Origin of the sequence: Desulfosporosinus hippei DSM 8344 (genome assembly GCF_900100785.1) — a bacterium.
GTDB lineage: Bacteria > Bacillota > Desulfitobacteriia > Desulfitobacteriales > Desulfitobacteriaceae > Desulfosporosinus > Desulfosporosinus hippei.
In genome coordinates this window covers 1-115343 of record NZ_FNCP01000004.1, presented here as the reverse complement: position 1 = coordinate 115343, position 115343 = coordinate 1, and the positions used below count along the sequence as shown (strand labels likewise).

The 115343-nt window shown below is 41.6% G+C and carries 118 protein-coding genes, 1 tRNA gene and 4 pseudogenes (1 of these 123 running past the window's edge); 90 read left to right on the top strand and 33 right to left on the bottom strand.

The window, feature by feature from the left end:
• The 4 genes in view from BLS16_RS05170 to BLS16_RS05155 are tightly spaced (at most 47 nt apart) and all read left to right on the top strand, a layout consistent with a single transcriptional unit that may run on beyond the window.
• Positions 1–640, top strand: the 3' portion of a protein-coding gene (locus BLS16_RS05170; RefSeq protein ID WP_092330770.1) for an SDR family NAD(P)-dependent oxidoreductase. 107 nt of this gene lie to the left of the window's left edge; only the last 640 of its 747 coding nucleotides appear in the window; its start codon lies off the left edge, out of view; the stop codon is at positions 638–640.
• 47 nt (positions 641–687) lie between these two features.
• Complete coding sequence (gene meaB, locus BLS16_RS05165) at positions 688–1647, top strand: methylmalonyl Co-A mutase-associated GTPase MeaB (protein WP_092330768.1); 960 nt, start codon at positions 688–690, stop codon at positions 1645–1647.
• Positions 1648–1649: 2 nt separating this feature from the next.
• On the top strand, positions 1650–3410 hold the full coding sequence (locus tag BLS16_RS05160; protein WP_092330765.1) for an acyl-CoA mutase large subunit family protein: 1761 nt from the start codon (positions 1650–1652) through the stop codon (positions 3408–3410).
• 19 nt (positions 3411–3429) lie between these two features.
• Positions 3430–3831: a cobalamin B12-binding domain-containing protein gene (locus BLS16_RS05155; RefSeq protein ID WP_242876204.1), complete on the top strand. Its 402-nt coding sequence runs from the start codon at positions 3430–3432 to the stop codon at positions 3829–3831.
• A 58-nt stretch (positions 3832–3889) separates the two neighbouring features.
• On the opposite strand, the gene BLS16_RS05150 is transcribed toward BLS16_RS05155, so the two are convergent.
• Positions 3890–4315 carry a GNAT family N-acetyltransferase gene (locus tag BLS16_RS05150; protein WP_282433726.1) on the bottom strand — a complete coding sequence of 142 codons (426 nt, stop codon included), beginning with the start codon at positions 4313–4315 and terminating at the stop codon, positions 3890–3892.
• Between the two features lie 11 nt (positions 4316–4326).
• Positions 4327–4626, bottom strand: a complete 300-nt coding sequence (locus tag BLS16_RS05145) for a hypothetical protein (protein WP_092330760.1) — start codon at positions 4624–4626, stop codon at positions 4327–4329.
• Positions 4627–4759: 133 nt separating this feature from the next.
• Between BLS16_RS05145 and BLS16_RS05140 the strand changes: the two genes are divergently transcribed.
• From BLS16_RS05140 to BLS16_RS05095, 10 genes are all read left to right on the top strand, one after another.
• Positions 4760–5017 (top strand): HTH domain-containing protein, encoded by a 258-nt coding sequence (locus BLS16_RS05140; protein WP_242876203.1) that lies wholly within the window; start codon positions 4760–4762, stop codon positions 5015–5017.
• A 75-nt stretch (positions 5018–5092) separates the two neighbouring features.
• A complete protein-coding gene (locus BLS16_RS05135) occupies positions 5093–5701 on the top strand; it encodes a hypothetical protein (RefSeq protein WP_092330758.1) in 609 nt (202 codons plus the stop codon).
• 199 nt (positions 5702–5900) lie between these two features.
• Positions 5901–6260, top strand: a complete 360-nt coding sequence (locus BLS16_RS05130; RefSeq protein ID WP_092330755.1) for a hypothetical protein — start codon at positions 5901–5903, stop codon at positions 6258–6260.
• Positions 6261–6263: 3 nt separating this feature from the next.
• Positions 6264–6455, top strand: coding sequence for a helix-turn-helix transcriptional regulator (locus BLS16_RS05125; RefSeq protein ID WP_092330752.1), 192 nt, complete (start codon positions 6264–6266; stop codon positions 6453–6455).
• A gap of 215 nt (positions 6456–6670) precedes the next feature.
• Positions 6671–7846, top strand: a complete 1176-nt coding sequence (locus BLS16_RS05120; protein ID WP_176786074.1) for a TIGR04053 family radical SAM/SPASM domain-containing protein — start codon at positions 6671–6673, stop codon at positions 7844–7846.
• Positions 7847–8067: 221 nt separating this feature from the next.
• On the top strand, positions 8068–9492 hold the full coding sequence (locus BLS16_RS05115; protein ID WP_092330750.1) for a winged helix-turn-helix domain-containing protein: 1425 nt from the start codon (positions 8068–8070) through the stop codon (positions 9490–9492).
• 655 nt (positions 9493–10147) lie between these two features.
• Complete coding sequence (locus tag BLS16_RS05105) at positions 10148–11446, top strand: leucine-rich repeat domain-containing protein (RefSeq protein ID WP_092330745.1); 1299 nt, start codon at positions 10148–10150, stop codon at positions 11444–11446.
• Between the two features lie 20 nt (positions 11447–11466).
• Complete coding sequence (locus tag BLS16_RS05100) at positions 11467–11931, top strand: InlB B-repeat-containing protein (protein ID WP_207649728.1); 465 nt, start codon at positions 11467–11469, stop codon at positions 11929–11931.
• A 44-nt stretch (positions 11932–11975) separates the two neighbouring features.
• Positions 11976–13520, top strand: coding sequence for a hypothetical protein (locus tag BLS16_RS23095; protein ID WP_143015504.1), 1545 nt, complete (start codon positions 11976–11978; stop codon positions 13518–13520).
• A gap of 80 nt (positions 13521–13600) precedes the next feature.
• Positions 13601–14653 carry a cell wall-binding repeat-containing protein gene (locus tag BLS16_RS05095; RefSeq protein ID WP_242876202.1) on the top strand — a complete coding sequence of 351 codons (1053 nt, stop codon included), beginning with the start codon at positions 13601–13603 and terminating at the stop codon, positions 14651–14653.
• 181 nt (positions 14654–14834) lie between these two features.
• Here the strand turns inward: BLS16_RS05095 and BLS16_RS24750 are convergent, their stop codons facing one another.
• From BLS16_RS24750 to BLS16_RS05085, 3 genes are read right to left on the bottom strand one after another with little or no spacing between them, the layout of a single operon-like run.
• Positions 14835–14969 (bottom strand): HEPN domain-containing protein, encoded by a 135-nt coding sequence (locus BLS16_RS24750; RefSeq protein ID WP_345788514.1) that lies wholly within the window; start codon positions 14967–14969, stop codon positions 14835–14837.
• On the bottom strand, positions 14966–15244 hold the full coding sequence (locus BLS16_RS24195) for a HEPN domain-containing protein (RefSeq protein WP_242876201.1): 279 nt from the start codon (positions 15242–15244) through the stop codon (positions 14966–14968). The genes BLS16_RS24750 and BLS16_RS24195 overlap by 4 nt, the downstream gene beginning before the upstream one ends.
• Positions 15232–15573: a nucleotidyltransferase domain-containing protein gene (locus tag BLS16_RS05085; protein ID WP_092330740.1), complete on the bottom strand. Its 342-nt coding sequence runs from the start codon at positions 15571–15573 to the stop codon at positions 15232–15234. The genes BLS16_RS24195 and BLS16_RS05085 overlap by 13 nt, the downstream gene beginning before the upstream one ends.
• Before the next feature lie 233 nt (positions 15574–15806).
• Here BLS16_RS05085 and BLS16_RS05080 point away from each other — a divergent pair, with 233 nt between their 5' ends.
• The gene (locus tag BLS16_RS05080; protein ID WP_092330737.1) at positions 15807–16295 is read left to right on the top strand and encodes an RNA polymerase sigma factor; all 489 of its coding nucleotides are present in this window, start codon (positions 15807–15809) and stop codon (positions 16293–16295) included.
• The gene (locus tag BLS16_RS05075; RefSeq protein WP_092330735.1) at positions 16292–16744 is read left to right on the top strand and encodes a zf-HC2 domain-containing protein; all 453 of its coding nucleotides are present in this window, start codon (positions 16292–16294) and stop codon (positions 16742–16744) included. Before BLS16_RS05080 ends, BLS16_RS05075 begins: the two co-directional genes overlap by 4 nt.
• 162 nt (positions 16745–16906) lie before the next feature.
• Here BLS16_RS05075 and BLS16_RS05070 read toward each other — a convergent pair whose 3' ends face one another.
• Positions 16907–17146: a DUF2922 domain-containing protein gene (locus tag BLS16_RS05070; protein WP_092330732.1), complete on the bottom strand. Its 240-nt coding sequence runs from the start codon at positions 17144–17146 to the stop codon at positions 16907–16909.
• Positions 17147–17221: 75 nt separating this feature from the next.
• On the opposite strand from BLS16_RS05070, the pseudogene BLS16_RS05065 reads away from it, so the two are divergent.
• From BLS16_RS05065 to BLS16_RS05020, 10 genes and pseudogenes are all read left to right on the top strand, one after another.
• A pseudogene (locus tag BLS16_RS05065) lies at positions 17222–17560 on the top strand (DUF3102 domain-containing protein); the annotation flags it as partial.
• Positions 17561–18153: 593 nt separating this feature from the next.
• Positions 18154–18588: a MerR family transcriptional regulator gene (locus BLS16_RS05055; protein WP_207649727.1), complete on the top strand. Its 435-nt coding sequence runs from the start codon at positions 18154–18156 to the stop codon at positions 18586–18588.
• A gap of 28 nt (positions 18589–18616) precedes the next feature.
• Positions 18617–18922 (top strand): annotated as a pseudogene (locus tag BLS16_RS05050) (M48 family metalloprotease); the annotation flags it as partial.
• 374 nt (positions 18923–19296) lie between these two features.
• Complete coding sequence (locus BLS16_RS05045; protein WP_242876199.1) at positions 19297–20529, top strand: hemolysin family protein; 1233 nt, start codon at positions 19297–19299, stop codon at positions 20527–20529.
• Positions 20530–20681: 152 nt separating this feature from the next.
• Complete coding sequence (locus tag BLS16_RS05040; RefSeq protein WP_092330727.1) at positions 20682–22364, top strand: hypothetical protein; 1683 nt, start codon at positions 20682–20684, stop codon at positions 22362–22364.
• Between the two features lie 441 nt (positions 22365–22805).
• Positions 22806–22952: pseudogene (locus BLS16_RS24745) on the top strand (DUF3102 domain-containing protein); the annotation flags it as partial.
• A gap of 100 nt (positions 22953–23052) precedes the next feature.
• Positions 23053–23217, top strand: coding sequence for a hypothetical protein (locus tag BLS16_RS24190; protein WP_242876198.1), 165 nt, complete (start codon positions 23053–23055; stop codon positions 23215–23217).
• A 116-nt stretch (positions 23218–23333) separates the two neighbouring features.
• Positions 23334–24035 (top strand): RpnC/YadD family protein, encoded by a 702-nt coding sequence (locus BLS16_RS05030; protein WP_242876197.1) that lies wholly within the window; start codon positions 23334–23336, stop codon positions 24033–24035.
• A gap of 438 nt (positions 24036–24473) precedes the next feature.
• On the top strand, positions 24474–25277 hold the full coding sequence (gene nudC, locus BLS16_RS05025; RefSeq protein ID WP_092330724.1) for an NAD(+) diphosphatase: 804 nt from the start codon (positions 24474–24476) through the stop codon (positions 25275–25277).
• 17 nt (positions 25278–25294) lie between these two features.
• Positions 25295–25507, top strand: a pseudogene (locus tag BLS16_RS05020) (Uma2 family endonuclease); the annotation flags it as partial.
• 375 nt (positions 25508–25882) lie between these two features.
• Here the strand turns inward: BLS16_RS05020 and BLS16_RS05015 are convergent.
• Positions 25883–26461 (bottom strand): cyclase family protein, encoded by a 579-nt coding sequence (locus BLS16_RS05015; RefSeq protein ID WP_092330719.1) that lies wholly within the window; start codon positions 26459–26461, stop codon positions 25883–25885.
• Positions 26462–26654: 193 nt separating this feature from the next.
• Between BLS16_RS05015 and BLS16_RS05010 the strand changes: the two genes are divergently transcribed.
• The 10 genes from BLS16_RS05010 to BLS16_RS04960 all read left to right on the top strand — a co-directional run bounded on the left by BLS16_RS05010 (position 26655) and on the right by BLS16_RS04960 (position 35967).
• On the top strand, positions 26655–27137 hold the full coding sequence (locus BLS16_RS05010; protein WP_092330717.1) for a MarR family transcriptional regulator: 483 nt from the start codon (positions 26655–26657) through the stop codon (positions 27135–27137).
• Positions 27138–27424: 287 nt separating this feature from the next.
• Positions 27425–28642 (top strand): hypothetical protein, encoded by a 1218-nt coding sequence (locus tag BLS16_RS05005; RefSeq protein WP_092330714.1) that lies wholly within the window; start codon positions 27425–27427, stop codon positions 28640–28642.
• Between the two features lie 155 nt (positions 28643–28797).
• Entirely contained in the window at positions 28798–29277 is a 480-nt protein-coding gene (locus BLS16_RS05000) for a flavodoxin family protein (RefSeq protein WP_092330711.1), read from the top strand.
• A gap of 407 nt (positions 29278–29684) precedes the next feature.
• Positions 29685–30188: a DUF6323 family protein gene (locus BLS16_RS04995; protein ID WP_092330709.1), complete on the top strand. Its 504-nt coding sequence runs from the start codon at positions 29685–29687 to the stop codon at positions 30186–30188.
• On the top strand, positions 30175–31539 hold the full coding sequence (locus BLS16_RS04990; RefSeq protein ID WP_092330707.1) for a DUF6179 domain-containing protein: 1365 nt from the start codon (positions 30175–30177) through the stop codon (positions 31537–31539). The genes BLS16_RS04995 and BLS16_RS04990 overlap by 14 nt, the downstream gene beginning before the upstream one ends.
• A gap of 120 nt (positions 31540–31659) precedes the next feature.
• Positions 31660–31977, top strand: a complete 318-nt coding sequence (locus tag BLS16_RS04985; protein ID WP_143015503.1) for a helix-turn-helix transcriptional regulator — start codon at positions 31660–31662, stop codon at positions 31975–31977.
• Positions 31978–32071: 94 nt separating this feature from the next.
• Entirely contained in the window at positions 32072–32947 is an 876-nt protein-coding gene (locus BLS16_RS04980; protein WP_092330704.1) for a methionyl aminopeptidase, read from the top strand.
• 247 nt (positions 32948–33194) lie between these two features.
• Positions 33195–33488 (top strand): transposase, encoded by a 294-nt coding sequence (locus BLS16_RS04970; protein ID WP_092330702.1) that lies wholly within the window; start codon positions 33195–33197, stop codon positions 33486–33488.
• A complete protein-coding gene (locus BLS16_RS04965) occupies positions 33425–34360 on the top strand; it encodes an IS3 family transposase (protein WP_143015502.1) in 936 nt (311 codons plus the stop codon). The genes BLS16_RS04970 and BLS16_RS04965 overlap by 64 nt, the downstream gene beginning before the upstream one ends.
• A gap of 395 nt (positions 34361–34755) precedes the next feature.
• Complete coding sequence (locus tag BLS16_RS04960; RefSeq protein WP_092330697.1) at positions 34756–35967, top strand: NAD(P)/FAD-dependent oxidoreductase; 1212 nt, start codon at positions 34756–34758, stop codon at positions 35965–35967.
• Between the two features lie 16 nt (positions 35968–35983).
• Here the strand turns inward: BLS16_RS04960 and BLS16_RS04955 are convergent.
• The 3 genes from BLS16_RS04955 to BLS16_RS04945 all read right to left on the bottom strand — a co-directional run bounded on the left by BLS16_RS04955 (position 35984) and on the right by BLS16_RS04945 (position 39439).
• Positions 35984–36057: transfer RNA gene (locus BLS16_RS04955), tRNA-Thr, on the bottom strand.
• A 137-nt stretch (positions 36058–36194) separates the two neighbouring features.
• The gene (locus tag BLS16_RS04950; protein WP_092330694.1) at positions 36195–36581 is read right to left on the bottom strand and encodes a response regulator; all 387 of its coding nucleotides are present in this window, start codon (positions 36579–36581) and stop codon (positions 36195–36197) included.
• Positions 36582–36751: 170 nt separating this feature from the next.
• Positions 36752–39439: a PAS domain S-box protein gene (locus BLS16_RS04945; protein WP_092330691.1), complete on the bottom strand. Its 2688-nt coding sequence runs from the start codon at positions 39437–39439 to the stop codon at positions 36752–36754.
• 224 nt (positions 39440–39663) lie between these two features.
• Here BLS16_RS04945 and BLS16_RS04940 point away from each other — a divergent pair, with 224 nt between their 5' ends.
• Positions 39664–40533 (top strand): AraC family transcriptional regulator, encoded by an 870-nt coding sequence (locus BLS16_RS04940; RefSeq protein WP_092330689.1) that lies wholly within the window; start codon positions 39664–39666, stop codon positions 40531–40533.
• 88 nt (positions 40534–40621) lie between these two features.
• The gene (locus tag BLS16_RS04935; RefSeq protein WP_092330687.1) at positions 40622–41050 is read left to right on the top strand and encodes a pyridoxamine 5'-phosphate oxidase family protein; all 429 of its coding nucleotides are present in this window, start codon (positions 40622–40624) and stop codon (positions 41048–41050) included.
• Between the two features lie 403 nt (positions 41051–41453).
• Here BLS16_RS04935 and BLS16_RS04930 read toward each other — a convergent pair whose 3' ends face one another.
• Positions 41454–42029 (bottom strand): hypothetical protein, encoded by a 576-nt coding sequence (locus tag BLS16_RS04930; RefSeq protein WP_242876196.1) that lies wholly within the window; start codon positions 42027–42029, stop codon positions 41454–41456.
• Positions 42030–42307: 278 nt separating this feature from the next.
• Here BLS16_RS04930 and BLS16_RS04925 point away from each other — a divergent pair, with 278 nt between their 5' ends.
• The 4 genes from BLS16_RS04925 to BLS16_RS04910 all read left to right on the top strand — a co-directional run bounded on the left by BLS16_RS04925 (position 42308) and on the right by BLS16_RS04910 (position 45371).
• The gene (locus BLS16_RS04925) at positions 42308–42580 is read left to right on the top strand and encodes a hypothetical protein (protein WP_242876195.1); all 273 of its coding nucleotides are present in this window, start codon (positions 42308–42310) and stop codon (positions 42578–42580) included.
• Between the two features lie 35 nt (positions 42581–42615).
• On the top strand, positions 42616–43026 hold the full coding sequence (locus BLS16_RS04920; protein ID WP_176786073.1) for a response regulator: 411 nt from the start codon (positions 42616–42618) through the stop codon (positions 43024–43026).
• A 277-nt stretch (positions 43027–43303) separates the two neighbouring features.
• Complete coding sequence (locus BLS16_RS04915; protein WP_092330681.1) at positions 43304–43789, top strand: MarR family transcriptional regulator; 486 nt, start codon at positions 43304–43306, stop codon at positions 43787–43789.
• Positions 43790–44135: 346 nt separating this feature from the next.
• Positions 44136–45371, top strand: coding sequence for an MFS transporter (locus tag BLS16_RS04910; RefSeq protein WP_092330679.1), 1236 nt, complete (start codon positions 44136–44138; stop codon positions 45369–45371).
• A gap of 94 nt (positions 45372–45465) precedes the next feature.
• On the opposite strand, the gene BLS16_RS04905 is transcribed toward BLS16_RS04910, so the two are convergent.
• From BLS16_RS04905 to BLS16_RS04875, 7 genes are all read right to left on the bottom strand, one after another.
• Positions 45466–46338, bottom strand: coding sequence for a PhzF family phenazine biosynthesis protein (locus tag BLS16_RS04905; protein ID WP_092330676.1), 873 nt, complete (start codon positions 46336–46338; stop codon positions 45466–45468).
• A 389-nt stretch (positions 46339–46727) separates the two neighbouring features.
• Positions 46728–47609, bottom strand: coding sequence for a peptidylprolyl isomerase (locus tag BLS16_RS04900; RefSeq protein ID WP_092330673.1), 882 nt, complete (start codon positions 47607–47609; stop codon positions 46728–46730).
• Positions 47610–47638: 29 nt separating this feature from the next.
• Positions 47639–48712 carry a bifunctional glycosyltransferase family 2/GtrA family protein gene (locus tag BLS16_RS04895; protein WP_092330671.1) on the bottom strand — a complete coding sequence of 358 codons (1074 nt, stop codon included), beginning with the start codon at positions 48710–48712 and terminating at the stop codon, positions 47639–47641.
• Positions 48713–48759: 47 nt separating this feature from the next.
• Positions 48760–49569 (bottom strand): phosphodiester glycosidase family protein, encoded by an 810-nt coding sequence (locus tag BLS16_RS04890; protein WP_242876194.1) that lies wholly within the window; start codon positions 49567–49569, stop codon positions 48760–48762.
• A 346-nt stretch (positions 49570–49915) separates the two neighbouring features.
• Positions 49916–51592: a CotH kinase family protein gene (locus BLS16_RS04885; RefSeq protein ID WP_092330666.1), complete on the bottom strand. Its 1677-nt coding sequence runs from the start codon at positions 51590–51592 to the stop codon at positions 49916–49918.
• A gap of 17 nt (positions 51593–51609) precedes the next feature.
• Positions 51610–52305 carry a DUF4956 domain-containing protein gene (locus tag BLS16_RS04880; RefSeq protein ID WP_092330663.1) on the bottom strand — a complete coding sequence of 232 codons (696 nt, stop codon included), beginning with the start codon at positions 52303–52305 and terminating at the stop codon, positions 51610–51612.
• Positions 52305–53006 carry a polyphosphate polymerase domain-containing protein gene (locus tag BLS16_RS04875; protein ID WP_282433725.1) on the bottom strand — a complete coding sequence of 234 codons (702 nt, stop codon included), beginning with the start codon at positions 53004–53006 and terminating at the stop codon, positions 52305–52307. The genes BLS16_RS04880 and BLS16_RS04875 overlap by 1 nt, the downstream gene beginning before the upstream one ends.
• A gap of 344 nt (positions 53007–53350) precedes the next feature.
• Between BLS16_RS04875 and BLS16_RS04870 the strand changes: the two genes are divergently transcribed.
• The 5 genes from BLS16_RS04870 (at position 53351) to BLS16_RS04850 (ending at position 57693) form a co-directional block, all read left to right on the top strand.
• Positions 53351–53551 carry a hypothetical protein gene (locus tag BLS16_RS04870; protein WP_143015501.1) on the top strand — a complete coding sequence of 67 codons (201 nt, stop codon included), beginning with the start codon at positions 53351–53353 and terminating at the stop codon, positions 53549–53551.
• Positions 53552–53804: 253 nt separating this feature from the next.
• The gene (locus BLS16_RS04865; protein ID WP_092330655.1) at positions 53805–54083 is read left to right on the top strand and encodes a UPF0175 family protein; all 279 of its coding nucleotides are present in this window, start codon (positions 53805–53807) and stop codon (positions 54081–54083) included.
• 282 nt (positions 54084–54365) lie between these two features.
• Positions 54366–54905, top strand: coding sequence for a hypothetical protein (locus tag BLS16_RS04860; RefSeq protein WP_092330653.1), 540 nt, complete (start codon positions 54366–54368; stop codon positions 54903–54905).
• A 202-nt stretch (positions 54906–55107) separates the two neighbouring features.
• The gene (locus BLS16_RS04855) at positions 55108–55521 is read left to right on the top strand and encodes a MarR family winged helix-turn-helix transcriptional regulator (protein WP_092330650.1); all 414 of its coding nucleotides are present in this window, start codon (positions 55108–55110) and stop codon (positions 55519–55521) included.
• 309 nt (positions 55522–55830) lie between these two features.
• Positions 55831–57693, top strand: coding sequence for a heavy metal translocating P-type ATPase (locus BLS16_RS04850; protein WP_092330647.1), 1863 nt, complete (start codon positions 55831–55833; stop codon positions 57691–57693).
• 278 nt (positions 57694–57971) lie between these two features.
• Here the strand turns inward: BLS16_RS04850 and BLS16_RS04845 are convergent, their stop codons facing one another.
• Complete coding sequence (locus BLS16_RS04845; protein ID WP_092330645.1) at positions 57972–58379, bottom strand: LytR/AlgR family response regulator transcription factor; 408 nt, start codon at positions 58377–58379, stop codon at positions 57972–57974.
• A 152-nt stretch (positions 58380–58531) separates the two neighbouring features.
• On the opposite strand from BLS16_RS04845, the gene BLS16_RS04840 reads away from it, so the two are divergent.
• Together BLS16_RS04840 and BLS16_RS04835 are read left to right on the top strand one after the other, a co-directional pair.
• Positions 58532–58861, top strand: coding sequence for a helix-turn-helix domain-containing protein (locus BLS16_RS04840; protein WP_092330642.1), 330 nt, complete (start codon positions 58532–58534; stop codon positions 58859–58861).
• 163 nt (positions 58862–59024) lie between these two features.
• Positions 59025–59210, top strand: coding sequence for a hypothetical protein (locus BLS16_RS04835; RefSeq protein ID WP_092330640.1), 186 nt, complete (start codon positions 59025–59027; stop codon positions 59208–59210).
• Positions 59211–59417: 207 nt separating this feature from the next.
• Here the strand turns inward: BLS16_RS04835 and acs are convergent, their stop codons facing one another.
• Positions 59418–61739 (bottom strand): acetate--CoA ligase, encoded by a 2322-nt coding sequence (gene acs, locus BLS16_RS04830; protein WP_092330637.1) that lies wholly within the window; start codon positions 61737–61739, stop codon positions 59418–59420.
• Between the two features lie 237 nt (positions 61740–61976).
• Between acs and BLS16_RS04825 the strand changes: the two genes are divergently transcribed.
• The gene (locus BLS16_RS04825) at positions 61977–62174 is read left to right on the top strand and encodes a hypothetical protein (RefSeq protein ID WP_427846365.1); all 198 of its coding nucleotides are present in this window, start codon (positions 61977–61979) and stop codon (positions 62172–62174) included.
• Here BLS16_RS04825 and BLS16_RS04820 read toward each other — a convergent pair.
• Positions 62171–62590: a hypothetical protein gene (locus BLS16_RS04820; RefSeq protein ID WP_092330635.1), complete on the bottom strand. Its 420-nt coding sequence runs from the start codon at positions 62588–62590 to the stop codon at positions 62171–62173. The two genes, BLS16_RS04825 and BLS16_RS04820, sit on opposite strands and share 4 nt — an antisense overlap.
• Complete coding sequence (locus tag BLS16_RS04815) at positions 62577–62789, bottom strand: helix-turn-helix transcriptional regulator (RefSeq protein ID WP_092330632.1); 213 nt, start codon at positions 62787–62789, stop codon at positions 62577–62579. The genes BLS16_RS04820 and BLS16_RS04815 overlap by 14 nt, the downstream gene beginning before the upstream one ends.
• Before the next feature lie 333 nt (positions 62790–63122).
• Between BLS16_RS04815 and BLS16_RS04810 the strand changes: the two genes are divergently transcribed.
• The 5 genes from BLS16_RS04810 to BLS16_RS04790 all read left to right on the top strand — a co-directional run bounded on the left by BLS16_RS04810 (position 63123) and on the right by BLS16_RS04790 (position 69447).
• On the top strand, positions 63123–63995 hold the full coding sequence (locus BLS16_RS04810; RefSeq protein ID WP_092330630.1) for a radical SAM protein: 873 nt from the start codon (positions 63123–63125) through the stop codon (positions 63993–63995).
• A gap of 470 nt (positions 63996–64465) precedes the next feature.
• Entirely contained in the window at positions 64466–65197 is a 732-nt protein-coding gene (locus BLS16_RS04805) for a hypothetical protein (RefSeq protein ID WP_092330627.1), read from the top strand.
• A 94-nt stretch (positions 65198–65291) separates the two neighbouring features.
• Positions 65292–65927, top strand: a complete 636-nt coding sequence (locus tag BLS16_RS04800; RefSeq protein ID WP_092330625.1) for a hypothetical protein — start codon at positions 65292–65294, stop codon at positions 65925–65927.
• A gap of 225 nt (positions 65928–66152) precedes the next feature.
• A complete protein-coding gene (locus BLS16_RS04795; RefSeq protein ID WP_092330622.1) occupies positions 66153–67220 on the top strand; it encodes an ATP-binding protein in 1068 nt (355 codons plus the stop codon).
• A complete protein-coding gene (locus BLS16_RS04790; protein ID WP_092330620.1) occupies positions 67213–69447 on the top strand; it encodes a S8 family peptidase in 2235 nt (744 codons plus the stop codon). Before BLS16_RS04795 ends, BLS16_RS04790 begins: the two co-directional genes overlap by 8 nt.
• A gap of 763 nt (positions 69448–70210) precedes the next feature.
• Here the strand turns inward: BLS16_RS04790 and BLS16_RS04785 are convergent.
• Together BLS16_RS04785 and BLS16_RS04780 are read right to left on the bottom strand one after the other, a co-directional pair.
• Positions 70211–71035, bottom strand: a complete 825-nt coding sequence (locus BLS16_RS04785) for a transposase (RefSeq protein WP_242876193.1) — start codon at positions 71033–71035, stop codon at positions 70211–70213.
• 359 nt (positions 71036–71394) lie between these two features.
• Positions 71395–71667: a hypothetical protein gene (locus BLS16_RS04780; protein WP_092330617.1), complete on the bottom strand. Its 273-nt coding sequence runs from the start codon at positions 71665–71667 to the stop codon at positions 71395–71397.
• 434 nt (positions 71668–72101) lie between these two features.
• Between BLS16_RS04780 and BLS16_RS04775 the strand changes: the two genes are divergently transcribed.
• The 4 genes from BLS16_RS04775 (at position 72102) to BLS16_RS04760 (ending at position 76441) form a co-directional block, all read left to right on the top strand.
• Positions 72102–72575: an RNA-guided endonuclease InsQ/TnpB family protein gene (locus tag BLS16_RS04775; RefSeq protein ID WP_282433724.1), complete on the top strand. Its 474-nt coding sequence runs from the start codon at positions 72102–72104 to the stop codon at positions 72573–72575.
• Between the two features lie 299 nt (positions 72576–72874).
• On the top strand, positions 72875–74797 hold the full coding sequence (locus tag BLS16_RS04770; RefSeq protein ID WP_092330615.1) for an OPT/YSL family transporter: 1923 nt from the start codon (positions 72875–72877) through the stop codon (positions 74795–74797).
• Positions 74798–74923: 126 nt separating this feature from the next.
• Complete coding sequence (locus BLS16_RS04765) at positions 74924–75286, top strand: VOC family protein (protein ID WP_092330612.1); 363 nt, start codon at positions 74924–74926, stop codon at positions 75284–75286.
• A 246-nt stretch (positions 75287–75532) separates the two neighbouring features.
• On the top strand, positions 75533–76441 hold the full coding sequence (locus tag BLS16_RS04760; protein ID WP_092330610.1) for a DMT family transporter: 909 nt from the start codon (positions 75533–75535) through the stop codon (positions 76439–76441).
• A gap of 46 nt (positions 76442–76487) precedes the next feature.
• On the opposite strand, the gene BLS16_RS23435 is transcribed toward BLS16_RS04760, so the two are convergent.
• Both BLS16_RS23435 and BLS16_RS24530 read right to left on the bottom strand, forming a co-directional pair.
• Positions 76488–76625 (bottom strand): hypothetical protein, encoded by a 138-nt coding sequence (locus BLS16_RS23435; protein WP_176786072.1) that lies wholly within the window; start codon positions 76623–76625, stop codon positions 76488–76490.
• A gap of 25 nt (positions 76626–76650) precedes the next feature.
• Positions 76651–76773, bottom strand: coding sequence for a hypothetical protein (locus BLS16_RS24530; RefSeq protein ID WP_282433721.1), 123 nt, complete (start codon positions 76771–76773; stop codon positions 76651–76653).
• 268 nt (positions 76774–77041) lie between these two features.
• Between BLS16_RS24530 and BLS16_RS04755 the strand changes: the two genes are divergently transcribed.
• The 7 genes from BLS16_RS04755 (at position 77042) to lon (ending at position 86957) form a co-directional block, all read left to right on the top strand.
• Complete coding sequence (locus tag BLS16_RS04755) at positions 77042–77326, top strand: LysM peptidoglycan-binding domain-containing protein (RefSeq protein ID WP_092330607.1); 285 nt, start codon at positions 77042–77044, stop codon at positions 77324–77326.
• Between the two features lie 302 nt (positions 77327–77628).
• On the top strand, positions 77629–78306 hold the full coding sequence (locus tag BLS16_RS04750) for a response regulator transcription factor (RefSeq protein WP_092330604.1): 678 nt from the start codon (positions 77629–77631) through the stop codon (positions 78304–78306).
• Positions 78303–79340, top strand: a complete 1038-nt coding sequence (locus BLS16_RS04745; protein WP_176786071.1) for a sensor histidine kinase — start codon at positions 78303–78305, stop codon at positions 79338–79340. Before BLS16_RS04750 ends, BLS16_RS04745 begins: the two co-directional genes overlap by 4 nt.
• A 253-nt stretch (positions 79341–79593) precedes the next feature.
• Positions 79594–80751 carry an efflux RND transporter periplasmic adaptor subunit gene (locus BLS16_RS04740; RefSeq protein ID WP_092330602.1) on the top strand — a complete coding sequence of 386 codons (1158 nt, stop codon included), beginning with the start codon at positions 79594–79596 and terminating at the stop codon, positions 80749–80751.
• Between the two features lie 11 nt (positions 80752–80762).
• Positions 80763–83819, top strand: coding sequence for an efflux RND transporter permease subunit (locus BLS16_RS04735; RefSeq protein WP_092330599.1), 3057 nt, complete (start codon positions 80763–80765; stop codon positions 83817–83819).
• A 71-nt stretch (positions 83820–83890) separates the two neighbouring features.
• Positions 83891–84454 carry a TetR/AcrR family transcriptional regulator gene (locus BLS16_RS04730; protein WP_092330596.1) on the top strand — a complete coding sequence of 188 codons (564 nt, stop codon included), beginning with the start codon at positions 83891–83893 and terminating at the stop codon, positions 84452–84454.
• A 121-nt stretch (positions 84455–84575) separates the two neighbouring features.
• Positions 84576–86957 (top strand): endopeptidase La, encoded by a 2382-nt coding sequence (gene lon, locus BLS16_RS04725; protein WP_092330594.1) that lies wholly within the window; start codon positions 84576–84578, stop codon positions 86955–86957.
• A 222-nt stretch (positions 86958–87179) separates the two neighbouring features.
• Here the strand turns inward: lon and BLS16_RS23430 are convergent, their stop codons facing one another.
• Together BLS16_RS23430 and BLS16_RS24525 are read right to left on the bottom strand one after the other, a co-directional pair.
• The gene (locus BLS16_RS23430; RefSeq protein WP_165574420.1) at positions 87180–87323 is read right to left on the bottom strand and encodes a hypothetical protein; all 144 of its coding nucleotides are present in this window, start codon (positions 87321–87323) and stop codon (positions 87180–87182) included.
• Between the two features lie 26 nt (positions 87324–87349).
• Positions 87350–87472, bottom strand: a complete 123-nt coding sequence (locus BLS16_RS24525; protein WP_282433720.1) for a hypothetical protein — start codon at positions 87470–87472, stop codon at positions 87350–87352.
• Positions 87473–87871: 399 nt separating this feature from the next.
• Here BLS16_RS24525 and BLS16_RS04720 point away from each other — a divergent pair, with 399 nt between their 5' ends.
• The 8 genes from BLS16_RS04720 (at position 87872) to BLS16_RS04685 (ending at position 97659) form a co-directional block, all read left to right on the top strand.
• A complete protein-coding gene (locus tag BLS16_RS04720) occupies positions 87872–90085 on the top strand; it encodes a response regulator (RefSeq protein WP_092330591.1) in 2214 nt (737 codons plus the stop codon).
• Between the two features lie 339 nt (positions 90086–90424).
• Positions 90425–91156, top strand: coding sequence for an NUDIX hydrolase (locus BLS16_RS04715; RefSeq protein ID WP_092330589.1), 732 nt, complete (start codon positions 90425–90427; stop codon positions 91154–91156).
• Positions 91157–91186: 30 nt separating this feature from the next.
• Positions 91187–92194 carry a hypothetical protein gene (locus BLS16_RS04710; RefSeq protein WP_092330586.1) on the top strand — a complete coding sequence of 336 codons (1008 nt, stop codon included), beginning with the start codon at positions 91187–91189 and terminating at the stop codon, positions 92192–92194.
• A gap of 52 nt (positions 92195–92246) precedes the next feature.
• The gene (locus BLS16_RS04705) at positions 92247–93152 is read left to right on the top strand and encodes a hypothetical protein (RefSeq protein ID WP_092330584.1); all 906 of its coding nucleotides are present in this window, start codon (positions 92247–92249) and stop codon (positions 93150–93152) included.
• 18 nt (positions 93153–93170) lie between these two features.
• Positions 93171–94388, top strand: coding sequence for an adenylosuccinate synthetase (locus BLS16_RS04700; RefSeq protein ID WP_092330581.1), 1218 nt, complete (start codon positions 93171–93173; stop codon positions 94386–94388).
• Positions 94389–94750: 362 nt separating this feature from the next.
• Positions 94751–95422 carry a TetR/AcrR family transcriptional regulator gene (locus BLS16_RS04695; RefSeq protein WP_092330579.1) on the top strand — a complete coding sequence of 224 codons (672 nt, stop codon included), beginning with the start codon at positions 94751–94753 and terminating at the stop codon, positions 95420–95422.
• Entirely contained in the window at positions 95419–96456 is a 1038-nt protein-coding gene (locus BLS16_RS04690; RefSeq protein ID WP_092330577.1) for an HlyD family secretion protein, read from the top strand. The genes BLS16_RS04695 and BLS16_RS04690 overlap by 4 nt, the downstream gene beginning before the upstream one ends.
• 18 nt (positions 96457–96474) lie before the next feature.
• Entirely contained in the window at positions 96475–97659 is a 1185-nt protein-coding gene (locus BLS16_RS04685; RefSeq protein ID WP_092330574.1) for an ABC transporter permease, read from the top strand.
• Positions 97660–97983: 324 nt separating this feature from the next.
• Here the strand turns inward: BLS16_RS04685 and BLS16_RS04680 are convergent, their stop codons facing one another.
• Positions 97984–98568: a Uma2 family endonuclease gene (locus tag BLS16_RS04680; RefSeq protein WP_092330572.1), complete on the bottom strand. Its 585-nt coding sequence runs from the start codon at positions 98566–98568 to the stop codon at positions 97984–97986.
• A 311-nt stretch (positions 98569–98879) separates the two neighbouring features.
• Here BLS16_RS04680 and BLS16_RS04675 point away from each other — a divergent pair, with 311 nt between their 5' ends.
• The 13 genes from BLS16_RS04675 to BLS16_RS04615 all read left to right on the top strand — a co-directional run bounded on the left by BLS16_RS04675 (position 98880) and on the right by BLS16_RS04615 (position 110287).
• Positions 98880–99641 carry a threonine/serine exporter family protein gene (locus BLS16_RS04675; RefSeq protein WP_092330569.1) on the top strand — a complete coding sequence of 254 codons (762 nt, stop codon included), beginning with the start codon at positions 98880–98882 and terminating at the stop codon, positions 99639–99641.
• Entirely contained in the window at positions 99638–100093 is a 456-nt protein-coding gene (locus tag BLS16_RS04670; protein WP_092330567.1) for a threonine/serine exporter family protein, read from the top strand. The genes BLS16_RS04675 and BLS16_RS04670 overlap by 4 nt, the downstream gene beginning before the upstream one ends.
• A 121-nt stretch (positions 100094–100214) precedes the next feature.
• Positions 100215–100940, top strand: a complete 726-nt coding sequence (locus BLS16_RS04665) for a type II toxin-antitoxin system Phd/YefM family antitoxin (protein WP_092330565.1) — start codon at positions 100215–100217, stop codon at positions 100938–100940.
• Between the two features lie 89 nt (positions 100941–101029).
• Complete coding sequence (locus tag BLS16_RS04660) at positions 101030–101341, top strand: DUF1659 domain-containing protein (RefSeq protein ID WP_242876190.1); 312 nt, start codon at positions 101030–101032, stop codon at positions 101339–101341.
• A 35-nt stretch (positions 101342–101376) separates the two neighbouring features.
• Positions 101377–101616: a DUF2922 domain-containing protein gene (locus BLS16_RS04655; protein WP_092330560.1), complete on the top strand. Its 240-nt coding sequence runs from the start codon at positions 101377–101379 to the stop codon at positions 101614–101616.
• A gap of 209 nt (positions 101617–101825) precedes the next feature.
• The gene (locus tag BLS16_RS04650) at positions 101826–102902 is read left to right on the top strand and encodes a DUF3102 domain-containing protein (RefSeq protein ID WP_092330557.1); all 1077 of its coding nucleotides are present in this window, start codon (positions 101826–101828) and stop codon (positions 102900–102902) included.
• Between the two features lie 416 nt (positions 102903–103318).
• Complete coding sequence (locus BLS16_RS04645; RefSeq protein WP_092330555.1) at positions 103319–104758, top strand: MDR family MFS transporter; 1440 nt, start codon at positions 103319–103321, stop codon at positions 104756–104758.
• Between the two features lie 317 nt (positions 104759–105075).
• Positions 105076–105891 carry a MerR family transcriptional regulator gene (locus BLS16_RS04640; protein WP_092330553.1) on the top strand — a complete coding sequence of 272 codons (816 nt, stop codon included), beginning with the start codon at positions 105076–105078 and terminating at the stop codon, positions 105889–105891.
• A gap of 123 nt (positions 105892–106014) precedes the next feature.
• Entirely contained in the window at positions 106015–106491 is a 477-nt protein-coding gene (locus BLS16_RS04635) for an SAM-dependent methyltransferase (RefSeq protein WP_092330550.1), read from the top strand.
• Between the two features lie 130 nt (positions 106492–106621).
• A complete protein-coding gene (locus BLS16_RS04630; RefSeq protein ID WP_092330548.1) occupies positions 106622–107296 on the top strand; it encodes a response regulator transcription factor in 675 nt (224 codons plus the stop codon).
• Positions 107293–108342, top strand: a complete 1050-nt coding sequence (locus BLS16_RS04625; protein WP_092330545.1) for a HAMP domain-containing sensor histidine kinase — start codon at positions 107293–107295, stop codon at positions 108340–108342. Before BLS16_RS04630 ends, BLS16_RS04625 begins: the two co-directional genes overlap by 4 nt.
• A 281-nt stretch (positions 108343–108623) precedes the next feature.
• Complete coding sequence (locus BLS16_RS04620; RefSeq protein WP_092330543.1) at positions 108624–109574, top strand: ABC transporter ATP-binding protein; 951 nt, start codon at positions 108624–108626, stop codon at positions 109572–109574.
• Positions 109574–110287 carry an ABC transporter permease gene (locus BLS16_RS04615; protein ID WP_092330540.1) on the top strand — a complete coding sequence of 238 codons (714 nt, stop codon included), beginning with the start codon at positions 109574–109576 and terminating at the stop codon, positions 110285–110287. Before BLS16_RS04620 ends, BLS16_RS04615 begins: the two co-directional genes overlap by 1 nt.
• A 184-nt stretch (positions 110288–110471) precedes the next feature.
• Here BLS16_RS04615 and BLS16_RS24740 read toward each other — a convergent pair whose 3' ends face one another.
• A complete protein-coding gene (locus BLS16_RS24740; RefSeq protein WP_345788511.1) occupies positions 110472–110630 on the bottom strand; it encodes a hypothetical protein in 159 nt (52 codons plus the stop codon).
• Positions 110631–110847: 217 nt separating this feature from the next.
• Positions 110848–111051, bottom strand: a complete 204-nt coding sequence (locus tag BLS16_RS04605; RefSeq protein WP_092330534.1) for a hypothetical protein — start codon at positions 111049–111051, stop codon at positions 110848–110850.
• A 109-nt stretch (positions 111052–111160) separates the two neighbouring features.
• Between BLS16_RS04605 and BLS16_RS23425 the strand changes: the two genes are divergently transcribed.
• The 3 genes from BLS16_RS23425 to BLS16_RS04595 all read left to right on the top strand — a co-directional run bounded on the left by BLS16_RS23425 (position 111161) and on the right by BLS16_RS04595 (position 113037).
• Positions 111161–111334, top strand: a complete 174-nt coding sequence (locus tag BLS16_RS23425) for a hypothetical protein (RefSeq protein WP_176786070.1) — start codon at positions 111161–111163, stop codon at positions 111332–111334.
• Positions 111335–111531: 197 nt separating this feature from the next.
• Positions 111532–111894, top strand: a complete 363-nt coding sequence (locus BLS16_RS04600; RefSeq protein ID WP_092330532.1) for a hypothetical protein — start codon at positions 111532–111534, stop codon at positions 111892–111894.
• A 36-nt stretch (positions 111895–111930) separates the two neighbouring features.
• Positions 111931–113037, top strand: coding sequence for an NADH:flavin oxidoreductase (locus BLS16_RS04595; RefSeq protein ID WP_092331035.1), 1107 nt, complete (start codon positions 111931–111933; stop codon positions 113035–113037).
• Between the two features lie 75 nt (positions 113038–113112).
• Here BLS16_RS04595 and BLS16_RS04590 read toward each other — a convergent pair whose 3' ends face one another.
• Both BLS16_RS04590 and BLS16_RS04585 read right to left on the bottom strand, forming a co-directional pair.
• A complete protein-coding gene (locus BLS16_RS04590) occupies positions 113113–114135 on the bottom strand; it encodes a uroporphyrinogen decarboxylase/cobalamine-independent methonine synthase family protein (RefSeq protein ID WP_092330529.1) in 1023 nt (340 codons plus the stop codon).
• 334 nt (positions 114136–114469) lie between these two features.
• Positions 114470–115120: a hypothetical protein gene (locus BLS16_RS04585; RefSeq protein ID WP_092330526.1), complete on the bottom strand. Its 651-nt coding sequence runs from the start codon at positions 115118–115120 to the stop codon at positions 114470–114472.
• Between the last annotated feature and the right edge of the window lie 223 nt (positions 115121–115343).

Sequence of the window (115343 nt, the reverse complement as noted above, 5' to 3'; positions counted from 1 at the left end):
TATCTCCCAGAATGAAGTAAAAGCCCGGGAGACCGTCTCAGAGCTTCGTAAAATAGGAACAGACGCTGAGGTTTTTCTCGCGGACGTGACTCAAGAAAATGAAGTCAATAAGATGGTTGAGGAAATCCTAGCACGTTTCGGTCGTATCGATATCCTTGTTAACAATGCCGGTATTAATCGTGACGGTTTGATCCATAAAGGCAATTTACAGAATTGGAATGCGGTAATGAATGTAAATCTTACCGGGCCTTTCATCTGTACAAAAGCTGTATTGCCTAGTATGAGGCAAAATAATTATGGCCGAATTGTCAATATCTCATCTCTTACGGCCAGACTAGGTATTTCTGGGACAGGGTATTATGCGTCGGCAAAATCTGGTTTAATCGGCTTAACTAAAGTTACAGCGGTTGAGAACATGTCCAAAGGAATTACCTGTAATGCCCTGGCCCCCGGTTATATTAAAACGGATATGATGATGAAATATCCTGAAGAACAACTTCAGGCACTCATTGCCAGGATTCCTGCCGGTCGTTTGGCAGAACCGGCTGAAATCGCCGATGTTGCGGTGTTTGTCGCGGCTGATTCTGCATCCTACATGACAGGTGCGGTGATCGATATCAATGGAGGGTATTTTATTTAGAGCTCATTCAAAAGCCTATTTACAAAGTTGCTATGGGAGATGCAGAGATGGAGAAACTTATTGAAGGCTTAGTCCAAAAAGACCGCATAGCTCTTAGTAAGCTAATCACGATGATCGAGAACGATAGCCCTAAATCCCTGGATATTATGAAGGCAATCTATCCCCTGACAGGTAAAGCGTATGTTCTCGGGGTTACCGGTCCTCCCGGCGCTGGAAAAAGCACCTTAGTTGATAAGTTAATCCGTAATTTCAGAAGTAAAGCTTATAGTGTCGGTGTGCTCTGTGTAGACCCTAGCAGTATTTTTAGCGGGGGAGCTTTTCTGGGTGACCGGGTGCGAATGGAGTGGGCTTATCAAGATGACGGTGTCTACTTGCGGAGTTTAGCCACCCGTGGAGCGCTGGGCGGTTTGGCTCCTAGGTTAAGTGAAATTATTAAGCTGATGGATGCCTTTGGGCAAGAGGTTATCATCGTCGAAACCGTAGGAGTAGGTCAAATGGAAGCGGATATCATTCGTTATGCTGACACAAAGATTGTTGTTTCTGTACCGGGATTGGGGGATCAGATGCAGGCCTTAAAAGCCGGGATCTTAGAAATTGCCGATGTGTTAGTCGTCAATAAAGCTGATCTTCCTGGTGCTCGGGAGGTTGTCGATGACCTGCAAATGATGCTCTATTTGAGGAAAGACAGTGACTGGACTCCGGAAATTATCTTGACGGAAGCCCTCAATGACCGAGGGATCTCAGACCTCGATGCAGCCATTCAAAGGCATAGAACATTTTTAGGTCAAGGGGGATTAAAAGAACAACAGACCCATCTGCAGCGTGAACATGCCTGCTATGGTGCTGTAGAAGAAAGATTGAAGAACTACTTGCGTGAAAGTTTTTTAGAAGTTGAGGAAGTTAAAAATATTTTAGTAAGGGTTCAAGAGGAGGGTTTAAATCCTTATCAGGCCGCGGATGAAATTCTGCAATTGTTTTTTACCAAGAGACATGAGGAAGGTGACTAATTATGCAAAGTGAGCAACAGAAAACAACCTTAGAAATACTTAAAGAGACTCTGAAGAAAACTGAAAATTGTCAAGTCTATGACCCAACTTATCTGGCCAAAGTTCAAGAAGGTCTTGAGCAATGGAAAAAAGAAAGGGTTAAACCCCAGGATCTCGCCAATTGGGAAAATATTCCCTTAACAGTTCTAGGTTCTGAAATTCCCCGGGAAATGATCTATACTCCATTGAATATTGCCGATACGGATTACTGTGATCAACTGGGAAATCCAGGCGAAGCTCCCTTTACTCGGGGAATTCATAGTAATATGTATCGCGGCCGTACCTTTACCCAACGTCAATTGGTGGGTTTTGGCGGTCCGGAGGACACGAACCTGCGCATAAAGTATTTGCTGAATCACGGAGCTACAGGAATTAATCTCCTTTTTGATATGCCAACGATTCAGATGTATGATTGTGACGACCCAATGGCCCAAGGTTCTGTCGGGTCCTGTGGAGTCAGTGTCAACCATGTTCCTGACTGGGAATTGCTTTATGAAGGGATTGATCTTGCGAAAGAAACTTCCTCCATCGTTACCCACTACCCTTCCAATACTGCCTGTCTCTTTCCCATGTATTTGGTCATGGCCGAAAAAAGAGGGGTACCTTGGGATCAACTTAAAGGCAGTTCCCAAAATGATATGACCCTTGAAGAACTGGTTCGTAATTCTTCTGAATATATTCCGCCTAAAGATTGTTTCCGGATTGAGTGTGACAATATTGAATTCATCCGCAAGAATGTGCCAAAATGGAATTTCATTACCCTTAATGGTTATAATTTCCGGGAATTTGGGACATCCGGTGTCACAGAGATGGCTGTAGCAGCAACTCACGGGATGGCAATCTTGGATGAAATGATTCGTCGCGGTTACGAAGTGGATTGGGTAGCTGAGAGATTAGCCTTTTTCTGGTCCGGAGGGATGGATATCTTCGAGGAGGTCTCCAGACTGCGGGCCATGAGGAGACTTTGGTACAGAATCCTTAAGCATAAGTATCAGGCTAAGAAGGATCGGTCAACCTGGATGAGATGTCATCTCCAGACTTCCGGTATAAGCTTAGTAAGGGAAGAACCCTATAACAATGCTATTCGCTCGGCTTTTGAGGCGCTGGCTGCTGTTCTGGGCGGGGTCCAGTCTTTGCATGTCGATTCCTATGACGAGGCAATTTCGGTTCCTTCTGAGGAAGCATCCCTGCTTTCTTTACGGACCCAACAAATTCTTGAACATGAAACAGGAGTTACCGCTGTTGTTGATCCCTTGGGAGGTTCTTATTACATAGAGGCTTTGACCAATCAGATGGAAGAGAAAATCTTAGCAGAAATCACCGAGATTGAGAACCAAGGGGGCTATGTGGAAGCTATTGCTAACGGCTATCTCAGCCGGAAAATATACAATTATATGTACAAAGAACAAATGAGAATTGAAAAAGGTGAAATTAAAATTGTCGGTCATAATTACCAAAAAAGTGGTGAAGGAAAAGATTTTGAAGCCTTCCATTATCCTGAGGAATGTGAGGCCAGACAATTACAACGCCTTGAGGATCACAGAAAGAATAGAAATGGTGTCGAGGCTGAAGAAGCCCTTAATGAATTAAGAATAGCTTGCAGAGAGGGTAAGAACGTCATGGAATATACAGTGAATTGTGCTCGAGCAGGTTGTACGGTGGGTGAACAATGGAAGATTTTTAAAGAAGTTTTTGGCCTTTGGAAACGGCCGGGTGTATTTTAAAGGAAAGGGGTGGACAACATTGGAAGCTAAAAGAATTAAAGTTTTAATGTGTTGTCTCGGACCCGAGACGCATAATCGCGGAATCATCGTCGTGAGTACGATTTTAAAAGAAGAAGGTATGGAAGTAGTCTATATGGGCAACACCACTGCAGAAAATGCCCTCAAAGCAGCCATGGAAGAAGATGTACAAATTATTGGCGTCAGCTCACTATCGGGAGCTCATTTGCGTACAGGCAAACACCTTTTGGAATTAGCCAGACAAAAAGGCCTTGCTAAAACTATGGCCTTTGTCATTGGTGGAGTCATTCCGCCGAATGATGTTAAAATTCTTAAGGACATGGGTTTTTATGATGTTTGCGTTAGCGGCACGAAAAGGGATGAATTAGTAACTGTCATAAAAAATGCGGCTAATATTTTATGATGATCCAGCCATTACAGATGTAAAGCAGTGTTTATATCTCTATTCAAGGAACTGAGTATTAAGGCAGACACTCTTTTGTTTTTGCGTAGAGGAAATGCTCCATGTTTTTTCCGTTATAATGCTTAATAAAGGTTGTCTTTTTTTCAAAGCCTGCGGATTCAGCAACAGCTATGGAAGGGGCGTTATTTGTTTTGATCTGGGCATAGACCTCAGGCAAACTTATTTCCCTAAAAGCATAATTTGTCAGTGCCCGGACACCCTCTAAAGCATAGCCAAAGTGCCAGTACCGGTGCTTGAGCATGTAACAAACTTCAAAAATACTTTGCTGATTGAATTCACAGCGATGGAGACCCATCTGGCCCACAAATGCCCCGGTTGTTTTCTCAATAGCAGCAAAATAGCCAGCGTTGTCTTGCTTGTAGTAGGATAATTGAGTTAGTATCCAATCATGAATTTGATCATCAGTAAATGTTGGAAATAAGATTAATATAACTATTAATCCAATGTCTTGATAGTAAATGTATCATCCGCATTGAATATTAGTCGATACCTTTCATTAAGGTCGTAAGAAATAATCAGAGGACTATAAAGCTCGACAGATTCACACGTACTTCTGTGAAAAAACTCCTTTTTCAAATAAATAATTGCGTCGTCATTTTCAGACGTTGAATAAATCCTTACATCAAGATTATCCAATTCAACTGCAAATGTATCGTTATTCTCATTAAGGTTTAACAAATGCTCACAAATGAGTTTTTCCCTAATTTCTTTCAAGTCATTTTTAATAATCTTCATTTAAAATTACCTCCTTGAGTTTATATTAATTCTACCCAAAGAAGCACAAATTAATTATATATGGTAATTATATAGTTCAATCCTTATTGAACATGTCCCGCTGTCATAGACATAAAAAGTTCGTCATGCTTCCATGGTTTCGGCAAAAACCATTTTAACTATTTTCTTGACCGAGGGAATAAAAACTTTTAACGAGGATGAGCGAATTAAGAGTGTTATTGATTTACTTATACAAATTTTCGGACTTGAAATGGAAGCTTTATCGCTTTATGCTGGACTAGAAAAACAAGATATTGAAAAATTCATGAAAGATACTACTTCGATTGACTATGAGAAAAAATTTAAGTTAGCAACCGCTAGTATGATGTTGCATTATCTTTTCAAGAAATAAATACTCATATCTTGATTGGTATTTTATAGAGAATTTAAGCATAATATAGATATTGTTCTTACAAGGAGGTAAGTTATGATTTGGGGATATGGCATTTTCGATAACGAAATCGCTTCAAATATTAAAGACCAGTTCAGAGAGTTCCTCAGTAAAGGACTATCCAGAGAGGAAGCTCTATGTGAAACCGTGTCTATTTTTAAAAACTACATGGAAGATGAATTAGCTTGTTTAGCACTAGCTTCTTTGCAAGTTCGTCATAATATATTGGTTTCCCTGGATAATCTGGAAAAAGCTCTTAAACTAGCCAGTGGAAAAGGCAGATTAAAGTGGGAGAATGAAGAAGGACGAAAACTAGTCTTGGAGAAATTCGCTAAAGAATTAAAAGAGTTTATATCGATGACTGGAGCTGAAAATAAAAAAGAGGTAGACTGTAAAACCGATGAGATAAAAGAAGATATAGATAATCTTTGGGAGCATACGCCTCAATGCCGTAAAAGATTACTTGCCGGTTATATCATACGAGAAATTGCGAGATTTACGATTACTGGTGGTACACTAAAAACTCTGAGTGAACAATTAAAACTAGATGATGAAGGTTATACCTTTTTACTTCGTTGTGGTGGCCTAGCTGTAACCAACGCAATTGAAGACTTACTTGAAACAAAGCAGATAAAATTAGTTTAGGTACCTATCATTGTAGTTCAACCCATAAGCGTCAAATAACTCGGTGGATATAAAAAAAGCAAAAACTCGTGTAAACTGAGTTTTTGCTTTATCTTTAACTGATTTGCGAACTAAAGATTACTAATGTAAAAGGTTCTTGACAATTTACACTTTCATGATACACTAAATGTAAAGAACTCTTTACATTAGGAGGTGCACTATGAAATCATTTTTCTCAAAAGTAGGCTTTCACAAAATGGATGAAATGGAAAAAAATATTGCACTTAGCGCACAACGAAATGCTTTGATTTATGTTTTATTGGCTTTAGCAGCGTGGTCTTTCTATGAATCTTTTAAAGCGTATACACAATACACATCTATCAATTCAGCACCAAGTTTTTTATTAGTTACTACAAGTTTGGTTCAAATTTTCTCACAACTCGTGCTGCAAAAAAGAATTGTAAAAGACGATGATGAGTATAAAGACGATAATCCACTTTTGAAAATTATCATAGTAGGTGCAATTATTAGTACGATTATTGTTTCGATTGGCGCTTGGTTAATCGTTTCTGGAATTTAAAAAATGAAGAATAAAATCAAACAATTAAGGAAAAACAAAGGTTTGCGACAAGAAGACATAGCTGTGCTATTAAATGTTTCAAGGCAAACAATAGTTGCCATAGAAAACGATAAATACAATCCTACGCTGGAATTGGCTATGAAAATGGCCAGGTTATTGGATACGACAGTAGAAGAATTGTTTATATTAGAGTAACTTCTAGGTAGTCATTAATAGCGTAACAAGGTAGCTTCCACAAATTCTTAATACTGTTCTGGTATGAGGAGGCTAGCATTTCCCACATAGCAGTTTTTATCGTAATTTTCGTATCGGACTCAAGGAGTAACTGCGGCAAGTCCGTCAATGGACTTTCGTCAGATTTCTGTGTAAAATCTATATTTAGAAAACTAAAATGGATTGAGTGATTTGAGATGGAAAATAAAATGAAAATGGGAGAACATCCGCAGGGTAAAGGTGGTCATCCAGGTGGGCACCCAGGAATGAACGTTGACTACAATAAGAACCCGTTCATCGTAATCTGGGAAACTACTCGTGCATGTGGGCTTAAGTGCCAACACTGTCGTGCAGATGCGCAACCTGATCCGCACCCAGAGGAGTTATCCCACGAGCAAGGTATCGCGCTAATCGATGAAATCTACGAAATGGACAACCCGATGCTAGTTTTCACTGGTGGGGACTGCATGCTTCGAAAAGACCTTTTTGAATTAGCAGACTACGCTATTAAAAAAGGAATGCGTGTTTCGATGAGCCCAAGTGCTACAGTTGAAGTAACAAAAGAGCGCATGGACATGGCGAAAGATGTTGGGATTTCTCGTTGGAGTTTCTCAATTGACGGTGGAGATGCTAAGACCCACGATGCTTTTCGTGGAATCGAGGGAACGTTTGATTTAACAATCGAGAAACTTAAATATTTAAACGAAATTGGTATTTCTCACCAAATCAATACTTGCATTAACAAAGCAAACTTACACCAACTTGAGCAAATGGCGGAATTGATGAAAGAGTTGAAGACGTCGGTTTGGTACATTTTAATGATGATTCCAACTGGACGTGCTTCAATGGATGATTGCATAACAGCTGCTGAGCACGAAGAAGTATTCAAGTGGCTTTACGAGTTAAGTAAAAATGCGCCTTATGATATAAAAACAACTGCCGGTCAGCACTATCGTCGTGTTGTATTCCAACAACGTGCTAAGGAAAACGGTACTATAGGTGAGGAAATCACGTTCGAAGGTACTAAGACACGTGACATGGCTCAGTTCATTGACGGTCTGGCAAGAGCACCAAAAGCAGTTAACGATGGAAATGGTTTCATCTTCGTATCACACACTGGTGATGTTACACCAAGTGGATTTTTACCTTTAGTAGTTGGCAACGTTAAGGAAAATAGACTGCGCGACATCTACCGCGAAAGCCCTATTTTAAAAGACTTGCGTTCACCAGATAAGTACGAAGGTAAATGTGGTATCTGTGAGTACAACAAAGTTTGTGGTGGATCAAGAGCACGTGCCTACGGCGCAACTGGAAACTATATGGCCTCAGAGCCATTCTGCGTGTATACTCCAGAGAAGATGAGAAAGAAATAGAATTATATTGTGAACGCCTGCGATTTTTGTGGGCGTTTTTTGTTCCATCCCTACCAGCGCCCAGTGGCAAAATTATTAGAGCATCTGCTGAATAAAGGCAGATGCTTTTTAACGTTCAATATTTGACACAGGTACTATATAATAAAGGAAGTATTTCACATCAGAGATGATAATTGATAAAGCACAAAGCTCAAAGGCAGGGATGGAAAGGGGGCAGAGCATTGCTGAAAGCCAAACTTCAGGCACCGATTGTGATTCAAAGGATTATCAGCCGAGAACAACTGCAAAGGAAATTTCGGCGCGTCCTGGAATGCCATCTGACCCTGGTCACCGCCCCGGCAGGTTCCGGAAAAACCACCGCCGTCCTGGAATGGCTGGGTAAATGCGACCTGCCTTGGGCCTGGCTGTCCCTGGACGGGGGAGACAATCAGCCCGTGACCTTTTGGCGTTATGTCTGTGCTGCCCTGGACAAAATAGTCGGCGGCATCGCCAAAGACACTGAATATGTGTGGGCCTCCTCGGAAATGGTCAAGGCCCATATCCACCTCAACATCCTCATCGACCGCTTGGCGGAGGCTCCAACAGATTTTTTGCTGGTCTTGGATGATCTCCATGAAATCAGCGAGCCCTCGATTTTGAAAGGCCTATCCTATCTGATGGACTATCTGCCTGCCAAAATGCACCTGATTTTGATCAGCCGGAGAGAGCTGGAACTGGATCTGGCCAGGCAGCGGATCAAGTGGCAGGCTCAGCGGTTGGGGGAACAAGATCTGCGTTTTCAGGAAGAAGAAATTTCCCGCTTTTACCAGGCCAGGGGCTATAGCCTCCCAGAGGATGAGCTGAAAAAGGTGGAGAGCTATACGGAAGGGTGGGCCGCGGCAATGGTAGCTGTGGCCATGTCCATGGAAAATGCCGGCGGGGATAACGCTCTTGCCGCCCTGCCCCAATCCAGCCGGGATATTGAAGAGTATCTCCATGACGAGGTTCTCAGTACCTGGATGCCCGAGCGACGGGCCTTTGCCCTCAAAACATGCCTTTTGGATACCCTCTCCCCAGCTTTGTGTGAGGCAGTCACGGGAGAGGTGAGCAGTGCAAGCCTTTTGGAGGAAATCAGTGAGGGAAGCGGCTTCCTGAACGCTTTAGCCAGGCAGGATCAAACCTATCAATACCACCACCTGTTTAAAAGCTTTCTGCATAAGCTGCTTAGAGAGACAGCTCCCCATGAGATACCCTGCCTGCACAGAAGAGCAGGCTGCTGGTTCCAGGCCCAAGGTCGGATGCCGGAAGCCATTGAACATTTTCTCAACGGCGGCTTTTACGGAGAAGCCTTTGAACTGATGGAACACCAGAGTGACGACATTATCGATAAAAATGATTTCGGCAGGCTACTGTCCTGGATCGAACGTCTGCCGGAAGGATACCGCAGGAACAGCTTTAAGATTGCCGTCATTTATGTCCTGTATTATGCGGAAAACGGCAGATTCGACTTGTCTCGGCAATGGCTGAACAGAATGAAGGATATCCAAGTTAAGCGTCAAGCTGTCTCCAGCCCTGAATGGAGCGCCTACAGCCGTACCTTAAGCACCATGGCTGAGGCCAATGCATTTAATACGGGTTCCATGGTCATCCCTCCTAACGTCTCCTAATATATTGTAATAAGGACAAATTGTACATATTAGAGTGGACAAAGGGACGGTTTTTCTGCTTGGCTCTGGGGGGAGCGCTATTCAGCACGCGTCTGCGAGTTCCGCCCCTGGCTCGCTGGACGGTTCGCGAGCGCGTCCGAACCTCCGAGTATTTCTGCATGTGCGCCGCTCCTTGCCATCCTGCAAGAAGGCTAATACGTGCGAAGACAGTGTCTTCGGGCACCGCGGCATCAGTCCATCCATGGACTAGTCCCTGCGGCGCGCTACGGGGACGCGAACCGTCGGCGCTCACCTTAGCGCGGCTCCACTGACGCATCCGCTTAGCAGAATAGCGCTCCTCCGGTTGGCTTGTTGGGAGTGGGAGTAGGACTTTGGGGGACGGTACGACCCAGGCAGGCTTTGCGGAATCTTCAGCGGTCGTCAACCAGGTTTTCTTTGTCCATCATTTGTGCTGTACATCTGGCTGCGCCTTATTTGCAGTACTTTGGTACGATGTGCGCCGGGCCGCTCTATGCTACCATTTTCTATAAATTAGGCTGTCCCATCCATAGAGTAAACTCTGTGAAAACTCTGTCGAGCTGATTTTTGAGGCAACGGCAGGAACAGGTTAACCTCTTGGAACAGATTATTTTTGAAAAAGGTAGGAGAGAGAACGATGAAGCAGCGATGGAAATCCAAATTTCTGGCCCTGATTTTAGTTGTGATCATGACCCTGGGGGTGCTGACGGCTGCGGTTCAGGCAGCGGGAGGTACCGGTACCACCGGTGTATGGAAGTGGAAGATTCTTGACGACGGTACCCTGGGCATCACCGGATGTACTACACCCTCCGGCGGCGATTTGATCCTTCCGGCTTCCCTGGAGACCGGTTCCGGTCCGTTGGCTGTAACGTCGATTGAAGCCAATGCCTTTAAGAGCAGTAGCCCGCTTTTCTTTCCCTCGGATATCAAAACCTTTGTCATGCCCGACAGTGTGACGAGGGTGGGAGACAGTGCCTTCTACTGGTGCAACAAGCTGACCTCCGTGACTCTTTCCGCCAATCTCCGCACAATGGGGGCCTCGGCCTTTTTCAATTGCACCGAGCTGACGAGTATTGCCCTGCCGGATACGCTGGAAAGCATCGGGGCCTCGGCTTTAGCCAATTGTTCAGTGCTGAGTGAGGTCAGACTGCCGGACAACGCCGGTTTTACCGCTCTGCCGGAAAAACTGTTCAACGGAGACACCCTCCTGAAGACAACGAATATCGTGTCGTTAACCCATCTGACTTCCATCGGGAAGATGGCCTTCCTGGGCACAGGTATTGAAAATATAACCTTGCCCAATTCCGTCACGGTCATCGGCAACGGCGCTTTTAATGCCTGCTGGCATCTTGCCAGTATTAACCTGCCGGACAACCCCGGCTTCACAGCCATACCGGACAGTATTTTGGCCGAATGCAAGGCCCTGCAAAGTCTCACCATTCCCGCCAGCGTGACCTCCATCGGCGCAGACGCCCTTAATGGCTGCAACGTGCTGAGCAGCATCACAGTTGCCGGAACTAACCCGGCCTTTACCAGTGAGGGGGGCGTCCTGTACAATGCCGCTAAAACCATCCTCATCTGCCACCCCGCCGGGCGCTCTGGATCCCTGACCATTCCGGACAGCGTCACAGAAATCGGGAACTACGCCTTTCTCAATTCCAGTCATCTGACTGCCGTCACAATCCCGGACAGCGTAGAGCGGATCGGTGAGGGTGCTTTTTTCAACTGCAGCAACCCGTCCCTGACCCGAATTACTCTGCCGGACAGTGTTCAAAGCATCGGCTCGTATGCCTTCAATGCCTGCGCCGGCGTGACACAGATGACTATCCCCGAGGGTATTGAGGTCATCGGCCCTTATACTTTTAATGCCTGCGGCAGCCTGACGGGTATTGCTCTGTCCGACAGCCTGCAAGCATCGGCGACTTCGCTTTTTTAGGCTGCGACAGTCTTCCTGAAGTGAGCATTCCCGCCAATGTAACCGGTATCGGCAACGGTGCCTTTCAGTTTTGCACCGACCTGCGCAAGGCGGTCATTTTCACTGCCGGCACGTCTTTCGGAAACGACGTTTTTAAATATACGCTTCTTTCCAATGACGGTATCTACGGTTTTGAGTCCTCGACGGCGCAAACTTATGCCCAGGCCAAGGGCTTTCCGTTCCACACCTTATATACGGTTTCCTTCAGCGTTGGTGAAGGCTCTCCCGTTTCGGATCTTTTAGCCGCAGCGGGTGTTAAAATAACTAAACCCACCGACCCGACCCAAGCGGGCTATCTCTTCGGCGGCTGGTATAAAGATGCGGCTTGTAGTGACGATTGGGATTTTGATAACGACAGGGTGAACGAGGATACCATATTGTACGCCAAATGGACAGGGGCACGGCTCCCACCATCACGACAACATCTCTCCCGGGGGGAGCGGTAGGTGTCACTTACAGTCAAACCCTGGCAGCAACAGGGGATACGCCCATGACCTGGTCCATGGCCAGCGGCAATCTGCCGGTTGGTCTGACCCTCACAGGCGGTGACACTATTTTTGGCGTCCCTACAGCCAGCGGGACTTTTGATTTTGCCTTTAAGGCGGAAAATATCACCGGCAGCGATACACAGGACTTGAGCATCACTATAAGCAAGACGCTCCTGAGTATCACTATACCCGCAGCCATCACAGGTGTGGCCAACGGTACGGAGAAAACGGCTGCGGCGCTGGGTTTGCCTGCTGCTGTATCGCTGATTACCGCTGAGGGTAATGTGAGCGGAAGCGTGACCTGGGATGTAGCTTCCAGTTCCTACGATCCGGCGGATACCGCTGAACAGACTTTCGTCGTAGATGGTACAGTCAGTCTGCCCAGCGGCGTGGTGAACCCGGATGGGGTTTTCTTGGATGTGAGCATTAATGTGACGGTTCTGGCAGCAGTATCCACGGACAAAGTCTTAATCAGTGTAACGACACCGTCAGCCATCACCGGTGTGGCCAACGGTGCGGAAAAAACAGCATTGGCGCTAGGCTTGCCTGCTACTGTGACGCTGATGACCGATGAGGGTAATGTGAGCGGGAACGTGACCTGGGACGTAAGTACCAGCTCCTACGACCCAGCGGATACCAATGAACAGATTTTTATGGTGAACGGAACTATAATCCTGCCCAGCGGTGTGATCAATCCGGATGGCGTTTCTCTGGACGTGATCGTTAGTGTGACGGTCTTGGCAGCGGTCTCCACAGAGAAAACCTTAATAAGTATTACACCACCCACAGCAGCTATCACTGGCGTGGCCAACGGTACGGAGAAAACAGCATCAGCGCTGGGCTTGCCCGCTACTGTGATACTGGTCACCGATGGGGGAGAAGTGAGCGGAGACGTGACCTGGAATGTGGCGTCAAGCACCTATAATCCGTCTTCCGGCTCTGAGCAGACCTTCACTGTGAATGGAACTGTGAGTCTGCCCAGCGGTGTGATCAATCCAGCTAGCGTTCCCTTGAATGTTACCATCAGCGTGACGGTAAAAGCCAGGTCGGGGGGCGGCGGCGGCTCCGGCGGCGGCAGTACTCCCGATGATCAAAACTATACTGTAGATGTGGAAGTGAAGGATGTGGCAGGAAACGGCACGAAAAAAACTACTCTGCCGGTCACGGTTGATAAAACTGCCGGCAGTGCGGTCGTAGATATAGGCAATCTTTTCTTAGAGGTTGGGACCTCGGTGATCAACCTGCCGTCAATGCCCGGTATTGATACCTATTCCTTCGGCATACCCGTTCAGTCTTTGTCATCACTCGACGGGCAGGGGGCGCTGACTCTCCATACAGATCTGGGCAGCATCACCGTGCCTGCTGATATGCTGTCGGGTGTTAAGAATGTGGATGGGAGTAAGGTGCAAATCACCATCGGGCAGGGAGATCCATCCGCTTTGTCGGAAACCGTCAGAACAGCCATTGGAAACCACTCATCCAACTTACCCTGTCGGTGGACGGAGAGCAGACTGCGTGGAACAATCCGGACGCGCCGGTCACGGTAGCCATTCCATATACGCCCACTGCTGAAGTACTGGCTAATCCGGAGCATATCGCGGTCTGGTACATCGATGGGTCGGGTAGTGTGGTCACCGTACCGAATGGACATTATGATCCTGACAGCGGAACCGTTGTCTTCAGCACCTCCCATTTCAGCGATTACGCCGTGGTCTATGATCCCGTTATCCGGCTGGCCGGAGTGGACGGAGTCGAGACTGCTCTGGCTATTGCCCGGGCGGCTTATCCTGGCAAGGTATCCACTGCCGTTCTGGCCACAGCCGGCAATTACCCGGATGCTTTGGCAGGTAGTGTCCTGGCCCATCGGCTCAATGCTCCCATTCTTTTAGTCGGCGATTCGGAAGCCGCACAAAAGAAAGTCCTGGATTATCTCACAGCTGAGCTGGAAACAGAGGGTACGGTGTATATCCTCGGCAGCACCGCTGTTATTGACCAAAGCTTCGCAGACAGATTTAGGGATGCTGGCATTAAACAAACTATCCGGCTGGCCGGAAATGACTGCTATGCTACCTCCGTCAAAATAGCGGGACAGCTGCAAGTTGAGACCGGCACCCCAGTGGTCTTAGTCAGCGGGGAGAAATATCCCGACGCTTTGTCGGTGAGCAGTATAGCGGCTCAAAGAGGATATCCTATCCTCCTGGTGCAGAAGAATGGGATACCTGATGTGGTTAAGGAGAAAATTGAAGCAATCAAGCCGGATAAGGTCTACATTATTGGTTTGCAGGGAGCAGTCAGCGAGGACGTGGAAAAAGAGGCTGGGCTGCTCAGTGGATTGCCGGCGGAAGATCTCATCAGGATCGGCGGAGAAAACTGCTATGACACTTCGCTGGCCGTGGTGCAATATTTCCTGCCCAGCTTGAGCGATAACTCCGGCTCCGGCTATCCTTCAAAAGTTCAGACCGTCTGCATCGCTACCGGCAATAATTTTCCTGACGCTTTAGCCGGTAGTGTCTATGCCGCACAACATAAGGCGCCGATCATTCTCGTGGATGTTAATTTGCCTGAACAGGTCATCCTTTACCTTGAAGCCGGAGGGTTAAGCAAAACCGCTATTTTCGGTGGGGAGTATGTAGTGGGGAAGGGCATTGAAGATCAACTTAGGAAGCTGGCTGGTCAATAATATACAAAATGATAGCTGCAAGCCAAGGTCTAAAGGTCTCGGCCAGCTTTTTATTACGAAAAAAATTTAGATTTCTCATGCATATTCGTAGGTTTTTTAACCAACTTCCCTTTTAGGAGGAAGAATAAGCATATCAACAAAGGCTTCCCCGAGATTCTTTTCTCTCAGGGAAGCCTTTGTCTCATTGGAGGTCGGTATAGTAAGAATTTAAATAGTCTTCGACACCTTTTATTACCATTTGAACATCTTCAAGGGTTTTTTCAGCGTCTTTTTTACTAGCAAGATAGAAATCATCATAATCACTGGCTAATCTCAGGTCCTGAGAGCTTGCGATAATCTTTCGTATTCTTTTGGAAATATTCCTGTCTTCACAAAATTAATATTAAATGCACTTATTATCCCAGAATGTTTCCGCGAATCAAGTTCTAATGTAGCCAAAGCCGCTCTAGCCGCCTGAAAGAGGGTGTAGTATGCCTTGGATAAACAATCCCGGTAATGTTCCAGCTTAAAAAGATCCTCGGCAACTGCTAAACGTTCTTTAGCAGATTGCAACCGATAAAATGGCAAATCTTTGGTTTCTATACGGTCCACAATGTTTCTCCTTCTTTAAGGACATTTTTAACAAAAGGTACGTGCATTGTTGACAACTGATTAAAGTATTCCCCTTCATAAATATTGAGCGAAATATTAATGTCATAACCCACATCGTCAAGTAAAAGAAAATCATAAAGTTTATCTCTGTCTACTTCATCGCGATGGCGGACCAGAATCATAATATCAATATCGGATTCAGGCTGAGAATCCCCTCGGGCTTTAGAACCGTATAGGATCACAGAAATTAAGTTATCCCTGCAAACATCGCGTATATGTTTAATTGTTCTGTCTAAGGCCGTTTGTTCTGTTTTAGTTAGGGATGCCATTGAATCACTCCCGACTCAGAGTTAAATCTATCCGAATTATAGCATGCAATATCGCTTTGCTCAATTCGTTGCGCCACCATATGACAGTAAGTGTCAAATACTTTATTATCCGGAAATTAGGATAACTTATTATTTGCCGTTTATGGTGTGGGAAAAATTGGCATACTTAAATTTGTTAAACTGTGTAATATTTTTTATCTGAATGTGACTCATTATATGAAAGGGGGGTATTAATGAAACAAATTGAAACACTGTATTTTGAATATAAACAAGATATCTATAGCTATCTGTTAAGCTTGACTCATGATCCTACCCTTTCGGAAGATTTGCTCTCAGAGACTTTTGTTAAGGCGATATTCTCTATCGGTAATTTTAAAGGCAATTCCTCTATTAAGACTTGGCTATTTGGGATTGCCCGCCACCTATGGCTACAAAACCTGCGTAAAGCTAGAACTGCGGTGGAATATAATGATCTTTTAGATGTCTATGTGGCAGACAGAAGCCTGGATCGGGTCATTACCAAACAAATAGCCGATAGAGTCTATGAGCTGCTAAAAACCAAAGATGAGCGAACACAAAAAATAATTAATATGCGTGTAAATGGGATAAGTTACTTTGAAATCTCCGAGAGAATAAGTATTACGGAAAACTCAGCAAGAGTCATTGATTATAGAACAAAAAAATGGCTTAAATCAGTTTTGGAAAGGGAGGGATTGATTTGAAGGTATCCTGTGAGATAATAAGGGATTTGTTACCCCTTGTGAAAGATAATGTTGCCAGCGAAGAGAGTATAAATTTAGTTTCGGAACATCTAAAAAACTGTGAAAGCTGTAAACTTGAGTTTGGACATGAGGCATTGCCAATCCAAAAAGAAGTTGATGATAAAAGAGTATTGGTTTCAATTAAGAAAAAACTTTTTCTTATCTCGTCGGTTCTATTATTCTTTGGAGCATTTATTGGCATGGCAATAAATAAAAACACGTCTTCAAACTTTATGCCCATAGTAGTGGTTCTCCTAAGTACAGTATTTGTAGGGATAATGATATTCAAGTTTAAATGGAAGGGGGATAAAAGGGTGAGTAGATTTTTTGTAGGAAAAGCTATTGGGACAATGATTGTCTTTGCAATACTGGGTATTTATCTATTGCTGAAATATCTGCTTCAGTTTTAAGAAGTTTAAACTTAAATAACATCGCCTAAAGGGTAGTGAAGCCGGCTGTTGCAGGTGGTTAAACTGCCGGGATCCCCCCTGTGAGAGGATAGCTGCAGGCCAAGAGACCTTGGCCGGCAGTCCAATGGAATCCTTTTGAGCCCCAGAGGGCACTCGGTGCTTTTAAGTCTGAGGCGGGTCGAGTAAATCATTGATGACGGTATCAATGACCTTCGCATCCTTGACCCCGGTGATGGCACCGCTGGTTGTGATTAGAATGTCTTTCGTTATGAGCTTATTCATGATTGTGAGAATTTCAGCTTGGCTCAAATCCTCCCGGGGATTGGGAATCGACAGAGTGAACGTTTTTCCGCCTGCCGTAGCGAAGCTGATCTTAAGGATCTTATTCGTTGAAATACCCATGGGGCTGCCTCCTTTCTCTGATTGTCATACCCCTTATTCTTCCAGCAGACGGAAATTCTTTTTCAGCAGTACATCTTGGCCGAAGAACGGGATAGCCTGAAAGCCGAAACCCATGAGCTAAAGTTGGAGAAAAATAGATTGGAGCAGGAGATTGAAAATAAACAAGCCTCCTACGAGAAGCTGAAAGAGCGAACGAGCTACAAAGCCATTAAACAAATGGAGGCGACTCTGAATGAAGCCTATGGCAGGGCTGAGGCCAATAAAATCGCCTTTTTATATGACAATCTCTTCAAGATCTTTAAGGAATTAGCCTATGAAATGACCCGGTTTGCCGGAATAAACCCGGAGCTGCATAACATATACAAGGAAAAGATCGATGATTTTCTCCACAAAGCGTTGCGGGAAAAGCTCTGATCGGAAAGTTACTCATGGCTCCGCCCGTTATGTAAACTTGTTCGAGTAGTCATAGAAGGGAGGACGCCCTTACAAGGGCATTTTTAATTGTGATAGAGCAAGTCATCGCTGACAAAAACGGGCCGCGTTTTCGGCCCGTTTTTGCTTCGCCTGGTGTGCTATTTTAAGATTATTTTTTGCAGAGCCTGTTTTTGTGCCTCATCGATGAGGGGAAGCATTTCTTTCATCTTTAACTTTTTTTCTGCCGGAAGGTCTTTGAGGAAAGCTCTCATTTTTTCGGCCAGCTCAGGTGTTATATAATTACGTCATTCAGGCGGATCAACTCCTCGAAAATAGAGATATGCATAAAAGCTGACCATTCAAGTTGAAGACCACGATTTTGAATAGAAATGCAGTTCGAATTGTATATATTGTGCAATTAATGTGCCTTTTAGACCATTAACTTCTGGGACAGCGACCCGTCCGTCCACATAGTTTAAAATCTTTTTTAATACCCTATAATTCGGAAACCGAAAAGCAGGACGTTTTACTGTACAGTTTATCGGTTATGTTATATAATATTTGCTGAGGTGATTCTAATGGAGAGGTTGAAGATGTATAAAATTGGTGAAATTTCCAATTTAGCGGGTGTCAGCAAACGGACGATCGACTATTATTCCACCATGGGCTTACTTAAACCTGTCCGTGCTGAGAGTAATTACAGGTATTATTCAGAAGAAAGCCTTGTTCGTCTCAAGTTCATCGAAGATCTGAAATCTAATAGGTTTACACTTGAGGAAATCAAAGAACAACTTTCCCTCCTGGATAACAAGCTGTCCCAAGTCAAACAAGAAGGTGTGATGATAAATACTGATTTAATAGTGAACCAGGTGAAGCAGCTTGAGAATCAGATTATTCGGCTCCAACCAAAGTTAATTAATATGGAATCAAATCAGGTTGCCCTGTCGGCAAAACAAAGAATGTTGCAAAGTATGACGCTTATCCAGGCACTATTGTTGTATATTAATGAAATCACTTCTCTTATTTAAAAAAACTATAAGGGGGAGGAAAAGTTAAGTGAACACAATTAAAGTCTGGCTTTTGATGGGTGCTCTTTCTATGTTGCTGGTGCTGTTAGGCAACGCCATTGGCGGCCAGTCAGGTGCGATGTTGTTTTTCATTATCGCCATGGCTATGAATTTCTTTAGCAATTTCTACAGCGACAAAATAGCTATAAAAATGACCAGATCATACCCGGTAGCTGAGGCTGAGTCGCCCGAGCTTCATGATATGGTGAAAAGGCTGTCTCAGAGGGCAGGCATCCCCATGCCTAAACTCTACGTAACGCCTTCAGACCAACCTAACGCCTTTGCCACAGGTCGCAAGATCTATAAGCCGGGGATATACTCAAATAGTTGAAAAACAACCCGTTATCACAAACATCTGGCGGTTATCATCTTGGACCTGGCTTTGGTTTATGAATGTTTCCTGCTAAAAAACGCATTAAGCTTATTGCTTATCTTGCTGTGAGAGGCACCGTGGTATCCCTTGCCGCCAAGAATGATGTATTATTACTCTCTTGCCAAACTACAAATATCACAGAATATAGCCCATAATTTCTCAGGAATAAAAGGAGGATACCAATCATAGACGGTCTTTGGAGTGTCATATTAATTTTAATTGCATTATTGTTAGTTGGATTAAATGGATTATTTGTGGCGGCTGAATTTTCTTTGGTTTAGGTACGTAAGACCCGTTTGGCAGAACTTTCGGAGGCTGGTTCACCGAGGGCAAAAGTTGCCCTGGATGTTGCCTCGCAATTGGATGCCTATCTTTCTGCCTGTCAGCTCGGGATCACGCTTTCCTCCTTGGGCTTAGGTTGGATTGGAGAACCAGCCATTGCATCTCTTCTGGAACCGTTGTTTGCTGGGATCGCAGGGTGGAACCCCATTTACACACATACGATTGCTATAACAATTGCCTTTTCGATCATCTCGTTATTACACATTGTTTTAGGTGAACTTGTTCCTAAGTCAATAGCCATTCAAAAGGCAGAGAGTACAGCACTTGCTACGGCCGGTTTTTTAAAAGCCTTTTACTGGATCTGTTATCCAGTTATTCGGGCGCTGAATGGCTTGGCTAACCTTGTGTTGCGAATTTGGGGAATTGAACCAGCCAATGAGGCTGATTTATCCCATAGTGAAGAAGAACTGCGGATGTTGGTCGATGCAAGTCAAAAGCATGGCTATTTAGATAAAATGGAAGGTAAACTCTTGGATAACGTCTTCGAATTTTCAGATCGTAACGCGAGTGAAGTAATGGTACCTCGCCAAGATATGGTGTGTATCTTCATTCAGGACACGTTTGAGGAGATTCTTGGAGTTATAAAAAAATACGGACACACACGTTATGTGTTGTGTGATGATGATAAGGACCATGTTCTGGGCTTAATCCATATGCGAGACATCATTCGGTTACAAGAAACGCCGGGGGAGAAAGATATTACTAAGATTATGAGAGAAATCCTAGCAGTTCCAGAGGGAATGCCGATTTCTCACCTTGTCCAGAGAATGCGGAGTCAACGAAGCCACATGGCCATTATTGTGGACGAATTCGGTGGCTCAGCCGGGCTTGTCACGCTTGAGGATATGCTCGAAGAATTAGTTGGTGAAATTTATGACGAATTTGAGCTAGAACAACCGCAGATTCAGAAAGTGGCAGAACATGAATATATCTTAAACGGACGGGTTTTATTGGAAGAAGTCTCAGAGATGTTAGAGATCAAGCTGGAGGAAGATACTGTTTCAACGATAGGGGGATATGTGTTTGCACGGGTCGGTCGAAAGCCGGTCAAGGGGGATCTAGTCTCTTTTGATGGGTTTTACTTTGAGGTTATGGAAGTTATAGGGTATAGAATTGCCAAGGTTAAGGTCATGAAAAAATCACGCGAACTTAAAATCGCTGAGAGCACAACGGAAATCAAGCAGTAGGATCACGCCACAGGGAAAATTATTTAATGTTTTGGATGAGAAGAAAGAAATTCTCACAACAACGCATTCTGTTCCGTTGGAACAAGCAATCTTTCAGAGAAATATAATTCGTAAAGGGGGCTTCCCCGATAATAAAATTTGGAGGTATTCATATGTTTGAACGCAACAACAAGAGGAAGAGGAATATTTCGCTTAGGAATCTGCCGCCTCATGTAAGAGCCTTGATCACCACCTTAGTTTTTGCGGCAGTCTACTTTTACGTTGCGCTGCCTGCCATCAACCTGCAAAACATTGATTTTTACTTCTTCCTGGTGATCTGCCTGGCTCTTTACTGTTTTATTTTCCTTAAAGCCAATGGCACAGTAAGACAGTTAGCAGAAATAAGAACTATCATGGATATAAGATCTGTTTGGCTGGTGCTTAAAAAGCATTGTACCGTTCCTGCCTTAATCTGCGTCGCCCTGGTGACGGCAGTTCTGATAGGAAGCGTGATCTCCAGCGTCTTTTTGCGCGCCAGAGCCTATTCCGAGATCCTGCCGGTTGCGGAGGGTGACTTTGCGGCCGACATGAAGCAAATCTCCTACGACCGAATCCCCATGTTGGATAAAACCTCCGCCCAGCGTCTCGGCGACCGCAAGCTCGGGGAGCTTTCTGATTTAGTCAGCCAGTTTACGGTGGTCAACGACTACACTCAGATGAACTACAAAGACCGACCGGTGCGGGTCGCCACCCTCGCCTACGGAGATATCTTCAAATGGTTCGGCAACCGCTCCCAGGGTATCCCAGCCTATCTCCTGATCGACATGGTGACCCAGAATGTTGAACTGATGCGGGTAGAAGAGGGGATCAAATATACCGACGTTGAGCACTTTGGCCGTAACCTTAATCGCCACCTGCGCTTCAATTATCCGACCTATATGTTTTCTATTCCCCACTTAGAAATTGATGAAACCGGACATCCTTATTGGATCTGCCCTAAGATTGAGAAGACCATCGGGCTCTTCGGAGGGATTGATGTCAACGGCGCTGTGATTGTGGACGCGGTGAGCGGCGAGTGCACCTACTATGAAGATGTGCCCAAATGGGTCGATCAGGTCTACTCAGCCGAACTGATCATCACGCAGTACGATTACCGCGGTATGTATGCCGGTGGCTTCGTTAATTCCATCTTCGGCCAGAAGAACGTGACCGTAACCACGGACGGGTACAACTATATTGCCCAGGATGGCGATCTCTATGTCTACACCGGGATCACTTCGGTCACGGGAGACAAGAGCATTGTCGGCTTCATCCTTTGCAACCAGCGTACCAAGGAAGCGCACTATTACCCCTGCGCCGGCGCGGAGGAGTATTCGGCCATGAATTCCGCTCAGGGTGTGGTCCAGCATCTGGCTTACAGCGCGACTTTCCCGCTGCTCTTAAATATCGCCGACCAGCCGACCTATTTCGTAGCCCTCAAGGATGACGCCCAGCTCGTCAAAATGTACGCCATGGTCAACGTCCAGATGTACAATATTGTGGCCACAGGCGCGACCGTGGCCGAATGCGAGCTGGAGTACATCCGCCTGCTCAACCAGAACGGGCTGACCGATCAGGTGCCGAGTATCACGAACGGTGTCGAGGGCGTGGTCCAGGACATCCGGGTGGCGGTCATCAACGGCACCAGTATCTACTATTTGAAGCTTGATTCAAATAATTCTTATTATACGATCTCGGCGGCCGAAAGCAAAAATGTTGTGCTGGTGAACGCGGGAGAACGCGTGCGAATCCAGGTAGCGGATACTGCGGCGGCAGGCGTGATCGTGGAAGCTATTGGCCTGGAGCGGCTGCCCTAAAAACTTATTCAGTAATGTATAGTCGCTCTAAGCAGACAATTGTGAAATAGAGCAGGGTCCGTTCACATCCCTTCGTTGTTCCATAGAGTATAACGGAGGGCTTTTTTGTTGCATCATCTCCATCACCAGCACCCGTTATATCAATCAGCGTATAAACGATGGAATTAATGATAAATTCTGGCGGTTCGTGTTATTTTAGCAGGCAGTCTGACTTTGGACTGGGCCCTTTCATCGATGATGCTTGAATCGGGAGCCTGGGACATGCTCGTGCTGGCTGTCACATTCAGCGGGCGAATCGTATGCTATGGTAGAACCGACAGAAGATTTGCCGGGTGCAGGAGAGGGTGGATGGAATGATGGATGAATTGGCGGCTAACCGGACCCCCGTGGTGATTGCCTCGGAGATTAACACACTAAAGCGGCAGATGGAGAAAAATTTTTGCCTTTTTATATGACAATCTCTTCAAGATCTTTAAGGAATTAGCCTATGAAATGACCCGGTTTGCCGAAACAAACCCGGAGCTGCATAACATATACAAGGAAAAGATCGATGATTTTCTCCACAAGGCGTTGCGGGAAAAGCTCTGATTGGAAAGTTACCCAAGGCTCTGCCCGTTATGTAAACTTGTTCGAGTAGTCATAGAAGGGAGCCTATAGTATAATATTTACAGGAAGGTGGGTGAATAGATTGCCCAAAAAGGAAGCCAATCAAGAACGGGTAAAACTGGACGAAATTCTGAAATTGCTATTTACAGTATCAAGTAAGGTGCTGGTAAACATGTTAAATAGTCTATTTAAGGAAAATTATGTAGCAGAAGCAACTGAGGGAGCTTCGCTAGCAATGAATTTGTAGACGATGCGTATAATATACTAAGAGGAGACCTGTTTCTTAAGCTCAGCGATGCCAACAAATTCAATCATTATCACATTGAAATACAGACTCTAAACGATGATAGCATGGTCATCAGAATGTTTGAATACGGAATCAGCAAAGCCAGAGAACTAGCCAAATACGAAAGAGACCAAGAAGAAACGGTATTCTACATACCCAAACAACTGGTCATCTTCATAGAACAAAACCTGAGTATAAAAGATGAACTAAGACTAAGACTGATATTTCCTGACGGACAGGAAGTAAACTACCAAGTACCTGTCATGAAATACTGGGAATACAGTCAAGAGAGGATTTTAGAACGAAGGCTCTACCCACTCTTGCCATTGCAGGTATTTAAGTTGCGCTATCAAATGGAGACAATCAAAAATAGAAGGAACCATACAGAACAAGAACTTAGGGAGCTAATCCAAAAAGCCCAACAGATTGTTGAAAGCATATCCAATGAAGCAGTTAGACTATTTCAAGCTGAGGAAATAGACGGAGAAGATCTGCACAAAATGCTCTTAGCAAATGAAGAACTCTTCAGATATTTAAACAGCAGATACGTAAACGATGAAAGGCTAAACGAGGAGGTGCTGAGCATGACGAGAACCTTGTATGATCCTATTGTGGCAGAAAAGGCCAAGCTAGAAGGTAAGCTAGAAGGCAAGTTGGAAGGTAAGCTGGAAGCTGCTCGAAACGCATTAATTGAAGGAATAGAACCAACCATCATTGCAAAGATAACTGGGTTGTCTTTGGAAACAGTGCAGAAGCTCAAAACAGAACTAGCAAACTAAACTAGTACTGTCGGGGAGAACTATCCCAACGCATTGTCGATGAGCAGTATAGAGGCCCAAAAAGGCTATTTTGCTGGAAAAGTACGTAGTGAGGAAAGGCATCGAAGATCAGCTTAAGAATCGGGCTGGCAATAAGCGTAAAATGATAGCAGCTGCCAAGGTCTAACGGCCTCGGTGGCTGCTTTTTTAGCCTCTTCCATATTTACAGGGGTCCACATATTCTGAATACTTTTGTTTCCTAACTGAAGGAATACATGTTATTTTGTTGAATTAAAATTTGGTATGTGATGTAGTGCATTATGAAGTACTAAAATATTTAGACTGTGTTTCGCGTTAGCCATATACTGGTTGGAATATAGCTGAAATTGGTAAGTTGAGTGATTTCTGAGGGGACAACACTTATCAGAGATAGCTTTTCATAAGAAAAGAGGGTGCATAGTGTTGGGCAAAGTTGATAGGGATTCAACGGCATATTGGTTATTGTTTAAAGGGAATAAAATTCTCATTTCCGAAGATAAAGTGCTGGAATTTACTTTACCGGAGCTTGATTTCTTTAAATTAAGCGAGAAGCTGGTTCGTAGTCAATTCCTGGGCCAGGTGGAAGGACGTTCTTATTATGCCGCAGAACTTACCCCGGATATCGCTGTTCCGGAAAATATGTTGTTTTGCAACTTGTATCGTTTATTTGGCAAGATCCCGGATGCTTTGTTTTTCTTAGCAGGTAAAGCCTATCAGATTTTACATTGGGATCGTACCCATCAGTACTGCAGCCAGTGCGGAGCTGGGACAGAAAACAAAATCGATGAAAGGGCTAAGCTTTGTCCAGCATGCGGGCGAGTAAACTATCCCAGGATTTCTCCGGCAATTATAGTAGCGATTACAAGAGACCGGGAAATATTATTAGCCAAGGGGAGTCGCTTTCAAGCCGACTTCTATAGCGTTTTGGCTGGTTTTGTAGAACCGGGGGAAACATTTGAAGAGTGTGTGCAAAGAGAAGTCAGAGAAGAAGTTGGCCTGGAAGTTAAAAATATTAGATATTTTGGCAGCCAGCCTTGGCCCTTCCCAGATTCTCTGATGGTTGGCTTTACAGCGGAATATGCTGGCGGGGACATAAAGATTGATGAAAATGAAATCTTAAATGCCGGATGGTTTGACGTGGATCAGCTTCCGCAGATACCAGGAACCAGAAGCATAGCCTGGAGTTTAATTGATTGGTTTATAGAACTAGCAAAAAATGAGTAACGCCGGCAACGACCAAACAAGACAGGGTAATCAAGTTCAACAAGTATGAAAAAGCCGGTGTACAGGAGTATTGGATCGTAGAACCGGACGGTAAATATATAAGCGTATTTATATTGCAGGAAAATAAACGGTATGGTCGCCCGGAAGGGTATACAGAGGAAGACAAAGTGAAAATGTCCGTCTTCTCAGATTTCAGGGTAGAGTTAAGACCTGTATTTGCTGGGATTTGAAATTGGAAATGAACTATGTAATTTGAGGACATAAAAAGGCATAAAAGCAGGGTATTTTCCATTAATGAAAATACCCTGCAAATTTTTATATGCGCCTTTGATCAAAAACTCTTTTAGCATAGCCCTTTCCGCGCATACAGCTAGGCTCAAATATGGAACAGTGTTTCTTACAAAAAGGGCATTTGTCAGAAAAATCTTTGTCATGATCGCTGCAATTTTGAAGATTTGTTGCTAGGCAATCAGTGTGGCTAAAGCCTTTACTATTCTCATAATATTTTTTTGTATTCAGTAATTTTAGTTTCAGATAAAATTGTTTTAAACTATTCATTGTTTTTCTTTCTAAGAGTTCATTATTTTATGATATTAATAATTGTATTACTGAAAGATTTCTGTTATCACTCGTGTAGGTAGTCCAGTCGAACCAACAATCAGAATTGGATAGGTATACACAATAAATTGGTTGTCTTTGAATTCAATAAGTTTATTCAGGTTAGTTAAATTTTCAATTATAAATACACCATTATCGGCGCAATATTGATCTGCGATTGCATGTTCAGATGATTTTCTAATTCCTCCCATATCAAAACCTATAAGACTTACCTTCTTATCAATCAGGTAACGAATAAGTGTATTAGACAACTCAGGATTATTTTTCATATATTCGGGCGTAGCATATTCGTTCTTTTCCATAATACCTGTATAGAAGATTATAAAATCGTTTTCTTCAATTTTTGATATGTCGATATCTTCCAGGTTAACTTCTCGTTCCCTTATAGAACTTATATCAAATATTTTTCCATTCCTTTTGCAATTATCAATTGAAAATTCATGTCCCATACAGTCAAAATGAGTTCCAAAGTGCCCGAATTTTTCAGAATACTTAGCTGTTGTCGCTAATTCCAGTAACTGCTCCAATTTTTTCTTGGGTAAAGGGTAAGTCAAATCAATTATCATCTCTGTTTTACCTCCGATATAATAGTTTCCGCGTCAACTATTATGAGTATACCTCGTAATAGTTTCCTTGTCAACCATCATTAAACGTGATGTTTTCAAATGATTCAAATCTGGTATAATGATAATAGTTTACAGAAATGTAGCGTTTCTTTTCTAAATATACCCGATACTATTCATTGTAAGGAGAAAGCTTATGAACAACTTAGAGAGAGAACAAAAATTGAAAAGAGAGCTTATTGTAAACTTTGACCGTTTTATAAACAAAATTAATATGGAAAATCACGAGAATGAATATCTTAAAGAATTACTAGGAGAAGAGCAATATAAAAATATATCAGATATTACGTTAACAGAGTGCCATGTTATTGATTGTATTGAAAGAAATCCGTTAATTAATGCAATTGGAATTTCACAAAAGATGAATATAACAAAAGGTGGCATTTCAAAAATTAGTTCTAAATTGCTAAAAAAGAAACTGATAAAAATATATCGTCAAGAAGGGAATAAAAAGGAAATATTTTACTCCTTAACTCCACTTGGAAGAGAAGTATTTTTAGTTCATGAAAAACTCCATGAAAAATTATATCAAAGGGCTAACCTGTTTCTAGATCGTTTTACTGATGAAGAATTAAAAAAAATTATTGAATTTATTAGTGGTCTTTCTGAAATAATTTAGAAGCATTAGAGGTATATACACTGCGTGTAGGTAGACGCGATCTGCCACAGGCACCGCTAATTCCGGCAAATTGCAGAAGGTGGTGGCGAGTGCAGCCGCCAGCTATCTGGATGCCTTTGCTGGCAGCGTCCCATTTAGAGGAATCTTATCTTAAGAGGAAATATAGACAAGATGTGGAATTATATCTTGGAAATTTGATACTTAATGTCTGGAACAAGAAATTAGCGAAATGTTCAAGGGAATTTGAGAGGAATTTTTGAACTTTAGTTAATTAGAGGATGATCTTAATGGAATTTATAGCTGAACTAAAACAATTCGAAGTTTTACAAAGTAATCAAATAGTATTATTCAGAAATTATATTCATAAAAAATATCCTTCTGCCAGTATACAGGAGAGAGCAATAATTCTTGCTGATTCAATTGATAAAGTCATTGAAAAGTATGTACAGGACTTCAATAAAGAAATTAGAGATCAAGTGAAGTATGAAGTTCTTCAACGGGCGGTATTAACTGGAAATTACAACATTAACGGGTCAGATATATTTCGGGCCTGTCTATTTATAAAAGACCCTGGGGAAAATTTTAATGCCTTACTAATTAATTGGCTTAATAAAAATTGCTCACATCCGGTTGAAGAAAAACATATTGAGCTATTACTGACAAGGGTCTCTGATTCTTATAATCAGTTAGAGTATGAATTAGAATACATAATCGCTAAACACATAATTAATCTGGAAGCTGATAACTATTCTCATCCAACCGCTTTAAAGGATACCTCCAATTTCATGGTTGTTGTTGAGAGAGTTCGTGCTGCTCATAAATATTTAACAGGAAAGATCGTTAAAGAGACTATTTCATATCGAATTTTAGTTGTTTCGTTATTACTGATGGTCTTATTAACTTCAGTTCAATTTTTTATAAGGCAAGATAACAGCGTTAATGGTCATAACCTTCAAATGATATTTGCTGGGCTACAAGCTAAAGAGGATAATGATGAAGCTTTAGCTTCCCAAGAGATTACTCATCAACAAAGTATCGTTCAAGAGCAGCCGGTGTATGAACTCCAATATAGTCAAGTAGATGAGGCCAGTTTAATTCAGTACCTATCAAAAAGGGAGTCCTTGCTTTGTGGGGAACCTTATTTTTCTGCAATAATCCAAGCTTCTCGAGAATATGATATTAATCCCTTATTACTATTTGCAATCACAGGCCAAGAACAATCTTTCGTTCCTAAAACTACTAAAAATGCTAGACTGATCGCAAACAACCCATTTAACGTTTATGGTAGCTGGCAAGTTTATAATACCAATATACTGGATTCGTCCCGAATCGCGGCAAATTTACTAGCAACTCTTAGTAAAAATAGACCATTGTCGGTAGATCCGATAGTTTGGATAAATACAAAATATGCCGAGGACAAGATGTGGCATGTTGGAGTTGCGAAACTATTGGCAGAGCTAAATAATGAAGTGCTGGTTGAGGACACAATTCAAAGGGCTTGGTGAGGTAATCGTCTGTCCCAAGTTCATAGCCCTTCATAACTGCAGCCCCTGTAAATACCTTTTTGTATATAATGGCTAGAATTGCTTATGCCTCGTGAATAACTATTTCCAAGCAATGGAAATGGTGTTAGAATGGTGTTCAAAAGGAGGGGGATTTTGTGAAAATAGCTATTGTATATTACAGTAAATCTGGTAATACCCAAAAGGTTGCAGATCTTGTAGCTGAAGGTGCAAAGAAAATTGAAAAAGTCGAAGTCAAAAGTATGTCCATCGAAGCAATCGACGATGACTTCTTGACCGAAGCCAAAGCAGTTATCTTTGGGTCGCCGACGATTGCGGGAACCTTTGCAGGGCAATTAAAGCAATGGTTAGATACAGCTAAAAATGTCGGAGGAAAACTGGGAGCTGTTTTTGCTACAGCAAATTATGTCGGCGGTGGTGCAGAGGTGGCGGAAATCTCCATGATTGCTGAGATGTTGGTAAAAGGTATGTTGGTCTACTCTTCAGGAGTTGCTGAGGGACAGCCTTTTATTCATTATGGAGCTGTCTGCATTAAAGATGGGGATGATGGTCAAAAAGAGCGAGCAAAAATATTTGGGGAAAGGATCGCTAGAAAAGCAGTGGAATTGTTTAACTAACATGAAAAGTCACTTTGGGTCAATTGGGTAGATGCCAAGGTATGGATGATTAAAAATTCGGCAGTTTTGAGCTGACTAATCTAGATAGTTATTTCAAAACCGCCGAATTTTAAGTTGCAGTACTTTATTTCTGAAAAACGAAAGATGCGGGAAACCGAGCATGATGACAATTTCACACAGAAAAAAACAAAGGCACCAAGATAGTCCACGGATGCCTTTGTTTTTTATTTCTTTTCCTTTATCCCAAATAAGCTATGTAAAAAATAAAAAGTAAACCGTAAAAATAGTCTGCTTCATCTTGACAAGGAGAAGTTATAATCGTATAATTCTTAATTACAATAATTTTAATTATAACACATATAGACTGAGTTGTCAACACTATTTTTAAAGTAGGAGGATTATTTTTTATGGCCTTTGAATTATCCTTGTTTAGTGGCGCTCTGGTAGAAAAGCAAGCTGTCAACGAAGTCATGAAATGCAATGACCTGACTGTGAAATTTGGTCTTGTTCTGACAGAGGCACAGGCTCTCGCCTTGGTTGAAACTCGCTCTTTTGCATTAAAGGAAAATGGCCGGATTGAATTCGGTGGCGGCGTGATTGACAAGATAATTAAGGAATTTTGCAACTCACCTTATCTTTCAAGGCATAACTATGAAGAAACCTTGCATGAGCTTTTAGAAATATTTTATTATTACAAGAATGAAACTCTTGATCTGATGGGCGATGACGACTTGATCAAGTATATGAAAAATGCTTTTAATGGAATATGCCAAGGTTCTCTTGAACTGCTATCGGGGCGGGAACTATATAAGCTTGCCCGAAACTTGCGCTATGGTTACGCTCCGGATTATGCAGACGATGCTATCCAATTGGATGCGGATAAGGAGGATGATGAATATGGCAGATATTGATAAGATCCGCAGAATCAAAAGAGAAACATTAAGCAGTGAATATTATTTCAAATCGTTACTTGAGCAAGCCTATATGTCGGGGATGTTGTCAGAGACACAGCTTGAGAAAATACAATTTGACTGCCTCTCACTTTTGGCCAAGCAAACTGAGAGGTATAACAGCGGGGGCAGCAGCTCGATCCGAGTAGAAGGAGCACAGAGTCTTCTAACCTCCATTATGTTCACCATTGGTGTATGGTTAAAGACCTATCCTAACCCCGATGAAGCAGTGGCAGTAATCCAAAAAGAAAGCATGTACGCTCTATATCAAGCCGGACGTGAGCGTATAGACGGACTGATAAAGTCAACAAAAATCCTGCACTCTTCAATTATCGGAGATTTGCTGCAAACCGAAAATGTGTTTTACCGCTCCACTATTGTGGAGGGCATAAAAGGCTTTTTCAAGCTATATTACCCTGAATTTGCCGCACAGGAAATTCATATCACTGCAGACTATCCTGTTCATCATCTAATGGAACGGTTGGTTGGGATTGAGTTTATACAGAAGTATTTAGAGTGTATCTACTACGAAAATCTATTTTGTGCGCAATTCTCTGCTGAGGATGTTCATCATCTGCTTTATGGATACGATGAAGATTATGAAGAGCTGCTCGTTAATATTTACGAGCCGGTGTTATCTGCGGCAATCGGATGCATCCTTTCCGGCAAGGATGTCCACAGGCTGGAGATGGCACCTTCGTCCATCAAAATTCTGAGTGATTTATTTCGTGGCAAAAGAAGAACCGAAATCGTGGAAATTCTCAGGGGAGCCGTAAGTCAACTGAGCGAACTGCTGGAGCTGACCGAGCCCTTAAAAAGGTATCTAAGGGGCAGTCTGCCTCAAATTGCTGCGGTAATAGAAAACGCAGTCCTGCTGCAAACATTGGATCGTGTGTTCATCCTCCCCAAATATCCGGAAAACAACAGGCAGCTCATCTTTTCCTTTGGAGAGAAGATGGACGATGAAAAATATCGTAAGGTATTAGAAGAAATTAGGCAATGCCGTTATCTGACTGACAAGAAAGCCCTGATCAAGGGTGAAATACACTCCCTTGCCGATTTAGAGGATATTTTACTGGATGCGGAACTTCGCGAAGAAGAAATTCTCAGCATTTTTAGGGAGTTAAACCCTGCTGAAATTGCAGCGCTGGTAAGAAAACATCCGATGCCCTCTGCCTTAGATCGATATGAGCTTAGGGAAAGCCAAATTGTGCTAGGCGAGTGTTTGCAAAAGTTCCTTGCTGCGCTTCCGGCGAAGGGGAGGGATTTGATAAAACAGGCAGCAGCTATGCTGGATTGTATAGAGATATAGCTGGGGGACGATACTGTCGTTTCGCGTAGGTTCCCGGTTATGAGGATTAATATTGCAAGTTATATCAAATTTTTGATGACAGAGGATGATATAATGTTTTGCAGCAGGGAGTGATAATAATTGTCATTAAAAACCATAGAAAATATGATTGAGTGGATTGAAGATAATATAACGGGTAATCCAACACTTGCTGAAATGTCCAATTATGTTGGGTATTCTCCATTCTATTGTTCGACTAAGTTTCATGAAAATGTTGGAATTACTTTTAAACAATATATATCAAAACGTAAATTATGTCTTGCTTCGGTAGAAGTTAAAAATACGCAAATGAGGTTTTTGGATATAGCAATAAAGTATGGGTTTTCATCTCAAGAAGCTTTTACGAGAGCTTTTGTGGCTGCATACGGATGTACCCCTTATCAATATCGAAAAAACTAAGATTCAATCATAAATGAAGCCTGATATACTCCCAGTGCCGGATGATGAATCCTTCACTCCCTATAATATGCTTTAACAATGAAAGGATAGTTAGATGCTCAATAAATTGGAAAGAAATGATCTGTGTTGGTGTGGTAGTCACATAAAATATAAAAAGTGTCACGCAGATTTCGATGATAAAATCGAATTTTATAAAATGCAAGGGCATGCAGTTCCGCCTAGAGATATTATTAAGATGCCGGAACAGATAGTAGGAATACGTGAAAGCGGAAAAATAAATATTGCGATTTTAGACTGTATCGCAAAATATATTCGAGCAGGATTGACAACAGAGGATATAAATCAGCTTGTATATCAAAAAACAATAGAATTAGGCGGTTTACCGGCACAGCTTGGATATAATGGATTTCCCAAAAGTGTATGCACTTCTGTTAACGAACAGGTGTGTCATGGAATACCCTCGGAAAATGTGGTATTACGTAATGGGGATATTATCAATGTGGATGTTTCAACGATTTACAAGGGATATTTCTCGGATTCTTCCAGAATGTTTTCTATTGGGGATATAGACGAAGGAAAGAGAAAACTGGTTCGTGTTGCTAAGGAATGCATCGAGTATGGATTAAAACAAGTAAGACCTTGGGGCTTTCTTGGAGATATGGGGCAAGCAGTGCATGAACATGCTATAAAAAATGGATATTCTATTGTAAAAGATATTGGTGGGCATGGAATTGGTTTGGATTTTCATGAAGACCCATGGGTAAGCTTTGTTTCAAAGAAAAAAACTGAAATGCTGATGGTGCCAGGCATGATATTTACTATAGAGCCGATGGTTAATATGGGTACAGACAAAATTTGTTTGGATAAACAAAATGGTTGGGCTACTTATACCAAAGACGGCATGCCGTCAGCTCAATGGGAGGTTATGGTGCTGGTAACAGATGAGGGTCATGAGGTATTGGCATATTGACTTGATTGTTTAGAAAAACCCATTAGTCATTTGACGTTTTTTGAGGTTCGGGTATGCTAATGCCTTAAAAATGTATCAGACTCTTGGATATGAAAAGGTTGGAGGAGTAAAGTGGAGAAAAGGATTATTTTATTTACTTGAGAAGAAATTATAAAGGTGATGCTAGAATAGAAATAGGACAACTTAAATAGAGATTTTCCCTAGTTTATTATAAAATTAAATTAACTGAACTAGGGGGAACTGTATAATGGGAAAACACAAACAACAATATAGTGCTGAATTCAAGCAGGATGCCGTAGAGTATTATCATTCATCTGGCAAAAGCTTAGAACAAGTAGCCGGAGATCTTAAAGTTAGCAAGTCAGCCTTAAGTAAGTGGGTGTCAAGTGCTCAAACCAATCACGGTACTGTTAATCACAGAGGATCGGGTAATCTTAGCTCAGACGCAGAAAAAGAAATTGCTCGCTTAAAGAAGGAATTAAAAGATTCAAAGGATGCACTGGACATCTTAAAAAAGGCTATAAGCATACTGAACAACTAACAGAATCAATATATTTAGCAACAAGATTAGCATCGAAGGAGCGCAAGATTTCTGTTAACGGTGTGCTCAAATTATTGGGCGTTTCTTCATCAGGATATTACAGTTGGGTCAAACGAACTCCATCTGATCAGGAAATAAGGAAGCAAAAAGTCAAAGCTGAAATTGCAGAGATTTATAATGAATCTCATCAAATATATGGGGCCCCAAAAATAACCTCAATTCTTCAATCAAGGGGGCATGTAATCGCAGAGAAGACCGTCGGTAACTACATGAGAGAAGAAGGAATAAAAGCCATCTGGGTACGTCCCTACACTAGAACAACCATAGATCCTGATTTTGATAACAAGCTTAAAAACATTCTTAATCGAGACTTTAATCCGAAGGCAGCCAACACTGTTTGGGTTACGGATATAACCTACATTTACACCCTATCTGGATTTGCCTATCTGACAAGTGTGATGGATTTGTTTTCTAGAAAAATCATAGGCTGGCAGGTATCAGATAGTTTATCCACAGAGCATGTATTGAAGGCCATTGAAAAAGCTAAAATGAATCGAAAGATTAGTCAGCCTGTAGTAATCCATAGCGACAGAGGCGTTCAATTTGTATCTAAAAGCTATTTGGAGGCTACTCCAGCTGCCCATTTTATTCACAGTTACTCAAAGAAGGGAACCCCATGGGACAATGCATGTATAGAAGCCTTTCATGCTTTAATTAAGCGAGAATGGCTCAACCGGTATGTGATTAAAAACACTAGACACGCTCAGGAATTAGTCTTTGAGTATATTGAAGCTTTTTATAACACCGTTAGAATTCATGAACATTGTGGCATGATGTCACCCTATGATTTCGAAAATACTTTAGTGTGTTAAATTAATAAACTGAGATTATTTCTACTTTTAACTTGTCCGAAATCTTGACAGAAGACCAAAGGACTTTTTGTTAAACATTATTCTGATACCACCCAGGAAGATAACAATAGCACCAGCGTTTCATGATTAGAACGCTGGTGCTATTGTTATAAGGTCATTTTTATAGGACTCATTACATAAAAACGCCTGTCCGGTTCTATGGTATAACAGGAAAACTATTCTGCAGCAAATGCGGATAATGCTGTGATTCCCTTACTCATTACTATACATAAATATGATTTGTATAGCGAAAGCTACACTATGGAATTAAAGAAGTGCTAATATCTGAGCAATAGTCACCTTTCTTTATTATGTGAAGTATGAATTTTGCTTGAGAAACAAGGGAGTAATATTATATGAAGATACAGTATGTCCAAGGAGAATGTATTTTTAGGAGAATTAGTCCATTGCCTAGGCAGTATGATTATTTAACCGAGAACGTTGAGACCGATGTGATCATAGTCGGAGGAGGCGTAACCGGAGCGATATTAGGGTATTATTTCTCTAAACAGAAGATTAAGGCCGTCATACTAGAGAAATCAAGAATTGCTCATGGAAGTACTTGTATCTCTACGTCACTTCTGCAATATGAGCTTGATAGCAATGCGATGGCGTTAAAGTCATATACCTCAATCCCAAATATTTTAAGATCGTATGAGTTAGGAATTAAGGCATTAGATGAAATCGAAGAGTTTATCGCCGAAAATGGCAATACCTGTGACTTTAAGCGAGTCGATGGTTTGTACTATACAGCTAAAGATACAGAAACAAAGGAGATTGAGCAAGAGTATAAGCTGAGAAAGGAAAATGGATTTAGGGTGGAATTTATTGAAAAGGAAACTAATCCATTTTCCTTTGATGTTAAGGCTGGTCTATTAAGTAAAGGTGGAGGAGCCCAATTGAATCCTTATAAATTTACGCATGCTCTGTTAGAGGTGGGCTCTAGTATGGGGTTAAACGTGTATGAAAACACAGAGGTTTTGGATGTGAGGTATAGCGAGCAGGGGGTTACGGCAGAAACAGTCTTTGGCCATAAAGTTAAAGGTAAACTGATAATTGTGGCGACTGGGTATAACACGCATCTTTTTACGAAAAGGGTCTTCGGAACTAAAACGACCGCCTTTAATGTTGCCACAAAACCAATCGATAATCTAGAGGATATTTTAAAGGGAGTCATCGTTAGAGACAATGAAGTTACTTATCATTACTTCAGAACAACGAGTGATAATAGAATCATCATTGGCGGAGAGGATACTAAATTTCTACCCGATATATTAAATGAAGAATTATGCACCAAAAGTTATGATAAGTTAGAACAACGCCTGAAAAACCTATTTCCGAAGTTGAAGATTGCGATCGAGTATCGATACTGTGGGGCTTTTGCATCCACTGATGACAACCTGGGTTTCCTGGGAAAAGATCCTAAGAATGAAAGGCTATGGTACTGCTTAGGATACGGAGCCAATGGCATTTTATTCTCCATATTAGGTGGAATGATGCTCAGCAATTTATATTTGGGAGAAGTGAATGAAGATCTAAAGCTGTTCAAAGTAGATAGGTTTGAATGATCCATGTTGCATTGGATGGAGCTGGTGATGGGAATCGAACCCGCAAGCTGATAAACTAATCAACTACTCTTCCAATCGAGCTGCACCAGCGTGTATTTTCTCCAGAGTATTGAATAATTCCTGCCTATTATAAAGGGGCAAAAACTAACAGGTAGCAAGGCCTGCTTTCAATCAAGCAGGGCAATTTCGACTTTCAGAAGCTGTCCAAGTTTTTGACGAGTGGTGTTTTAATTTGAGGACTCCCAAGGATTACTCAGTAAGCTAGGCAATATCAGACGCAAATTATCTAGGTCAAAAGGTTTGGTTAAAAAGTGTTTAACAAGACCACTCTGGACAGCGGACGTCAAAGCATTATCTTGGGTATAGCCACTCATTACCACCACTTGCGTCTTTGGACGTATTTGTAGCAATTTGTTCAGAGTTTCCAATCCACTTAAACCAGGCATTTTCAAATCTAAGAATGTTAGTTTGGGTTTCTCTTCACTAGCTATTTGTAAAGCAGTATACCCATCGGCTGCTTCTTTAACGCGAAAACCTTCCCGAGATAAAAATTCACACATAAGTTGCCGTACACCAAAATGATCATCTACAACCAAAAGATAATCGTTACTCAAAGATAACCATCTCTTTTCTTTATAGAATGAGAAAGACCTATACTAAGAATAGAAGCAAGATTTAAAGTGGAACCCAGTAGCTTACTACATAGAATACTTCGCTATATACAATGAATAATCCTCTAAAAATTCAGATTATTTGCACAAGTATTTTGAATACATGATGACGTTCAGGCGATCATTTGGTGTTTTTCCTTTGCCTGATCTGGAATAGGGAAATAAATATAGAATGTTGTACCTCTTGAGCTGGAATTGACACAAATCTTAGCTCCATGTGCTTCGACAATTTTGTAACATGTAGCTAGACCTAACCCAGTCCCGGTATCTTTAGTAGTAAAGAAGGGGGTTCCGAGTTTTTGGTTATTTTCAGGTGGAATACCGCATCCTTCATCCTCAATTGCCAGTACCACTTTATCATCCTGTAAATAACTTTCTATAGTCAGGCAACCTCTTTCTGCCATTGCTTCGAGCCCATTGCGGGTTAGATTGAGAATGAGTTGAGTGATTTCTTTGGCATTTAATTCTAGATCGAAAATCTCTCCCAGAGTGAAGCGGATTTGTTTATTTTGAGAAAACGCATCGGCTTCTAAAAGAGGATATAACTGATCAAGAATATCGTTAAGGTTTTGTTGTTTCAGTTCGCTTTTTTTTGTTTGAGCCAGGGAAAGGAATTCCGTAATTATGGAATTTGCACGATCAACTTCCGAAATCATTAGGTCGAAGGTTGGCTTCAGAATTGCATAATCTGGTTTAATGCCAATCAATTGGAGATAGCCCCGAATTGTTGTCAGTGGATTCCTTATTTCATGTCCAATCCCTGCAGCCAATTGTCCGACAAGATTAAGACGGTCGAGTCTGGCCATTTCATCTTGAGCCATCTTTCGGCTTGTAATATCTCGAAAATAGCAGGTTAGGCCGGTTCCTATAGGATAAGCACTTACCTCTAACCATTTATTACCTAAGGCTTCCGAAAGAATTTCAAAAGTGACCGACCTCTTTTCGCACATTACTTCATTAAACCGCTGGAGAGTGGTGTCATTGGCCTCAAAAACTTCAGTCAATTTCATGCCTATCAATTCTTCACGTGATTTTTCCATCACCTTTTCTCCTGCGCGATTTACATAAGTGAAAAGCCAGTTATTATCAATGGCAAAGAAACAATCTGTCATACTTTCAAGGATGTAGGTCATTTCTTCTTGAGAAGAAACCAATTTTTCCTGTACTAGTTTTTGTTTGGTAATATCTCGATAATAAACGGTCAACCCAAATTTGGAAGGATAAGCAGTGACTTCATACCATGTGTCGTTATGTAAAAAACTGGGGTATTCGAATGTTATGGGTAGGCAATCAATGATCGACTTTTGATAAATTAATTCCAGCAGAGTTCCTCGGGCTTGGGGGATTGTTTCCCATAAAACTTCACCTAAGAGCTCTTCTCGTGTTTTGCGGAACAACTCTGAGGCTTTTTTATTGATATAGGTAAAGCGCCATTGATCGTCTAATACGTAAAATACGTCCGGCATACTATTGATAATGTCTGCTATTAGTTGGTTACTTCGAGAAAGCTCTGCCTCTAACGTCAAATATTTTGACAGTTGATCAAGTCTTTCTGTTTGCAGTCGTTTCATTTCAGTAATATCATTATAAGCAAACAGAATACATTCTTGATCGTCAATTTCTATCTTTTCAGCAGAAAGAATTACCGTACCCATCGAACCGAATTTCGTTACTAATGAACATTCAACATTTTGAATAGACCCTTGTAGATCGAGGATTTCCATGATTCGCCCAAATTCACTCTCAGGCAAGCCCAACTCGATGGGCGTTTTACCGATTACATCTTCACGGTTGAAATTTCTTTCTTCAAGGAAACGATCGTTAACATCTATATATCGAAAGTCAGACATCTGAACTATAGCCATCATATGAGGACCTAACTGAAATGCTTTGGCAAATCGATTAGTTGCACCTCTGAGATTTTCTTGTTCTCTCACCCGATCAGTAACATCGTTAAGGATAGCTGCACAGGCAAATTCCCCACAGGGCAGCTGAAAACTACACAAGTCAGCGACATAGTGTCTCTGATCATCTGTACAGATTTCTCGATGCTCCTGTTTTGTGGCATTCAAGAAGGTTCTTTTGCAATCCGGTGATTGAACAAAGGTTTCTGCAATTTGGGAAGTTTGATGTTGCATTTTTAGATTTTTACTTTGCAGAATTGGCCCATTGTTATCGAAAACCATTAAGTTTATTGGACTAACGTTAACAATTGTATTTAGGATTGAGGCTTTGCCAAAGAACTCGGATATCAAGAAGTAGAAGTTAAATAATATGGTTGTGGCAATTGGATTGATGATTAAAACTGGGACAGTAATGACACTAAGAACAACTGTCCTATTATCCCCCCACGGGGGCGTAAAGGCCACAACAAATAAAGAGATACATGACATAACCATTCCGATGATATACCAAAATAGAAGTTTTTTGCCATTTTGACTACTCTTCACCTGGTTTCTTAAGATACTTCCAAAACAAGCAAAAACGATAATACTGAAGACGCCGCCCATAGATCCGTTTCCACCTACAAAATATCGATAAAGCCCACCTATGAAAGCTGCAATTATAGCAGTGATCGGACCACCAATAAATCCTGCCATCGTCATAGTGATATTTCGGAAGTCATAAAAGTGATCTTCAAAAACTTCAATTCTGCCCTTAATAACAAAGATAGTTATAAGTCCGAATAGAATACCTAACAAAAAACGAGAATATTTACTTTTGAGAGATAAGTTAATCCAGATCAGAATACCACATAATAACATTACATCGAGTACATTGGATGCAAGGTCGTAATACAAAATAAATCCCTCCGATATATCAAAATATTTTCTAATAATTAGATTGTACATCCAATGTTCCTAAAAATTTGTCGCATTTATTTGTCGGATAGGAGCTATAATTTGGTATATTAATCACTTCTGTATATAATAATTCGATATGGGTTTTTATAGCATAATATTATGGTAAAATTAGCCTAAAAGAATTTGAACTGCTCGACAGATTTTAGGTGGGAGAGATAGGTTTGGAGAAGAGATGGATAGAAATTTTAGGGCAATTACAGCCCATATCTCCAAGTACTGTAGACGCTTTTGTTACAGATAGTATGGGTGTTTTTATAACTAAGAAACCTATGAACTTTAACGAGGTTGAGCATATTCATCGAGGGTATGAGTTCATTATTCCCTTCGGAGCTACCACCACCTATAAGTTTCACAAGAAAACTGTGAAACTTGAATACAATAAAATCTTACCCGTAAATTGCGAACAGCCCCACATAGCCGTAGATGAAACTTCCATTAATACACTTATTGCTTTATTCCTGGATGTTCAATTCCTTAACAATATAGCTAAATCCATCTTCAACACTATGGAGTTATCCTTTGAAAACATTAGTTACGCCTACGATGCCTACCTCCAGAATATGCTAACAGACTTTGTTAACGAGTTAAAGTTCAAGCAATCTGGATATAACCTAATAACCCAAAGCATAGCCATCCAGGTAGGAGTCTATCTGCTTCGACATCTTAAAAGTAATTGCCTTCTTCCGGTTAATGAACGATCTTATGCTGAGAAGAAACCTATTGCCCGAGCCATAGACTATATTCATGCGAACTATCAAACAGCCTTTTCCCTAAATGACCTTGCTATGGTTACTAATTTGAGTCCGTACCATTTTTCGAGAGTCTTCAAGGCAGAAGTCGGAAAAACACCTATGGATTATATGTTAGATGTTAAAATCTATCATGCTAAGGAACTCTTTTTAAAGTGTAGGGATAAGTCAGTCACCGAAATTTGTTTTGAAAGCGGTTTTAACAACCTCAGCCACTTTAGTCGAACTTTTTTAAAAAAGGTTGGGATAACCCCAACTGATTTTATAAGGCAATCACAATAGCAAATATGGAAAAACAATAAGCAAAATTAGCAAAGACCTTCTTCTGGGATTTTGGTAGAATATACAAAAGTCAAAAGGAGGTATAGAAATGGATTTTGGAGATTGCATTAGATTTATCACCGAGAGTCAAGCAACGTGTACTTTGTGTACTAACGATGGAGGTCAACCTAGGGGTAGGGGAATGGTTCCATTGTGGGTAAAAGAGGATGGAATCTATTTTACAACTGCCAGTTCTAAGAATTTATACTCTCAACTGCTAGCTAATTCTAATGTGGAACTTTGTTTTGTAACATTGCAACATGTGAAGCATTTACGGATAACAGGCCGTGTAGAGTTTGTTGAGGATATTGTTTTAAAGACTAAAGCTTTAGACGAAAGACCTTTTCTAAAAGCCCTCGGTATAAATACGGCAGATGATCCTAACTTTATTCTTTTCCGGGTGGACAACGGAGAGGCTCATTTTTGGACATGGGAAGACAATCTTAAGGAAGCGGACATACCCAGAATTAGATTCTAGCTTTAGTTTTATCCGCAAGAACCGGTAATTGTACAAACCCCGGCAATTAATGAACATAAGAAGTTCAGTATTATCGGGGCTTTCGGCTTTTTTGATACAAATTGAGCATCGTTTTTAACGGTGCTTTTTTTGTTTTCTTCTTTTGCATCCTTTGTAAATAAATGCACCCCTTGGGAAACAAATATGACGTTGACTTAGTTCCGCTCATGCACAAAATTAGACTCGAGAAAAAACGTCAGAATAATAGGACGTTTAAAAAACCGCCTAATCGCTTTGGCGTTTCCAGCGATTAGGCGGTTTTTTACCTTATCTTCTAAAGTCAGGAGTTGAAGAGTGATAAAGCTCCATTATGTATTTAGAATCGGCGGCTATCAAAATACCGTAACGGTGGTGTGGGCCAAAATCAATTTATCACTTTTGGAGATTCAGTAGAGTCAGCATTTACATCTGAGTATATAGGTTGAACAGATCGAACTCTATTTTTTCCCTGTATTAACGCTTGAGTATTTATGGAGGATTTTTTAGAAAAAATTGTTGGGTCAGCTAAGGCAACTATAGCATTTGAAGTAACAAGACCATATACGAGGTGTTGCCATATTTCTGAATAACTGCTTTTAGTTAAACGTGGATTCATTCTATAAAAACCCATTTTTTGTCCGAAAATATATAGAAATCCCCAGGTTAGCACTGACAAGAAGCCACCTTTAAGATTATGATTGTCTTTGCCATATTTTTTGAGTATTTCGACCATCCCGACACCAATACCTGATGCTACTGTCATATGAAATATCTGACCAAGTATGAAATTTTTCCGCTGATTTAATTTGATTGGACTCATTATCATAGAACCTGCAATATGACCGTGGAGACTTTCAGTTTTCTTTGTACGCCATAATATCAAACTTGATACATCCATACAAAGTGCACCTATTAATCCACCTAATATACCAACCGACATAGAATCCCTAATTTTTTTCATATTATATGATCACTTCTTTCGTCTAATTGTAGTAAATAAATTTGAAATGCTCGTTGCTCTGATGTGTAACATCAGTCAGAGATTAACGTTCTTAAAACATAAGATTTCCCTGTTTAAGAATTAGATACTGGAAAATTATGTGTTAATGTTTAGCTATTTGACCAGGTACTTTATCAAATGTGAATTGCTTTAATAAGGCTCTGTCTCGTGGTACTTAAATTTCATCCTTGCTTGTATATGTAAATAAAAGAATATAGAATAAGGATTATATAATAATTATGGTAGAAAAAGAAAATTATTTTCTTGAAGTTTCTTCCCTCTTTACAAAAGTGTTTTCTATTATTTATAGAGGCGGATTGAATATGAACAAAGATCAAATAGTCAGTATTTGTGACAATTTAATTGACCATTTAACAGTTCTTAAAGGATATGTAGAACTGGGTAAGTTGAATAATAAAGTCAATCATTCACTAGTTATATTAGATGAAATAAATAGTATGGAAATAATGGTTACTGAACTGGTTAATAAATTACTATCGCTTGACGAATAACGATTACCATATTCGTATTTTGCTGGCAAGGGAGGATGGAATTTTTGTTGAGGAATAATAGATATATTTTAGTGGTTGATGATAATTGTGGTATACGCCGACTTTTGTGTGAGTTTTTAACTCAAGAAGGTTACTATGTTAAAGAAGCATCTGATGGATTAACGGCTTTAGGACTTGTTATGGAGGAGAAGCCTAATCTTGTGTTGCTCGATTTGAGGATGCCTGGATTAGGAGGTTTACAAACCGCGGATAGATTAAGGGATTTAGTTCCAGAAACAATAGTAGTAATTATGAGTGCTTACTTTGATGCACAAGATTTACAAAAGGCAGTCAAAGAAGGAAAGATTAAACACTTTGTAATTAAACCGTTTGAATTGACAGAACTAGGGGTTCTTATAAAAGATTTATTAAATAACGTTAATATCAACCAAAGCATAATTTCATAACCCTCATTGTGTTAGGAAACATGTCAATAATTAATTCAAACATATCTTACAGCTAAATAAGAAGAGTTAGATTATTATGACTAAGATTTGCTCAGTTCTGATTGGAATACAGAACAATGGAACATCGTTTATTAGTGGGCGATCAGCCGGAAGGATATTCGGGAAGTAGACGTGATTGTCGGTAAGCCCAATTCCTAAAATAATTATCTCACTATTGTTGAATAGCAACAAAAATCTAAGATAATATAGTTAATGCACCAACGGGTGGGAGGCAGGCATGAACAAAGAAGAACTGGTCATAGCGGGTTTCAGGGACTTATTTAACAAGCTGGTTTGGCTTAATAAGTCTAAGATGGAAGACAGTCTCAAGGGTTATAAGTCTTCTGAAGTACATTGCATCGAATACATTGGAAGAAATGAAGATTCCAACGGGACTAAACTTGTAGAGTCCTTTTATATGACTAGCGGTGCTATAAGTAAAATGACTAAGAAGCTCATAAAAAAAGGCATTATCGAAAGCTACCAGAAGCCGGATAACAAGAAAGAAATCTATTTTCGCTTGACTCCGCAAGGGAAAGCAATTTATGAAATCCACGAGGAACTGCACAAAGAGTTTCAAGAGCGGGATAAGGCCGTATTTGAGCAGGTAACCGAGGAACAATTTGACAGTATGCTTAGCTTCGTGGAAAAGTATAGCAGGCATTTGGATGCAGAAATAAAGAAACTGGGTGCAGATATTAAGTCGGAATCAAGGGATTCTTAGCTTCAGATGGAGTTTGCCTAAGAGGAATACTTACTCCAGCTGAAGCTTAGAAGAACTTATCCAGGGACGTAGCAGCCGTTATCTCATCCTCACCGCTAAAGTTGTTCTGTGTAGTTTGCGGTTCGGCGAAAGCAACCACTGGATGCTTTCGTACTTATAGAAGATGGGAGTCTTACGTCTGGTAGTCATCGGATAAATTTGAATAATGAAAACCACAGGCAGCCCAACTCTATTGAGAACAGGCTGCTTTTTCATTGCTATTATTTTGTTGACAAGGAAGGAAAACTATAATAGGATAAATATGCTTCCAAGGAAGCAAAAATACAACTCTTGAGGGGAGAATTTAATGTTCAAATTTAGATCACCCAATGAACAGACCACAGAACCAACCGTCGATAAAAAGGCTTTAATATTCGGTCTTATGTCTGTGTTTCTTTGCGGAATCGGCTTCACGATCATAGCACCAGTCGTTCCATTCTTAGTGCAGCCTTATATAAGCAATCCGGGAGACCAAGCTATAGTTGTCACGCTGCTGACCTCTGTTTATGCAGTCTGCGTGTTTTTTGCGGCTCCCGGACTTGGAGCTTTAAGCGACAGATATGGCCGTCGTCCGGTACTCTTAGTTTGCCTTTTGGGTTCCGCAATCGGGTACGTAGTTTTTGGCTTAGGAGGGGCTCTATGGATACTATTTGTCGGGCGCATCATCGATGGTATAACAGGCGGGACCATAAGCACTATCTTCGCCTATTTTGCAGACATCATTCCTCGGGAACAGAGAACCAAGTACTTTGGGTGGGTGAGTGCGGTTGTAGGTGTAGGCACCGTCATTGGCCCCACTTTAGGTGGATTACTTGCTAAGTTTGGCTATTCTGTACCTTTATATTTTGGAGCAATAATAACTTTATTGAATGTTGTTTATGGATTCTTTTATATGCCTGAGAGCCTTGACAAGAATAATAGACTGAAAAAGATTACCTTTACAAGACTGAATCCATTTACCCAGCTGGCAAACATACTTGCCATGAAAAACTTAAACAGGCTCCTTGTCTCAGCCTTCTTACTTTGGATACCCAACGGATCTTTACAGGCAGTTTTTTCGCAATTTACAATCGATACTTTCAGTTGGAAGCCAGCCCTAATCGGACTTATGTTTTCAATTATGGGCATCCAAGACATCATCTCCCAAGGCTTGATAATGCCAAAGCTGTTGTTGAAACTTAGTGATGCTCGCATTGCAATTCTTGGCATGGCTGCGGAGATCATAGGCTACAGTCTTATTGCAGCATCGGCTTTGTTTTCATTCTATCCTCTTTTAATCGCTGGAATGTTTATATTTGGTTTTGGTGATTCGATCTTTGGACCTTCATTCAATGGGATGCTCTCCAAGTCTGTCGATTCCAGTGAACAAGGAAGGATTCAAGGAGGCAGCCAATCTATTCAGGCTTTGGCAAGAATGATTGGGCCGATCATTGGAGGTCAAATCTATGTATCACTTGGTCATGCCGCACCCGCTTTTATGGGTATGATCCTTATAGCGGCGGCAATACCGGTTTTATACAAGAGAACGCCTGTAACAATATAAACTGCCTGCTTTCTTTAGGCAAGACGAAAGGCCAGCATTTTTGCAAGTTGCAAAGTGCTGGCCCTTCGAGCCTGTGAGTCTTGCTAAGATTGAACTAACCTATGTCAACTATAATTGAAGATAAATTTAATGCTTTCCCGCCAACTTTGACTCCTTTGATTTCCGTGCCATCAACAGCCAGGGAAACCAGTATTTCCGACGGTTTTTTCATAGAATAACCCTGTTCAATGATAAGATGTGAAGCTTGATTAAAATCGAGCTTGCCGTATTTATAAAGGTAACAGCCAAGAGCGCCGTTTGATGTACCTGTAGCGGATTCTTCCGGGATCTCAAACAAGGGGGCAAAGTTTCTGCAGCAGGCGGTGGAGTTATTGATTGATTCAAGTGTGAATACATGATAACCGACTGCATTGTACTTTCTGCTGATTTCTCTGATTTTTTCAAAATCCGGTTTTATGGTGTGTAAAATATCCAAGCTTTTTATGGGCACTATAATATCCCTCAAACCTGTGGATACTATTTGAACCGGCAGATCTTCAAGAATGCTGGCTGTTTCAATGTTTAATGAATAGGCGATTTCGCTCTTTTCAACGGTTTCAAAAAAAGAGGGGAGCGGCTGACACATCATAATCGACATGTCTTTCGTTATTTCAACTCCCAAAATTCCTGCTTTGGTTTCCTGCAGGTAGCTGCCCGGCTTTAGATAGCCTAGAGCTGCCAGAGTATAGAAGGTTCCTATTGTAGCATGTCCGCATAGATCCACTTCTTCCCTCGGGGCAAAGAATCTTACCCTGAAATCTGCCAGATTCGATTTCAGAACAAATGCTGTCTCACTGAATCCGAGAATGGCAGCAATTTTTTGCATTTGTACATCTGACAGAAAATCAGCATTTGGAACTACTCCTGCCGCGTTACCTCCTTCGGTGGTTTTTGCAAATGAATTAATTGCATACGCGTTCACTTTCATAGTTGTTCCTCTCAATCCTTCAGTCTTTTTACTCGAAAAATTCGAATGGGAAAATTAAGATCAACGTTGATATTTCTAACTAAGTCGGAGAAATTTTCACAATAAAAAAATAAATTAAACAATTAATAGATTTAAAGCCCCATTATATAGAAGGAAAAATATTTCTGCAATCGATGAAATTAATGGTATGAATTCAAAGATACTCTATCACATACAACCTATTAAATAAACTTAACCAGCAGGGGTTGAGTCAAAGAATGCAAAAAAAAGTCACTTACTATTGAGAACTTGTCCAGAAAGAAAGATCTGCCCCAACCTTTTTGATTTTACCCTAAAAGCAAAAAAAGAGGGGGCTAGCCCCTCTCGTAGTTAATGAAGGTTGTAAAATTCTAGGTCAAATAATTTTCGATAGTATACTCGGTTAATCGTTCTTGAAGCCAAGGATCAAATTCTGTAGTCAATTTTTGATCTAACAAGATCTCTTTGATTTTATCGCTGCTTTCCTCAAGAGTGGCTGCCTTTGCTTCCGTTCTGGCTTCAATCTTAATAATGTGATATCCGTAGTCTGTCTTGACCGGATCACTGATTTGGCCAACTTCTAAAGAGAAGGCCACCTCTTCAAATTCTTGTACCATTTCTCCTTTAGCAAAGAAGCCAAGGTTTCCACCTAGCTCTTTGGTACTTTCGTCCGTTGAATATTGCTTAGCTAAGTCAGCAAAAGCCTCACCGGCTGCAATCTTTGCTTTAATCTCGTTGGCAAGTTCTGCGGTCGTCACTAGAATATGGCTGGCGTTTACTTCCTCGGCAACGTCAAGACTGTCTTTATTCGTATCAAAGTATGCTTTTATTTCGTCCTCAGTTATAGGATTTTGGGCTTCAAGCAGTCTGGTCATTTGAAGATTGGTTAGGATATTTGTCCTAAGAGTATCCAGAGTGATCCCATTTGTTGCCAGGGCTTGGCTAAAGTCTTCTTCACTAGCAAAGGATGCTTTCACTGTGGCAAGTTCCTTATCAATATCCGCCTCAGTAACTTGGATCTTCTGTTTTTCGGCTTCTTGCTCAATGATACTCTGTTGAATCAAAGTATTTAAGGCATCACTGCCCCCTTGCTGAAGCAGAAACTCCTGTAGCTCCGTCTCAGAGATGGCCACCCCGTTGACCTTGGCAACAATGTTGTTTTGAGTAGCATAAACAGATCCGATTCCAATTACAGCAACTAAGAGGATGGTGAACAGCCCTACATAAATCGTCTTAAGTTTTTTAAATGTCATTGCTTTACTCCTTTAAAGTTGATTATTAGTTAGAACGTTGGTTTACAATACTCCGGTCCTTTGATCATAACCTGTTCAGAAGAACCCTTAGGATCCTTAAACACTAGTCTTTTTTGTATCAAATAGCTGAATAGGAATAAGATTGTCTCAGTGAGAAGTTTGGCATAAAATAAGGGGACACCGAGTTGGAGATTGATCATGTGCAGAAGTGCATAATTCAAAGCCATTACGACCAGTACGAGGGTGAAGTACTTTTTCAGTGAACCTTGGAAGCCGGTTTGATTGTCTTTAGAGAAGACAAAGGCCCTATTTAAAGTATAATTACAGATAGAGCTGCAAACTCTCGCTCCTACTACAGCAAGTAATAAATTCGGATATATAGACTGTATAAGCAGCAAGAGGGCGATATCAAGCAGACCTGACAGCAGGGAAGACGCACTGAATTTTAGAATCGGAAAATATACTTTAGCCGAATCGATAAAGGTTCGGAAATGTGAGGAGTGGTTGTGATGGTATACAGTATGGATATCCACCTCACTGAAGGAGTAGCCTTCCTCCTCAGCTGCGAGCAGACAGTTCATTTCGTACTCAAAGCGCTCTCCCGGAACACTGCAGAGCCAGTCGAGCATAGCTGGGCTGAACCCACGCAGCCCTGTCTGGGTATCATGAATCCGTTGACCTGTGGAAAAGGAATAGACCATTCTGGTTACAGTATTTCCAAAACGGCTGCGCAGGGGGACCTTCCCTGTAAAACGTCTGCAGCCGAGAATAATGTGTCCTTTTGCCCCCTTGATTGCTTGAGATATCTTGATAATATCCTGGGGTAAATGTTGCCCATCACTATCAGCGCAGACAACCCCTTCATTTTCTCCTGTTTCCTGAATATATCGAAACCCTGTCTTCAAGGCTCGTCCTTTACCTTGATTTGTTGTATGAGTTAACACAGTACAACCATAAGCTTTGACAGCCTTGAAAATCTCATGGTAGGCCTTGCCGCTGCCATCATCCACAACGATGATCTTAAAGTTACAGACAGCCTGTAATTTCTCGATCAGGATCAATAGTCTTAGATCTGGTTCGTATGCAGGAATCAGTATCGTCATTACTCGACCTCCTACTTAATGAGTTTGGAGTTTTAATTAGCTATCAATCACCCTTTTATATATAAAATATCACTAACTGAACGTTCCTCTTGCTTACCTAGAGGGTTGTTCACAACTCTGCCCATAAAATACATGGTTGAGGAACCTCCTCCGTCAAGATTATAGGCCTCGGTACAGCCCAGGTCGGCGAATACAGCGGCAAACTCAGATAAGGTCATACCTTTGCTGTAGTTTTCCTTACGCCCATCCACAACTACGAAGACATAATGGTTAGCAGAAATCAGGCCTATACCTGTTCGGGGATTCGAGCCTTGAATAGAGCGATTTCCAAAATTGCTATCGATGGAAACCTTCTCAAAGTCCTCAAGGATTTCACTATTCTTAATCAGGACCGGACCAAAGGATAAAGTGTGAAGGGCTCCTGAGGCTAATAGGGAAGAGGAGGCTACTTCTGTTTCAGCAAATGTTTGCATCGTCCCATCTTCAAATAAGGCGGCACCAACCCGAGCCGGTTCATCCCTGTACAGAACGCCATTCCGGATTAACACCCCATCGCTGCGAAAACCGTAATAGTCTCCGTTTACCGCGAAGATGGCCTGGTTATCTGCAGCAATTTGAGAGGTTTTTTCAACAACGTTTCGTCCGAAGATATTCTTGGCAAAGGCTGATTTCAAACTTGAAGCATCACTCATTTGAACGTCTGCCACAAAATAAGTGACCATGTCTTCACCTTGACCGGTTTGTACTTTTTCAATGTTGATAGTCACATTGTCACTTTTGTAGTTCCAATCATCGGACTCCACATTACTTTGAGTTTCTGTAACGGCACTTTCAGCTGTTAATATCTTGCCTTCCACATGTTCGATCAAATAACGATCTGCCAGGAGGTATAACCCGAAAGCTGTGGCTAATAATATAATGAGTAGGATGTATCTGGCTTTGTTCCTTTTAATCTTAGTATCGACGATGTTTAGCCTCCCTTACTGAGTTAGGACTCTAGGTATACTTTACAATGCTATCCTTAAATGACCCTGAGATGCAGCTGAAATTCAGCTGAAATAATGAACTAATTGATCTACAATAAGAAGTAATAAATGGAAAAATGGGTCTAACAACCATAAGAAAAGCGCTCTCACTCCACTTGGACAGTGGAAGGAGAGCGCTATTTGATGCTGAGGGAGATAATCTTCTTGTGTTGACCTATTAACGTTTGCGTTTAAAAAATGTGATAAACAAGCCGGTAAGAAGGAGAACAACCAGTGAAATCCCTGTCGTGATTAACTCGGTGACGCTACCTTGGCCAATTGTTGAGTTCATATCACCGTTGGGGCCCCCCATGCCACCCATGCCATTTGGTGGGCCGCCTTGCCCCCCTTTAGCAAATGGGGGTGCTTCATTTTGTTGGTCATTAGGCTGTTGTTGGCCGATAGCCTGATTTGGGTCAGTCTGTCCGTTAGGACTCTGCTCCACTTGTGCCGGGGCGTCCGGGTTTTGGGCGTTGGCCACGGGTTGTCCTTCTGCTGCGGTTGGTTCGTTCCCTGGGACATTATTTCCTCTTTGCCCCCTGCCCATAGCACCTCCGCGAGTGTCTCCGCTTCCTGAACCGTCTCCCGAGGAAGGAATTGTTCCCTCAAGCTGCTGATCGATGCTTTGAACATTAGAGGTATTGAAGGACAGTAATTGAGTTACCCCTTGCTCATATTCTTCGTAAGTGGAGAAGGCGGAGGGATCTGCCTTGACGTAAGGATCGATGAGCTGAGTCAGTTCTTGCACTCTGGTTTGGAACTGGGCATCAGACAAGTAGCCTTCGATGGCTTCACTAAGCATTTCATGATAAGTTGCTTTATATTCCTCTACTTGAAGCAGCTTAGCTATAAGGGGTCTTTCAGATAAAGCACCTTGCGTGGGCTCATCAATTAAGATATTAGATCCCCCAAATCCTCCGAAGGCCATATTATAATCCCAAGGCAGTATGGAAAAGACGCCATCATCTTCATACAAATAATAATTATGCTTGTTTTGGCCCAAGTAGCTATCCATATTTGCGGTGAGCACGTTTAGAGCAACATAGCCAAGTGCTTCTTCCACATCCAACACCTTCGCGTAATCGCTGCCGTTATTGAGTTCATTCAACATGTTAATCAGGCTATCGCTATCAGATGACTTTGATTTCTCGACCAGGCTGGAATAAGATGAAACATCCTCTCCTAACCAGGTGAGATCACTGCCTGCTCCATTCATTTCGGCCTTGTACAATTCACCGGTGGTATTATCGAAATTCCGCTCCAGGTAGGCATCCCCGATCTGTTCCACTGCGAGATAGAAGCCCCAGAGCTCGTCATTGACGTAGATATTGACGTAAGAGTATTTAGGGGTCGGCAGGCCCATTGCCTCGGCTAATTCATAGGTGAGGAATTCTCGCAGATAGGAGGCATCGCTGTACATGTTGTTGAGGTTAATTTTTGTCAGTCCGGCTAAGGTCTGATTGTCCATATATTCATCGAAGGACAGCTTAAAGCTATAACGCTCGGAATCTGTCCGGGAAACACTCTGTAGAGACAAATTGCCTTTGGCCCGTATGCCGATATTATCAAGCTTTATGCCGTTATACTCCACAGAGGCGGTTTTAAATTCCTCCTCCGAAGCATTTTCGATGAGATCTTGAAAATCATTGTCATCTATGGTGATTTTCACATCGACGACTTTGTCTTTGGGAAACACCGTTTCGTCGAGGACAGCGTTGGTGTCTATAACTTCTGAGTAGTTTGCGGAGGTCTCGGAGGTATAAGTTTGAGTGAATCCACCGTTACTGATGACCCCGATAATCAAGAGGATAACAAATCCGAAAAGTAGAAACGGTACTGGGAGTTTGAACTTCATTCCTTAAACACCACCGATCATGATACAAAATCTCCGCTGTAGCTGATGAGTACAGCGTCTTTCACGCCAACAAGTGCTGAAATTTCGTTGACAAAACTACTTTCTTTATCTTTAATTCGAACTTCAAGAGTTATTTCAAGATTGTTTGGGGATACGTTTTTCTGTTTCAAATTATATCGTTTGGCATGTTTGTGGACTAGGCTGAGAAGGTTTTTTTCGCTCTCGTCGCCGTCGCAATTAACCACTAGCAGGTAGGGGGTTTCAAAGGAGGACTTCTTGATAAAGATAAACATCACTAAACCAATCATAATGGATCCCGTAATGGCCAGGGAATAGAACCCAGCGCCCACTACAATGCCTGCGGCGGCACCCCAGAAAATAAAAATCAGGTCGGTAGGGTCTTTAATAGGAGTTCGAAATCGCACGATACTGAGTGCACCGACCATACCTAGGGAGAGGACCAGGTTTGAATTGATGGCAATGATAATCATGGCAGTCACCATCGTAATACCGATTAAGGTCACATTAAAGCTCTTCGAGTATAAGACGCCACTGAAAATTCGCTTGTAAAGCAGATAAATGAAGAAGCCGACAAAGAAGGCCATGGTCATGGTAATCAGGACTTGAGAAATGGCGATATCGGAAACAAAATTACTCATGACAGAGTTTTTAATAATATCCGTAAAGGTAAGAGCAGCTGTATCAGTGTTCATTATTGGTCCTCCCATGAATTTAATTTAATATATTTTCGGCAGATTACATATTTCGAGGCGGACTGACGCTGCAAGCCCTCCAACTGTAAGGCGTTTCGAATAGGGCTGGGTAAATACTCATCGTATTTAACTTCCAGGATAATGTGGTTTTCTGACAAGGCCCGAACCATACTCAACTCTTGATTGAAGAGATCGGTGCGCTGCAAACCACTTTTCAGGTCTTTATCAAAGGTGATGCGAACATTACCTTTCGGCTGAATATAAGGCTCTCTGACATAATCTACAATCACTTTTGGGCGCAACAATTTATGAGCCATTTCATTGTGTAATTCCAGCAAAAACGGGTTGCTCGGGTTCTTAAGTCTCTGATAGTCCCCGGCCAGGATGTTGTCAGTCATTTCTCTGGTGAGTGACTCTTTGACTTTGGCAATATAGTCCCCGTTCTTAATCTTTTTTTCAAAGTGAATCACCTTGTCTTCTAAATTATAGATGCGGATCCGGTATTTCTTACGTTGACTTATCCCTCCTAATTTTTCAGCAAGGGCCTTGTTGCCGATGTCATCAAAGTATAAGCTGCGAATATGGTACTCTCCGGTAGGACCGACGTGCTCATCTTGTTCCATCAGGTTTTTAAGGCGCTGCCGCAGGGTGTAATATTGATGAAAATTAACAAAGAATTTTAACTCATGACGATATTTGATAGCTTGGTTCAGTGTTCACACCTCGTTTCTCCTCATGTGTAATGCTTCACTGGGATATTGGCATTATAACGAAGCTTGCTGAATTGGAATTGAGGATGAACTGAATGTTTGCTGAAGGAATGATCTCAAGCCTCCAAATTTGACGGAGTAATTTCCATCAACACAAAAAGAGAGCAGGGCTCCGTGAATATTCGGCGGATGCTGTCTGGATTTAATTTGTTGAATTGGAAGGAATGTTCAGATCAGTTGTGGAAATCTATAGACAACGACATCTGGCTATTATAGAGTGATTGAAATTATTAAGTTATCAGAAATTTAGGGTTAAGAGGGGAGGATCAATGATTTTGAAAATCATAGGTCTTTTGTTTTTGGGAGTCGTATTACATTTAGCTACAATTCTGTTGTCTCGTCATGTTGAGCCAGTTGACGAATCGAATGCAGTAGTACGATATTTGGCTTCAATTGTGATTATGGGATTTAATATTCTTAAGGTTTTCATTCTCTTTGCCATTATTTTGCTGGTAATTAATATCACTAGTTTGTAAACTTGATTTTCGTGGGATTAAGGGGTGAGAATTTAAGTATTGGATTATTATCGGATTGCGAATTCAATGAGGAAGAATTGACCCGTGGCTAAATTTTCGGTCGTTTTGCATACTTGTTTCAGTTTGAATTGTGTTATAATGGAAATAATCAGTGATTTGAACCATCGTCATGAGCAACACATAGAATTCATTGTTTATAATAAAAATAATGTTAATTGTGGAATGATTAAAGGTTGAAGGATGGTGAGAGATTATGAATCAGATAGCGATCAACATGTATCTGCCTGAGGATGTGTTATTGGAGATAAACTCACTGCATATAGAGGGCAAGACCCTTGAGGATAAACTAAAACTCAACCTTTCCATAGGTCTCTTCGTATCCAAAGATATAAGTCTTGGAAAGGCTGCCCAACTTGCAGGCAAGTCTTTATCAGAATTCATCAATATTCTTAACCATTTGAATATTCCTGCTATCGATTATACAGAGGAAATGTATGAAGATGACATTAAATTTATCCAACCACGAAATTAAGAGGCCCAGTGTATGAATATTGTCTCAAATTCCAGCCCGCTGATATAACAGAGCTAATGAATGTCGATTTTAGAATAACGCCTACCTTGCTTCAAAGAATACTTGATGATTTAAATTGAGGCGGGACTGAGACCTATTTTTACTCTCCCGTCTATGCCAGCTGACCATCTGCAATTATCAGAAATGTTGCGGGCGGTCATTTGTTTATTTATCAGAACAGAAGAAAGTCGCCTAAATTCCCGTCTATATAATTAAGAAATGACGTGAAAGGGTGATGAAGAAATGAAACGAAGGATTTTTATAGGGCTGATTATCATGACAGCGGTCATTACCGGGTTGCTTGCCGGTTGTAGTTCGACTGAGGAAAATGCCAATAATGAGGGCAATAAAACTACTGATCAAAAAATCAGTGCCGAAGAAAGAAAACGAATAGATTTATATCTTGCCGTGATGGAGGGTGCCTTTAGAGAGGAGAATGGTGGCGACCTATTTGTTGCCGTAAAATTAGACACCTTGGCAGGGCTGGGTGATGAGGCTAAATCAGAGGTGCTAAAAGAGTTGAAGAGTCTATCTGCGAATGTCTACGGCTTTGATAAAGATAAGATTGACAATAGCCACTTTAAGGTAGACGCTGACGTTAGGTTAATAAGAACCTTGGACGGTTCCTTGTTGTGGGTAGAAATAAAGGAATATAGTGAAGATAAGGCGATAATAATCGGAGTATCCTGGTTCGGAAATACAGGAGCGGTTTTTCCCAGGTATGATGCAGTATTTGCCGACGGAAAGTGGCAGCTAAAGTTAATAAGCATGGCTATATCTTAACAATAATCATTCCTGGGTTTTTCGGAATCAACTGAGGCAATACGAGCCTATCTTCATCATAAAAACGGTTATGGCGCTTTAGTTGTAATGAGCATCGAAACCTACGAAGCAATGCAGGTATTGTCAGGGAGAGATATTTTTAGTATAATACATCTTGAATATCAAACAATAAGATACTATAACTAAACTTGGAGGATGGCTTATGAGAGAGGAATTAACCAATGAACTTTTATTTTTCTTTAACGGGTTTTCGTCTTGGGAAAATTCAATAGTACGTGCCAGTGATTTGACTATTTCAGAGGCCCATGCCTTAGAAGTATTGGGGGAACACGAAAAAATAAATATGAAATCTCTAGCTCAAAAACTGGGAGTTACTACGGGAACTACGACGGTTACAGTCGATAGGCTTGAGAAGAAAAATTTTGCAAAACGTGAATCAACGCAAGAAGATAGACGGGTTAACTTAATTGTATTAACAGAAAAAGGGAAGCAGGCTTTTGAAGAACACCATAACTACCACATACAATTAACGGAACAGATGGTCTCAGTTTTGAGCGAAGAGGAAATAAAGCAATTTCATGATACCCTTAAAAAGATAAATATGGAGACTTTCTAATCTGAGCCAGTAAAGTCAACACTCAATTAATAACAAAACCATTCTAGTCAATTTTTCTTTTACATATCTGCAAAATTGCTGAAACATGGCTTTTGGGAGGGATTTTTTTTGTCTATATAGCTTGAGTTTCAAATAATAAGAAAGTCTTACTAAAGTTGAGAGGCTAATGATTTCGGAACTAACTAATGAACTCTTATTGCTCATTATCTGAGAAAATGCAATAGAATCAACTCAGGAAGATAGAAGGATTAACTTAATTGCTCTAACTGAAAACGGTAAAAGAAATAGGTATCTGAAAGGATGATATAGATGATAAAACTATTGAAAGATGAGGAAAAAAGGACAGTCCTATTCCTTGCAATATCGTTCATTTCCGTGGTAATCAGCTTCTTAAATGTAGGGGATTTACCCTTTGATGTCGCATGGTTGGCAATTTTATTGTGCGGGATACCGATCATCAAGGGGGCAGTTGTCGGCCTCGTTACCGAATTTGATATTAAAGCCGACGTGCTGGTATCCATCGCCTTAATTGCCGCGGTTATCATTGGCGAAATTTTTGCCGCTGGGGAAGTTGCCTTTATTATGGCAATCGGTGCGTATCTGGAAGAACGAACTGTGGCAAAAGCCCGAGCAGGTATTGAAAAGTTGGTGCATCTAACTCCTACAACGGCAAGGGTCGCTAGGAATGGGGAAGAGGTTATTGTCCCTGCCGAGCAGGTCAAGGTTGGTGACATCCTCCGGGTGCTTGCCGGCGAAACCATTGCTGTAGACGGCATCATTATCAACGGTCAAACCTCGGTTAATCAGGCAGTGATGACCGGAGAGAGCCTACCGGTGGACAAGAGCGAGGGCGATGAGGTTTATAGCGGTACGGTCAATCAGTACGGCACATTCGAAATGAAGGCTACAAAAGTTGGCGAAGACAGCTCCCTGCAAAGAATGATAAGGCTGGTACAGTCGGCGGACGCCGGCAAAGCGAAGATTGTCGGGATTGCGGACAGATGGGCTACTTGGATTGTAGTGATTGCCTTGCTTTCAGCCGTCGCCACCTGGTTAATGACCGATGAAATAATCCGCGCTGTGACCATCTTAGTCGTATTTTGTCCTTGTGCCTTGGTGTTGGCAACGCCAACCGCTATTATGGCCGGCATCGGCAATGCCACGAAATTTGGTATCCTGATCCGCGAAGGCGACGCCTTGGAAAGACTATCTGCGGTAAAGCGAATTGCCTTTGACAAAACAGGCACCCTCACTTATGGAAAACCTGACGTCGCAGCCGTCGAGAGCTTTAATCCCAGCTTGACTGTTGCTGAATTGCTGTCTCTGACGGCTTCCGCTGAGCTGCGTTCCGAGCATCCCTTAGGAAAAGCCATTGTCACTCATTACAAGCTTGCCTCTAATCCATCCCTACCGGAACCCAGCGATTTTCAGATGCTTGCGGGGCGCGGTGTTTCCGCTCTGGTAGACGGCCGCAGGATACTGGCCGGGAATGTAGAACTGCTGGGTGATAACTCTATCCTCTTACCCCCAACCATAGTAGACAAGGCGGATACATACAGAAATGACGGCTGCACCATCATCTTTGTATCTGTGGACGGCGAGCCTTCGGGTTTTATCGCCTTGTCGGACACGTTACGGCCCGATGCCGTGAATGTGGTTAGGAAGATTGAGAAATTAGGGGTTAAGAACGTCTTGCTAACAGGTGACAATCGCCAGGCCGCGTCTCATATGGCAAAGATCGCCGGAATTCAGGACATCCATACGGATTGCCTGCCCGAAAATAAACTGGCAATTATTGAAGAGTATCAAAGCCGCGGCGACTTGGTCTGCATGGTAGGCGACGGTGTAAACGATGCGCCTGCGCTAAAAAAAGCCCATGTGGGCATCGCTATGGGAGGTATCGGCAGTGATATCGCCGTGGAAGCAGCGGACATTGCCCTAGTCGGTGACGATATAAAGAGCATTCCCCATTTGCTAGCTTTAGCAAAACGAACGATGAATACCATCAAGTTCAATATGGCGATTTCCATGGCCCTTAATTTTGTCGCAATTATTCTGGCGATGGCAGGGGTTCTCGGACCTGTTGTGGGTGCGCTGGTACATAATGCCGGTTCAGTCGCGGTGATTATCAATTCATCCTTATTATTACACTGGAAGGAGAATAAGAAATAAACCCGTTGATTTTTGCCATCGATGGTTCCACTTGAGTCTTCATAGGGTAAAACAAAAAGGAGTCGTGGATAACTCCTTAATCTTGAGAAATTTTAAAAAGAACTATTTTCATGGAATAATGGTACACCCAGTAAAATGATTAACAATTGCCTGTTTTGAGGTCTGACTAATCTAGATTAGTCATCTTAAAACAGGCAATTTTTAAACAATAGGCTGTGAAATTTCTCCATGTACGCCATTGTTGAATATAGAGTTCTTCCTAGTTCGAGTTACGAATATTACATAGACAAGGATCGATTGAAGATGAAGGAAGCCAGAACCTTGTCCAATATTTCATCAATACTTTCCTGGGTACCGGGCTTGCATACTACCTGTAAAGGCTGAACCTGCGTGAATTGATCATAATCATCTGCAGATGTCACAAATACTATGTTGCATGTTGACAGGGACTCGGATTGCCGGATTTGTTTGGCGGTTTCGAGACCGGTCAGCTTTTTCATACTATTATCAAGAAAAAGAAGGTTGTAAATTATCCCATGTTTATGAACTTCTTCGAGAAGCTCTTCCCCACTGCTAAATTGAGAAATGTGAAATAATAGTCCCTTTTTTTCTTCATATAAATGAATGTATGCCTCCAATAAATGACGACACAACGGCCTGTCATCGCAAATGCCGATAGTAAGCAAAGCATCTCCCTCCAAAGTCTAATTAATATACAACTGAAAAGGTATTTGAACCATTATATATCTATAAAAATACAAACACAAGTGTATATATACCCTTATAGTTTGTTAAAAATAATATTTGTAATTGATAAAGTTAAACAGGGTGATGACATTTGGAGATTAATTATAAAGAATTAGGAGAACGGATTGCGAAAAGGCGTAAGGTATTGAACCTGACCCAGGATGACGTCGCAGAAGCCACGGGACTAAGCAATAACCACATTTCCAATATCGAAAACAATCATTCTATTCCCAGCATTGAAACATTGCTTAAAATATGTGGGGTTCTGGATGTTACGCCGGATTACCTCCTGCTGGGTATTTTCAGACAAGCAAAGGACAGCCTGCTTTCTCAAATTAATCATAAACTCAAGCTATGTGATCCGAAAAAGCAAGAATTGGTTGATCATTTTATAAGCTGGATCGTTGATGAAAAACTATAGTTTCAGATAGGAACTTCCGGGAAGTTGGCACAGGATCTGAGGATTCCGCAGAGCGAGGCGATTGTCAAGAAGAGTTTAAAACACCTCATGATTCTGGGCAGGATTTTTTCAGGAATCATCAGTAGTTAAATAATGAAACGCTTAAAAATTCGGTGGTATTGAGATGGCTAATCTAGATTACTCATCTCAATACCACCGAATTTTTAAATTGGATATGCCAAAAGAAGCGAGGGCAGTGAGTCCAGCCTGGCAGGATGTGATTTGTAACAATGGTGACACAAGCCTTCGCCTTGGCATAGATTTCAGACTAATGGGTGTGGTTTTATGGATGAAGAATATAGTTGGATGAAGATATTCTAAATATTGTTTGAGGATGTATCAAAAAAACCACCAAGGAACAAGGTTTTGCAACCGGGGAGACAGAACCGGAAATTCCAATGAGGGAGGTTCCGGTTTAGGACTTGCCGTTGCTAAAAAAGCAGTAATTATTAACAAGCTCTAGCGAGTAATGCAATAGGAAAAATTCTGATTATTAGAAGAGGGGCGGTATAGTCTGCTAGTCCTCTGAACCAAAAAAGCAAATTTGTCCTTCTTCTGACAAGTCATCCGTAATACTGCCTTCATTGATCACCGCATGGCTGAAATCCGGTGTCCCGTACGCGAAGATTGCTTCTACGGCAGCCTTGTTGTTTACCATTATATTTGTGATAGCCAACGCAACTTGCTCTACCAACTTCAGTCTTTCTACCCACTGAAAGAAATAAAAATGGGTATTTGGATGACGTGATCCATCTTGAGCCGGTGTAGCGAACCATATCGTATAACTGTACCCTTCATAAGACTCATCACTACAACGATTAAATACGGCAGTGTCAGGAATTGAAACCTTATTCCTCCTAAATTTAAGCGAGGCATTCCGAGCATCAAGAACTTTCTGGGCATCAATATTCTTTTTCAGGAAATTAATAACCTCAGCATCGGCAAGGGTAGTGGTATCGCCTATTGTCCGACCCTCTGCAATGTCCTTTAGAAGACGCCTCATAATCTTTCCGCTTCGCGTCTTAGGTAATTCAGCCGTCAGGAAAATGTCATCAGGACGGGCAAGTGCTCCGATTTTCTGGACTACATGCGCTTTTAATTCAGCAATCAGCCCATCGTAAATTTCGATCCCTTCTTTTAAACTAACGAAGGCGAACACCGCTTGACCCTTAACTTCGTGGGTTCTGCCCACACAGGCTGCTTCAGCAACTGAGAGATGATCAACCAAAGCACCTTCTACTTCCGCCGTCCCAATCCGATGCCCCGAGACATTGATCACATCATCTACCCGGCCGATCACCCAGAAATAACCATCTTCATCCCATTTCGCTTCGTCCCCGGTAAAATACACATCTGCAATCTCGCTCCAGTATGTGTCCTGATAGCGTTTGTCATCCCCATACACGGTTTTCAGCATCGCCGGCCATGGCTCACGAACCACTAAATATCCGCCCTCACCCTTCGGTACTGGGTTACCGGCATGATCCACGATTTCTATATGGACCCCGGGGAAGGGTATCGTGCACGAGCCCGGCTTTAGAGGAGTAATCCCTGGAACAGGTGTCATCATAATCATCCCCGTTTCCGTTTGCCACCAGGTATCTACGATAGGGCAGTGCTCTCCTCCGATGAATTTGTTGTACCACATCCAAGCTTCTGGGTTAATCGGTTCTCCCACCGAACCCAAGAGCCGTAAACTTGAAAGATCTCTGCCTAGAGGATAGCTTTCCCCCCATTTCATAAACGTGCGAATAGCAGTGGGCGCAGTATATAAAATGGTGACCCTATAGTCCTCGATGATTTTCCAATAGCGATCCTTTTCCGGAAAATCCGGGGCTCCTTCATACATCAGGATCGTTGCACCATTCGACAATGGCCCATACACCAAATAACTATGCCCTGTTATCCAGCCCACATCCGCAGTACACCAATACACATCTTCCTCTTTGAGATCAAATACCCATTCATGGGTTGTTGATACCCCAACCATATAACCCCCAACAGTATGAACAACTCCTTTGGGTTTTCCCGTTGTTCCACTTGTGTAAAGAATAAACAGCATATCCTCCGCATCCATTGGTTCCGCCGGACATACGATAGAAGCATTCTTCATGACCTCGTGATACCAAACATCTCGTCCTTCTAACATATCGACAGGCTGACCGGTCCGCTTGACGACGATAACACTTTCTACACAATTGTTGATACAAGTTACAGGCAGGGCAAGATCAACATTAGCCTTCAAAGGGATACTATTTCCACGTCGATAGCTCCCATCCGTTGTCACCACAACTTTTGACAGAGAGTTCTGAATCCTGTCCTTCAAAGCTTCTGCACTGAACCCACCAAATACAACACAGTGCACAGCGCCTATCCTGGCGCAGGCCAGCATGGCGATCACAGTCTCCGGGATCAGGGGCATATAAATAGTCACCCGGTCTCCCTTTGCTACATCAAGAGACTTTAGCACATTGGCAAACTGGGATACCTCACGATAAAGATCTTGATAGGTTAATACCCTGCGATCTCCCAGTTCTCCTTCAAATATTAGGGCCGCTTTATTCCGACGGGGGCCGGCTAAATGTCGATCTAAGCAATTATAGGCAGCATTCAATTTTCCGCCGACATACCACTTGGCAAATGGTGGATTCCATTCTAGAACTGTGTTCCATGGTTTAAACCAGTCCAACCGTCTCCCTTGTTCATTCCAAAACGTTGCCCGATCCGCCCCTAGTTCGTGAATGTTAGGGTTTTGAATGATGGCTTTTGCACTAAACTCTGTTGGAGGGAAAAAGAACCGTTTTTCCTCCAACAATCCTTCATTGTGTTTCTCTGTCATATAATGCCCCCCCAATCTTTAATAAATTATACATCTTTCAGGTTAAGAAATTAGTCACTTGCAAGACAATTTAGAATATTTAATTTATTATAAAAATAATGACTCAAATCAAATTGCTTCCTTCACAGATCGTCCTGACAAGTATCTGAATTATGTTAGAATATAAGTATTAAAGTAAAAATTGGAAGTCGTTTATATGAGCGAGTTTCTGATCCACGCGGGAAGGAAAAAGTGGTAGTGGCCTGCGGAGATTTTACCGAAGGCGGCAAAAGACTCATTGAGTTTGCACATCTGAAGAATACTTGTATTAGCAATGAACAGAATGGATATGGTAAAGAACTTTCATCCATCATGCAGGCAATAGATGAACAGTCTAAGACGGCTGAAATTGCCCCCCGTTTAAGACTGTGGCTCCTGCGTCTACCCGCAGATTAGTACTTTTTAGAATAGTGAGAAGCAAATCCTATATACAGAATTACTTTGATAATTAACACGGCCCCAAGGGTTAGGCATATTTCTCTGAACCCGAGAAGTCCTGTTACTAGAATTCCGGCACTTTCAACATAGATCATGACGGAATAAATTGCAGCTGCAGTTTTCATCCTGAGGAATTGAGTTCGTTCCTCGTTTTTGGACATTTCAACTTCCGCTGCTTTTTGGGGGTTATTGATTAAGCGTAAGCTAACAACTATCCCTAATACTCCCGTTGTGATGAATCCTCCGATTATACCTGATATTATTCCTTCTTTGGCCCCCCCTGAGAAAGGGCTAAAAAGGGCATATAATAGTGCAATAATACCAACGGAAGTGTGCCCGATAAAATATAGCAGAGTTTTTTTAGCGTAGTTCATGAATATCCTCCTCAAAAAGAAATACTTCTTCTATTGTCAAATGAAATATTTGAGCAATTTTGTGTGCCAAAAAAATGGAAGGGTTATAGCGGCCATTTTCTAATGAAATAATTGTTTGTCGAGTGACAGTGCATAATACGGCTAATTCTTCTTGCGTGATGCGTTTATCTTTACGCAGTTCTTGAATACGGTTTTTCACTTGTGGATCCTCCAAAAAGTAAAGTTAACTTTACGCATAAGTATAGTTAGCTTTACGTACAATGTCAAGCGTGTTTGACATTTTTTTGAGTTTATCTCACTGGCATTCCTGCGATGTTGTATGCTCAAATCATAGAAGGGAGGATTAATAAGATTGGATGGCCAAGTAAGAAGTAATATTCATGCTGGAATCACAGTAGATATTAAACCTTTTTGTATTGGAGAGACAAAGTTCCCCCTATTTCGCAGAAAAGTTATGAGATGATTAGGCATATAGAGCAATGTCGTAAGGAAGAAGCTACTAGCGAATAGACTTTGCAAGGAGAGTGAATTCATGCGTTATGAAGGAACGGTCTATCGTCCACCCAGTGAAGCCGAAAGTTTGCTGATTCAAGCGACTATCGGCTGTCCCCACAATGATTGTACATTTTGTGGTATGTATCGGAACACAAAGTTTCGAATCCGATCTGTGGCCGATATAAAAGAAGACCTTCTCATGGCCCGAGATTTTCATGGCAACAAAGTAAGGTCGATCTTTTTCCCCGATGGGAACACTATTTTAATGAAAACAGATCAGCTTTTAGAGATTCTTCACTATGCTCGGGAAATGTTTCCCTACTTGAAACGTATGACCGTCTATGGCTCTGCGAAATTCATGAAGTTAAAAAAACTCAGTGAGTTTCGCCTTCTAAAAGAGGCAGGCTTAACCCGTATACACTCGGGAATGGAGAGTGGGGATGACGAAGTTCTTCGTAGGATTAAAAAAGGCTTCACTGCAGCTGAAATGATCGAAGAAGGTCTCAAGGTGAGAGAGGCCGGTCTTGAACTGAGTGAGTATATCCTCCTTGGGATCGGTGGACGTGAACGTACTCAAGAACATGCTTTAGAAAGTGCTCGGGTGCTTAATGCCTTTACCCCGGATTTTGTTCGGTTCCGCACTTATGTTCCTTGGAAAGGGACGCCCCTTTATGAAGACTACCAACAAGGGCGATTTCAGCTTCTCAGTCCCTACGAAGTATTAAGGGAAACCCGACTTCTGATAGCTAACTTAGAAGGTCCTTTCGAGCTGCTCAGTGATCACATGTCGAATTATGCTCCAATTAATGGGAATATTCCTAAGGATAAGCCAGAGATGATTGAAACCATAGATAGACTTTTAGTGGTGCCAGAAGATAACTTTACACAAATGGATTCCGGTCTTCTTTAGGTGGGTTGAACAAGAACATTGCAGCGGCAGTAAAAGCATACAATGGATTTACTCCTTCAATGTTGAAGATAAAGTATTTAAAATGAGCATCATTATATAGTGTGTTAATGGGCGTGCACTTTTTAGCCCTGAAGAAGCCCTCGCCATGGGGCTCTTTGTCTCCTAGATTCAGAGACTTGGCCAGGGCTGGGATTTTCAGAGCAGGGGTACCGGGTGGTTGTGGTGACGGTTGACATGTTTCCGTGGGCGGTGTATGTTAAGAGTATAATAATGATGACGTATAGTGGTCAAAAGGACAAATAAGACGGTTTGAACACCATATATAGTGTTTTGGGAGCAAAAAACAGGCAAAAACGGCGATGGAAAAGTGCATTTTTTGGCCCCGTTTTTGAGGGCATTTTATAGATTGACATGACATTTTTGAAAATGACGGGGCGAGTGCAGTATAGATTGAGTGATGAGGTGATCAGATGGAAATCCCAAAAGAGGAAAAAAGAAAGCTAAAGACATTTCAATTAGATACCAAAGGGGCCTTTATTTATTATCTATATCAGCTCATTTGCAGATGTTATAAACTATTAAAGAAACAAGACAGGTATTTAAATGAACTGAGGGTCTATATCGAAGATGTCCAACGTAAGAACATGCTAAAACAAACATCAGCAATAGACATTCCGTACGATGATTATAGTGATTTTTTGGCTTTACAAGGACATATCGAAACGCACTTATTAAATGTGATAGGTGATTTACAGGACAGTTCGCTCTCATACTATAAATTTAGAGAATTAATAAAAAAGAAAAAGAAGAAAAAAACTTTGTCTTTTGAAATGAGAGAAATTGAAGATGACATTCTTAAAATACTGGTCGGTATAAATAGAGCTAGGAACTTTCAAAATCATGAGCCAGAATCGTTAATAACAGCTGAGGCAAAAATGATTGATGAAAAGCAATTGTTGCCTGTTGAATATAACCCAATCGAGATTATAAATTACGAAACTTGTACATTAGAACTTTTAGCGGACTTATATAATTCATATAAACATACATATGATGGGGCTAATAAAGTGTTTAAAAGCATGATGTTAGATTATGAGTTTTTGTTGGGAACTAAGGTTGAGATAGTAGATGTTATTTCTGCGAATAGTAAAGGAATGTCACATTTAGAGACTATTAAACTGGCATCAGATATACAAAGATAGAAAAAACAAAGGCATTAAGATGTAAAGATTTTGATACCTTTGTTTATATATAAACTCAACGTAATTTAATAATGCTGCCACCAGGTATGAGCTTATGAGGCAATGTTTTCTTTTCGAAAAGCATGGCTTCTTTTTTATTGCCTGGGCTGCGCAGATCATCACCTATCTCCTAAATGACTATGATTGGGATGATGAAAATCGGCCCTACCGCCAAGGGGATACCAGAAGGGTACGGCATCTTTATTGTATCCTCAAGGTGTATATTCCGCTCCTTGAGCCACACTTGCACGGACAGATAGCCCCCTCACCGGACAAACAGCCACACCATGCCGGGGAGGGAGCCTCACCGAATATTTCGGTTCAAGAGCCGCCATTCCGGTGGCCACTGAGCCACCTCTCACAGGAGAAATTGGGCCATCCCTCCGCTGTATTGAGCCACGCGTATTTTGTTGACCCCAGAGCAAGACTTGATATGGGGACACCGGATGCTACCCTAAATCAAGGGATGGGGCTTACCCAAGAGGAATACATCATAATGAGCCACAGCCCTCGACCCATTGAAGCATCCCATGTGGGGTCCCATGTCAAGTCTACCCCAAAAGTAGCTCTCTATCCGGGCGGCATGGTGTGGCTATTTTACCGTGCAAGTGTGGCTCTCACGCCGGAATATACACAAGGCACTGTGAGGTTGTATGCCTTTTGCAACGTGTTGAGGGATAAAATAGAATAGAAATTAGCAAAAGCCGTGAGTTGAAATCCAGTTCATGGCTTTCTTTATATCCTTATATTTGGAAAGAGATTATTATAGAATGCTTAGAAGAATAGAACCTGTCATAGAAAAAGATTAGGTATGATAAATTGCAAGGAAATATATTGAATTAAATAATTTTGTCCCATATATATATAATTTTGTCCCGATTCATGATATAATAGAAAAGAAATCGGAGGTGCGATTATGAAAAAGCAAAACGTTTTAAATCTAATAAAATATCATGTTGAAAGAAACGAGAGTGCTTTTAGAAATGAATCTATAAATATAGCAAGACACTTTGATAGTATTGGGGACTATCAGTTGGCTGAATATATTATGAGTTTAATTTCAGAATCAAATTTGTATACGCCGCAAAGTAGTGATTTTGAAAGTAAGTTTTTAAAGCAATTAGATACTAGAGGAATGGAGCCACTAAATTTACCTGTGGAGATATCTGATGATATAAAAGGTATTATTAATGCTGTAAATCACAATATCGGAATTAACAAGTTTCTTTTTGAAGGGTTGCCTGGCAGCGGGAAAACAGAGGCTGCTAAACATGTAGCTCGTTTACTGGATAGAACATTGTTTTATGTTGATTTTGATAACTTAATTGACAGTAAATTAGGTCAAACTAATAAAAATATTACAAGCGTGTTTAATGAAATAAATACAATTCCACATTCAAATAAAGTTGTTATTTTATTCGATGAAATAGATGTAATTGCATTGGATAGGATTAATTCTAATGATGTACGTGAAATGGGCAGAGTTACTTCAACTATTTTGAGAGAACTCGATAGGTTGACTGATTTAAATAAAGAAATAGTAATTATTGCAACAACAAATTTATATTCAAGTTTTGACAAAGCATTAACAAGGCGTTTCGATGCAGTCATTAATTTTAATCGATATAGTAAGGAAGATTTGATTGAAGTTGCGGAGCATTACTTCTCATCTTTTATTAAAAATTTTAAAGGTATTTCAAAAGATTCAAGGTTATTTAAAAAAATATTGAAAGCAACAGAAAACCTGCCGTATCCTGGAGAACTAAAAAATATTATAAAAACATCTTTAGCATTCAGTGATGTGAATTTTGAGCATGACTACTTAAGAAGACTTTATAATAATCTAATCGGTAATCTCGAACAAACTGACATTACCCAACTTTATGTACAAGGTTTTACAGTGCGAGAAATAGAAAAACTTAAAGGAGAATCTAAAAGTGCGGTATCAAGAAAGCTGAATAAGGAGGAAGATCAAGATGAATAATGTACTAGAACTGAAAGGTAAGCGATTTGTTCAAGCTTCAAAAAGTGGCAATGGCGGAGGAGCTGCCATGAACAGTAAAGAAGTAGTGTCAAGTGACCAATTGCTTAGACTGAAATCTAAACTAGGTCAAATTAAAGAGTTTTGGAAACTAGAAAAAAGACCTTTTCAAGGTATTTTAATTAGTGTTTATTATAATAAAATAGTTGCAAAAAGTAATCGGATATCTGGCTTATTTAGAGGAAAAGATTCTAATTTTGCTATTGTAGGGGCTAAATTCAATGAAGAAAAGAGCAAACATATCATTACTTATTTTCTGGATCTTAAAGATTTAGATCAAAGTATTGATTTGCTTTCTGAAGCAAGTGAAGTTTTAAAATCTGGGTTTCGAGATGGTATAAGTAAATCTATTTTTGAAGATAAAAAAATAATCGATAAGGTTCCATTTAAACAATTTTCGATAAGCAAATCTGTTTTTAAACAAGTGGTAGCTGATGTTTCATACATCAATGATTTTGAGGTGGAGATGGCAACACCCCAACTCAAGCAAAGCATCGTTACACTATATAACACCGGTACAGATACAAAAACAATATTTAAAAATATAGGAATTGATATTTTAACAAGTAGAATATTAGATAACCAGACAGTATTTCTAGACGAAAATCAGTTAAAGCTTTTATTTGAAAAAGCTCCTTACCTTGTTTCAATGGCAACGGTGGATTTAGCAGAATTATCCCCTGAAGATTTTATTCAAGAATACCGGCAGGGTATGTTGTATATCCCTTCTCCGAGCATTGAACCAATTATTGGAGTCATTGATACCTTGTTTGATAAACGTGTTTATTTTAGTGAATGGGTAGAATATTATGATATGGTTGACGATAATCTTCCCAAAAGCACAAATGATTATCGTCATGGTACGGCTGTGTCATCGCTTATTGTAGATGGTGCTAGATTAAATCCATGGTTGGATGATGGATGCGGTAGATTTAAAGTGCGCCACTTTGGTGTTGCGGCTGGCTCAAAATTCTCTTCTTTTACAATTACAAAGCAGATAAAAAATATTATTGCTAATAATAAAGATATAAAAGTCTGGAATATTTCACTTGGAAGTAATCAAGAAGTTAATGATAATTTTATTTCCGCAGAAGCTGCGGTATTAGATCAAATTCAGTATGAAAACGATGTTATTTTTGTTGTAGCAGGAACAAATAAACCGAGTGATGATATTGTAAAAATCGGTTCGCCTGCTGATTCAATAAACAGCATGGTGGTGAATGCCGTGACGAGAAGAGGTCTATCAACAAAATATGCAAGAAAAGGGCTTGCATTGTCATTTTTTGCAAAACCTGATATTAGTTATTATGGCGGGAGTGAGGAGCAATATATTCAAGTTTGCGAACCATTAGGCGCAGCAAATGTTGCTGGTACTTCGTTTGCTTCTCCTTGGATTGCCCGTAAATTATCCTATTTAATTGATATTTTAGGTTTGAGCAGAGAAGTTGCTAAAGCAATGATTATTGATGCTGCAAGAGATTGGAATGAAAAGCCAACTCCAGAAGAAGTCGCTCTTTATGGACATGGTGTTGTGCCTATCAAGATAGACGATATTGTTCAAACAAAAGAAGATGAGATTAAATTTTTGGTATCTGATATAAGTGAAAAATGGAACACGTATAATTATCATTTCCCGATTCCAATTAAAGATGATAAATATCCCTATATCGCGAGAGCAACCATGTGTTATTTCCCTATATGCGATAGAGCACAAGGTGTTGATTACACTAATACTGAACTTAATCTTCATTTTGGAAGAATCAGTAATCAGGGAAAGGTAAAAGATATTACAGGTGATAAGCAAAATCAAGAGGAAGCATTAAATACCGAGAAAAACTATCTCCTAGAAGGTGAAGCAAGAGACAGATTTAGAAAATGGGACAATGTAAAATATGTTGCTGAAAGACCTAAAGATAGAATGATGCCCAAAAAATCATATAATAATAAAAACTGGGGGATGGAAATTAAAACAAACAATAGATTGGATCCTAAAGATGGAATGGGGATTCGTTTTGGTGTAATAGTTACATTGAAAGAAATCAATGGTATCAATAGAATTGACGAATTTATAAAAAGCTGCACTTTAAATGGTTGGCTGGTTAACGTAATTGATGTTGAAAATAGAATTGATATTCATAAAAAAGTAAATGAAGATATTGAGTTTAAGTAAAATCCAGTTAATTGGGTCTAGAGATGGTCTGTAAAGAACTTTGTGCTTTTAGAATCCAACCCACATGATAAATGTTGAGTAACTCGATCCGGAAAAAAGCCAGACAGCTTCCGCCAAGGGGATACTAGCTTCTTCGAGCATCATTTTTGAATCCTCAAGGCACGTGGAGACCCCAATAGTGCTATATGTGCCGTGAGCTGAAAGGCTTGGTATGAGAGGGTGTAGAGAGTGTATAACGGTGTATTCCACTCAACCTCTATATCTAAGCCTTCGCCATTTCGCTCATATACCACAATCTTGTCTATCAGTATAACCAAATCCGCATGGGTAAGTAGGCAACAAGGCTTGGAGCTGTGATTCAATTTATTCATCTTACGAAAGATACGAGTGGCCATTTAAATGTACCGATCCTGTGACTGGCGGCGTTTAATCGATAAGACGTGTGAAGAAAATCAGTCCACTCTATGTGGCTTGTCTAATGGATTGAGGCAAGGCGTATTGGAAAAGGATAGCGAAAAGACACAGGGTTACTGTTTGTCAATCTTAGTAGCATCTCGGAAACTAAGTGACTGAACTTGGGTAATGTGGGGATACCAACCAATTAATGCTCTTTGACAACTTCACATAGCTAATATAAGCAAAAGAAGAAGTTCGCTTTCCCAAAAAGGCAATAGGAAAGAAGCCGGTGTTCCAAGTAATTTTTAAAACCCGGTTAAGCAGAGGGGGGCTTCTTTTAAGCCTGGTTAAGCAGCTTTTGAAATGGTTAGGAGACTATGTCAGAAAGAATAGAAGGCTTTAGTATTGCAACTTGCGCATCCAAGTGCTGATTGACTGCCGCCAAAGTTGCTTGCCAAAACCAGCGCTTTTTACTTCGACATCGGGCATTTTCAATTTTATGGTCAACAAGAATTCTCTTGAAAGTACGCTCAACAGTAGTTCTTCGGGTATAAATCCCCTTCCACGCCTTGGAGTCGCGGGGAGTTGGAGTAAAAAGACGCAAATCCCAGTTGGGTTTGGTGTAGATGACACGACCATAGCTGCTTGGAGAACATTCCTGTTGTTTAGGACATTGACTCTTGTCCTTGTAATGAGGGCAACGCCACTTAATCCGGCATCTATTATTGTTAAATCCCCAATTGCGCATAGGTAGGTTGGCCATACAGATAGGAACTCCAAAGGCATTGACAGTAAGCGGCCCAGAATAGATTGAATGGCCTTTGTTACGGCCATTAAGGTCGATGAAAGGTTCCGTTTGATTGGCCCATAGCAGGCGATAAATATCATAGACATCGTGGGCCGAATCTAAAAGAGCTTTACTAAATTTAAATTCGGGATAGAGATTAAGGAGTTCAACCCAAGAGAAGACAAAGGTGACACTATCATGCCGAGAACCCTGTACTAAACATCGGAAGGTCATTTGGACTATCTGCCGAAGTAATAGAGTACAGGGTGTGTCCATAAAACCATTGTTCATGATAACTATCCCAACCCCAGTTTGCAGCGGGGTCGGTAAAGGAGCGCTTACACTTGCAGCGGTAAATGCCTTGGGTGTGGCATTTGCAGAGCCTTTTGCAGTAGGGACTGGCACCGGTTAGGAGTAGAGATCCGTCACCGGAAACCGCCAAGTTATCAGGATTACCGAGCAGACCAAGCTTGGACGATGGTATAACGGCACACTCTTTTAATATTCTCTGCAAAATGCGCACAGGTCTTTTTTCAATAAGCCGACCTTGCAATGCCTTATCGACAAGTTTTTTGACGATACCAGGGTGTTTAGGTTCAATTTATCACCAGACTTGGGGCGTTTTTGGCCTTTGGATTTGGGTGTTTTGATCTCTTTTTGTGGAGCATCAGCCAGCCACAACCGAGCAAGTAAATCGTAGAAGGTACCGACTCCAGGCGTTTGACCCTCGAAACCGCAGATAGCAGATAGGACCGGAGAAGACCTTAATAGATAACAAACTTAGTAGGATCTTGGGTTTTGCAGTGAACCATGACGACTAAGGCTCTAAAGAGCTCGGGTTGGTTTTGGGCAGGGCGTCCGATAGAGGAATACAGAGGAACAATAACATCTTTCAAAGGATCGAGGTTTAACACATAAACCTTTTCAACAACAGAGCCATAGTAACGAATTTGGGCTTCATGCTCCGGCATTAAAGAGATAAGTTTAGATTTCAGCCAAGTCTGATACTCGCCATGTTTACGCCAATTGCCTAACAAAAAATCGCCTCCGTTAATCAACTAGAGAAAAAATCTCTAATTAATTGTGACGCGAACAAATGTTTGCGAAGTCCTAATTCTGGAAATTACCCACTTTATCGTAAGTTTATTTTGGGATCCATAATATTGCTTATTTTAGCTATGTGAAGGTGGGAGAGGTAGGTGGGGGTGAACCAAATATATCCAGGCAGTGACCAGTTGGTGCAACTGGGATAAGAGTTTCCGAGAATCTACTCTTAGAGTGGGGAGGGGTGTTACCAAAGAACCAAGGGAAAGTACTTAAATTGGGCAAGGAACTTTGATCACTGGAATAGCGAATGCGTAAGCTGTAAGCTTCTTAACAACATTGAACCCTAAGTTTTCACAAGCTAAACAATAAGTTAATAAGTTAGTAAGTTAGTGTCAGGCACCGGAACCCATTTGCGGAAACCAAACTGCAGAAAGAGCAGCGAAAACTATCGAAACGAGTGAAAGGTAGTAAAAACAGAGCCAAGCAACGTCAAAAGGTCGCTGAACTTCATGAAAAGGTTGCCAATCAACGCAAGGACTTTTTGCATAAGCTGTCAAGGCAGATAGCCAATGCCTATACGGCTGTAGCAATTGAAGACTTAAACATGAGAGCGATGGCGCAATGCTTAACGTTGGCGAAATCAACGAATGACAATGGCTTTGGAATGTTGAAAACATTTCTAGCGTACAAGCTGGCAGAGCAAGGTAAGCAGCTGGTTACGATCGATAAATGGTACCCATCTAGTAAACGGTGCCGCTATTGCCAGGCCATCAACGAGGAGTTGACGCTGGCCGATAGAATCTGGAGTTGTAAGTGTTGCGGTGCAGAGCTTGATCGGGATATAAACGCCGCAATAAACATCAAAAATGAAGGCTGTCGAATACTAGGCATAGCCTAATACTAGAAGAACCGTTGGGCAAACGGGAATAGCTTGGTAATAATATCGACATAAGTCGGTACGTCCCAAGAAGCCCCCACCTCTTAGGTGGTGGGAGTATGTCACACAAATGGATTCAGGTCTGCTTTAGGTGGGTTGAACAAGAACATTAAAATGAGCATCATTTTGATCACTCTAAATTCCTGAATTTCAGGCATTATGTCAATAAGCGAAATTCCTCCAACTGATATTTTGCCTCACAACATATTTTTCAAATTAGGTGACAATACTACAAAGAAAAATATGTTGCGAGGTATGTTATGGATAATAAGCTATCAAAAGATGCATATGGTGGCGTAGCTGGAAAAGACTATGTACCTTTTATTTCCGGCGGTTCTAAAAAATCTGGTGGAAACGGCGTAGTATTAACAATCGGCATTGTTTTGGCGGCTTTGTTTGCAGCTTCTACTGCCTATTCAGGGATGAAATCGGGTCTTACAGTTGCAGCCGGTATTCCAGGTTCGATAATAGGCTCCGCACTTATAGCTGCCTTTGCCAAACAAAAGGGTATTCTTGGGAAGAACCTAATTCAAGGGATGTCAAGTGGCGGGGAATCAATTGCCAGTGGGATGATATTCGTTTTACCGGCCATTATTTTAATCGGTTCAAAAGCTTCTTTTTTAGAAGGTTTTGTAGTTGGTGTAGGCGGCGTCTTATTCGGTATAGCCATAGCTTCCCTAGTTCATAATTACTTAATCGTTGAAGAACACGGTGAATTAATGTACCCTGAGTCAATGGCTATATCTGAAACACTTGTAGCTTCAGAAAGCGCAGGAGAATCTCTTAAGTACATGGGAATAGGGTTCGGAATAAGTGGGGTCATAATTATTATAACGGGATCATTTTTGAATTTAGTTAATAACGTTATAAGCTATGTCAACGAATCCTTTTACAAGTGGAGATTTCAAGTTGAAGTAAATCCCTTATTACTAGGCATAGGATTCATAGTTGGCATGGAAGTTTCTTTAACTATGTTTGCTGGTTCGATTTTATCGAACTTCGGTATTTTGCCTCTAATAGGTTACTTCTCTGATCTGGCAAAAGGTGACGTAACCGTATGGAATAATCCTGGAGTTGCGATAAACGCTATGAAAGTTAGTGATATAGCCGGTAGTTATGTAAAATATATCGGCGCAGGTATGATGCTTTCCGGCGGTTTAATTGGTGCTGTAAAGTTAATACCTACTATAATATTTTCAATTAAAGAAACACTCAACGCTAAGTCATCAAACAATGATGATAGCTCATCTGTCACAAACTTAATCCTACTTTGTGGTATAATCGTAGGTCTTATTGCCGGTTTCTTGGTATCCGGCGGTAACATACTAATGGCCGTAACTGCTTCTGTTTTGTCATTATTCTTATCATTACTATTTGTCATTGTTTCAGGTCGTTTAACAGGTACTATAGGAACTTCCAACCTTCCTGTATCTGGTATGACTATAGCTTCTTTAGTTCTTGTAACATTTTTATTTGTTGTAATGAGATGGACAAATCCTGAAAGCAACAGATCTTTACTTCTCTTTGGTACATTCATCGTTACTGCTATAGCAACAGCCGGCGGTTACTGCCAATCCCAAAAAGTTGCCTTCATAATAGGCGGAGACAAAAATGAAATGCAAAAATACTTCGCCATAGCGGGTATCGTTGGCGTTGTAGTTGTAACCGGTACTATATTATTACTTTCCAATCAACTTGCCATGACCGGTGATAACGTTCCCTTTGCCCTGCCTCAAGCTAATTTAATGGCAACCTTAACGGCTGGTATAATCTCAGGAAAATTACCTTGGGTCATGATTATTTTTGGTGTTATTATGGGAATCGTTTTATTCTTTCTAAACCTGCCTATAATGACAGTTGCTATAGGATTCTACTTACCAATTTCTACAACTTCTATAATTTTAGTAGGTGCCTTAATTCGTTCCTTCGTAGAAAGAACTTCCAGATCGGAAAAGGAAAAAGAAGTTAAAGTATCTAATGGAATTAGCTTATCTTCAGGACTGGTAGCTGGTGGTTCTATAGTAGGACTTATCGGTATAATACTTCAAGTATTAGGTGTTATAAAAGGAAGTGAGCCAAGGGGCTTCGCTGCTTCTAACGGTATGGCAATTATGATATTGGTGATTCTGGTAGTAGCTACCATAATACCTATAATTACCAGTAAGGTGAAAGACGCTAAATAACAACGAAGGAAATCAAGTTTCAACTTCAAAATTTGGAAAATACGGTATGGTTTACTCATCTTAAGAAGATGAGAGCAATGCCCGAATTATAGGGTAACAATTCTAATTTAAGGGAGGATTAGTCCTATGAAGTTCTGCTGGAGCACATTAAGGGTCGCAAATCTAGAGGAATCTTTAAAGTTTTATCAGGAAATAGTGGGCTTAAAATTAGTTAATAGGTTTCCTGCCGGACCGGGGGTTGAGATAGCCTTTTTAGGAGACGGAGAAACAAAGATTGAATTGCTCTGTAACGCAGCCGATACGAAAATTAATTGTGGGACAGATATTTCTTGGGGATTTGAAGTAGAGTCTGTGGATGAATTTATGACATTCCTTAAAGAAAGAGGAATAGAAATTCAAAGCGGACCGTTTCAGCCCAATCCTCACACAAAGTTTTTCTTCATTAATGATCCCAATGGATTTAAACTTCAATTTGTAGAGAATATGTAATTTAGTAAATTCACCCCGTAATCACTGTTCATTTTTCATTTGCAGCAATTTATCTTTTTCGGAAAAGCAAAAAAGCTTCCTTGAGGGAGCTTTTTTGCTTTTTACTATATGACAATCAATAAAAGGAATCGAAGATGTCTATACCCCGTATCATTCTTAGGTATTTGACATAGAGTTGGTACCTTACTTATAATGGGGCTCTTGAATATCGTGTAATATGTAACAAGGAGAAGGGGAAATAATGAAATGCTAAATGGTTATTTTTTAATAATTCTCGCAGCCATAGGCTATGGGGCTTTACCCATATTCGTAAAATGGGGGTATAACCTGGGTTTAACCATGGATCTCATGTTATTCTCGAGATTTCTCATAGCCAGTAGCTTAATGGTTTTTATCCACTTGGTCAGTCGAAAAAAGGGCTTAAAAATATCCAAATCATGTCTTTTTCTATTAACCCTCCAAGGGTTACTGTTTTTTGGCTGTTCATATACCTACTTCCTATCCATTAAGTATATGTCAGCTACCATTACTAATATATTGCTTTATACCTATCCTCTAATGGTTGTACTTATGTCCGCCATGTTTTTTAAAGAGAAAATATCCTTGGTTAAGGGCGTAACTTTACTTATTGCCTTTTTCGGTTGCTTGCTGGTTGTAGATGTTGTAAATATATCCGGTCAAAAAATCAGCATGCCGGGCTTTTTTTATGGCGTTTTATCAGCGCTATTTTATGCGCTTTACAATATCCTTGGACAGTATCTTTCCGAAAAGGCGGATCCATTTACCGTATCCGCTTCTACAAGCATCATTTGTTTGTTGGCTACTATGGTCATTTATCCGCCGACCAATGTCTTTTCAGGTCACTCCCAGTCAGCCCTGTGGGTCGTAGGTCTTGGAACAGCAATATTATGTACCGTTATCCCTCTTTTTTCTTATCAAAAAGGGCTATCCCTTTTAGGAGCCAGCCAAGCTTCTATCTTAAGTACCATAGAACCTGCAATAACCATCGTATTAGCTGGCTTTATTCTGGGAGAAACACTGACAAGCAGCCAACTGCTCGGAGGCTTGCTTGTTATATGCGGAGTTTTGTTGCTTAAATTAGATAAATTGGAACGACCCTATCCTTTCAAACGTCATTTGAGCCATAAAGCATAATAATTGGCTACCATTTCAAATGGTAGCCAATTCAACCAACACACGTTTAGAATATGACTCCTAAGGCAATAAGAATTAAAATAGCAATCGCGATAATTCCTGCACCGACACCGACTCCGCCATACCCACAACCAGCGACTGGGGCAACGGGAGGAGGACAGCATACATTACTCATTCCGTACATAATGTTTCCACCTTTCTAACTTATATTAGAATACAATTCCTAATGCGATGAGAAGCAGAATTATTACTACAACAGCTGCAATGCCAGCTCCAAATCCTTTTCCATGATCACAACCGCAAGCGACTCCATCCATGTTACCAAATGCCATTTAACTTACCCCCTTTAACTTTGACTTAATCCATAATATGGAAATAATATCCAATTGAAATTTGTCTAAGAAAAAGTTTTTGGATTATGATGAATCTACAATCCTAAACGATGATTTAAACTTGCTATGTAAAAGTTATAACCCATGGCTGGTTACTCAAAAAAGTAAAAGCAGGAGAAATATTGGCATGATCCGGTACATGCACAACAAATATTTGTCTCTCCATAAAATAAATAAGTAAAAATATGGATATAGAGAGGTGTCTGTGATGTACCATACAACCCAACCGGGAGATTCTTTATACACTATTTCAATGCAGCATAAAACAACCCTTCAACATTTGATCGATATAAATCCTCAAATCAGCAATCCAAATATGATTCGTGTTGGCGAAAAAATTGAAGTTGGCAATCCATGGGTTCTCAATCCATGGCGGGGTAACCAATGGCAGATGGGCATGGAAGAGTATCAAAAAGGTATTGAAGATTACCGAAAGGGCCGTGCCGAGTATCGTAAGGGTCGTAAAGAACAGCTGAAATATAAAAAACGGTAAATAAAGAGGAAGACGGCGATAAAGTGGTTCCCATGTCAAGGACATTTTGAAAAAGGGGCATAATAAAATTAAAATATTTCATATACACTCCTGATAAGGTGGAGATATGACGAAAGCACTGGTTGTTGCATCCTTGTGGATTACAATTTCCAGTGCTTTTATACAAAATCATAGCTATATAGCTTATGGAAAATTTAAGAGTCAGAGCAGCTTCTTTCGTCTAACATTGTTGGTCTTGTTTACACTCTGTTTACAAACCTATATTATCGTAAATAGGTGTTTTACGAAAATGAGGTGTGGCAATGATTAAAATATTAGTGGTTGATGACGATGCTTATATTCGCAGACTGGTAAGTACCATATTGAAGGATGCCGGTTTCGAGGTTTACGAAGCTGCAGACGGCCGGGACGCACTTCTGAAACTCGACGAAAAAAGAATAGATCTTTGCGTTGCCGATATAATGATGCCTAATATGGATGGCTTAGAGTTTTGCCGGAATGCCCGCAATTATTACAAGGATATGCCGATCCTTATGTTGACAGCGAAAAGTGAAATAGGCTCAAAAATTGAAAGCTATGGAGCGGGTGCGGATGATTACCTGACAAAACCTTTTGAAGCGGAAGAATTGCTGCTGCGCAGCAGAGCCCTGCTGAAACGCTATAAAATCGCATCCCAGCAAACCATTGGGATAGGCCTTCTTACCGTGGACAACACCAGCCATACAGTTTCCGCCAACGGAGAACGCCTAAGTATTCCCCTGCGGGAATTTGAACTTCTTTTTAAGCTGGGCAGCTTCCCGGGAAAAACCTTATCCCGCAATCAGCTGATTGAGGATATCTGGGGGTTCGATTTTGACGGCAATGAACGCACTTTGGATGTTCATGTCGGACGGCTGCGGGACCGATTTCCGCCTGAAAGATTCGGTTTTCAAATTCTCACCATCCGCAGCTTGGGTTATCGTCTGGAGGTGATCTCTTGAATGAAAAGAGCTGGTTGCAAAACTTCCTTTGGCTGTGTTTTGTTGCGTGCATGCTGGCGGCGTGTTTTGTAGCAAGCTATCTGCTGATGCTGCTAATTTACCGGTTCATAGGAAGACCGCCGGAACCGTGGTCGGATATGCTCTACGGTACTATCAATTTAGTCCTGATTGTCGGAAGTATTATGGTAGTTGCTATTATACATAAAGACGATCGAACCCGCCTTGCGCGGAGAACCCTTGAAGCTTTGGAGAGAATAGCCCAGGGTAATTTTGATGTGTTTATTGAGCGGGATAAACATGGGCATTTCCTTGAAATCACTGACAGCATCAATAAGATGGCCAAAGAACTGGGCACGATGGAGCAGCTGCGGCAGGATTTTATCTCCAACATATCCCATGAGTTTCAATCGCCGCTGACATCCATCAGCGGCTATGCCGCCCTGCTGCGCAAGGACGGAGCGACGCTTAAGCAGCAGGAATATGCCGCGATCATCGAAGAGGAAAGTAAGAGATTATCCAAACTGGCGGATAATCTTTTGCGGCTGTCGGCATTGGAAGGGCCGGACAGCTCTATCACCAAAGCCCCGTTCCGGTTGGACAGACAACTCGAAAACGTTGTCTTACTCTTAGAACCGCAATGGAAAGCAAAAAATATTATTCCCGAAACATCCTTGCCAAAAATAACCGTCTCTGGAAACGAGGATCTGTTAAAGCAGGTTTGGATCAACCTCTTGGTGAATGCTTTAAAATTTACACCTGAAAATGGGGAGCTTAACGTCAGCTTAAAACAAGACGGCGAAACCGCGGTTTGTAACATTTCCGATAACGGTATCGGTATAGCGCCAGCTGAGCAAATGCATATTTTTGAGCGATTTTATAAAGTAGATAAATCCCGTGACCGCTCATTGGGTGGAAGTGGGCTGGGACTTGCCTTGGTGAAAAAGATTATTAATTTACACCAGGGTAAGGTTACTGTGGAAAGTGAGTTAGGAAAGGGAACAGTATTCCAGGTTAAATTACCCATCAACGAGTAAACAGAAATTGAGCAAAAACGGCGTAGGAACTATCCTGCAGCCGTTTTTTTATTCAATTACAAAAGTGCAACTAAGGCCGCTGCCTTTTCCGCCAAGTTTCTTAATGTTTTAAAAGCTTTTCGGAAATTGTATTTCCGTTTACGCTCCGTTTAAATTCCTATTCTATGCTGAATTCAGCAATGCGCCGATTTTTGAGGGGAGCGAGTTACGGTGCTCAAACTAGTGTTCAATTCATACAGGGAGGAGTCAAACAATGCTAACGAAGAAAAAAGTGATTATTTCTATGGCTGTTTTGGTTGTTCTGATGACAGGTGTTATGTTGTTCGGCAATCAGGAGGGAGCAGCTGAAGCAGAAAATAAGCAAGTTACTATTGAAGCTGTAAATAATAAGGTTTATGTCATGGTTCAGCAAGTGAATTTTATTGAAAAAGCAGCAGAAATTGAATTCAAGGCTTCCTTGGAAGCGTCGGAGGAAGGTATCGTAAGCAGTAAAGTCGGAGGAAAGGTTGTACAAATTCTGTTTGAAGAGGGTGAGTACATACATCAGGGAGAGCCGCTGGTTAAACTTGAGGAAAAGGAGGCCAGAAATAACCTTAGAGCAGCAGAAAGTCAACTGTCTGCCGCTCAAGCAAGTTTGACAAGTGCGGAAGTGAATTTGGAATCGGAACAGGGTAATTTTGAGAGGCTGAAAGTACTATTTGATCATAATGGAATTGCTAAGGTTGAGCTGGAAAAGGCAGAGATAGCTGTAAAGGTGGCGAAAGCAAACCTCGAGGTCCAAAAGGCTAATGTCCTTACAGCGCAGGTCAATGTAGAAAGCCTTACGGATTCTTTAGCCTATACCACTATCAGTGCACCAATCAGCGGAATGATGGATGAAAAAAGTGTGAGTCTGGGTCAGAATGTGGATTCGGGAACCATACTTGGGAAAGTTAAAAACATTTCCCCGATTAATGCAGTTATAGAAGTGAAGCAGACAAACCTGGAGGATATCAAAGTCGGGCAAAAGGCTAAAGTAACCATCGGGGAGAGGGACCCATTAGTCTATGAGGGAACGCTGAAAAGTATTAATGGGTCCGCTGACCCATCCTCACGGGTTTTTAAAGGCCAGATTCAGTTGGATAACCCAGACCAGGCCCTCAAGCCCGGAAGTTTTGCCAAGGCGGAAATAGTTAATGACCAAAAGGTTGAAATAGCTACAGTTCCCCTAGCAGCTTTAGCAGGCAATGAAGACAGTTGCTACGTTTACGTTAATGACCAAGGGATTGCCCGTAAACGTAGTGTAATCATTGGTGAAACGGAGGAAAATGTGGTAGTCATCAAATCCGGTGTGCAAAAAGGCGAGAGTGTAATTTGTACTAATGTTAACACATTGCAGGATGGAGACGTAATAGAGGTAGTTGCGGAATAGGGGGGATAAGGATGATTTTAGCTGATGTCAGTATTAAGCGACCTGTTTTTATTACGGTTATTTTCGTAGTCCTCCTGGTAGTTGGTATTCTCTCCTACGATAGGTTGACGGTCAATGATATGCCTCAGGCGGATATACCTTACGTTACAGTAACTGTTGAGCAAAGGGGAGCATCGCCGGAGCAGCTCGAAACTAAGGTGACGAAGCTTGTAGAGGAAGCAGCAGGACAGATTTCCGGAGTAAAGCATATAAGTTCAACCATCACTGAGGGAGTGTCTAATACAGTCCTGGAGTTTTCTATGGATAAATCCGCAGATGTAGCGGTTCAAGAGGTGCGGGATAAAGTCGGCTCCATACGAGGGCAGCTGCCTCAAGAGGTTGAGGAGCCGGTTATTGCTAAATTTGATATGTCTGCCGAAGCTATTTTTTCTCTGGCAGTATCCGGGACAGGAGAAACTGAAGAGTTATCTCAATTAGTCAATGATGTAGTAAAAAAGGGTCTCTATACGGTTAAAGGCGTTGGTGCAGTAAACATCCAAGGTAATACAGAACGGGAAATACATATTCTGCTGGATAAGGAAAAGCTCGCTTCCTTTGGCTTAACTACGTCAGAAGTAGTCAATAGCCTGCAAAGTGATAATCTTGAGATGCAGGGCGGTAAGGTGACGGATGCCAGCACAGAAATTTCCCTTAGTACAACCAGTAATATCAATAAAGTTGAGGATTTTAATAATATTCTGATTGCCAAACGGGCAGGATCTGAGATTAGGGTGGGTGATGTAGCAGAAGTGAGGGATGGAATGAAGGATAGGGAATCTCTCTGCTTTTATCAAGGCAAGCCGGCCATAGGGATTGATATCATCAAACAATCAGGTGCCAATACAGTGTTGGTATCAGAAAACGTTAAAGAAGAATTGACGCGGATTGCCGGACTGCTGCCTGAAGGAGTAAAGGTTGACATTGTTCGTGATAATTCCCAGGCAGTAAAGGACACGGTCAACAATGTTAATAAAACTGTCCTGGAAGGGTGTATCCTGGCAGTTGCCATTATCTTTCTCTTCTTGAATAAATGGCAAAGCACCTTGACCAGTGCAATTTCTCTGCCTATCTCCATCATTACCACGTTTATTGCCATGAAGCTCATGAATTTTTCCATTAATACCATGTCAATGATGGCCATATCACTATCCGTCGGACTTCTGATCGATGACGCAATTGTTGTCATAGAAAATATTGAGCGCCATCTGGGTATGGGTAAATCTCCCTTTCAAGCAGCCCAAGATGCTACTTCTGAAATTGGTCTGGCAGTCCTGGCCACGTCCCTGTCCGTTGTAGCTGTCTTTCTCCCCGTTGCCCTGGTTAGCGGATTTATCGGGAAAATATTTATTGAGTTTGGCTTGACAGTTGTTTTTAGTATGTTGGTTTCATTGTTCGTTTCCTTTACTCTGGTACCCATGATGTCTGCTAAACTGCTTAAGGCAGATGATAAAAAGGAGAAATGGATTATTGGTAAGTTTTTAGGGTGGTTTAACCAAAGGCTTGATAAACTTGCCGGAAATTATTCGCAATTACTTAAGGTAGTCCTCCGCCACAGGCTGAAAACCCTGGTCTTGGTTTTCGCCATGTTTGCGGGAAGTATCGCTTTAGTTCCCGGGCTGGGGTTCACCTTTCTTCCTGCCACGGACTTGGGGGAACTTACCATCGATGTGGGGCTGGACTCAGGTTTATCCCTGGAGGCGGCAGGACAAAAAGCTAAGAACCTGGAAAGTATTGCTTTGAAATATCCTGAAGTACGGAGTATGTACACTACAGTAGGAATGGATGAAGTATCAATTTACCTAAAGCTATCTGATAAAAAGGAACGCAAGGACAGTGCCAAAGACATCGCTGAGAAAATGAGAAATGACTATGAAAAAGTTCCGGGGATAGAGTTGGCCATTTATACAGCTTCAATGGGGTCGGGCACCGCTAAGGATGTCACCTTTAATATCAGGGGGAATGATTACGAGCAGATGCAAACTATTGCCCTGGCAGCAAAACAGATGTTGAAGGAAGATCCCAGTGCTCGGGATGTAAGCATTAGTTATAAGGCAGGAAAGCCTAAGTTACAGCTGGATGTGGATCGTGATCAGGCAGCAGATCTGGGAGTCAATTCGGCTGCAGTAGGAGAAACCCTAAATACACTGTTTGACGGTGTCGTCGTGAGCAAGTTTAATGGAGCAAAAGATCGCTATGATGTGAGGGTTTCCCTGGAGGATGATCAGCGTGTGGACTTAGGCAGCTTGAGCGGGATCTATGTCTCAGGATCAAATGAGCGTATGGTTGCCCTGGACCAGGTGACCCGCAAGGTTTTTGCAACCACCTCTTCCACCCTGCAAAGGTATGACAGGACTGGACAAATTGAACTCTCAGCCAATGTTACAGGGATTTCTACCGATGATTTTTCAGCTTTAAATTTGCAAAAGCTCAATCATGAACTACAGATGCCCAAGGGTATTTCTCTTGTGCTGGCTGATGATCCAATGGGAGATGGCTTTATTGAGCTGGTGATAGCCTTGGGAATGGGGATTCTCTTTATATTCCTGGTTATGGCAGCCCAGTTTGAGAGCTATATTGACCCGGTAGCGATTATGTTTGCTCTGCCTTTGGCTATTATCGGAGCAATACTTGGACTGTTTATTGCCGGCAGTCAGCTAAGCGTCATGTCTTTGATCGGGGTCATTTTGTTGATGGGCCTGGTTGCCAAGAATGCCATTTTGCTTGTTGACTATGCCAGACAGAGGAGAAGCGAAGGAGTGGAGATTAATAATGCCTTGGTGGAAGCTGGGCTGGTAAGGCTGCGTCCCATCGTGATGACCTCTTTGGCTATGATTTTCGGCATGCTGCCTTCAGCATTTGCGCAAGCAACCGGCTCGGAGATGTATGCGCCAATGGCTCATGCAGTTATCGGGGGATTAATTACTTCAACGATTCTTACATTGTTTGTAGTACCGGTTATTTACACCTTGTTGGATGATTGCAAAAAAATGTTCAGAAGGGAATCCTCGGTAATCAGTCTCAAAGGATAGGTTGACATACCATACTCCTATTGACAATAAATGAATGATCATTTAATATAGGAATATATCGAGGTGATTGCATGAGAAAAAAGGATGACGAAAAAGAAAGAAGTATTAAAGAAGCAGTAATCAAGTTGATCCTTCAAGAGGGCTTTCATGGTGCATCTGTCTCAAAGATCGCCAAGATCGCAGGGGTTTCACCGGCAACAGTGTATGTTTACTATGAAAATAAAGAAAACATGCTGCAGGATATCTATCAGGAATACTCGGAAGAAATATATGGCTATTTAATCGATCGGGTAGGTCAGGGGGCTCGAGGGCGGCAACAGATTGAGCTGATCATCCGGGGTTATTATGACTATATTCTGGAGCACAAAGAAATCTTCAGCTTTGTTGAGCAGTTTTCCAATTGTCCGGCCTTAGCCAATAGCTGTAACGGGAAAAAGGGGATTTGTCATCTCCATAAACTAATTGGGGAGATGAAGCAGAACAAAATCCTTAAACCCTACAGTGAAGATAATTTGCTGGTAGTCATTCTTTATCCGGTCAAGGCGATCGCCCTTGACATCCATAAAAGTTTAGAGGAAAAAGAGGTTTTGCTTCAGGAGCTGACAAAAATAATCCTGAGCGCAATATTATTATAGAGTTCTGGTAAGCGGGATGATTTTGTGAGATCGATTGAGAGCGAATAACAAAAGAATCTCGCAAAATTTTACGATTTAATAAATGAACATTCATTTAAGAAGTGAGAGAGGATAAAAGAAGATGAGTAAAATCGATAACACGCAAAAGAGAGCCATTGTTTTCCCCGTATCCCATACGGTTTTATTGCCGAAGGTGGAAACCATCATTCAGCTGAAAACCCTGGATGATATCCAAAGAAATTTTTTGGAGAACGATGAAATCGCGAAGATCGCATTGCCATTGAAGCAGAATTTCGGTCAAAAGTCCCTTGAGGAAGACGATTTTTACCGGATTGGCGTAACCTTCGCGGTCAATCGAATTGAGGAGTCTGAAAAAGCTTTGCACGTAGCGGTCAGTATAAAAGACAGAATTGTAATTCGGGAACTTCAATTGGAAAATGGTCAGATCTATGCTCAATACGAGCTTGAACCGGATCAGACGGACTTAACCGAGCAAGGTCGGGAGGAAATGCTGGATTACCTAAAAAAAGTTGTCTATGAAGTGAGTGAAAAATTCCAAGGGGGAGAGAGATACAACAAAGTGGTGGAACCCTTTGCCGACTTGAATCTGCTCATTGGGTATTTGAGTCAGTTTCTGCCCATCTCTAACGAAGACAAATATGAACTCTTAAAAATAGATTCCCTGAAGGAACGGGGTTTGCGCTTCATGGATCATCTGCTGAAGCAAAAGGAAGCCATTGAATTGCAGATCCAGATGTCCGAGAAATTATCTGAGCGAGCCAACCGGTTCTACCGAGAATCCGCGCTCAGAGAGCAGCTGAAAGTCATTCAGGAGGAATTGAATGAAGGGAAAAAAGGCAAAGGCGGGAAAAAAGAGAAGGATTATCTAAGCAAAATCGAAGATGCTCAGATGCCGCCCGATATCAGGGATGCCGCCCTTGAAGAATTAGATAAGCTGGAGTCACTGGGGCCCCAAAGCTCCGAATATAGCGTGATCCGCAATTACCTGGAGCTTCTGGTACAGCTGCCCTGGGCAAAGGCTGAAGTTAAGCCGGTTAATCTTGGAGCGGCAAGGCGGATTCTGGATGAACAGCATTATGGACTGGAGAAGGTTAAGGACAGGATTATCCAGCATTTGGCAGTGATGCAGCTGAAAAACGGCAAAAAAGGCTCCATCATCTTGTTGGTCGGGCCTCCGGGTACCGGAAAGACCAGTCTGGGCAAAAGCATTGCTGAGGCGCTGGAGCGGAAGTATATCCGTTTGAGCTTAGGAGGAATCAGGGATGAAGCCGAAATCCGGGGACACCGCAGGACCTATGTAGGTGCCTTGCCGGGGCGGATTATCCAAAGCATCCGTAAGGCAGGCACCAACAATTCCGTCATGGTTCTCGATGAAGTTGATAAACTAATGACCGGCGGTTTCAGCGGCGATCCGGCCAGCGCCTTGCTGGAGGTGCTTGATCCGGAGCAAAACAACAGCTTTACCGATCATTATCTGGATCTGCCCTATGATTTGTCCGATGTGTTCTTTATTGCCACGGCCAATTCAACCGAAACCATACCGGGGCCGCTATTGGACAGAATGGAAGTCATTCAGGTTTCCAGCTATACCATTGAGGAAAAATTCCATATCGGCAAAAATCATCTGTTCCCGGCTATCCTGGAAGAACACGGACTGACCACGGAACAATTGCTGTTGGACGATGATGTGCTGCAAAAAATAATCAGTGAATATACCTTGGAAGCCGGGGTCAGGGGGCTGAAAAAGCAACTGTCTGCCCTGGCCAGAGTAACTTCGGAAAAAATTGTCTCACACAAGGTCGATTTGCCTTACCGGATTAAGGCCGAGGAATTGGAGGAACTGTTGGGCAGGCAGGTGGCGCGGCATGACCGGGTTCAGCAGGATAATCCTCCCGGCGTGGTCACGGGGTTGGCCTGGACTCCCGTCGGTGGTGAAATCCTTTTTATCGAGGCCACCGATATGCCCGGAAGCGGAGAGGTTATCCTCACCGGCAAGCTGGGCGATGTGATGAAAGAATCGGCCAGAATTTCTCTGAGCCTGTTAAAATCGCGCTTGCCTCTTAATACAGTTCCTTTTAAGGAACGGGATCTGCATATTCATGTCCCTTCCGGAGCGGTACCCAAAGACGGTCCTTCCGCAGGAATCGCCTTATTCACCGCCCTAGCTTCCCTGATCACAGGCAAGAAGGTGGATTCTCAAATCGCCATGACTGGAGAAATTACCCTGAGAGGGGCCGTCCTGCCGATCGGCGGGCTGAAGGAAAAACTGCTGGGAGCCCAAAGGGCCGGCACCAGCAAAGTGTTGATTCCCAAGGACAATGTAGTGGATCTGAAGGATGTACCCGAAGACGTAAAAAAACAACTTACGGTGATACCCGTAGAAACCGTGGAAGATGTGCTCCGAGAAACCCTGGGGATTTCCCTGCCAAGAATAGAGCGTTTGCTTCAGCAGAAGGAAGGGCCGGGTTTTTTAGAGATATAAAGTATCCAGCTCACAAAACGCGAGGCGTGGGTTGTTGTCTTCCTCCCGAGAATTAAATAGAAAATGAAAACTTGGAAAGCGCCCTATCTTGGGAACTATAAGCATTGGTATGCTCCCCTTGAAAAATATACTGAACCTATCGATCCGTTCATGAAGTTAGCAGGAAGATATTCTTCCTGCTGTTTTTCTCCATTATTATAACAACTTTTACATTAGCTTGATTTAGAATATGACCCCTAAGGCAAGAAGAATTAAAATAGCAATCGCGATAATTCCTGCACCGACTCCTGCGCCGACTCCGCCATACCCATAACCAGCGACTGGGGCAACCTGAGGAGGACAGCATACATTACTCATTCCGTACATAATGTTTCCACCTTTCTAACTTAAAATTAGAACACAATTCCCAATGCGATGAGAAGAAGAATTATTATTACAATAGCAGCAATGCCAGCTCCAAATCCTTTTCCATGATCACAACCGCAAGCGGCTCCATCCATGTTACCAAATGCCATTTAACTTACCCCCTTTAATCTTGATCTAATCCATAATATGGAAATTATTGCAATTTGAAATTTGTCTAAGTGAAATTTTTTTTGGATCATCTCTGAAATCCTAAACGAAGATTTAAACTTCCTCTGCATAATATCCAGAAATATCAGGAAATGATTAGACACAGCCTATCTTTACGATCTGACAACGGGAATTCCCGAACCATATGACAGTGTTTCTTTGAACTTGGAAGCATCCGAATAATTAAACAGGCATACCTTCTTACTTATGGGAAGGTATGCCTGTTTAATTTAATAGAGGAATTTAGCATTTATTGTAGAATCTTAGTATATCTTCTGGAATATCGAGAGCAGTGTTATTAAACAGTGTGTTCAGTATGAATGCTTATTATGAGGTGAACTATGGCCTTTTCTCCTTTAAGTCCCGATTCAGAACAGATTCTAATAGAGAAAGCTAGATCTGCAGGATTAAAAGCAGTTTGCAAAATTCTTCCCTTTGCTCAGCTTACAACGTTGATCTGTAATTTCGGAATTTTATTGATCTTCCCCAATGTTCAGATTAGGTTATCCATGTATCTCTGCGTTGGCCTGATTACTATTACTGCTTTTTTTTGGAGTGTATCAGCCATACTCGATTACTGCAATGATAAACTACTCGGAAAAATGTGTATTGTAAAGCATATGGTTCTGACAGGACTCTCAGCTGGTTTTTGTGGGCTTTTGGCATTTATAATTTATCCTTATGCTGAAGGACTGCAGTTAGTCTTCTTGGGATCATATATCGTTGGTTTTATTACATCGGGGGCCTTTATTCTGGCGACAGCCCCGTACCTGTCAATGATTTGGGTTGGTGTCCTGGGGAGTATAATAACAGCTACTTTAGCAGGAGAACACAATTTCTTGTTCCTGGTTTTCACAGTGCTTTTGTTGATTTTTTATGGGCTGATATTATTATCTGCTAACTCCATTTCTCGCTTGTTCCAGAAACAATTTGTTTCCGAAGCCAAAATGAAAGAAAAAGAAGAAGCGCTTAAATGTGCGTTACATGCTGCAGAAGAAGCTACAGCGGCTAAATCACAGTTTCTTGCCAATATGAGCCACGAAATCCGAACACCCATGAATGGGATTATCGGTTATATAGATATTCTCTCCGCCATGCCATTGGAAAAAGAACAAGCCAGTTATCTGGCAGAAGTCAAGACTTCAACGGACGCTCTGCTTTTAGTGATTAATGATATATTAGATTACTCGAAAATTGAAGCGGGTCAGATGATGGCTGAAAGTATATCCTTTAATCTTCATAAACTAGTGGAAGAAACTGTTTCGCTATTCTCACCTAAAGCACATGGAAAAGGTATTGAGATACTCTCCTATATATCGGCTGAAGTCCCTGTTGGAGTTCGTGGGGACCTGGGCAGATTGAGGCAGGTTTTAAATAATTTGATAGGTAACGCTGTCAAGTTCACAGATCAAGGGGAAGTGGCGGTTAGAGTAAGGTTAATGAAAGAGAATATAGAAAAAGTAATTATACTACTTGAAATACAAGACACAGGTATCGGAATATCAAAGGAGGCCAAGCAGAGGTTATTTCAAACATTTATGCAGGCAGATGCTTCTACAACACGAAAGTATGAAGGAACTGGTCTTGGGCTGGCTATCTCAAAAAAAATATTAGAACTTATGGGTGGCACTATTGAAGTTATCAGCGAACCGGAGAAAGGCAGCTCCTTCAGCATAACTTTAGAACTAGAAAAAATGCAACTGGAAGAGGAGGAACCGAGACTTAGATATGATAACTTGAGCAATCTTAGAGTTATGATTGTTGAAGACAATGATAGTAATCGAATGATCATCTGTGAATATCTGCTTGAGACAGGTTGTGAGATTATAAGTGCAAAGGATGGAATAGAGGGAATTGAAATCCTTCAAGGATTAGCGATAGAAAGTTTGCCTCAGATTATACTTGTGGATTACACGATGCCTAGGATGAATGGGCACGAATTTGGGCAACATTTGTTGACAGAGGAACGGTTCAAGGATATTAGATTTATTCTGATCACCTCCGCAGCTCAGAAAGGAGACTGGAAGCTGGCTCAGGGTATAAGATTTGCCGGCTATCTTTCTAAACCTGTCCGACGAAAGGAATTACTTGAGGTTGTTTCGGAGGTTTTTGTTTTAGGAGTATCAGAGATCAAAGGAAATTTAACTACAAGACAAACAGCCCCAAAGAAACATCCTGATTTGAGTAATGGATACATCCTACTGGTAGAAGACATGGTTCCAAATCAGAGGTTAGAACTAATAATGCTGGAAAAATTAGGATATTTAGTAGACTTAGCCATAAATGGACAACAGGCAGTAGAGTTATGCAATGCCAAAAAATTCAATCTGATATTAATGGATTGTCAAATGCCAGTCATGGACGGCTATGAAGCGACTGAACAGATTAAGAAAATGGACTCATTAAATAAGAATACGCCAGTTATTGCGATGACGGCTCATGCAATGAAGGGTGATCGAGAAAAATGCCTTGCTGCAGGCATGGATGACTATATTAGCAAACCGATCTCGATGGTAGTCCTCGAGGCAACACTTGCGAAATATATGGTTAAATAATGATAAAACGTAATCCAGTCATTCTATCCTTTCAAGCGGTCATTTGAGCCAAGCATATGTTTTTCTGCGGTGCACCAGGCATGGTGAATAACTAGACGGTGAAGTCCGTTATGGGGGGATGTTACGATATGGTATCAAAGTGAACGGTTCGCCATCTGCAAAATCTGCAAATCTAGGGAACTTTAAGCATCGTTAACAGCGGTGCTTTTTTATGTATTATCAATTTTGACTTATAGTTGTTCACAAAAAAAAGTTAGATACAAATAGTTAATAACATATTGTAATTAAGTAAAAGTTGATATATAATTAGCTCAAGAAAATTCGAAAGGATTATGACCAATGAAACATGATTTTAGCACACACCATCGAATGAGTGTAGCAACAGACGTAGTGGTACTGACAACGGATAATAAGCCCCTCAGTAATAACCGGAAAGTAGCAGAAAAAGGGCTGCAGCTACTCCTGGTTAAAAGAGATGAAGAACCCTACAACGGATGCTGGGCCTTACCGGCAGGCTTTGTAAATTATGATGAGCCCTTGCTGGAATGTGCCAAAAGGAAACTTCGGGAAAAGGTTGGCCTCGACGATATTTATCTGGAGCAGTTATACTCCTACGGAGATGATGTAAACCGGGACATCAGGGGCAGGGTTATTAGTATAGGTTACATTGCCCTGGCGCCCAAAGAGAAAATCCTGCTCAATTCAGAACGGGCCGGCAAGGAAGCGGAATGGTTCTGGATAGAATCAGCAACCTCCGAATGGGAGCCGGATAGGCTAAGTTTCATTGCGGTAAAGGACCCAAGTGTTCGGATTACAAGCCTGGCTTTCGACCACAGGATGATTATTGCTGATGCTCTTAACCGGATCAAAAATAAAATCATGTATACCGATGTAGGGTTTCACCTGGTCAATGAACTCTTCACAGTTAAGGAGCTGCAGACAGTTTATGAACTGCTCCTCGGCCGTGAAGTCCAGGCCTTTAGAAGGGTATTAAACGATAAAATCATTGAGACAGACCAATGGACAGATGGGAAAGCCCACCGACCGGCCCGGCTGTTCAAGCAAAGATAGTATCAATTAAGGGAGGAAGGAGGTGACACCATGGTTGATATCAATAATCCCCAGGGGATCTTGGCAGCAGTAAAATGCGGGGACCTCTACTCCAACCACCCCCTTAAAGCCAAGGAAGAGTATCGGTTACTTGTACAGAAGTACCATCCGGACCGCAACAAAGAGACTATGGCTGAAGATGTTTTTCTAAAGATCAGAGATCTGTATGCCCAGGCCGAAATATTGTTTGAGTCCGGACAATGGGAAGAAAGCAATGTTATCGAATTTAAAACCAAAGAAGACAAGTTCAAAAGGTTGAAATTCATCAAAGAGTTCCCCTTTGAGCTGGGCCAGCAATACGTGGCATCCTCTGTGGTGGTTTATGTACTTGAGGCAGAGCACAAGAGATATTTTGAGAACGCCATTAAGCGGGTGAGTTCCCTAAGATATGAAAACCAAGCCATGGAAGATGAGTTCGAACGGTATTTCCCGAAATTCATCGATAAGTTCGAGACAGCCGAAGGGAAATGGGTTTTGGTCATAAAAAAGACCAAGGACTTGGTTAGATTGCATGATTTGCTCGATTATTATCTAGGAAGGATTGAGCCAAGGCATGTAGCCTGGATGCTAAGCCGGTTAGGCAATATCTGCTGTTACCTGGATTACAATGGCCTAGTTCATAATGGAATTAGTTTGGAAAATTGCTTTGTATCACCTGAAAACCACGCAATCGCCTTATTCGGCGGCTGGTGGTACTGCGTCGGGCAGGGGGAAAAGATGCTCGGTACCCAGAAACAGATTTACGATGTGATGGGGCCCTTAACTAAAACAAACAAAACAGGCAGTATTACAACGGATCTGGAATCCATAAAACTCATCGGCAGAGTATTGCTAAATAAGGCACAAGTGCCGGATAGTTATCAAGCTTGGTTGGAGAAGGGGGCTGCAGACTCGGCAAGAAAAGAGTTCCTGCGTTGGAACAAGGTTTTGCGAAACTCCTATGGAGTTAGGAAGTTTATGAGAATGGAAGTGGGAGAGAAGGAAGTCTACAGCCTTTAATGACTGCTTAGTTATTTTAAGAGAACAATTGATTACTAAGGAGGAATGGTTTATGGGACATGGTGGTTGGAAACCAGCAGACTGGGCTAGGTACTCAGCTAAAAACGTGGCAGGACAATCCACAAGTGCAATTTATGCTTCCAGAATGATGACCTCAGAGTTCGATCCTAAGCAGGTTGCTTTCAGAGAAAGCCGGGACAGCAGCGAACATCCCAACAGCACGCCGATTATTATCGGACTTGATGTAACAGGCTCGATGAGTCGTCTTCTTCAGGTGGTTGCTGAGAAACTGGGTGTTCTTGTTCAGGAAATCCTGGACAGAAATCCTGTAACGGACCCGCAAATTATGTTTAATGCCATCGGAGATGCTCCTGCCGGTGATAGTGCACCTTTCCAAGTCACGCAATTCGAATCGGATATTCGCATTGCCGAACAGCTGACGAAGCTTTACTTTGAACAAGGCGGCGGGGGCAATGGATTTGAAAGTTACCCCCTGGCCTGGTACTTTGCCGCTCGCCATACAAAAATCGATTCCTTCGACAAGCAGGGAAGAAAAGGATTTTTATTTACCATCGGAGATGACGGTTACCCGGAAAAACTTACCCAACGGGAGATTCAAAGGGTCTTTGGCGATATTATTGAGGCCGGCATTCCCGTCGCAGAAATGCTGGCCGAGGTGAACCGGAAATACGAAGTCTTCCATCTGTGCCTGGCTCAGGGTGGGTCCCACCGGGACAGCGACCTGGAAAAATGGCGGGATTTACTTGGGGAAAGAGCCATTAGAGTATCGGATTACCAGCGCATTCCTGAAATTATCGTCTCAATTCTGGAAGCTATGAGGGGCAGACCCATTGACTCGGTTGTGAATTCCTGGGATGGCACAACGGCTTTAATTGTTAAAGAAGCTTTAAAGGGTTTAACCGGAATCACAAAATCCAAGGGACTCATCGAATTTTAGAGGACGGGGGTAGGCGGGATGAAAAACGTTAAGATTGTGATTGGAGCAAACTTTGGAGATGAAGGCAAGGGCTTGTTAACAGACTATTTCTGTTCCGCATTCCCTACCCGGGAAAAGGTGCTGAATGTAAGGTTTAACGGCGGAGCTCAGGCAGGGCACACTGTAGTTAAAGCAGACGGGAGAAGACATGTCTTCAGCCATTTTGGCTCGGGCAGTTTTAACGAAAACAATCTGACCTACCTCTCCTCTTATTTCATACTTAATCCAATGCTCTTCGTTAAAGAGTACAAGGTGCTGGAAAGTAAGGGAGTTGTTCCGAGAGTATATATCCATAAGGATTGCCTGGTCACATTTCCTGGCGATGTCATGATCAATCAGATGGTCGAGGCTCATAGGGATAAAAATAGGCATGGTAGCTGCGGGGTAGGGATTTATGAGACCATCAAGAGAACAAGCAACCATCAGAAAACAACCATTGGGTATATCCAAGAGAACTTTGACCAATTGGCTAAGATGATTGCGGGCACCATTCAGCTATATGTTCCCCAACGATTAGACGAGCTGAATACGGAATTAACGGATAGCGAATGGGAGCTGATCCGGAACGAAACTATCACGGAAAATTATATCTATGACTTAGGGTTTATGCTTCAGCATACGGAAATTGTTGACAATGATATCATCAAAGAATACGACAACATTGTCTTTGAGGGCGCTCAAGGATTACTGCTGGATGCCGATAATATAGAATATTATCCCCATCTGACACCATCCAACACCGGCATTAAAAATGCCATAGATATCTTAAGCGGTGTCGATGCTTGTGACCTTTCCATATGCTATGTAACCAGATCTTATTTTACGAGACATGGGGCCGGACTCTTTAAGACAGAGTGTGATAGTACTGACCTTAAACCGGCGGGTTTAAGGGATAAAACAAATCAGACCAATGCCTATCAAGGTAACTTTAAATATGGCTATTTTGATGTGGCTGCTTTCCAACACTCAGTAGAAAAAGACCTGGGGTTTTTAAACCGGACAGCTGCGGTAGAGTTAGCCGTTACCCACTTAGACGAGACGGATGGATACCTAATCCTGGATAGCGAAAAGCTCGAAGTAGCAGATTTGCTGAAGATTATGAACCTACATGCCGGTTATACTTCATATGGAGAAAAGGCGGAGGATATCCAAGGCACTGTGCTTTGCCACCAATATGCTGCCCGACATCAGTATTAAAACCAAAATGGATGAAGAGACGGATATTAAAGGCTACCATTTTATAAATGGTAGCCAATTCAATGTGCACTTTTCTTTTAGAATATGACCCCTAAGGCAATAAGAATTAAAATAGCACTCGCGATAATTCCAGCACAGACTCCGGCACATACTGCGTCCAAATAAGAGTCCTATGTCCCTAGAAGGAACCATTGATGAATCAATCAAAGAGAACTCGTTCTAATAATCCACAGGCGTTGCTCTTGACAGACTAAGTTATAAGTTCTATATTATATCAAGTAACTAACTAGTTACTTACTTACTTGGATGTAAATCACTAAGCGAAAGCAATCTATCAGCTAATGAAAGTGGTGACATGAAAAATGAAAGGTAACCCGACACATCAACTTAATACCGAAAAAAGTGGTGACCTTACTCGTTCGGAGGAAAGTAAACAAAGAATACTTTTAGCCGGAACAGCTATTTTTGCCCAAAAAGGACTGGAAGGTTCAAGAGTAGATGAAATTGCTGATGAAGCAAAGATTAATAAGCGGATGATCTATCACTACTTCGGGAGTAAAGAAAACTTATATGTGGAAGTACTTCGTTACAATTATACCAAGCTCTATGCAAGAGGGTCGTCAGTAATCCAGTCAGGGGCCGACCCTGAAACAGTGATTAAGCAGGCGATTCGGGAATACTTTTATTATTTGGCAGCGCACGATGAGTTTGTGCGTCTAATGAGCTGGGAAGCTTTGAACCAGGAGAAATATGCCAACAGAGTCCTTCCCCAACTAATTGATCCTGCTGAGCCTGTGCTTCGCCAGTTTTTGCAAGAAGGCCAGCTGGCGGGTTTGATACGTAAGAATATTGATATCCGTCATCTTCTGGTGAGTGTTAATGCACTATGTCTAGTCTATTTTTCAAGACGGGAGATGCTTCAGACCTTCTGGAAGGAGGATATGATGGCTCCTTCTATGCTCGAAGAGCGCTTGATACATATCCAAGACATTATCTTTAATGGAATACTAAAACATGGGGAGGAAGAAATGTGAACTTGCAATACATCAAAAAGGTAACAAGAATAATCGGTTTGTTGACCTTGGCTACAACCCTAACTGGGTGTGCTTCCTATTTTCCGGTAGGAGTAGCGATTGCTAATCAACAACAATCCGCTACAGATTTCACTGGAAATGCAGAAGCACAAGAAGTTAGCGTTAATACCAAAATTCCCGGCCGAGTAGTCAAGTTAAATGTCCAAGAGGGTCTGCAGGTCAGGGCAGGAGACATAGTGGCCCAAATAGACGACAGTGATCTTAAAGCAAAGGAAGAAGCAGCACAGGCTGCGGTAAAGGTCGCTCAAGGAGACATTATCAAAGCAACAGCCGCAATGTCCGCTACAAACAGCGCAACCACTGCTGCCATCACTAAAGCACAAGTTGGAGTTGAGAAAGCTAAAACCGACGCGGAATTAGCTCTAAAGACGTATCAACGGATGCTAGATCTCCATAAAGCTAAGGTTATTGCGGATCAAGATATGGATGGAGTGGAAAATAAATATAAGCTGTCATTAGTAGGGGTGGAAGCTGCTGAAGCCGACTTAGGAATGGCTCAGGCGGCACGTGCGCAACTCGACGTTTATGCTGCAGATATTCAAAGAGCACAGGCTTCCCAGGCTGCTGCCGAAGGGCAACTGAAGGAGATCGAAAATAATCTTGCGGAGGCTCAGATCAAAGCACCTTGTGATGGGACAGTTACTTCGCTTAACGTAAAAGAAGGGGAAATGGTCTCCCAGGGACTGCCCCTTATGAGTGTCACGAATTATTTGGACAACTGGGTTAACGTGAAGGTAAGTGAGAGTGTGTTGACTGATCTAAAGTTAGAGCAGGAAGCTGCCATTCTGATCTCCAGCCAGGAGGATAAGAAACTTAGTGGGAAAATTATAGACATTAGCCGCAAACCAGAATTTGCGACCACCCGAGCTACCAATGACCGGGGGGAAAAGGATATCGTTTCTTATAATGTTAAAGTTCAGGTTAACTCGCCAGACTTAAGGCCGGGTATGGAGGTTAGTGTAAAATTTAATTAAGGGTGAGGAGTCTGAACAATGGGTATTCTAAAAGTAGCCCTCCGTGAACTCAAGTATATTATTCGAAACAAACGAATGTTGGTAGTGATATTCATGATACCGCTGCTATATATGATACTATTTGGTCTGATGTATAGTACTCATGTGGTCAAGGACATCAAGACTGTAGTTCTGGATTATAATAACACGGCCACTAGCAGGGCTATTGCCCAGGGGTTTCGGGATTCTGAGAAGTTTGATGTTGTTGGCCAGGTGGCAAGCGAAGCTGAACTACGCAGCGAGATGGAGAATCGTAAAATCACTGCGGGCATCGTTATCCCAGCAGATCTGGACGCTAAGATAAAAACCGGGGAAGGCAGTACCGTTTTAGTGATTGTCAATGGAACGAACCTATTATTCAGTAATGCTGTACTTTCTGCGGCTAATGAAATTGTAGGCACTTTTTCCGCAGGGGCAAGTATTAAGGGCCTGGAGAGCGGAGCCGGCCTGCTTCCGGACCAGGCAGCCTCAGCCGCCCTGCCTGCTCGATTTGCTCTTAGAATATGGTATAATCCAACCTTCAACTATGCGAATTTTTTGCTGCTAGGCTTAGCGGGTACAGTGGCACAGCAGATTGCCTTGCTCTATGTAGCAAGTGCTTTGTCAAGAGAAAAGAGCCTTGGAACGATTAATGAACTGAGGCCTTATAATGCAATCGAAGTGGTCTTGGGGAAGTTAACTGTCCACTTTCTGCTTAATATGTTGAGCGCTAACTTAGTCTATTATCTCTGCATTAGTTATTTCCAAGTGCCCTATCACGGCAGCATATGGACCTTTGAGCTGCTGCTTTCCGTCTTTCTCCTGACCATCATGTCCTTAGGAGTGATGCTATCTATTATTTGTAAAAACGAACTTGAAGCCACCCAATTAGCTATGCTTTTTGCGGTTCCTTCCTTCCTGATATCCGGCTTCACTTGGCCGCTTCAGGCAATGCCTGATTTTGTGCAGATGATTTCGAAAGTTCTTCCCCTTACCTATTTCGTCTCCGAAGTTAGGGATTTGGCCTTGATGGGAATTAGTTTGGAGCAGGTTCTACCTAACATCTGGACACTGCTAAAGATGACAGCTGTCTTTCTGCCGGTAGCCATAGGATTAGTCCATAGTCAACTTAAAAAGGAATTTCGGCAGGTAGAAGAAAAGATCACGGAAATAATAGCGGGATAAATGCGAGGCCCTTGAAATATGTTGAAACAGCATATTTCAAGGGCCTTAATGTAGCATTGGCTAATACAATTATATAGAGATGGGAATATATCGGATAGTTGATGTCTGAAATATCCCGACTTGACTAGGGATAAGTACTCTGGGCTTTTAACTATTGTCAGGGATGGATATTTATAATATAATACAACTTTATTATCAAACAATAAGTTATTGTAACTAAATTTAGAGGTTGGCTTATGCTTAAGGAATTACCAAATGATTTTTATTTTTCTTACGGGTTATCATCTTGGGAAAATTCAACATCGGTGGGTGGGGATAACCTTGTCAATACTCTTTAAATACCTCAGATAAATCTATACGTATTGACCTTGATATCTCAAATTGTATTAGATCAGTTTCGCAATAGATGTCGGGGCGACCGAATTTTCCTTCTTTGTCCAATTTAAAAACTACGACAGTTTTTTGTTCGGGGTAGATAATCCAATATTGATTGACCCCCGCTTTTTCATAGAGATAAAACTTATCCTTAATGTCTTTACGTAGAGTTGATGGAGATGTTACCTCAATAACGAGATCAGGGCCACCAACACATCCATGATTATCCAGCTTATTTCGATCACAGATAATAGCTAGATCAGGTTGTACAACAGTGAAGATATCGTCACTGTTTTTTTCCTGTTCTGGCAATCTTACATCAAAGGGGGCACCAAAGACTTGGCAAGGACTGTCTTTAAGGGCGTTGTAAAATTGAGCTATGAGCGTAGTAACAATTTTCTGGTGTTGTGTCGATGGAGAGGGAGTCATATTATAAGGAATTCCGTTAAGGAGCTCCCACTGTTCTTTTTCCGACCAAGTTAGATAGTCTTTATAAGTGAATTTACGGTCAAGATTTTGTTCAGGTCGGCTCATCAAGGATCATCTCCTAAGAAGTTGATTAAAGAGTTCTATTTCTATTCAGTCAAGTTCCACATTTTCCCTTAATTCATCATAACATAGAGGTTACCTAGCGGCAAGCGCCAAAATTCGGGTTTAAGCAACACAAGGGTATGTAGAAGTATCATAATTGCGCCTTATCAAAATCATTGATTATCTTTCTTATCGAAGAAAAGAGCAGACATAATGCCCCAAACAAGTTAGAATTAAACAATGGAATTCAAGAAGGTATTACCTTATACTTAACTCAATTATTAAGCACCTTATGAGGAAGGGCCTTAAATGATATGCTTACAAAAGAATTACTAAGTTACATATTAGATATTGGAGAGCTAATGCTTGTCAACGGTGCTGAAGTAAATCGCGTGGAGGACTCCATCAGTCGAATCTGCAAAGCATATGATGCAAAGCGGGTGGATGTATTTACTATCACGTCTAGCATCGTCGTATCTATTCAGTTGAAAAGCGGAAATACCCTCACTCAAACCAGGAGGATTTTAAGTTACTCAACGGATTTGGATAAGCTGGATAGACTTAATAATCTTTCCCACTACGTTTGTTCACACACACCCGAGGCAGAATATATTAGAAATGAAATAGAAAAAATCCGAATAAGACGCAAATATGGTGCAGTTGTCCAATACTTGGTATATGGTATGATCGCTGGAACGTTCACGATTTTTTATGGAGGCGACGTGAATGATGCAGCTGTTTCTGCGGCTATCGGCATGATATTGAAATTAGCAATCACTTTTATCCAAAGAGTTGATAAGAATGTTTTTTTTGTAAATATACTATGCTCCTTCGTTGTAGGCATGCTGGGGTTTCTGCTAGTTAGAATCGGGATAGGTCATAGCTTCGAAATGATTGCAATCGGAAATATCATGCTTCTTATACCTGGATTGGCTCTCACGAACTCAATAAGGGATATTATAAGCGGAGATACGATAGCAGGACTACTGCGCCTTTGTGAAGCTATTCTTGTAGCTTCGTCCATCTCTTTTGGATTCGGTTTAGTATCGGTTTTTATTGGAGGCATGTTTAAATGAACCATACATATCAGATCATTACGGCTTTTATGGGTTCACTTGGTTTTTCGATTCTGTTCAATATTAAAGGAAGGAAATTAGGGTATGCTGCTTTCGGTGGTATGTTAGCATGGGTGATATACTTACTGGGTGGTCTCTGGCTAAGCGGGGAAATGATGCAGTACTTCATATCCTCCATTATAGTAACCTTTTACTCGGAGATCTGCGCCCGCATCGAGAAAACGCCAGCCACTACTTTTTTAACAGCAGCTATAATTCCACTGGTTCCTGGTCGGGCCTTATACTACACAATGAGCTATGCGATCGATGGTAAGTTTGGAGAGTTTGCCGAATATGGCTCTTATACGGTGAGTATTGCAGTTGCCATAGCAGCTGGCATTATGGTCGCATCTTCGCTGTCCAGAGTTTTTTTCGCATTACGCTCTTATGAATTCCGTCATCATTCAATGTAAAAAAAAGGGACATTTAATGCTTGGTTGTGCTGCGATTATTAGCTAACTTTGAGATGATTGTTGACCGATTAGCTAAATATATGCATAATGGAATATATATAGCTAAAATGGAGGGATTATTTTGAGAGTTCCTTCGACGGAAGTACAGAATAATTTTGGCAAATACTTAAAATTTGTGGAGGTCAACGAAGAAATAATCGTGACCAAAAATGGAAGGGATATTGCCAGAATACTGTCATGCGATGACCCGAATAAAAGCTTCGTGGCTGAAGGTGCCGCAGAATATCAAACTCGTGAAGGAAGGGTTATTTATGAGGAGTTTCTGGAGCTCGTGGAAGCTTCCGAGCAGCGGTTTGAGCTGATTGACGGCGTCGTATATAATCTCTCATCGCCCTCGTACGAGCACCAATATGCTGTAAACAAAATTCATGGCACCTTTTATAACTGGTTTAAAAATAAAAGTTGTATCCCTCTCACATCGCCTTTTGATATTACCCTTTTTAAGGCAGAGGACAACATTTGTGTTGTTCAACCGGATATCATCGTTATCTGCGACAGGGATAAAATAGACAAAAATGGTAAGTACAAAGGAGTCCCAACCCTGGTGGTTGAAGTCCTTTCACCCTCTACCAGAAGTAAGGATACGCTTAAGAAGTTGGAGCTTTACAAGCAATGCGGTATTAAGGAATACTGGATGGTTGATCCCAAAAATAATCTAGTATATATTTATATGCTTGATAAAAATGAAATAACCGACAGCATCGCCTTTCAAAAAGATGCCTATGAATATGTTGAATCAGCATATTTCAAGGGTCTGAAGGTAACATTGGCTGATATGTTTTTATAGAGATGGGAATCTCGGATAGTTTAGGTGTTGAGAAATCGGCACCTTTTTCTTTTGGTTTTGGGTTTGTCACCTTTTTTTAACCAGTTCATATGATGAAACATGGACTGGCTTTTACTCATAAGAGTTTGCCGCCGCTGGAAAAGACGATCAAGCAGAGATGGGGAAAGGAGAAAATAATGTCTATCAATTCAACACACGCTGAAACGGCTATGGTGGTGCGCTATCAGACCGGATTGAATGCCGAGGGCCAGCCTCTTATCCGCCAGAAATCCCTGGCAAAAGTAAAAGAAAGCGCTGCTTTAGAAGAGGTTTACGCCGTTGCCACAGCACTTTTTAGTTTACTGGAATATCCCATTGTCGAGATACGCCGCAACAGCAGTTATATTCTCACCGAAGAATAAGTGTGTCAATCAAGATAAAAAGGAAGTGATTATCCATGCCAACGGCAACTCAGAAAGTTGTTCGCCTCGTCTTCACCGTCGCCGGCGGAGGTACGTTAACTGTGACACTGCCTTCGCCAAGGGCGGACCTGACCCAGGCGGAAGTTGAGCAGGTCATGGATCTCCTTATCGAAAAGAATATTTTTGAGCTTCCCGACGGCGACCTCGTCGCCAAACGGGATGCTAAAATCATAGAAACAGTGACGGAAGATATTTTTGACCCACCTGTTGCTTAAAATGTTTTGATATCGGGGCAAACCCGGTAAAAGCTAGTCCACACCCAAATTGAATGAGTCAAATCAAAAATGGCGGCCGGCTGAAGGAGTTTCAACCGGCCGCCATTTTAAAGAGCGGTGTTTCTTCCGGGGTTCTTCCGACAAGTCCTCACCTTCATATGCCCGGGTACATATTGTGAAGAAAGTAATCATGAAGGATTGATGCGCCAATGACTCCCACAGCAGAACGCACCCCGCGGATTATCGCGGCTGAAATAAACACAATCAACCATCAGACTGGAAGGACTTTGCTGACTAACGCCATTGAGATCGGCGGGCGGCTGAAAGAAGCTAAGGCTCTGGTCAGGCATGGAGAATGGGGAAAATGGCTGGTTGAGTCAGTCCGTTATTCCCAGCGTTCAGCCGGAAGGCTGATTCAGCTATATGAGGCCTATGGCCCATTCCCTGATCTTGAAACCGATCCGAATTGGTCAGCGCTGTCTAATTTGACCTACACCAACGCCCTCATCCTTCTCGACGTTCCGGAAGAACTGCGGGCGGACTTTATCGCCCACAACGATGTGGAGAACATGTCTTCCCGGGAGCTTAAGCGGGCCGTGGGATTTACCGGGGCTGACGGAGACGGGGAGCATGCCCCGTCTCTGCCGAAACTAGACCAGGCCCTGCGGAAGATCGACGAACTGGAAAAGGCGCTGAACTCCATGATCGCTAAAATCAGTGTCCTTGCCGACCAGGTCTGGAGCCTGGAGCAGAGGGTAGAGGAGGCAGCGTCAAAATTCCGGGCAGGACGGAAGAGTGCTGCGGGGAAAGAGGCGAATTCGGACGACAGCCTAAAAGAAGCAGCGCCGGCTGAGGCCCAAAACCTCCCAGTCGCGGGTCCGCACATACCCGTTCAAGGCGCTGAATTTTCAGGATCCCCTCAAGTCCCCGAAATGACGGAGTCAGCCGCTCCGGAAGTGGTGCCTGCCAAAATCCCCTCTGCCTCCTCGCGATCCTCAGCTCCCGTGCTCGTTACTTCTAATTTATCGGTGCCCGAGTTTCCAAAGTTTACAGCATCAGGATTTGAAAACGCCGATCCTGAATACTATACCCGGCAGGCCGAATCGCTGTTTAAATTTCACCGCAACAATATTAGAAACTCCTTTGAGCAGCTCACCCTGTTGTTGACCGTGCTGACCAGGAAGGACAAGGAGATGAAGGAGAGACTGCGTAAGCAGCTCAAAGCCTTCCTGGAGAACATGGCCAAAAGCATCAGTCAATGGCCTCCCGGGATTAAAATGTCATAATTGCAATGGGTTAACCCTTTATTTAAATAGTTATCAAAGTTTCCCAATTGGGCAAATAAAAATACATTTTTGGATTAACCAATCCTTCCTCCCAATCTGCTGATTTCTGCCAAAACCAGCAGATCGGATTTGGTCATAGGGTGGTCAAGTACCGACCATTGCATGCAAATATTAAATTTCTTCAAATTGACTTTTTCTAAAATTCAATGCTATAATTTAGTCGAACTCAAGATGAGTAAACTTGAGAGAGGTCATCGGAGGGCTTGTAATCGTAATTACAATGCTGGATAAGATGTCGGGTGCGCCCGGTGTTTTGTTTGGCATTTTTTAGTTTGGGCAGCAATTAAGTTTAACTGTCCGAAAACAATGCGTGGGTGCCAACTAGGTTTATAGGAAGGAAAGGGGAGTGCCTTCTTTTGAATTGGAAAAGAACAAATTTAGTGATAGCAATCATGCTGGTCATGTTTTTAGCGGCTGTTGAGGGAACAATTGTTACTATGGCAATGCCAACCATCGCCAAAGAATTGCAGGGATTTGAACTGATCAGCCTGGTCTTTTCGGTTTATCTGCTGACCTCAGCCGTATCGACCCCTATTTATGGTAAGCTGGCGGATTTATATGGCAGGAAACATGTGCTTTCAATCAGTATTCTCCTCTTTTTAGCCGGAAGCTTTTTATGCGGTTTATCTCAGAGTATGGTCATGCTCATCGCCTTTCGTGCTGTTCAAGGGCTGGGGGCAGGAGGGATCTTCACCGTCTCCTTCACCATTATCGGCGATGAGTTCCCCCTGGAGGAACGGGCTAAGATCCAAGGTGGTCTAAGTACGGTCTGGGGAGTCGCCACCCTTGTGGGTCCCTTCTTGGGAGGATTTTTAATTGACGTGCTTTCGTGGCACTGGATATTTTTTATTAATCTTCCCTTTGGTCTGGTAGCCGTTATTTTGCTGCAAAGGTCTTTGCGGGAAACCTTTTCGAGGGAAAAACAGAGCATTGATTATGGGGGAATCATTACCTTATCTTTGGCGGTAATTTCTTTCTTGAGTATATTTGTCGTTGATCAAAACGCCCATTCTCAAGGCTATTCTATTTTTATCGGAACCGCTCTAACGTCAGCGATTCTGTTGCTGGTGCTCTTTTACAAAATCGAAAAAAAGGCCAAAGAGCCAGTTTTGCCTTTTGCTATTTTTACCAGGACAAGTGTGATCGTTAATTTGTTATCCTGCCTGATTTTTGCTGTATTGATGGGCATTGATGTTTATATTCCTTTATATTTGCAAACAGTTTTGGGATACAGCCCTACAATATCCGGACTGGCCATGCTGCCCATGTCGATTTCCTGGCTGATCTTGTCCATTACCCTTGGTAGAATCATGTCGAAATATGGCGGTAAAGCTGTCATAGTGGCTGCTAATGTAGTTATATTTATTAGTACATTATTGCTGACCACCCTGGGAACGGCTACACCCGTACAATTCGTGTTAATGTATTGCTTCATATTGGGTATAGGTTTTGGCGGAGCGTCCACGGCCTTGACAATCATTATCCAGGATTCTGTAGATTACCACCAAAGAGGCAGTGCGGTAGGCGCTAATTCTTTGCTCAGAACCTTGGGACAGACCATCGGCATTAGTGTTTTCGGAAATGTTTTCAACTCCCATATCTCCAATTATTTTATCAAGCAAGGAATTGAGGGAGTCAATTCAGGCAATCTCTATCAGCTCTCGTCGTCTGGTCTAGCCCTTACTTCCGAACAGATATGTTTATCCTTGAATAGTTCCACTCATGTTTTGTTTATTGCCTTTGTCGTTATCTCCGGCTTATCTTTGATACTCTCCCTGGCAATGCCCGGGAGATGAGAATTTTATATAGATTATTAGTTTTAGAAAAGTGTGTATTGAAATGATAATCCGAAAAATATTACAGGGACCATGAGGTCCTTTTTGTATATCAGACAGAAACGGTTCATCTACTTAGCACATGATAAAAGAGATTAAAGATAAGCGCAAAAAAAATGCGGTATCTTGCAGTGCGATTTTCGGTGCAAAATTACTTGAATCGTTATAAAGTGATTACTTAAAGATTATCACAGCGCATAAATGTCGGAACCTATTTCCAAGCTGCTCATTTTCTCAGCTTTGTGGTAAAATGTGGTTAGAAAATGAGGTGAGGGGATATGTTTAAAATAGGGGAATTTTCTAAATTGGCCCAAGTGTCGATTCGAATGTTGCGATATTATGATGAAACAGGATTATTAAAACCTGCTGAAATCGATAAATTTACAAATTACAGGTTATACTCCATAGAGCAAATTCCTGTTTTGAATAAAATCATCTTTTTACGGGATTTAGGGTTTAATGTTTCTGAAATTGCGGTTGCTCTAAACCATTGGGAGGATGAATTTATAGCAAATCAACTTGACCATAAACGTCTGGAAATTGAGAACGGAATTAAAGCCGGGCAGGAAAAACTAGCTAAAATTGAACTGGCTAAGAGGGATATCCGGCAGGAAAAGATTAGAATACATTACAATGTTTCTCTTAAATCCATACCCAGTTATCAGGTGTTTTCTCTAAGGCGGGTTGTCTGTAATTATTATGCCGAGGGCCAACTATGGAAGGAAATGTCGGCTTTTGCAGGTCAAAATAATATTCCCATTTCCAACAACACCTTTACCATTTATCACGACACGGATTATCGGGAAACAGATGTCGATATGGAAATATGTGCTCCCGTGGCCCGCATAGGCAAGGATAGGTGTGGTTTTACCTATCGGAATACGGAACCTGTACCCATTATGGCCTGTTCCATGGTTTATGGTTCTTTTGAAAACATTGCCGGTGCCTACCTTGCCTTTGCAAACTGGCTGCAAGGACATAGTCAATATAAAATGAGCGGGCAGAGCAGGCAAATCGTTCATCGCGGGCCGTGGAATGAGGAAAACCCTGACAAGTACTTAACAGAACTTCAAATACCGTTGGAAAAGATATAGGAAAAGCGTTTTGCAGATTGCAAGACGCTTTTTAAGCTATCCTATCGGATTCTTGACTCTCACATGATGAGAGGGTCTACACTGAATTTGCAGATTAATCAAGTATTAATGGAGGTATGCACTATGCAGAATTTTGAGATCACTCCTATCGGCAAAATCAACCAAAACGACGACGGAATGTTCATTGAGCTTGAGACGAGGTATATCCCGGCGTTACAAGGATTAGACGGATTTAGCCATATCAATGTTATCTGGTGGTTCAGTGACTTTGATAATGAGGAAACCAGAAACATACTTGAAACGAACCAACCCTATAAAAATTCTCCACAGGTAATGGGTATTTTTGCCACTAGGTCACCAATTCGTCCAAACCCCCTGGCTTTAACTACGGCGCAGGTTATTGGCATTGACTACGCAAAAGGCATTCTGCAAATTGCCTATATTGACGCTAATAATGGAACACCGGTACTTGACATAAAGCCGTATACCCCGAGCCTTGACAGGGCGGAAACCCCGAGTGTACCCCAATGGTGCAGCCATTGGCCTAAAAGTTTAGATGAATCGGAAGATTTTAATTGGGAAAATGAATTTAATTTCTAAAATCAAACAGATGTCACCTGACAATACAGTGTGGCATCTGTTTGATTTCTATCCATTGCAATGCCCGGAAGAAAGGATTATATTATCTAAGATAAGGTGAGGTTTAAGACCGTGACTGGGAGATGAATTAATGTTTAACATTTTGGTCGTCGAAGATGACGTAAATTCCCAGAAGCTGATCTGCGCTGTCCTAAAACGGGGAGGGTACAATGCTTTTGGGGCAAAAGATGGCCTCGATGCTTTAAATAGGCTGGAAAAAGAGTATTTTGATTTAATAATCCTGGACTTAATGATGCCGGGAATGGACGGTTACCAGCTTTGTGAAGAATTGCGTGATGCAGGAGACAATATTCCTATATTGATGATCACGGCACAACAAGAAATTTGGAACAAACACAAGGGCTTCCTGGCAGGGACAGACGATTATATGACCAAGCCCTTTGACGAGCAGGAAATGCTGCTGCGCATCAAGGCTTTACTGCGCCGGGCACAAATTGTCAATGAGCACAAATTAACCATCGATACTACCACCTTGAATTATAACAATCTTACTGTCACTCGTGGCGAGGATACAATGACCCTGCCTCAAAAAGAATTCTATTTGCTTTTTAAATTGTTGAGCTATCCAAATGTGATTTTTACCCGTCTGCAATTGATGGATGAGATATGGGGCCCCGATACTGAAACCGATGAACACACCTTGAATGTTCATATGGGCAGGCTGCGCGAAAAATTTAAAGATAACCCTGATTTTGAGCTGGTTACTGTGCGCGGACTGGGCTATAAGGCGGTGAAGCGGACATGAAAAAGAGAATGAGCCTGGCTGTTTCCTTGGTTGTTTTTGTCTTTTTGGTTATGGTTATGTCCGTTGTAATTGGCAGACTATGTACATATTTACTGGAATATTTTTTAGGCAGCAGCTTTTTGGCAAATGGTTATATAGGTTTCTTTGCCCTGCTGCTGACAAGTGTAACGATTGGAACCTCTGTCACCGCTCTCCTGAGCAGGTGGATGGTTAAGCCAGTTCGTAATCTGATTGAAGCTATTGAAGAGGTAGCCGGAGGGGATTTTACCGTTACGGTTCAAGGCAGTAACATTCCGGAGCTGGAGAGCCTGGCTGTGAGTTTTAATAAAATGGTTCGGGAACTTGCGGGAATTGAAATGCTGCGTAGGGATTTTGTCAACAATTTTTCCCATGAGTTTAAGACGCCTATTGTTTCGATTAAAGGTTTTGCCAAACTTTTGCAGCAAGGCGGTTTAAGCAGAGAAGAGGCAACAGAATATTTAGATATAATCATTCAGGAATCCCAAAGATTGGTTGACTTTTCCACGAATGTGCTGAATTTATCTAAGGTTGAAAGCACGGAGATCATTAGGGAAAAAGAAGTTTATCCTCTAGATGAACAAATTCGCCGGGCTATACTTATACTGGAACCCAAATGGAGTGCTAAAAATCTTTCCTTAGAGGTAGATTTGGAGAGTATTAATATTTATAACAATGCCCCTTTGCTCCAGCAAATCTGGATAAACCTACTGGATAATGCTGTGAAATTCGCCGATAACGACGGGGAATTAGAAGTCAGTTTAAGCAGCATTAATTCTTGGATACGCTTTAGTTTGCGGGATAATGGGCAGGGAATGGACGAGGAAACAAAACAACATATCTTTGATAAGTTTTATCAAGGGGACACCTCCCATGCCATAAGCGGGAATGGACTGGGACTGACATTGGTTAAGAAAATTGTCCACCTCTGCAGCGGCCGGATAGAAGTTGAAAGCAGCCCGGGCAAAGGCAGCACTTTCACAGTTTTCTTGCCTTCGGGCCTGTCGGAGGATTATATAGGCAGTTAGATCTGCTTTTAGCAAATTTCCTGGCGTAAAAGAAGGGTCTGCAAATGGATTAATTATACCATTTGCAGGCCCTTCTTTTACTTGTACTAATTAGAGAATGTAACTTTCATGTATATACCGCACGATGGCTTATAGGTGTGAAGACAGCAGGGAGAGCCTTTAAAAACTGCGTAATCAGGGGCGTTTAGATGTATTAATTTATCCAAGAGGGCTAAAAGTTGACCTTGAGTTGAGATTGAATTGTTAATATGAAGCAACTAGAAAACAAGGAGTTGAAGATTATGAGTATATTTTCCAGGCAAAATTCCCGAGGATCAGCTGCAATCCAAATTCAAGGCCTGCACAAAAATTTTGGTGAATATAAGGTTTTGAACAATCTGTCCCTGGAGGTGAAACGAGGAGAAATCTTTGGATTTCTGGGGCTGAACGGCGCCGGAAAAACAACCACCATAAAAACCCTTTTGGCGCTGCTCAAGCCGACCTCCGGTCAGCTTTACATGCTGGGGGAAAAGATCGATGCCGGTAACTATAAATTATGGGATAAGGTTGGCTATTTAGAGGAAGCTACTTTTTATCCTGATTTAACTGTCAGTGAAAATCTTGACATAGCCCGCCGAATGCAAGGGGTATCTGACGGGGAATCTGTAAAGCGGGTCATGGGTAAACTGGGGCTGGAGCCCCACAAAAAGAAAAAGGCGAAGCATCTTTCCTTAGGAAACAAGCAGCGTTTGGGACTCGCCAAAGCTATGATTCACAATCCGGAAATTCTGATCCTGGATGAACCGATTAATGGTCTTGATCCGGCAGGAGTCGCTGAGATCCGGAATATGTTAGATGATTTAGCTGGAAATTCCGGCGTAACTATATTTTTATCCAGTCATTTGTTAGAAGAACTTTCGAAAGTTGCCACACGCATTGGAATTATTCACAAGGGTCACCTTATTCAAGAAATGGAAATGGGGAAGCTGGAACAATCCTTACAGAAAAACCTGGTCTTGGCCGGACGGGATGCAAAAGCCCTCAAGGGCGTACTGAAAGAACATGGCTATGAATTTGAGGAAACAAAGGATGGGCACTTTAAACTAACCGCTAGCCAAGCAGTTGAGAACCCTGAGCGGTTAGCGGAACTCCTCGTTAAAGCGAATCAGCCGCCAACCATGCTTCGGGTGATTACGGAAGATCTGGAAGGCTACTTTCTGCGCACAATTGGTATGGTAAGGGGGACTAACTGATGACTATTTTTTCTATTCTCCATTGTGAAATTCGTAAGATTATCCGCTCCAATGTGTTTGGGCTGGTGTTCCTTGTTTTTGCCTTTGGACCAATCATGATGGGAGTTGGGATTCTATCCGGTGACGGCGGTGATCTTAATTGGCAAATTTATTTAGAAGAATTGGTGAAAAATCTGGCTGCCCTGGGGCTTATCGGCTACACATTTATCGCGGCCTGGGTATTCGGCCGTGAGTTTACAGATAAAACCATGAAGGATTTGCTGGTCAAGCCCGTATCCAGATTGCGTATTGTTATGTCAAAATTACTGGTAGTATTAGCCTGGAATGTATTGCTTTCCGTCTATATGTTTGCAGTCAGCCTCGCCATCGGTGGTGTTTTAGGGCTTACAGGTTGGTCGGCTATTCTGATTGGGCATATTTTCTTGCGCTTTGTGGTAACATCCCTGTTGTTTATTGTTGTGACCACACCAGGGATCTTTCTGGCCAATGTCAGTAAAGGATACTTAGCGCCCTTAGCTCTAATCCTGGTAATTGTTATTTGCTCCAATGTACTGGCCTCAATGGGATTTGCCCCCTATTTCCCCTGGACAATCCCAGGGGTATTCCAAAGCACCGGTTTCCTTAATTTAAGCAGCATAATTATTCTTGCCTTGACGGGAATAGCGGGAGTTGTTGGAACATTTGTCTGGTGGAGATATGCCGAGCAGCCCTAATTTACACATAACAACACACAGCCGGTATTAGATGTTACGGCCAGGGTTACGGGGAAGAGAACAAATACCTCAAGCAGTTTTCGCGGCGGTGTGCCCCTCAATTCATTCAGATCGTAATTGAATGCTCGATAAATGTTTTATAAAAAACGGAATAATAACAAAAAGACCCCCACTTTTGTAGAGATCATTCAAATTCATGGATCAATTTAATTTGATGTACTAGATATTTTAAATCCCATTCATGCATTTTACCGATAAAGTCTTTATCCTTAATAGTTGTTTTAAAGTCTTCTCTAGTTACTTTTAATAATTTAAAGCCCAATCCCCATGATGGTTTTGCCAATCCCGATTTTCTCCAATTAGGAATAGGAATTTTATATCGATCAAAATACTTTGGTGACTTGTCTGGAGCTTGAGATGTGGTTGAGACCAAAATTAACAACTCATCGTCTTGCTTGCCTACTATTATTACTGGTCTTGTTTTAGATTCTCCAGGAATATCCTCGTAATTTACATCAGACCAAAAAATCTCACCTAAAGAAAAATCATACTTATTGATCTCAGTATTCTCCCTCTTCTACGATGTAGCGATGGTCTTTATTGTTTTTATCGAACAATAGTTTACCATCTTTAACAATGGGCTTTATGGTAATTTTTTCTAATTTTTCAGGGGATAGAGATAATCCTTTATAGTCTTTTTCCTTAGGAACTGCTTGCATATCTTCCCCCCCTTTATTAATCTTATTGACATCTTCCTTGTCCATATAATATCACCTTCTAAATTGTTGTTCAAGAATATTATGCCCAATTTTACCAATTTAGAAGGTGAATATAGTAATATAGAGATAATTGTAGAGAAGGAGGTAAGTATAGATGTTTGTTTTTCCAGCTTTTGTGTCTCCGTTATCGACTGCTATTATTGGTGTGGTCTTACCTTTCATTGTGATTCCAGCTGTATTGATCGTTTTCATGGTGTGGCATGTGCGAAAACTGAACAGTATTGATAGAGGTCTTCGGGAGATTCTAGAAAAGTTAAAAAACGATTGAGAGTAACGTATTAACTTCATTTGCCGGGATTGGGATATCGAAGAAGGAAAGACTTAACTATATAACGTAGCATCATGGGGCTGACAGAATTGTTAGCTTTTTATTGTTATTTTTGGGGAAGGGGTGTACAGAGGGAGGAAGAATCAGCATAGCAACTATTAAAGCCGGTCTGTCAGAAATGAATGAGGGGGAGTATAATGCCGGATATTGTCTATTTAATTCTAATGTGCTTAGTGTTAGTTTTCGTGAATTTACATGAAATTTACTTATTTAAGAAAGGAAAGTATTGGCCCTATTTATGTGGACGAAAGGGGATAAGGGACAAAATTTACGGCGTAGTAAGTGTTATAGTCATTATCGGTTGTCTTAATAATTTAGCCATTAATGCAATGGTAACTATAATTTTGATAATGCTTGTGTTGGCTTCTGCTATGTCTTCGAGCATATTAAACTTTTTAAGCTATCTGAAAGTTAAAGACCGTAAAATCATCTACCAGACTCTTGTTTTCGATATAGCAGTGATTGCTCTAGTTGTATTTATGCAATCGACCTTAGCTTAAAGATAAAGTTGAAGGGGGTAAACGGAGGTGATTCCAATGAAGACACTATTTGAACAAACGACCATAAAGCAACTAAACCTTTCCAACCGTTTTATAAGATCCGCAACTTGGGAAGGGCTGGCAAGTACTGAGGGAGGCGTTACTTCCGAATTAATTGAGGTAATGGTAGAACTAGCCAAGGGTGGTGTAGGGCTAATCATTACTGGTCATTCCTATGTTAGTAGAGATGGACAGGCGGGCCCCAATCAATTAGGTGCCTATAGCGACAGTCTGATTCCCGGCCTCAAAGAAATGACTGAGGCGGTTCATGCTGCAGGCGGCAGAATAATAATGCAGTTAGCCCATGCGGGAAGATTTGCCTCGCAGCAATTAACCGGGCAGACAGTCTTGGCTGTTTCCCTTGTGAAAGATTTGGCTAATACATCCGTCAGGGAAATGACGCTTGAGGACATCCAGGAGCTGGCTGAGGCTTATGCTGAAGCAGCTGAAAGGGCTAAAGCTGCAGGTTTTGATGGCATTCAAATTCACTCGGCCCATGGTTATCTTCTAAGTCAATTCCTGTCTCCTGCTTTTAATCAGCGCCAGGATGAATATGGAGGAAGCATCTATAATCGTTCTAGAATACATCTCGATATTATTCAAGGGATACGAAGAACTGTTGGACAGGACTATCCTATGCTGGTAAAACTCAACTGTCAGGATTTTATTGAAAATGGCTTAAGTCTGGACGATTCTCTTCAGGTTGCACACAGACTCGCCAAAGCTGGTGTTGATGCCATTGAATTGAGCGGTGGTGTGATCAAAACTGGCAGGTTAGAACCCAGCAGGACCGGGATTAATTCCCTCGAAAAAGAGGCCTATTTTAGAAATGAAGCCCGTATCTTTAAACGTGAAATAGATATCCCGCTCATTCTGGTTGGGGGAATACGTTCCTATGAGTTAGCTGAAAAGCTCGTAGAGACCGGAGATGTAGATTATATCTCTATGTGTAGACCCTTTATTATGGAGCCTGGTCTTATTAACCGATGGGCATCAGGGGATCACAGCAAAGCGCTATGCAAATCGGACAATTCCTGTTTGGAATCAGGTAGAAAAGGAACTGGAGTACGTTGCTTAGCTAAATATTCAAGCCCAAAGAGGTAGCTTAGGATAGAACGGCGGACTGTAATGAATAGTTATATGAAATTATATAGATTGCCTTAAAGAAGAGGTAACATACTAAGAATTTATTACTTTTTGCGCTATATCTTTTAATACTTTATAAGATTGTTCCACACTATTTACTCCATCCGCATTAATTAAACAGCAACGGGAGGGAGCGAGCCAACAGCGATCATAGATTAAACTCTCTTCAAGGCCATGTTTCCCTAAGAACTCCCATAATTCCATCAGACGTTTATACAGTTTTTCCGCGGACTCTTCACTTAACTCTGTTGTTAGGGTAGGAGTAATTCCCCAGGCCAAAATTCCACCACCCTTAAGGAATTCTTTCACTTCATCTGTATAGCGAACTAAAATTTGACCCCAACTAAAGGCGTCCACGGATAGAATATCTAGGTTTGCACCTAATAGAAACGACCAATCTGGATTGCCACATAGGTGAACACCCTTTGGTCCGGGTAATTGCGCTAAAAAGGATTGGTATTCACCTTGAGCCAACTCAGATGTATAAGCACTAAAAGAATTAAATATCATTTCCAATCCAGGCTCGTCTAACCAGACAAACGGTTTTTTGTGGATTTTGCTTAATGCTTGATATTGCCATTCGATTTTTCGCACTAGAAAATTATATAGAATTTCCCGGACAAAATCGTTGTAGATCATCGGTTTTAGATCCTCGTCACAAATCTTCAGTCCGAAACTAATAGGGCCTACTGTTTGGCCTCTCACCATGGGATAATTAGAAAGATCCTGTTTTAAGAAAGCACGAAATGCAGTTGAAAAATCCGAAGTAAGCTCAAAATAATGATCGTTTTGACTTTCTTCAAGGTATATATCAAGTTGCTCAGTAAAAAGTTGATGTGAAAAGCGCAATATCTCATGTTCTTCATCAATGATCAATCCGGGAAAGTGCTGAGCAAACTGCGCATACATATCCTCTTTAAAGCGATACTTGGGTAGTTGAGGCCAAAATGGAATATCCACAGAAAGTGATAATCGTAAGGCATCCTCTAAGTTGACATGAGGTAAAATTCCCATTGCAGTTGTTAAAGCACGACCGGGTAACATTTCGTTTTTCATATAGCTTTCCTCCTAACGGTAATAGCGCTCAAATGACATTAAAAACGTTGACACTATATTAAATAGTATAATTTATTGAGTGGCTATTTATATTGATCTCAATCACATCTGAAAGAATATAATTTATATTTGAATTATTCATATAAATTACTACTTAGCTTAATTGCGGTGGGGGGGAGGCAATAGAAAAAAAACAACCCCTGCGGACAAAAATAACTCCAACCCAATTCGGGAAAGGAGTTATTTTAATCATTGGTTGAACTTAAGCTTAATTACACTAAGTTGGGGAATTTCATCGAAACCCCTTGCTTATAATTAATACGAAACCCGCGAATTATTCTCTAAATTTTGAAACGGATCTTTCTCTTTGAACTTTCACATGATTTTCAAAGGCGTTTTTATATTCCTTGTATTGCTTTGATGACAATATATCTTGTTTGTCAGAGGCATTCAATGGTATGTTTGAATTTGGTCCGGATATTATAATTGAACCATCATTTCCTGCACTGCCGGAAAAGATGTAGTATTTGTTTTCTGCTGGAAGTTCGTCATTTTCAAAAACATATACCGCTTTTTTATCTGCTGAAATACCACCATCTTTCCGGAATTCAATAGGAGTATTTTTATTCAGGTTTCCCTTTATGTTGTCGATGACTTCAATTTCATAAATTGTGTAAGGTGCACTTATGTCTTTCGTTCCAGCATTTTCAGCCACCATAGTCACTCGTTCTGAATAAACAGTTCCGTGATTCTTTACTACTTTACCCACAAAAACATAGTCAAAAAATTCTACTTTTGCATTGGGGTTATCCACATTAATTACGAAAGAACTCCTCATTGGATATATCGGCAAATCACTTACATCTACGTTTGCTGCAGTATTTAAAACTGGCTTATCATTATTTATAGCATAAGCGCCTAATGCCAGCCCTAAACTTAAAACAACTATGACTATAGTATTAATTATTTTTTTCTTAATAATCATAAATCTAAAACCTCCATCCTACGAATTACTTTACAATAATCAAAATACTTTTGCACCGAAAAACTCACTGCAAGATACCGCAATACCTTGCGGTTTTCGTAAACGATTTTTTAAAACATACTGCCAGCTGTAAGCGGTCAAGTAAAATGACCGTTTTTTGGACACAAATTGATCGGTTTTTTGACCGCCTTCATCTCTAAATCTTTAGGGGTGGATTACAAAA

What these genes read in the sequence shown, in the direction of transcription:
- BLS16_RS05040 (WP_092330727.1), top strand. Translation starts at nt 20,682, where the DNA reads ATGTTTGAACGCAACAACAAGAGGAAGAGGAATATTTCGCTTAGGAAT.
- BLS16_RS04595 (WP_092331035.1), top strand. Translation starts at nt 111,931, where the DNA reads ATGAAGACACTATTTGAACAAACGACCATAAAGCAACTAAACCTTTCC.
- BLS16_RS04655 (WP_092330560.1), top strand. Translation starts at nt 101,377, where the DNA reads ATGCCAACGGCAACTCAGAAAGTTGTTCGCCTCGTCTTCACCGTCGCC.
- BLS16_RS04660 (WP_242876190.1), top strand. Translation starts at nt 101,030, where the DNA reads ATGATGAAACATGGACTGGCTTTTACTCATAAGAGTTTGCCGCCGCTG.
- BLS16_RS04635 (WP_092330550.1), top strand. Translation starts at nt 106,015, where the DNA reads ATGCAGAATTTTGAGATCACTCCTATCGGCAAAATCAACCAAAACGAC.
- BLS16_RS04730 (WP_092330596.1), top strand. Translation starts at nt 83,891, where the DNA reads ATGAGAAAAAAGGATGACGAAAAAGAAAGAAGTATTAAAGAAGCAGTA.
- BLS16_RS23425 (WP_176786070.1), top strand. Translation starts at nt 111,161, where the DNA reads ATGTTTGTTTTTCCAGCTTTTGTGTCTCCGTTATCGACTGCTATTATT.
- BLS16_RS23095 (WP_143015504.1), top strand. Translation starts at nt 11,976, where the DNA reads ATGACCTGGTCCATGGCCAGCGGCAATCTGCCGGTTGGTCTGACCCTC.
- BLS16_RS04695 (WP_092330579.1), top strand. Translation starts at nt 94,751, where the DNA reads ATGAAAGGTAACCCGACACATCAACTTAATACCGAAAAAAGTGGTGAC.
- BLS16_RS05130 (WP_092330755.1), top strand. Translation starts at nt 5,901, where the DNA reads ATGAAATCATTTTTCTCAAAAGTAGGCTTTCACAAAATGGATGAAATG.
- BLS16_RS23435 (WP_176786072.1), bottom strand. Translation starts at nt 76,625, where the DNA reads ATGTACGGAATGAGTAATGTATGCTGTCCTCCTCCCGTTGCCCCAGTC.
- BLS16_RS04800 (WP_092330625.1), top strand. Translation starts at nt 65,292, where the DNA reads ATGAGGCAATGTTTTCTTTTCGAAAAGCATGGCTTCTTTTTTATTGCC.
- BLS16_RS04905 (WP_092330676.1), bottom strand. Translation starts at nt 46,338, where the DNA reads ATGAAAGTGAACGCGTATGCAATTAATTCATTTGCAAAAACCACCGAA.
- BLS16_RS04605 (WP_092330534.1), bottom strand. Translation starts at nt 111,051, where the DNA reads ATGGACAAGGAAGATGTCAATAAGATTAATAAAGGGGGGGAAGATATG.
- BLS16_RS04880 (WP_092330663.1), bottom strand. Translation starts at nt 52,305, where the DNA reads ATGAACACTGATACAGCTGCTCTTACCTTTACGGATATTATTAAAAAC.
- BLS16_RS04990 (WP_092330707.1), top strand. Translation starts at nt 30,175, where the DNA reads ATGGCAGATATTGATAAGATCCGCAGAATCAAAAGAGAAACATTAAGC.
- BLS16_RS05135 (WP_092330758.1), top strand. Translation starts at nt 5,093, where the DNA reads ATGATTTGGGGATATGGCATTTTCGATAACGAAATCGCTTCAAATATT.
- BLS16_RS04935 (WP_092330687.1), top strand. Translation starts at nt 40,622, where the DNA reads ATGGATTTTGGAGATTGCATTAGATTTATCACCGAGAGTCAAGCAACG.
- BLS16_RS04810 (WP_092330630.1), top strand. Translation starts at nt 63,123, where the DNA reads ATGCGTTATGAAGGAACGGTCTATCGTCCACCCAGTGAAGCCGAAAGT.
- BLS16_RS05120 (WP_176786074.1), top strand. Translation starts at nt 6,671, where the DNA reads ATGGAAAATAAAATGAAAATGGGAGAACATCCGCAGGGTAAAGGTGGT.
- BLS16_RS04850 (WP_092330647.1), top strand. Translation starts at nt 55,831, where the DNA reads ATGATAAAACTATTGAAAGATGAGGAAAAAAGGACAGTCCTATTCCTT.
- BLS16_RS05030 (WP_242876197.1), top strand. Translation starts at nt 23,334, where the DNA reads ATGTTTGAATACGGAATCAGCAAAGCCAGAGAACTAGCCAAATACGAA.
- BLS16_RS04960 (WP_092330697.1), top strand. Translation starts at nt 34,756, where the DNA reads ATGAAGATACAGTATGTCCAAGGAGAATGTATTTTTAGGAGAATTAGT.
- BLS16_RS05015 (WP_092330719.1), bottom strand. Translation starts at nt 26,461, where the DNA reads ATGATAATTGATTTGACTTACCCTTTACCCAAGAAAAAATTGGAGCAG.
- lon (WP_092330594.1), top strand. Translation starts at nt 84,576, where the DNA reads ATGAGTAAAATCGATAACACGCAAAAGAGAGCCATTGTTTTCCCCGTA.
- BLS16_RS23430 (WP_165574420.1), bottom strand. Translation starts at nt 87,323, where the DNA reads ATGTACGGAATGAGTAATGTATGCTGTCCTCCTCAGGTTGCCCCAGTC.
- BLS16_RS04865 (WP_092330655.1), top strand. Translation starts at nt 53,805, where the DNA reads ATGAATCAGATAGCGATCAACATGTATCTGCCTGAGGATGTGTTATTG.
- BLS16_RS04675 (WP_092330569.1), top strand. Translation starts at nt 98,880, where the DNA reads ATGCTTACAAAAGAATTACTAAGTTACATATTAGATATTGGAGAGCTA.
- BLS16_RS24530 (WP_282433721.1), bottom strand. Translation starts at nt 76,773, where the DNA reads ATGGCATTTGGTAACATGGATGGAGTCGCTTGCGGTTGTGATCATGGA.
- BLS16_RS04735 (WP_092330599.1), top strand. Translation starts at nt 80,763, where the DNA reads ATGATTTTAGCTGATGTCAGTATTAAGCGACCTGTTTTTATTACGGTT.
- BLS16_RS04720 (WP_092330591.1), top strand. Translation starts at nt 87,872, where the DNA reads ATGGCCTTTTCTCCTTTAAGTCCCGATTCAGAACAGATTCTAATAGAG.
- BLS16_RS04970 (WP_092330702.1), top strand. Translation starts at nt 33,195, where the DNA reads ATGGGAAAACACAAACAACAATATAGTGCTGAATTCAAGCAGGATGCC.
- BLS16_RS04835 (WP_092330640.1), top strand. Translation starts at nt 59,025, where the DNA reads ATGGCTAATCTAGATTACTCATCTCAATACCACCGAATTTTTAAATTG.
- BLS16_RS05005 (WP_092330714.1), top strand. Translation starts at nt 27,425, where the DNA reads ATGGAATTTATAGCTGAACTAAAACAATTCGAAGTTTTACAAAGTAAT.
- BLS16_RS04925 (WP_242876195.1), top strand. Translation starts at nt 42,308, where the DNA reads ATGGTAGAAAAAGAAAATTATTTTCTTGAAGTTTCTTCCCTCTTTACA.
- BLS16_RS04855 (WP_092330650.1), top strand. Translation starts at nt 55,108, where the DNA reads ATGAGAGAGGAATTAACCAATGAACTTTTATTTTTCTTTAACGGGTTT.
- BLS16_RS04620 (WP_092330543.1), top strand. Translation starts at nt 108,624, where the DNA reads ATGAGTATATTTTCCAGGCAAAATTCCCGAGGATCAGCTGCAATCCAA.
- BLS16_RS05145 (WP_092330760.1), bottom strand. Translation starts at nt 4,626, where the DNA reads ATGAAGATTATTAAAAATGACTTGAAAGAAATTAGGGAAAAACTCATT.
- BLS16_RS04710 (WP_092330586.1), top strand. Translation starts at nt 91,187, where the DNA reads ATGGTTGATATCAATAATCCCCAGGGGATCTTGGCAGCAGTAAAATGC.
- BLS16_RS04650 (WP_092330557.1), top strand. Translation starts at nt 101,826, where the DNA reads ATGACTCCCACAGCAGAACGCACCCCGCGGATTATCGCGGCTGAAATA.
- BLS16_RS05085 (WP_092330740.1), bottom strand. Translation starts at nt 15,573, where the DNA reads ATGGCATCCCTAACTAAAACAGAACAAACGGCCTTAGACAGAACAATT.
- meaB (WP_092330768.1), top strand. Translation starts at nt 688, where the DNA reads ATGGAGAAACTTATTGAAGGCTTAGTCCAAAAAGACCGCATAGCTCTT.
- BLS16_RS04885 (WP_092330666.1), bottom strand. Translation starts at nt 51,592, where the DNA reads ATGAAGTTCAAACTCCCAGTACCGTTTCTACTTTTCGGATTTGTTATC.
- BLS16_RS04930 (WP_242876196.1), bottom strand. Translation starts at nt 42,029, where the DNA reads ATGAAAAAAATTAGGGATTCTATGTCGGTTGGTATATTAGGTGGATTA.
- BLS16_RS05105 (WP_092330745.1), top strand. Translation starts at nt 10,148, where the DNA reads ATGAAGCAGCGATGGAAATCCAAATTTCTGGCCCTGATTTTAGTTGTG.
- BLS16_RS04790 (WP_092330620.1), top strand. Translation starts at nt 67,213, where the DNA reads ATGAATAATGTACTAGAACTGAAAGGTAAGCGATTTGTTCAAGCTTCA.
- BLS16_RS04590 (WP_092330529.1), bottom strand. Translation starts at nt 114,135, where the DNA reads ATGAAAAACGAAATGTTACCCGGTCGTGCTTTAACAACTGCAATGGGA.
- BLS16_RS04705 (WP_092330584.1), top strand. Translation starts at nt 92,247, where the DNA reads ATGGGACATGGTGGTTGGAAACCAGCAGACTGGGCTAGGTACTCAGCT.
- BLS16_RS04980 (WP_092330704.1), top strand. Translation starts at nt 32,072, where the DNA reads ATGCTCAATAAATTGGAAAGAAATGATCTGTGTTGGTGTGGTAGTCAC.
- BLS16_RS04910 (WP_092330679.1), top strand. Translation starts at nt 44,136, where the DNA reads ATGTTCAAATTTAGATCACCCAATGAACAGACCACAGAACCAACCGTC.
- BLS16_RS04630 (WP_092330548.1), top strand. Translation starts at nt 106,622, where the DNA reads ATGTTTAACATTTTGGTCGTCGAAGATGACGTAAATTCCCAGAAGCTG.
- BLS16_RS05160 (WP_092330765.1), top strand. Translation starts at nt 1,650, where the DNA reads ATGCAAAGTGAGCAACAGAAAACAACCTTAGAAATACTTAAAGAGACT.
- BLS16_RS04640 (WP_092330553.1), top strand. Translation starts at nt 105,076, where the DNA reads ATGTTTAAAATAGGGGAATTTTCTAAATTGGCCCAAGTGTCGATTCGA.
- BLS16_RS04625 (WP_092330545.1), top strand. Translation starts at nt 107,293, where the DNA reads ATGAAAAAGAGAATGAGCCTGGCTGTTTCCTTGGTTGTTTTTGTCTTT.
- BLS16_RS04750 (WP_092330604.1), top strand. Translation starts at nt 77,629, where the DNA reads ATGATTAAAATATTAGTGGTTGATGACGATGCTTATATTCGCAGACTG.
- BLS16_RS04900 (WP_092330673.1), bottom strand. Translation starts at nt 47,609, where the DNA reads ATGACATTTAAAAAACTTAAGACGATTTATGTAGGGCTGTTCACCATC.
- BLS16_RS04895 (WP_092330671.1), bottom strand. Translation starts at nt 48,712, where the DNA reads ATGACGATACTGATTCCTGCATACGAACCAGATCTAAGACTATTGATC.
- BLS16_RS04995 (WP_092330709.1), top strand. Translation starts at nt 29,685, where the DNA reads ATGGCCTTTGAATTATCCTTGTTTAGTGGCGCTCTGGTAGAAAAGCAA.
- BLS16_RS04760 (WP_092330610.1), top strand. Translation starts at nt 75,533, where the DNA reads ATGCTAAATGGTTATTTTTTAATAATTCTCGCAGCCATAGGCTATGGG.
- BLS16_RS05010 (WP_092330717.1), top strand. Translation starts at nt 26,655, where the DNA reads ATGAACAACTTAGAGAGAGAACAAAAATTGAAAAGAGAGCTTATTGTA.
- BLS16_RS04740 (WP_092330602.1), top strand. Translation starts at nt 79,594, where the DNA reads ATGCTAACGAAGAAAAAAGTGATTATTTCTATGGCTGTTTTGGTTGTT.
- BLS16_RS04920 (WP_176786073.1), top strand. Translation starts at nt 42,616, where the DNA reads ATGGAATTTTTGTTGAGGAATAATAGATATATTTTAGTGGTTGATGAT.
- acs (WP_092330637.1), bottom strand. Translation starts at nt 61,739, where the DNA reads ATGACAGAGAAACACAATGAAGGATTGTTGGAGGAAAAACGGTTCTTT.
- BLS16_RS05080 (WP_092330737.1), top strand. Translation starts at nt 15,807, where the DNA reads ATGAAACAAATTGAAACACTGTATTTTGAATATAAACAAGATATCTAT.
- BLS16_RS04915 (WP_092330681.1), top strand. Translation starts at nt 43,304, where the DNA reads ATGAACAAAGAAGAACTGGTCATAGCGGGTTTCAGGGACTTATTTAAC.
- BLS16_RS04765 (WP_092330612.1), top strand. Translation starts at nt 74,924, where the DNA reads ATGAAGTTCTGCTGGAGCACATTAAGGGTCGCAAATCTAGAGGAATCT.
- BLS16_RS04795 (WP_092330622.1), top strand. Translation starts at nt 66,153, where the DNA reads ATGAAAAAGCAAAACGTTTTAAATCTAATAAAATATCATGTTGAAAGA.
- BLS16_RS04680 (WP_092330572.1), bottom strand. Translation starts at nt 98,568, where the DNA reads ATGAGCCGACCTGAACAAAATCTTGACCGTAAATTCACTTATAAAGAC.
- BLS16_RS05125 (WP_092330752.1), top strand. Translation starts at nt 6,264, where the DNA reads ATGAAGAATAAAATCAAACAATTAAGGAAAAACAAAGGTTTGCGACAA.
- BLS16_RS04860 (WP_092330653.1), top strand. Translation starts at nt 54,366, where the DNA reads ATGAAACGAAGGATTTTTATAGGGCTGATTATCATGACAGCGGTCATT.
- BLS16_RS04615 (WP_092330540.1), top strand. Translation starts at nt 109,574, where the DNA reads ATGACTATTTTTTCTATTCTCCATTGTGAAATTCGTAAGATTATCCGC.
- BLS16_RS04600 (WP_092330532.1), top strand. Translation starts at nt 111,532, where the DNA reads ATGCCGGATATTGTCTATTTAATTCTAATGTGCTTAGTGTTAGTTTTC.
- BLS16_RS04805 (WP_092330627.1), top strand. Translation starts at nt 64,466, where the DNA reads ATGGAAATCCCAAAAGAGGAAAAAAGAAAGCTAAAGACATTTCAATTA.
- BLS16_RS04700 (WP_092330581.1), top strand. Translation starts at nt 93,171, where the DNA reads ATGAAAAACGTTAAGATTGTGATTGGAGCAAACTTTGGAGATGAAGGC.
- BLS16_RS05070 (WP_092330732.1), bottom strand. Translation starts at nt 17,146, where the DNA reads ATGGGTATTTCAACGAATAAGATCCTTAAGATCAGCTTCGCTACGGCA.
- BLS16_RS04820 (WP_092330635.1), bottom strand. Translation starts at nt 62,590, where the DNA reads ATGAACTACGCTAAAAAAACTCTGCTATATTTTATCGGGCACACTTCC.
- BLS16_RS05055 (WP_207649727.1), top strand. Translation starts at nt 18,154, where the DNA reads ATGTATAAAATTGGTGAAATTTCCAATTTAGCGGGTGTCAGCAAACGG.
- BLS16_RS05140 (WP_242876203.1), top strand. Translation starts at nt 4,760, where the DNA reads ATGGTTTCGGCAAAAACCATTTTAACTATTTTCTTGACCGAGGGAATA.
- BLS16_RS24525 (WP_282433720.1), bottom strand. Translation starts at nt 87,472, where the DNA reads ATGGCATTTGGTAACATGGATGGAGCCGCTTGCGGTTGTGATCATGGA.
- BLS16_RS04715 (WP_092330589.1), top strand. Translation starts at nt 90,425, where the DNA reads ATGAAACATGATTTTAGCACACACCATCGAATGAGTGTAGCAACAGAC.
- BLS16_RS04670 (WP_092330567.1), top strand. Translation starts at nt 99,638, where the DNA reads ATGAACCATACATATCAGATCATTACGGCTTTTATGGGTTCACTTGGT.
- BLS16_RS04755 (WP_092330607.1), top strand. Translation starts at nt 77,042, where the DNA reads ATGTACCATACAACCCAACCGGGAGATTCTTTATACACTATTTCAATG.
- BLS16_RS04685 (WP_092330574.1), top strand. Translation starts at nt 96,475, where the DNA reads ATGGGTATTCTAAAAGTAGCCCTCCGTGAACTCAAGTATATTATTCGA.
- BLS16_RS04770 (WP_092330615.1), top strand. Translation starts at nt 72,875, where the DNA reads ATGGATAATAAGCTATCAAAAGATGCATATGGTGGCGTAGCTGGAAAA.
- BLS16_RS04585 (WP_092330526.1), bottom strand. Translation starts at nt 115,120, where the DNA reads ATGATTATTAAGAAAAAAATAATTAATACTATAGTCATAGTTGTTTTA.